Raw genomic sequence first — 97,958 nt, forward strand, 5'->3', positions numbered from 1 at the left:
TGGCCATTCTCCTGCCGCTCGTCGCAACCCCGGTGGCGGTCGGCATGATGTGGCGGTTGATCTTCGATCCCAACATCGGCTTCGCCAACCAGCTTCTCGGACTGATCGGCATTCCGGCCCAGCCTTGGCTCTCCGGCCAGGACACGGCCCTTGGCACCACGATCTTTATGGACGTGTGGCAGTGGACCCCCATGGTGGTGCTGATCCTTCTCGCCGGCCTGACCTCGCTGTCCGAGGAACCCGATGAGGCCGCCAGGATGGACGGCGCCAACGCCTTCCAGCGCTTCTTTTACATCACCCTTCCGCTGATGCTGCCAACGGTGATCGTCGCCATCCTGCTGCGCGGCATCGACGCCCTCAAAACCTTCGACATCCTCTATGCCACCAAAGGCAAAGGCGGCGGTTCATTCCACGAGGTAGAGACCCTGAACGTCTACGCCTACGGGCTGAGCTTCGATTACAACCAGTACGGGCTCTCCTCCGCGGTGTTGATCCTGTTCTTTATGATCATCATCGGCACCATGTGGCTGCTCACCATGCGCAAGAAGGCGGCAAACAAATGACCGTACAGACCGAATCCAAAATCCCCGCCACGCGGCCCGCCCCGGCTCCGCGCCGCCGGAAGGCCAGGGGCCCCCGCGCCTACAAGGTCTTCCGCGTGGTCGCCCTCGTGGCGGTGGTGTTGTTCCTGGTCGCGCCGCTGTTCTGGATGCTGCTGGCCTCATTCAAGACCAACGTGGACATCTACGACACGGGGAAATCCTTCTTTTTCACCCCGACCACCGAGAACTACACGAACGTGCTGGAGCGGAACAACTACTTCGTCTTTATCATCAACAGCTTCTGGGTGGCCTTCGTTTCCACCGCCTTCTCGCTGGTGCTCGGCGTCCCTGCCGCCTATGCCATGAGCCGTTTCACGATGCACCGTTCGGCCCTGGTGGTACTGATGGCCCGCGTGATTCCGGGCGTCTCCCTGCTGGTGCCCTGGTACTACGTCTTCTCCAACCTGAAGATGGTGGGCGGATTTGAAGTGCTGATTCTGAGCCACATGTTCGTAGCGCTCCCGCTGATCGTCTACATCATGATGAGCTACTTCGATTCCCTTCCGCTGGAACTCGAGGAATCGGCCCAGGTGGACGGGCTCACCCCGATCGGAGCTTTCCGCCGCATCACCTTGCCGCTCTCCGTGGCCGGCATGGCTACTGCAGGGATCCTGTCCTTCATCTTTTCGTGGAACAACTTTATGTTTGCCCTCGTACTGTCCGGGTCCAAAACCAAGACGCTCCCGGTCGCGATCTTCGACTTCGTCTCTTACGCCTCCATCGATTGGGGCGGGCTGATGGCGGCCGCCATGGTGGTCACGATCCCGATCATGGTCATTGCCTTGTTCACGCAGAAATACATCGTCTCCGGCATGACCGCCGGCGCGACCAAAGGGTAGCAGGCAGATGACACTCATCAACAGGATTGAAACCTTCCTGGTCGCGCCGCGCTGGCTGTTCGTCCGGATCGAGACTGAGTCCGGGATCGTCGGCTGGGGCGAGGCCAGCTGCGAGGGCCGCAGCGAAACGGTCCGCACCGCCGTCGACCAGCTCTCCGAGCTGCTGATCGGCAACGATGCGCTCCGGATCGAAGACCACTGGCAGGTCATGACGAAGGGTTCCTTCTACCGTGGCGGACCCATCCTCGCCAGTGCTGTGTCCGGGCTGGACCAGGCCCTGTGGGATATCGCCGGAAAGCACTTCAACACACCGGTGCACCAGCTCCTGGGCGGCCACGTCCGCGACCGGATCCGGATGTACGGCTGGGTGGGCGGTGACGAGCCCAACGAGGTGGCCGACCAGATCAGCGCGCAGCTTGAGGTCGGTCTCACCGCCGTCAAGATGAATGCCAGCGGCCGGATGAGCCCCATTGCCTCGGTGGCGGAGCTCGACGGCGTTGTCCGCCGGGTCGCCGCCGCCCGCGAGGTCCTCGGGGACCACCGCGATGTCGCCGTCGACTTCCACGGCCGCTTTAGCCTGGCCAACGCCCGGCGGGTGGCGCCGCTGCTGGAACCCTACCGGCCGTTTTTCCTGGAGGAACCGGTGGTTCCGGAGAATACACACCTGCTGCGCGAATTCACCTCGTCGACGACGACGCCGGTCTCCACCGGAGAACGGCTCTACAGCCGGCAGGAATTCCTGCCCGCGCTGCAGGCGGGCATCGCCGTGGCCCAGCCGGACCTCTCGCACGCAGGCGGCATCACCGAGGTCCGCAAGATTGCCTCGCTCGCCGAAATCTTCGAGGTCCAGCTGGCCCCGCACTGCCCGCTCGGTCCGCTGGCCCTTGCCGCCTGCCTGCAGGTGGGCTTCGCCACGCCCAACTTCCTGATCCAGGAACAAAGCATCGGAATCCACTACAACCAGGGCGCCGAAGTCCTGGACTATGTCCTGGACAAATCCCCGCTTAGATTCGTGGACGGGCACATCGAACGCTTGACCGGCCCGGGCCTTGGGATCGAAATCGACGAGGCAGTGGTCCGCGCCGCGGACAAACGCGGCCACGCCTGGCGCGGACCCGTCTGGCGCCACCCCGACGGAGCCTTCGCAGAATGGTGAACAACATGACCGTGAACCCCAGCAATGTCCTGACCTCCGAGAGCCTGCTGGCCGGAATCCAGGAGACCAGGCTCGTCGCCATTGTGCGCGGCACTGACGGCCTCGCCGCGGCAGCGGCGGCGTTGGCGGCCATGGAAGAGGGCTTCCGTTACGTCGAAATTGCCCTGACCACACCGGACGCACTCCAGGCGATCAGCGCAGTCCGCGCCGCTGCGCCGGCAGGCTGCTTCGTTGGGGCCGGCACCGTGTTGACCGCGCAGGACGTGGATCACGTGGCGGCGGCCGGTGGCCAGTTCACCGTGACCCCGGCCCTGGCCGAGTCCATCGCTGTCTCCGCGGCGCGGGGCATCCCAGTCCTGGCCGGGGCGCTGACCCCGACCGAGGCCTACGAGGCCATGACCCGGGGAGCCACAGCCGTGAAGCTCTTTCCCGCCTCCATCGGCGGACCGGGCTACCTCAAAGCCCTGCGGGACCCCTTTCCCGGCATCCCGTTTATCGCCGTCGGCGGGGTCGGGCTGGAGCAGGCGTCCGGCTACTGGCAGGCGGGCGCCGTCGCCGTTGGCCTGGGCGGACCGCTCTTCGGTGACACCGGTTCAGGCGGCGAGCTGGCGCCGATGCGGGCGCGGGCCCGGGACTTTGTGGCGCTGGCCGCCGACTATGGGCTGCGCAGCGCCGCGAAGGGTCCGCAGTGAGCGCTGAAGCCGGGCTGCCGGCCGTTGATTTGCTGACTTTTGGTGAATCGATGGTGTCGCTGCGCTCCGCCGGGCCGCTGTCCGCTGGCGGAACCCTCGGCATGCACGTTGCCGGGGCGGAGTCGAATGTGGCCGTCGGCGCCGCACGGCTTGGCCACCGGGTGGCCTGGGCCGGCGTGCTTGGCGCCGACCCGCATGGTGAGTTCATCCTCCGGCAGTTGCGCAGCGAGGGCATCGGGGTGCACTACCGGGAGCACGGCAGCCGCGGCACCGGGTTGATGTTCCTCGAACAACGCACCGCCGACGTCAGCCGGGCCTTTTACTACCGCGCCGGTTCCGCCGGATCCACGCTCTGCCGGGCCGACGTCGACGCGGCCTTCCGGACCGGTACCCGGGTCCTGCACCTCACCGGGATCACCGCAGCCCTCAGCCAGGAGGCACGGCAGGCCGTCGAGTATGCGGCCGCCCGGGCCGCCGGCGAAGGCCTGGAGGTGTCCCTCGACGTTAACTACCGGAGCAAGCTCTGGTCCCGGGAAGAGGCGCGCGCAGTCCTCACCCCGCTGGCCCGGCACGCCACCATCCTGATCGCATCCGACGATGAACTCGGCCTGGTCGCCTCCGGCCATGGGTATTCCGGCGCGGCCGACGACGCCGAAGCGGCGATGGCCGCGGAACTGCTGGCCCGGGGCGTGCGGGAGGTTGTGGTCAAGCGGGGCGCGGCCGGTGCCGGGGTCCACACCGCGGCGGGCCGCTGGGAAACGCCCGCCGTGCAGGTCACCAGCATCGACACGGTGGGAGCCGGTGACGCTTTCACTGCGGGTTACCTCTCCGCCCTGCTCGACGGCGAGGACGTCGCCGGCCGCCTGCGGCGCGGCGCCCTGACGGGCGCCTTCGCGGTCAGCACTGCCGGCGACTGGGAAGGCCTGCCCTGCCGGGGCGAACTGGAACTGTTGGGGACCGCACTCAGCGGAACGACTCAACGCTAGGGCCGGCACCGCCGCCTCAACCCCCAACGTCAAACCGACTCAGAAAGCCTGGACCCACTGTGAAAATCATTGCCGCTGAAGTCTTTGTGACCAGCCCGTCCCGTAACTTCGTCACGTTGCGGATCACCACGGAGGACGGTGTGACCGGGATTGGGGATGCGACCCTGAACGGCCGCGAGCTCGCGGTGGCCGCATACCTGAAGGAACACGTTGCGCAGCTGCTGATCGGCAAGGACCCGCACCGGATCGAGGACACCTGGCAGTTCCTGTACCGGTCCTCGTACTGGCGGCGCGGTCCGGTGACGATGGCGGCGATCGCAGCGGTGGACATGGCGTTGTGGGATATTAAGGGCAAGCTCGCCGGGATGCCGGTCTACCAGCTGCTCGGCGGGGCGTCCCGTCACGGGCTGCGCGCCTACGGGCATGCCTCCGGGGCGGACCTGCCCGCGTTGTTTGATTCGGTCCGGGAACATCTGGAGCTGGGTTACAAGTCGGTGCGGATCCAGACCGCGGTGCCCGGGATCAAGGCCGTGTACGGCGTAGCGGCGCAGGCACAGGCCTCGGGGGAGCGGTATGACTATGAGCCTGCCGGTCGCGGGGCGTTCCCGGCGGAGGAGGACTGGGACACCCGAGCGTACCTGCGGCACCTGCCGACGGTGTTCGAAGCGGTGCGGAATGAATTCGGGCCGGAGCTGCCGCTGCTGCACGACGGGCACCACCGGATGACCCCGATCCAGGCCGCGAAACTGGGCAAGGCGCTGGAGCCCTATGACTTGTTCTGGCTGGAGGACTGCACCCCGGCCGAGAACCAGGAGGCCTTGCGCCTTGTCCGTTCCCACACCACAACGCCGCTGGCGATCGGGGAAATCTTCAATACCGTCTTCGACTTCCAGACGCTGATCAAGGAACAGCTGATCGACTATGTCCGGGCCGCCTCGACGCACTTCGGCGGGATCTCGCCGCTGAAGAAGGTGATGGATTTCGCCGCGCAGTACCAGATCAAGTCCGGTTTCCACGGGCCGACGGATATTTCCCCGGTGGGCTTCGCCGCGCAGCTGCATGTGGGCCTGGCGATCCACAACTACGGCATCCAGGAATACATGCAGCACTCGGACAAAACGAACGAGGTCTTCGAACAATCCATGACCTTCGTGGACGGGTACCTGCACCCCGGCGACACGCCCGGCATCGGCGTGGAGTTCAATGAGGAAGCCGCCGCGGCCTACCCCTACCAGCAGGCCTACCTGCCCTACAACCGCCTCGTCGACGGAACGGTCCACGACTGGTAATCGTGGGTCCGACGGATACGCCGGTCTCCTGTAGTGTCGTGGCAACTACTGTATGGGGGTGCGGTTAGATGTCACAGTTGACGTTCCGATGGTCCCGTCGATTGTGGATCCTGGCGGCACTCCTCGCTGTTGCCGGGATAGTCGCGGTTCCCGCTGCCACCATCCTGCAGCACATGTTCGAGAGCGCCATCGGGCGGACGACAGTGGACGCAGGGGCCGACGGTGCTGAGCGCACCGTCTACTGGCGCGAGTACCCCGGTGTCGCTGGCGTCGATTCCCGGCAGATCCTGGCCGGCCCCACACCGCAGGAGGGCTTCGACGCGGGGCAGGCCATGGTTGCCGAGATTAGGGCCGCCCTGTCGGAGGAATTCCAGCTCGAATGGTCCCCTGCGGGCGACGAAGCCGGCGGCAGTCCGTTTCAGCGGCCGACGGAGAATAACTACGGAGGCCAATCACTCCTTACTAACGTGAACGGTCCCGAATCCCAGAGCACCACAGTGCCGCAGGCGTGGGAAGAAAAGCAGCGGGCAATTGGCATCATCGGGGAGGTCAGTGGCCGGTACGGCTATGGGACGCCGACAATCGACGCCCTGGAGGGCTGGTCTGCAGAGGACCGGACCCGGGACCTTGGCGGTCTGACCCCGGAGGAGCAGGTTATTGTTTCCGGGGTGGCGCTTGGGCGGGCAGGTCAGTGGCTGTCCTTCAGGTTTCAGGACCTTTCAAAGGACACCAGCGGCACCTTCAAGGAACGGCTCCAGCAGCCCGAAGGATCGCCGTGGCAGCTCAATACGCTGGCGCTGGGGTACGGGGCCAACGGCCTTTTGGCAGCGGAGGACCGCGCCGAATTTGAATCCCGGCTTGAGCCCTTTCGGGGGCTTACCCCGCCTGAGCCGCTGGAAAGCTGAGCCTGCCGGGGCGAGGCGGCAGGCTCAGCCATTTTGAGCGGCTCCTGTTCAGGACTGTGGCGTCAGCACACTCTTGGGCAGGCGGTGCACAGTGACTGCCCCCACGGGGGTGAACGGGTGGAGCGGGTCCGGCGCCGATGATCCTGTCGGTCCGCCGAGACGGGAGTCGCCGACTGCACTGAGCACGGCGTAGGCGTCTTCCCGCTCCCAGCCGTGGTCTTTGACGAGGAAGTGGAACATGTCTTCGTAGCCGCGGGTGATGCTTTCCTGGACTGGGTTGCCCAGGCCGACGAAGATCCATTCCTCACCGGTCTCGATCCGGGGGGCGCGGAGGTTCATGTCTTTTGCCAGCTCAATGCTGATTACGGCTGTTCCCTCGGCCTCGATGGCCACGAATGACGACTCGCCTTCGGCCATCAGGGCATGGATGTCTCCGATCGAGAGGTACGCGCCTTCCACCATGACCGGCAGATACACCTTCGAACCTGGCCGGCACCCCGTGAGGTCCATGTTCCCGCCGCCGGCGAAGCTTGGCATAACGGTGGAGTTTCCCCCCTCTGCCGGTGCTGTGCCGATGCAGCCGATCATCGGCCGGGGATCGAAGACGTGCCGGTCGGTTACGTGCACTCCGTCAGCGTCGATCGGGATCCGCCTGGTGAACATCTCCCTGCCCATCACGTGGCGCAGTGCCCCCGTTCCCGGCAGGCTGACGGACCAGCCGCAGTCGTTGAGCAGGATCTCGTGAATCGTGACGATCAGGGCGTCGCCCGGCTCCGCCCCGTCCACGAAGACCGGTCCGGTGACGGGATTGATGCCAACGGTGAGCCGGTCAAGGTCGTGATGAACGTGCAGTTCCGCGTAGACGGCGTCGCTGGTCTCGAACGCGATCCGCTCACCGGTTCCGGGTGCGATTCGCAGCGCAGGTTCTTCCCTTCCGGAGAACGAGAACTTCCCGTGGGATTTGTCGAGGAAATGTTCAGCGCTGGCGGTCATCGCTGGGACTCCGTTGCGCTCATGGACAACTCCGGCCCGCCGTTGTTCTCTTCGCTGAGGTCAGGTGTCCGGCCGGTGTATTTGTAGTATGCGAAGACTCCGGCTCCTACTGCGAGCCAGATGGCGCCGCCGATTTTTGCCTCCGGAGCCGCGTTGAGCAGCACATAGCCAATGATCAGGAAGCCCAGGACCGGCACCAGAAGATGGAGCACATAGTTTTTCGACTTCTGATGCACGATGTAGTGAAAAATGACCGACAGGTGCAGGAGCATAAAACCGAAAAGTGCGCCGAAGTTCACCAGCGCGGAGATGACGTCAATCTGTCCCACAAAGAACAAGACAAGGACCGCCGAGATGGCGGACACCAGGATGATGGCGTTGCGGGGAACCTGCCGGCTGTCAATCCGGGACAGGAACCGGGGCAGTTGACGGTCGCGGCTCATCGAGTACAGTAGCCGCGAGGTGGCGGCCTGTGCGGCCATGGCGTTCGCCACTCCGATAGCGAGGACGTTCACCACAAAGAACGCCGTCATCCAGCCGCTGTTCGAGGCGGCCGCGACGATCGTAAAGAAGGCATTGCCGACCTCGTCATCGTTGAATGATTCCCGGCCGCCTGCCAGGGCGCTGGCCAGCCAGGTCTGCAGGATGAACAGGAACGCCACCAGGAACAGCGCCATGATCATGGCCCGTCCGGCAGCGTTGCGGCCGCCGGTGGCTTCCTCAGACATGGTGGAAATGCCGTCAAACCCGAGGAAACTCAAGACCGCTATGGACAGGGCCGAGGCGATCAGCGGACCCGTCACCTTGGTTGCGTCCCAGATCGGGTTCATGGTCAGTTCGGCGCCCGGAACAGCGTTTGTGGCCAGGGCATTAACGGCGATCACGACGAAAATGACGACAAAGATGAGTTCAATTGCCAGGAAGATGCGGTTCATCCGTTTGATCGAGCTGATGCCGAGCAGATTAACGACGGTGTTGACCGCCACAAAGATCAGCGCCCATAGCCAGCGCGGGGAGTCAGGAAAGATGCCCACCATCGACTCGGCAGCAAAAACGTACAGGAGCGTCGGGACGAGGAGATAGTCCAGCAGGATTGCCCACCCGGCAAAAAACCCGGCGGTGGGATGTAGCCCGCGCCCCACGTAGGAGAACACCGAACCGGCGAGCGGGATGGACTTGGCCATCTGCTGATAGGCAAGGGCAGTGAAGATCATGGCGATAAGTCCAATAGCGTAAACCAGCGGGACCATACCGCCGGCCGCGTTATAGACAACGCCGAAAATAGCCCACGGGGCGATCGGGACCATAAAAACGAGTCCATAGACGAGCAAGTCAGCGGTGGACACCGACCGTTTCAGTTCCTGCTTGTAGCCGAACGCTTCGAGCTGCTGTTGGGCGCTGAGTTCAGGGGAGCTGGATGAATTTGCCATCGGGTACTTTCTGGGAGGGGAGTGGCGGAGGCGGTGCTAGGAGTGGCGTGGCTGATCATGGCGGGCCAGGTGGGCGGCGATTACTCGCTGGAATTCCTCGGGTTGTTCCAGATGGGTGCAGTGGCTTGCCCCGGGGAAGACGTGGCTGTCCACCTTCGGAATATTGGTGATGAATGGGGCCCATGTGGCAGGGGTTGCTTCGTCGAATTCACCGGCGACAATCAGCGTTGGGGCCCTCACAAGGTGCAACCGGTCGATGACGCTCCAGTCGCGGAGCGTTCCGATGACGTGGAACTCATTGGGGCCGTTCATGGTGTGGTAGACCGTCGGTTCGGCTTCCATTTGAGCCACGCTGTGCTCAAAATCGGCGGGAAGCGGCGAGATGCGGCAGACGTGGCGCTCGTAGAAGGCCATGGTCGCCGCCGAATATTCCGGGGAAGTCAACGTGCCCGCCTTCTCGTGGAGAGCCAGCGCATCCCGGACCTCGCGGGGCAGGTCCTTCCTGAGCTCCGCGGCGGCCTTCGCCCATAGCTCCATCGAAGCCGGCGAATTGCAGATGGAAAGACTTGCCAGGCCCGAGGGCTGCCGCACCGCGATTTCGGCACCCAGCATGCCGCCCCAGGACTGCCCCAACAGGTGGAAGCTGCCGATGCGGAAGTACTCCAGCAGGTTGTGGAACTCGTCAACAAAGAGTTCCGGTACCCAAAAACCGTCGTGCGCATCTGGTAGGTGCGAACTGTTTCCGCAGCCGAGCTGGTCGTAGAGGATGACTGTGCGCCCGGTGGCCGTTAACGCCTCAAGGTTCTTGAGGTAGTTGTGCGCCATGCCCGGTCCGCCGTGAAGCACGATGAGCGGAAGCGCGCCGGGTACGGGAAGATCAGGGGCGAAGACGGCTGTCCAGGTCTCCCATTGGCCGAAGGGAACCCGGTGGGTTGTGAGGCTTGTCACGTGCGATCCTTTGGTCGGGCGTGAGCATTATCCTTGCGCATAAATGGTCTAATTCCAAGACCTTTTAGAAATATGTATAGGTTTGTCCCATGGCCAAGAGCAAAGATGACGGTCCCGAAAGGACGCTGGACACACCTCTGGCCGCGTCGTCCCGGGCGGATGAAATTACCGACCGGCTCATCACGGCGATCGCCGTCGGGGAGTATCTGCCGGGCGCGCGCCTGCCGTCAGAACGCGACCTCGCGGAGTCGCTCCACGTTGGAAGAATGACGGTCCGGACCGCAATCGGACGACTCGTTGACCAGGGCCTGCTCGCCACCCAACGCGGCCGCGCAGGGGGATCCTTTGTTCGGGAACAGTGGACTGATGCGTCGAACGCGTCAGTACAAAGGACACTCACGTCTCGCTGGGAATCGCTGCGTGACACGTGCGAAGCCATGGTCCAGCTCCACGGAGCGATCGCCCGGGCCGCGGCTGAAAACAGAAATGCGGCTGATGCGGCGGTCCTGCGCGAACGACTTGACGCTTACCGTGCCGCCGAGTCGGGCCGCGCCTCGCAAAAGGCGGACGCTCGGCTCCATCTGGCTATAGCGGAGGCCTCCCACAACCTGACGCTGACCCGCATCCTCCTGGAACTTGAGGCCCAGATCGGGCTCGGCGCACCAGCCCACCTTTGGGGTTTCCCCGAGGGAATGCAGGAAATGGAGCTCCGGGCGCTAGCCGATCATGAGCGGCTGGTGGAGGCCATCTGCGGGCAGCGCCCGGCAGAGGCAGCGACCATCGGCGTGATGCACGCGCGGATCGATATTGAACTGCTGGAGGCGGCGCTGACGAGGGCCGGAGCTGAGGCGGGAAGCTGAGCGTCGGGTTGCCGTCCGCAACTGGAGCGGACGGCAACCCTGCGCCAGGACTAGTGAATGATTTCCCGGGTCATGCCGAAAGGGACCAGGTCGGACAGCTCCGCCGTGTAGTGGCCGGGCTTGTGCCGGGTGATCAGGATGCCCTGGGTCCCGGTGGCCATCGCGATCTGCTGGAGTCCGAGGACGGCGGCGTTAAGGCGCTCGTCCAGGATGTGGCGGTTCTCGACCTGGATCTCAATGGAGTCGGTGGTGGTGATCATTGCACTGTCTTTCGTGTGTACTTCTCGTTGGCCCCAATGATTGAAAGGACAGTAACGTCATACTTGTGGGCGCGTCAAATCCCCGCGCGCCGGTGTTGGTACCCGTGATCACGCGGGGAACAGTGAAAGGTGCTCGTGGACACAGTGGATGCTGCCGTCCTCTGAGCGGTGGAAAACGATGGTTTCCCGTTCGTCGCTGGCAAAGCGTCCTCCCGTGTGATCGGTCTGGACGGTAGTGGCCACGCGATGCGAAAACACTGCGGTGGCTCCCAGCAGCTGAATGTTCTGCTCGGTGCTGCGGCACTCCAATACCCGCCAGCCGGATTCGAGCCAACTGTGCCAGAGGTCCCGGTAGGCGGACCGGGAGGAAGGACTTTCCGCTTCCGGGTGGAAGATGAAGGTCGCGTCGGCGCTGAAGGCGGCGAAGTAGGCGTCGGTGTCGCAGGCTGCAAACGCTGCGACAAGGCGATCCGCTGCGTCCTGGACCTCCGTGCGGCTGAGGTCCCGGCCGCCGGGCAGCTGCGGCGCCGGTGGCGCGGCAGCCAGCGGCCGTGCCACGGCGCGGATCGGGGCGCCGTCCGCGCCGGGAATGCTGAGCGGAAAGAGGAAGACCTCGACGGCGGCGCCGGCCTCGAGGGTGCTCTGGACCTGTTCGAGCCCGGTGAGGTTTTCCACAATGATGCAGCCGTTCCCGGCCAGGATGTTGTGGGCCGGAAACCCGTGGTCGGCTGCCCCAGTATCGTGGCCGGCGTGCGGGGTGCGATCCACGCTCAGGGCATCGAGGCCCACTGCCCGATAGCCGCGGTCGATGATCAGCTGCGCCGCGGCGGCGTCCAGCCAGGGGTGCTCCAGGTACTCTGCAGTTCCCCAGGCCCCGGCGAACCCGGTCCGCAGCAGCAGGATCCGTTGCGGACCGCCGTCGTCGGGTTCGCCGTCGCCCGGTTCGTCGTTGTTCGCCGGGGCGATGCCCGCGAGGTGCGCCGCGGTAATGGGTGCGCCGCGATCCACACCGCGGAGATCCACCAGTTCAGCGGCGCCGCTGAAGAGGCCCAGCGGCAGCTCGTCCAGGGCTTCCCACTCGTCACTGACGTGCCGGGGTGCATCTGCGTGGGTTCCGGAGTGGGTTCCGATGGCGAGCGAGAGGACATTTGCGCCGTCTGCGTCAACGGTCAGCGCACTTTCAATCCGGACGTCAGGGTCGCCCGGGTAGACGGGCATCCCGGTGCGCAGGGGCACGCTAAGATCCATCCAGGTCATGACCCGGCCACCAGTTCCGGCTCACGGCCACTGCGCTGGTGCGGCACGGTTGCATCGATGCCGCCAGCGCCGCCGGTACCGTCGGCACCGTCGTCGAAAGCGGCCGGAACGATGTTCCCGTCTGCGTCCAGCACCGGCCGGACCGCGGTGTCCTTCGAGGGGATCCAGCGGGGCCCGGCGGCCGGGAACACCTCGCGCGGTTCCGGGAAGATCCACAGCATGCCGAGGTAGAGGACGGCGGCGAGCGCCAGCGATGCCGGCAGGCTGATGTCAACGCCGCCCGCCAGGTTGCCCAGCGGCCCCTGGAACTGGCCGGGCATGTTGACCATGCTCAGGCCGACCGCGGCGCTGACAAGCCAGGCACCCATGCCGCGTGGGTTCCACCCGTGGTTGAACCAATACCGGCCGCCGGTCTGGCGGCGGTTGAAGACCTGGAGGGCGTCTGCGTCGTACCAGCCGCGGCGGGTGATGAAGCCGATGATCATAACGACCATCCAGGGAGCGGTGCACGTGACGATCAGGGTGGCGAAGGTCGAGATGCTCTGGACCAGGTTGAAGGCGAAGCGGCCGACGAAGATGAAGACGATGGCCAGGACGCCGATGAACAGGGTGGCCTGCACCCGGTTGAAGCGCGGGAAGACGCTGCTGAAGTCCAGGCCGGTTCCGTAGAGGGAGGTGGCGCCGGTGGACATGCCGCCGATGAGGGCGATGGCGCAGAGCGGCACAAAGTACCAGGCCGGGGAGACTGCCAGTAGTCCGCCGACGTAATTCGGAGCCGCCGGGTCCATGAACTCCGGTGCCTTGGCGGCAATGATGGAGGCTGTCGCGAGCCCGAAGACAAACGGCACCAGGGTGGCCAGCTGCGCGAGGAGCGCGGCCCCCATCACCCGGCGTTTGGGTGTGTCGGTGGGGATGTAACGTGCCCAGTCTCCCAGGAAGGCACCGAAGGAGATCGGGTTGGACATCACGATCAGTGCTGCGCCGATGAAGGCGGGGATGAAGCCCGCGATGCCGACGCCGTCGAACCCGGTTCCGAAGGCGCCCTCGAAGTTCAGGTTGAGGTCGCCGGCGAAGGCGATGAAACCAACGACGAAGAGCAGCGTGGCCGCGGTGACGGCAATCTTGTTGACGAGCAACATGAACTTAAACCCATAGACGCAGACGGCGAGCACCAGCACACCGAAGACCCCGTACGCGACGGCGAAGGAACCCATCTCCTGCGGGAGGCCAACCAGTCGGTTCAAGCCGCCCACCAGGGCATCGCCGGAACTCCAGACGGAGATCGAAAAGAATGCCATGGCTGTCAGGAGTGAGAGGAATGATCCAACCACCCGGCCGTGAACCCCCAGATGGGCGGAGGAGGACACAGCGTTGTTGGTTCCGTTGGTAGGCCCGAAGACAGCCATCGGCGCCAGCAGGAGGGCACCGACCACCAGCCCCGTGACTGTTGCGGCGAGGCCCTGCCAGAAGGAGAGTCCAAACAGAATGGGGAACGCACCCAGGAACGCTGTCGCGAAGGTGTTGGCACCGCCGAACGACACCCTGAACAGGTCAAGGGGGCTTGCGTTGCGGTCCTTCTCCGGAATCCGCTCAATGCCGTAGGTTTCCACTTCGGTGACTTTGCCCCGGGTTTGTCTCCTGCGGGCGGCGGTGTGCTGTGCCTCGGACATGGTGTTCTCCATCCAGCGTAAATTCCTGCGTGAGTTGCTCAATAAGCATCACAAGTTGCTGATTAAGCTACAAGTGATGATTAAACTACAGTGTGAAGCGGCTCACAGCAAGGACCGGCCGGCATCTGTCGAAAACCTGCGGCTGGCGCAGGCGGCCGTGCTGCTACGCCAGCAGAGTGAATCCGGCCGACGGAAAGCGGACCCCGTTCACCTGCAGCTGCAGTAAGTGGTCCCCGGAATGGTGGACCCTGGTGGTCATCTGGCGGAAGGCGTGACGCTTTGAGAAGGTCCGGGACTCGCCTGGCCCGAGGACGGCAGTTCCGAGCTTAAAGACTTTCCCGGCGAGGGATCCATTGGCCTTGGCGTAGTGCACCACGTAATCGACGGCGAGCCGGGCTTCCGCGGTCCCGGTGTTGGCGAGCTCGAAGGAAAAGCCGAGTTCGCCGGGAAGTTCGACGACGGTGCGGTCCAGGCGCAGCGGTGTCACCGCGAGCGAGGCAGGCGCAAACCCCAACAGCTCGAGCGCCCCGGGATGGGCCTTCTTCACGAGGGTTCGCAGTCCATGGCGGACCACCCTGGAGGTGTCCGCGTCGGGTGCGGCCATCCATCGGCGGGCGGTGGCAACTACCTCCTCGGGGGCGTGCCGGGCCAGATCGTTCAGGTGGTTGGCTACCGAGCGACGGACGTCCTCGACCGGGTCCCGGTAGAGGGATTCGAGGATTGGCAAGGTGGCGGCGGGGTGCTCGATGATCGCCGGAACGCGCACTGCCCAGGGCAGGTAGGCCCGGGTGCCTTCGGTGGCGAGGCGTCGGACGTGCCAATCCGGGTGCGAGGTCCAGGTCTGAATGACGGGCAGTGCCCGCTCCAGGTCGGCGGCAAGAAGCCGCCGGATCGCGAATTCGCTGCTGAGCCGCGGAGTCAGCTCGGCAAGCAGGGCCAGGCAGTCCGCGAAATCGCCCGGGCCCGTCCTGGCCAGGGCGAGGGTGGCCGCTGTCTCGCCCACGGGCCAGATCATCCAGCCGGTGAAGTCCGGCTCCGCGAGTGCCCGGCGGAAGATGGCCGCCGTTGCCTGGTAGCCGCCGGGCAGGTCGGTGAGCAGCGCGCGGCTGAGGTGATCGGTGCGTTCGCGCAGGCTCAGTTCGTCGAGGTGCCCGGCTGCTTCGGCCAGGCGGGGGAGGCGGATGGCCGGGCCGGCCGCGGCGAGGATGCGCTCCAGCGAGCCGACCACGCTGTTGTTGATTAGTTCATTCATGGCGCCCATCGCTTTAGGCTACCGGCGACCGGGCCGGCGGGTCCGCAGCGCAGTTAAACGGAGGAGAACCCGGAGTCGGGATATTCTGCACGGACGGAATGTCCACGAACAGTGCAGGGCGGATGCAGGAATGTCAAAGGAAATCACGGGAAAGTCGCCCGGACGGTGGCGGGTCTTCCACGACAAATTTGTGGTCGAAGAACGCTACCTGAGCGTGCAGGACCGACAAAGCCTCTATCGGACCGCCGTCGGCCTCGTAGTGTGTGGCGCCGTGCTGTTCGCCGCAATCCTTGCCGGTGTCCTCCTTCATGGCGGCCTCACGGCGGGCGACGAACCTGTCCGGTCCGGGCTCGTGGCCCTCCGCTCCGAACCACTTACAACGATCATGATCATCCTCGCTGTCATCTTCGGCCCCGTTGCCCTGCCGGTCATCGTCCTGGTGGTGACGGTGGCCTGGGGGCTGTTCGCCAAGCACGCCTGGCGCCCGATGCTCCTTGCCGGCGCCATGCTCACCGGCGTGATCCTTGCCCAGATCATCGGGCGCATTGTCGAACGACAGCGCCCGCCCGTAGACCTGATGCTCTTCGGCGCCGACTTCACGTTTTCCTTCCCGTCCGGGCACGTTCTCGGCGCCTGCGACTTCCTCCTTGTCAGCACCTTTTTGATCTTCTCCCGCCGACCCGGCCGTGCAGGCGCCGGATGGGGCTTTATCCTGGCCGGCGTCGGGATCTTCTTTGCCGCGATCAGCAGGCTCTATCTGGGCTATCACTGGTTGACTGACGCGCTGGCCTCGCTCTCCATCTCGTTGGTGGTCCTCGGCGGGGTGATCGCCCTGGACACCTGGCGCACTGCCCGCGTTCACGGGGAACCCGTCACCGGAACGCTTTCCAAAACCGACACCAGCCAGGGTTGACACCGGACCGCTGCCGCGTCGTCCGGGGCACTGAGCCGAAGCCCGTGGCGCGGCGATTCGGAGCGGCGTAAAATCAGTCAACTGCCTGAAACGACAAAGAGGAACCGGCCGATGAATGCTTCCGCCAAGGGCTTGGCCGCCCTGCTGCCGCCGCGCTTCACCCTCGGAGTGGCGACCGCGGCTTTCCAGATCGAAGGCGCACTGGATGAGGACGGTCGCGGCCCCTCGGGCTGGGACGTGTTCGCCGCCAAGCCCGGATCGATCGTGGAGGACCACAGCCCCGCGATAGCCTGCGACCACTACCACCGGATGCCGGAAGACGTGGCCCTGATGAAGGAGCTCGGGATCGATTCATATCGGTTCTCCTTGTCCTGGTCACGCGTCCAGCCCGGCGGAAGTGGCCCGGTCAACCCGGCAGGCCTCGCCTTCTACGACCGGTTGATTGACCTGCTGCTGGCCAATGGGATCGCACCGATGGCCACGCTGTATCACTGGGATACGCCGCTGGAGCTCGATGACGCCGGCGGCTGGATGAACCGCGACACGGCCTACCGGCTGGGAGACTTTGCCGCGATCGCGGCGGCCGCCTACGGGGACCGGGTGTCCCGTTGGGTAACCGTCAACGAGCCGGCCACCGTCAGTACCAACGGCTACATGCTCGGGCTGCACGCTCCCGGGGAAGCCCTGATGCTAAAGGCGCTGCCCAGCGTCCACCACCAGTTGTTGGGCCATGGCTTGGCGCTCCAGGCACTCCGGGCAGCCAAGGTGCCGGGCGAGATCGGGATCACGAACGTCTATTCGCCGATGGTGCCTGCATCTATCAACCCGCTGGACAAGATCGGCGCCGGGCTGATGGACATGGCCCAGAACCGGCTCTACGCGGACCCCGTGCTGCTGGGCAAGTACCCCGACGCCGTCCGGACCGCCGCATTCTTCTCCTCCTTCGACCCGTCCAGCGAAGACATGGCATTGATCTCGCAGCCGCTGGACTTTTACGGGCTCAACTACTACATGCCCACCCGGGTGGCAGCCGGACCGGGCGATGGCGCAGTGCCCAAGGGAATGGCGGAGGCGATGGGGGATGACCTGGGCGGCTCGGCGTCCGGCTCCCCGTTCCACATCACATCGTTCCCGGACACCGAGACCACCGCCTACGGGTGGCCCATCAAACCGGAATACATGGGAGTCGCGCTCGCGGAAATGGCCAGGCGATACCCCGACCTTCCGCCGGTCTACATCACCGAGGGCGGGGCAAGCTTTGAAGACCTCGAAATCCGGGACCCGGAGGGACGGCTCGTCATCCCGGACGAACGCCGCGTGCGCTACCTGGCGGACCACATTGCAGCTGCCATTGAGGCGACGTCTCCTGGCGGTGCGGCGGAGTCGATCGACCTGCGTGGGTACTACGTGTGGTCGCTGATGGACAACTTCGAATGGTCCGGCGGGTTTAAGCAGCAGTTCGGGCTGCTGCACGTGGACAGCGGGACCCAGACGCGCACAAAGAAGGCATCGTACTACTGGCTCCAGGAAGTGCTCTCGGCCCGGAACAGGGCCGCCAGCCCGGTGGTTCCCGGCGCGGAGGCAGTGCCGGCTTAGAGAATGCCCAGGTCCTGCAGGCCCTTCGCCATGCCGGCACCGTCCGGGGAGTAGATCCACGGAACCTTGGAACCGGTATGGTCCCCGGTGTTCGAATGGCCGCCGGCGAAGACGGCCTCGCTGGCGGAGAGCTGGCGGACGCCGATGGCGGCCACACACTCGCCGTGCTGCCGGGCGAAGTGCGAATAGATCGCTTCGTCGTGCTGCCCGTTGTCGCCGAAGAGCAACCAGCGCAGGTTCGGAAATTCCTGGGCCAGCTGTTCAAGGTTGCGGCGTTTGTGCTCGGGGCCGCTGCGGAACCATCGGTCGTGGGTGAGGCCCCAGTCCGTGAGCAGCAGGGCACCGGAAGGGTACATGTTCCTGGTGATGAACCGCGCCAGCGTGGGGGCCGCGTTCCATGGCCCGGTAGAGAGGTAAATCACCGGAGCGTCCGGGTGCTCCAACGTGAGCCTATCCATCAGCACCGCCATGCCCGGTGTCGCCATCCGGGCGCGTTCATTGAGCACAAAGGTGTTCCAAAGCGCGAGGAACGGCCGGGGGAGCGCGGTGACCATAATGGTGTCATCGATGTCGGATACGATTCCAAGCTTGGTATCCGGGGAAATGACGAAGATCTTCGCTGTGGCCGGCTCGGTCCCTTCGGCGCGCAGCACGGCAGTGTGCCACCCCGGGGCCAACTCCACCTGCACCACGGTATCCACCAGCCCGCCGCGATCCGCCTGCACGCGGGCAGTCACCCCGCCGATCTCGATCTCCACCGTGGAATACTGCACCGGCACGGAGGTAAACGCCCGCCAGCCGCGGATGTTCTGGTTTCCGTTCCGGGCAGCCTGTGCCGCCCGGCTCCCGGGGTTGAGCGTGCTGGTCAGGACCACCCGGCCGAGCACCCGGACCCAGCTCGTCGACCCGTAGCCTTGGTAGGCGACCGTCTTGGGGGCAAAATTCCAGCGCCGGGCAGTCTTCAATCGCAGACTGTTGAAAGTGTCTGAGACCGTGTGCGCCAAGCGAAAAACCCTGGTGCCGGAGACCTGTTGCCGCCCGGAGGTGTGGTGTGAGGCCAATTCCATGCCTCAACCCTCTCACAGGGGCCCGATTCGCCGGGGGTGGAAGCGCCGCGGTCTCATCGACGGTCAGCAAATGGTCCAGCAGCCCGGCGCTTTGCACGGAGCGCGCGGCGGTCGCCGAGTTCGGTGGTCCAAGCCAAACCAGTGTGGCACTGTAGGTCCCATGGCTCGCATAGAGGACTACGCACTTGTTGGCGATCTCCACACCGGAGCCCTGATCAGTACCGAGGGTTCCATTGACTGGCTCTGCCTGCCGCGCTTCGACTCGCCGGCCTGCTTCAGCGCGCTGCTGGACTCGCCCGAGGCGGGGCGCTGGCTGCTGGCCCCGGAGGGTGGCGGTGAATGCACCCGAAGGAGCTACCGCGAGGGCACCCTCGTCCTGGAAACAGAGTGGGTGACGCCGACCGGGACGGCGAAGGTCATCGACTTTATGCCGCCCCGCGACGGGGCGGCGGACATTGTGCGCATTGTTGTGGGCGTCACCGGCACCGTCCGGATGCGCGGCGAGCTGGTGCTGCGCTTCGACTACGGCCACATCGTCCCGTGGGTCCGGCGCGACGAGCGTGGGATCAGCGCCGTCGCCGGCCCCGATGCGGCTTACCTGGTGACCGAGGCGCCGCTGCGGGGCGAACGTATGCAGACCATCAGCGACTTTACCGTCCAGGCCGGGGAGAGGGTACCGTTCGTCCTGACCTGGACGCCGGGACACCTGGGGCGGCCCCGCGCGGTGGACCCGGAACAGGCGCTGGCCTCGACGGAGTCCTTCTGGCAGCGCTGGTCTGCCCGGTGCACGGTTACCGGACCCTACCGTGAAGTTGTGCAGCGCTCACTGATCACCCTGAAGGCGCTGACATATGCCCCCACGGGAGGAATTGTGGCGGCCGTGACCACTTCGCTGCCGGAGGAGCTCGGCGGCGAGCGAAACTGGGACTACCGCTATTGCTGGCTCCGTGATGCCACCCTGACCCTCCAGGCGTTGCTCGCGGCGGGGTATACGGACGAGGCAGCCGCCTGGCGCGAATGGCTGCTGCGGGCGGTGGCGGGAAGCCCGCAGGAACTCCAGATCATGTACGGCATCCACGGCGAGCGCCGGCTGCCCGAAACGGAGCTGCCGTGGTTGCGCGGGTATGAGGGCTCAGCGCCGGTCCGGACCGGAAACGGGGCGGCGGGACAGTTGCAGCTTGATGTCTGGGGCGAGGTGCTGGATGGCCTCTCCCTGACCCGCACCTCGCTGCTGGCCGGCACCGATGACTCCTGGGACGTGCAGCTCGCACTGATGGACCACCTCGAGAGTGTCTGGCGGGAGCCCGACAACGGACTCTGGGAGATGCGCGGGCCACGAAGGCATTTTACCCACTCCAAGGTGATGGCCTGGGTGGCGGCCGACCGGATGGTCAACGGCGTCCGGGAGTTCGGCCTGCCCGGACCCGCGGACCGCTGGGAGGAACTCCGGGACACCATCCATGCCGACGTGATGGCCAATGGCTTTGATGCTGGACGAAACACCTTTGTCCAGTCGTACGGACGGCCCGAGCTCGACGCGAGCCTGTTGCTCATCCCGCGCGTCGGGTTCCTGTCTCCGGATGACCCGCGCGTGATCGGGACAATTGATGCCATCCAGCGGGAGCTGACCCACGACGGTTTTGTGCGCCGCTACAAGCCGGAGGAATCCCGGGACGGGCTGCCCGGCGGGGAAGGGGTATTCCTCGCCTGTTCTTTCTGGCTGGTCGAGGCGCTTGTGGGGGCGGGTCGACACCACGAGGCGCGGGAACTGTTCGAACGCCTGTTGGCGCTGCGCAACGACGTCGGACTCCTGAGTGAGGAATGGAGCCTCGAGGACGGGCGGCAGTTGGGAAATACGCCGCAGGCGTTCAGCCACTTTGCCCTCGTGATGAGCGCCCTGATCCTGCAGGACGATGGCCTGCCGGCGGCGCCAGCCCGCATCCCGGCCAGTGATCCGGGCCGATGAGTTGGCCGTGCATGGCCCCCGGGTTGAGCCGGACAGCTTTTCATCCATCGCTTAGATAAGTACACTTACTATATATCCCGGCGTTGGGATAGAGGATTATTAGGAGAGTGCGATGGCTGGATATTTTGAGGTCGTGGACGCGCCTGACGGCGGCTACCGGATTCGAATGCTTGACGGCGCGGGCAGCCTGATGGCTGTTTCGGTCACTTTCCCCACGAAGAGGGCTGCCGTGGCGGGCATCGCTCAGGCCCGTGAAATCGCCGGCACAGGACTTATCCGGGACCGCAGTGCCGGGCGGCTGGCAGCGCAGGCCGTGCCATTTGGCAAGGTGCCCCGTAGGAGCGCGGGCGGCACCAGCCGCGGAACCGTGCTCTCCGGCGGATCGCTGGCTGCGGGAAAGCGAGCGCGGGCTCATCACTGAATCAGGTCCCGAAGCCCGCCGTGGCCAGGACGCCTCAGCTCCCCAGACTTCTGCCGCGCGCCGTGGCGCCGGCAAGGCCGCCGTACTGTTCGACGTCGACGGCACTTTAGTCGATTCCTCGTACCTCCACACCCTGTCCTGGTGGCAGGCTTTCCGGCAGGCAGGATACGAGGTGCCGATGGCGGACATCCATCGCCTGATCGGGATGGGTGGGGACAGGATCCTCGGCAAGCTCCTGCCGGCTGACCGGGACACCACCGAGGACGGCACCATCATGTCCTCCCATGCCGCAGTGTTTTCCACCTTTTGGCCCGCTTTGCGTCCGCTGGAGGGAGCGCGCGAGCTACTGGCGGCCTGCCACGACGGCGGCCTGGCCGTGGCGCTGGCATCCTCGGCCCGGGAGCGCGACCTCGAAGTACTGCGAACCACGATTGGTGCCGACGCCTTCATCGACGCCGCCACCAGCTCTGCAGACGCGAAGGAGAGCAAACCGGCCCCTGACATCCTCGTGGCCGCGCTCCGGGCCGTTGACGTGCTGGCCTCGGACGCCGTTTACGTGGGCGATGCGGTCTGGGATATTTACGCCGCCCGGGAACTCGGGATCCCGGCCATCGGGCTCACCTGCGGCGGCACCGGTGAAGCCGAACTCCGGGACGCCGGCGCCGTCGAAGTCCATTCAAGCCCCCGGGCACTGCTGGAAAATCTTGCCGGCAGTGCGATCGGTCAGCTGGCAGCCCGTACCAGGCGGAGCTAGCGGCAAAGACGGCCGGCGGCCGGTTACAGTATGTCCATGGATCCGACAGAGGGCACAGTCTCCGACCCGCGGCGCCGCTTCCGGCCGGCCCGGTTCGCCGCGCCGCTTGCGGGCCTGGCGCTGCTGACGGTAGGCCTGGTCTTGATCCTGCAGCCGGTGCAGCAGGAGAGTTTCGGCTGGTTCGCCTACGCCCCGCTGTCCCAGCAGACTTTCACCCCCCAGGCCCTGACGATCATGGACGCCGGGAAATGGGCGGGCCTCGCGCTGATCGGACTTGGCGTCGCCACGTTCGCGTTCTGGTTTGGCTACCGTGCCGGACAGCGCTCCGGCAGGAAGGACGCCGGCCGGCCCCTCACGCGGTGACACATGGCAGCAATGTTTGCCCGGATCACTGCCGTGAAACGCCAACCCGGCATACGCTGGACTGATGACACGACATCAGTTGCCCGGCCGGATCGCCATCGTCACCGGCGCCGGCTCGGGGATCGGGCGGGCCGTCGCCCGACTTATGCTCGCCGACGGGTACCGGGTGGTGCTGGCCGGACGCCGGGAAGCACAACTGCTTGAGACCGGGGCAGGTCATGCCCAGGCACTGACTGTTCCGTGCGATGTTACGGTGCCGGAGGACGTCGAACGGCTGTTCGCGGCCGCCCTTGGGCGCTGGGGACGGGTGGACGTGTTGTTCAACAACGCCGGCGTTTTCGGCCCTGCCGCATCCGTGGACGAGATCAGCATCGCGGACTGGGACGCCACCGTGGCAGTTAACCTGACCGGCTCCCTGTTGTGCGCCGCTGCCGCCGTCCGGGCCATGAAGGCACAGACGCCGCAGGGCGGCCGGATCATCAACAACGGCTCCATCGCCGCGCATTCGCCCCGGCCCCGGACGGTGGCGTACACGGTCACCAAACACGCCCTGACCGGGCTGACCAAAAGCATTGAATTGGATGGCCGTGGTTTTGGCATCACCTGCGGGCAGATCGACATCGGCAATACGGCCACGGAACTGATGGACACCATCGGAGTCGGCTCAGGAGCCGTCCAGGCCGACGGCAGCAGCCGTGTGGAGCCGACGTTCCCGGTCGACGACGCGGCGCGTGCAGTGCTGCTGATGGCCGGGATGCCGCCGTCCGCCAGCGTCGGATCCCTGGTGGTCACCGCCGCCGGGATGCCGTTCATCGGGCGCGGTTAGCAGCGAAAAAAGCGGCCCCCCTAGAGTGGCAGCAGTCCGGATAGGTCCGCACGGAGCCCTGACGCTGCCACCTGCCCGGCGGCGACGGCCTCTGCCCAGCTCAATTGCCCGCTGACCATCGCCAGCCAGGTGGCGGCGTCGCACTCGATAACGTTCGGCGGAGTACCTCGGGTATGCCGCGGGCCCGCCACGCACTGCGTGACACCGAACGGCGGAACCCGCACCTCCACGGAGTTTCCCGGTGCCCGCGCGGTGACCTCCTCCAGGCAGTAGCGGACCGCCGTTGCGAGGGTGCTGCGGGGGACGGGAGGGCCGGCGTCCTGGCCGGCGGGTGCGGAAACCTCCGGCGCCGGAGGGTTGGCTGCCTGCCACACGGCGAGGGCTGCGCGGCCCTCCTCGATGGCGATCCGGCGTCGGGCGACGGCCATGGCTAGTCCAGCAGCGCCGAGACGGCGTTGCCGAGGCGGATTTTGCCGACCGGGCGGCCGCCGCCGAGAACGGGGGAGACCACCTTGTCCAGGACGCTGGCCACTTCCGGCACGTCAACGGCGCCGGCGGCTGCGAGCAGGGTCAAGCCGACGAGCGTGGTGGCCCGGATGTTGCCGTCGAGGACCTTGAGGGCCACTGCGGCCCCGGTCGGGGTGGCCATCACCAGCACACCCTCAGCGCCGATCTTGGCGAGGATGCCCAGATCGTCCATAACGATCGTGTTCGGCTCGCCCGTGCCCTGCACCGCCCACGGATAATCAAGCATCGACGTGGCGATCGTGGCGGCGCGGGCGTTGGAGTTCTTGTCCCCGGGGGCCTTGGCCAGTTTGGAGAAGGCCCGGGCCAGCCCGGTCAGGGAGACGGCCGCCACCGGGGCGCCGCACCCGTCAATGCCGAGGTGGGCGATGCTTTCGCCGCAGTATTCCTCGATTACCGACCTGATGCTTTGCTGCAGCGGGTGATTTGGTTCAAGGTAGCTGTGCGTGTCCCAGCCGTTTTCGGTGCAGGCCCAAAGAAAAGCCGCGTGCTTTCCGGAGCAGTTGAACGCAAGTTTGGACATGCCCCGCCCGGAGCGGACCAGCCAGTTCCGGGCGTCCTCATCCTCGGGCCAGGCGGCCGGGCACTGGAGCTGCTCTTCGGTGACCCCCGCCGCCTTGAGCATGCCCTCGACGACGTCCATGTGATCCAGCGAGCCGACATGGCTGCCGCAGGCGATAGCTGCCTGCGCGCCGCGCAGCGGAACGCCGGACTGCATGGACGCGATGGCCTGCAACGGTTTGAGCGTGGACCTGGCGAAGATCGGAGTGGTGATGTCGCCCAGCTCGGTGACGATGGTGCCGTCACCGGCGATCAGCACGGCGGAACCGATGTGCCGGGACTCCACGAAGCCGCTGCGCTCAACGACGGCCAGTTCGACGGCGGACTCGACGGTAAACGTGGCATGCGAATTCAAGGGCATGGAGCAAGTCTAAGGTGCCCGGCGGGGATACCTGCGCTATTCCGCGGTCACCATCAGCGACTGCCAGCCAGACGCGCCGTCCGGAACCGGATCGGCACGTTTATCCGTCTGGACTTCGCCGGTGCCGTCGGTGGCGCGGGCCTTGATGTAGTGCGGCCCCGGTGTCGCTTCCCAATCCAGGGACCACTGCCGCCAGCTGATGAGTGAGGCCTCCCCGGCGAGGGTTGCCTCGATCCAGGGGCCGTTGTCTATCTGCACCTCAACCTTGGTGATGCCACGTGTCTGGGCCCAGGCGGTGCCGCCGATCGCGACTCGTCCGGCCGGTACCTTCGCAAAGGACTTCGGGACTTCCACCCGGGCCATGGTCTTGATGGGGCCCCGCTCGGACCAGCCGCGCTGGGTCCAGTACGCCTTGTTGTCCGCGAAACGGGTGACTTCCAGGTCCACCACCCATTTGGTGGCGGAGACAAAACCGTACAGCCCGGGGACGACCATCCGCACCGGGTAGCCGTGTTCCAGCGGCAGGGCTGTACCGTTCATGCCGATCGCCAGCATGGCGTCCCGGTCGTCCTGCAGGACCTCCAGCGGAGTCGAGGCGCTAAAGCCGTCGATTGAAGTGGAGAGCACCATGTCGGCACCCTCTTTGGGCCCGGCCATAGCGAGTGCATCCCGGATGGGCATGCCCAACCATTTGGCATTACCGGCCAGGTTCCCGCCCACCGGGTTGGAAACGCAGGTCAAAGTGACGTGCGATTCGATCAGCTTCGCGTCCAGCAGGTCCTGGAAGCTGAGCCTGATTTCCCGGTCCACGAGGCCATGGATGCGCAGCTCCCAGTCCTGGGCGTTGATTTCCGGCACACTCAGCGCCGTGTCGATGCGGTAAAAGTCCGTGTTCGGCGTCAGCCACGGCGTGACCCCGGCTGCCCTGGACTGGACGCCGGCGGGGACGGCGGCGGCGGGTTCCGCCGGGGCGGGGAGCTGGAGGGATTCGCGGGCCTTCGCCACGTTGCTGCGGGCCGAGCTGAGCAGGCGCCCGCCGGTCGCGGCGATGGCGGAGGCTGCGGCGGTTACCCCGGTCGCGGCGAAGAAAGCGCGGCGGCTGGTGGCGGGGCGTTCGGGTTCCTTGGCTGCGATGTCGGCCGCCCGGTCCGGCCACTGCTGCATCCGCCACAGCCGGGTCACGAGGATCCGGAGCGCGATGAGTCCTGCAACGGTGCCGATCAGGGCGGGAATCGCGTCGACCGGCCGCACCCCGGCCCGGGTCACGACGCTGGCGACGATGACCGCGCCCATCAGCAGAACGCCGGCGACGCCGAGTGCCCACCTGCGGTAGGCCACAACGCCCAGGACACAGGCGAGCACCAGGATGGAAACCGCCATACCGACGAATAGCGCGAGCTTGTCATTGGTGCCGAAGGTGGCGATCGCGAAATCCTTCATCCACGACGGCGTGAAGTCGATGAAAGTCGAGCCGAGTGCGATCAGCGGCGTCGCCCGCGCCGTGAAGAACGCGCCGATGAGTTCCGCTACGGACAGGACGACGGCGGCTGCAGCGACGCCGGCCAGCGCGGCCAGGCCGGTGGGGCCGGACAACGCCTTCGCCGGGGTGCGAACGACCGGCTGCTTCCGCCGGGCGTTCGCTGTGCCGGGTTCATCCGCGCGGAGTCTGTGCGTGCTGGGCTTGTCCATACCGGAAATTCGTAGCGGCCTCTGCACCGGATGGCCCGCCGTCCCAGGAGGGACATGTCCGCCGGGTAGGCGCGGGGATGGGCATGTTGGCATTATGTCCAGTGGGCACGGCCGGGGCTGGGCATGTGCTGCGGCGGTCACAGCTTAGGAGCCTGCACGGTCCACAACGTACTCTTGGGAACTGTGAAGGTACTTGTCATCGGCCCCGGCGGCCGCGAACACGCCATTGTCCGATCCTTGCTTGCCGACCCTGTTGTGTCCGAGGTCCACGCGGCCCCGGGCAACGCCGGCATCAGCAAGCTGGTCCCCACCTACACCATTGACGCGAGTGATCCCGCCGCCGTCGCGGCGCTGGCCGCCAGGCTCACAGTGGATCTGGTGGTGGTCGGCCCCGAGGCGCCTCTTGCCGCCGGAGTCGCCGATGCCGTCCGTGCCGCGGGCATCCCCGTCTTCGGTCCCGGCAAAGACGCAGCCCAGCTCGAGGCCTCCAAAGCCTTTGCCAAGGAAGTGATGGCCGAGGCGGGCGTCCCCACCGCCATGGCCCGGGTGGCGTCCAACGCCGGTGAAGCCGCGGACGCCCTCGATATCTTTGGCGCCCCCTACGTTGTTAAGGATGATGGACTCGCCGCGGGAAAGGGTGTTGTTGTCACCAGCAACCGGGAGGAGGCCCTCGCCCACGCGCAGAGCTGCTTCGATGCCGGCGGCACCGTTGTGATCGAGGAGTTCCTCGACGGCCCGGAGGTGTCCGTCTTTGTCCTCTGCGACGGCGTGAACACCGTGGCGCTGTCCCCGGCACAGGATTTCAAACGGATCTTCGACAACGACGAAGGACCCAACACCGGCGGAATGGGCGCCTATACCCCGCTGGAATGGGCGCCGGAAGGCCTCGTCCAGGAAGTCCTGGACCGCGTTGCCCAGCCTACGGTCAACCAGATGGCGCACCGCGGCACCCCGTTCGTCGGCGTGCTGTTTGTCGGCCTGGCCCTGACCTCCCGCGGTACCCGCGTGATCGAATTCAACGTACGCTTCGGCGATCCGGAGACCCAGGCCGTCCTGGCCCGCCTCAAGACGCCCCTGGGCGGGCTGCTGATGGCGGCCGCCAAGGGCGAATTGGATAAGGTCCAGCCGCTGCGCTGGTCCAAGGAAACCGCAGTCGCCGTCGTCGTCGCTGCCGAAAACTACCCGAACGAGCCGCGCACCGGCGACCGGATCCGGGGGCTCAAAAAAGTCGAGTCGATCGAGGGTGTCCACGTGATCCACGCCGGCACCCGGCTTGACGACGAAGGCAAAGTTGTGTCCGCCGGCGGGCGGGTGCTGGCAGTAGTAGCTCTCGGCGCGGACCTGGTGGAGGCGCGGGAACGCGCGTACGACGGCGTCGAACTGGTCCAGCTGGAGGGCAGCCAGTTCCGCACGGATATCGGCGGCAAAGCGGCCCGCGGTGAGATTAGCGTTCAGAACCGCGGAACCTCCGCAGCCCAGAAAGCGAAGGCTTGAGCATGAGCACCTCCGAATCCGGCGTGCCGGAAGCCGCCGAACCCGCGCCGTCCGCCCCGGGCGGCGGCCTGGACACCGCCGCGGTGGATCTTCCCGGCTGGAAGCACATCTACTCGGGGAAGGTCCGCGACCTCTACGTTCCGGCGGACGGGTCCATCACGGAGCGCATCGGCCAGGACTGCGTGCTGGTCGTCGCCAGCGACCGCATCAGCGCCTACGATCACGTCCTTGCCAGCGAGATCCCGGATAAGGGCCGCATTTTGACCCAGCTGAGCCTGTGGTGGTTCGAGCAGCTCGGCGTGGAGCACCATGTGCTCGCGTCAACTGTCGAGGCCGGGGTGCCGGCCGCCGTGGAGGGCCGCGCGATGATCTGTAAAAAACTGCAGATGTTCCCGGTCGAATGCATCGCCCGCGGTTACCTCACCGGCTCGGGACTCGAGGAATACCGGCGGTCCCGCACGGTGTGCAGCATTCCCCTGCCCGAGGGGCTGGTGGACGGATCCCGGCTCGAGGAGGCTATCTTCACCCCCTCAGCGAAGGCCGAGGTCGGGGAGCATGATGAGAACATCACCTACGACGCCGTTGTGGAAACCGTGGGCGCCGACGCCGCCTCCTCGCTGCGCGAGCTGACGCTGGCGATCTACACAAAGGCCGAGGCAATTGCCCGTCAGCGCGGCATCGTCCTCGCCGACACCAAGGTGGAATTCGGCGTCGACACGAGTTCCGGCGTCGTCACCCTCGGCGATGAGGTGCTCACCCCGGATTCCTCACGGTTCTGGGATGCCGCCACCTACCAGCCCGGCCAAGCCCAGCCGTCCTATGACAAGCAGTACGTCCGTGACTGGCTGACCTCGTCGGAATCCGGTTGGGACCGCTCCTCGGACGCACCGCCGCCGCCGCTGCCCGCGGACGTTGTGGTCCGGACCCGTGGCCGCTACGTCGAGGCCTACGAAAAGCTCACCGGCCGGACGTTCGCCTAGGCCTCCGCGGGCGCGCGGTGCTGGGTCCCGGCCAAGGCAGCGGCCTGAGCGCGGCGCTGGGCCAGCCGGATTTCCAGCACGGCGTCCATCGCCTGCTGGACCCGGTCCGAGGCGCCGGCGGCGCTGAACTCCTTCTGGGCTTCCTCGAGGTAGACCAGTGCTTCCTCGGCTTCGGCCGCGGCCTTGAGCGCTTTGCCGAGCAGCAGCGAGACCTCGCCCGCGGTGTGCTTAGCGAGCGCGTCCTTGTCGGCGTGGATGTCGCGCAGTTTCCGGACTGCGGCCACGATGTCCCCGGTCAGGTAGAGCCAGCGGGCCCGGATAAAAGCGACTTCAAGTTCGTCAGTTTTGTTGCCGCCCACAATTGAGAGCGCCAGCTCGGCGCGCTCGATCGAGCTCAGGGTTTCCGGCTCGACAATGCCGGAGGACAGCCGGACGGCCGCGGAAGCTTTGTTAAACCGCGCCCAGAGGTCGATGTCGTTGGCGGGGGAGAGCAACCGGGAGGCACGTTCGTGGTGCCTGATGCCCTCGGTGTAGTCATGGCGCATAAATGCCACGTTGCCGATCACCCAGGCTACTTCGCCGGCCAGTTGGGTCATGGAGTGGTCATCCATCTGCCCGTTCATGGCCCGGCAGTATTCCCAGGCCTCGTCCAGCCGCCCGCTCTCGGCCAGCGCACCGATGAGGGCGCGCAGCGCGCCGATGATCAGGGTCGAGCCCTTGGGCAGCTGTGCGCAGAGCCGCACCGCTTCCTGGGCGTGTCCGACGGCGGCAGCCAGCTGCCCTTGACCCTGTGAGGCTGCGGCGAGCATCTGCCTTGCCCGCACGCCCAGGCCTGCCGACTCGGCGGCCATCGGGTGATCCAGCAGGCGCTGGACGATGTCCGTGCACTCCTGCCACTGACCCTGTTTGATCAAGCATTCGGCCTGCATATAGGTCATGTTCCACCAGGCGCTGGTGTTTTTGGCTTCCAGGGCGATCTGGGCTGCGGCGGCTGCATGGGTGGCCGCCAGCGGATAATCCCGCAGGTCCCAGGCCTGGCGGGCGTACAGTCCGGAGAGCACGTATTCGGCGTCGCTGACGGATACGGGCTGGCTCCAGGCTTCCAGCGCCTTAGGTGCCAGTTCCAGCCGCCGGGCGAGTTCCTCGATCACGTCCGCGGTCGGTTCGCGGCGGCCGGTCTCCAAGAGGGAGATATAGCTGGGAGAGTACAGATTGCGGCCCAGTTCCGCCTGCGTCAGGCCACGCTCGAGCCGTTCCGCTCGGAGCTTCTCACCGAATCCGTTCCCCACGGATACCTCCTCATTCCGGACACTCTTTGTACTAAATGCTTGACAGGCTCTGTGGAAAACATTTTACAATGTATGTCAACAAGGGTAGTGCTGACTTGGTAAGGACCCCAACTCGTATTGAGGAACTCTATGTTGAAGAAAATTGCTGCCGGCGCCATCCTGGCGGGTTCACTGGCATTCACCGCCGCCGCTCCGGCAGTTCTGTCTGCCGGTTTCGCCGCTGGGACCAGCGTCACGGCAGTTGGCAACTGGCCTGACCCGATGAATGCACCGCAGGCCGTGGGTAACTGGCCAGATCCGATGGTCTACTCGACCAACGTCGGCAACTGGCCCGATCCGATGTAGCCAGCGGCACTTCGATGGCTCCGGGGCACGATGTCCCGGAGCCATTGTTTTGTCACCCGATCCCCGTCACCCGCCCCCGGTCGGGTTTCACATTCCGGACACATACAACAAGAGGGCCTTCCAGTTGGAAGACCCTCTTGTTTATTGGTCGGGATGACAGGATTTGAACCTGCGACCTCGTCGTCCCGAACGACGCGCGCTACCAAGCTGCGCCACATCCCGATCCGTTACTTCAAAAGCAACTTCACAAGACTATCCGATGGTGGCCCCGGATGCGAAATCGAACCGCGGGTCTCGCTGCGCCGAAGGGCTAGACCAGCGAATCCTTCCAGGCACCGTGGAGCCGGGCAAAGCGTCCGCCGCCGCCGATTAGCTCCGCCGGGGTGCCGTCCTCGACTACCCGCCCGTCCTGGACCACCAGCACCCGGTCGGCGGTTTCCACCGTGGACAGGCGGTGCGCGATGATAAGGGCGGTCCGGCCGGAGTCCGCCCCGGCCCCCTGCAGCAGACCCGCGAGGCCGGCCTGCACGAGGCGTTCGGACGGGATGTCCAGCGAAGACGTGGCCTCGTCCAGGATCAGCACGGCAGGGCGGGCCAGGAACGCCCGGGCGAAGCTGATCAGTTGGCGCTGACCGGCCGAAACCCGGCCGCCGCGTTTGTTGACGTCCGTGTCGTAGCCTTCCGGAAGCGCCAGGATGAAATCGTGCGCGCCTACCGCCCTGGCGGCGGCTTCGATCTCATCCCGGGAGGCCGTGGGACGCCCCAGGGCGATATTGTCCGCCGCGGAGCCGCTGAACAGGAACGCCTCCTGGGTGACCATCACGACGTTGCGCCGCAGGTCCGCCGTCGTCAGCTCCCGCAGATCCACGCCGTCTAGCGTCAGGGAGCCCGCGGAGACGTCGTAGAAGCGGGCGATCAGCTTAGCAAGGGTGGATTTTCCGGCACCGGTTTGGCCCACCAGGGCCACCGTCTGGCCGGCAGGAATATGCAGATCCAGGGTGGGAATGATGAGCGGCCCGGTGCCGTAGCGGAACTCGGCGCCGTTGAAGTCGATGGTGCCCTTGGCCCGGTGCAGGGCCACCGGGTTTTTGGGCGGCCGGACGGTGGGGACCTCCTCGAGCAGCCCGGAGACCTTCTCCAGCGCCGCCTGGGCGCTCTGGAAGGAGTTGTAGAACATGGCCATCTGGTCCACCGGCTGGAAGAAGCGTTTAGTGGACAGGATCAGGGCCAGCAGCACACCGACGGCAAGGTCTCCGCCGAGCACCCGGAAACCGCCGAGCAGCAGGACGACGGCGACGCAGACATTGCCGATCAGCACCAGGCCGGGCTGGAAGATGCCGCTGAGATTGATGGACCGGACCGTGACCTGGCGGTAGTCCTCGGAGAGTTCGGCATACCGTGCGGCGTTGTCGCGTTCCTTCCGAAAGGCCTTGACCGCCCGGATTCCGGTCATGGTTTCGACAAAATGGACAATCAGGCGGGCCGAGACGGCGCGGGATTCACGGAATGCGATCTGAGAGTGTTTCTGGTACCAGCGGGCCAGCAAGAACATCGGCAGCCCTGCGGCCAGAATCAGCAGGCCGCTGCGCCAGTCGAGGGCGAACACCGTCACCGCGGTGAAGAGCATAAACAGGATCCCCGAGGACAGGGAGCTGATTCCGGAATCCAGGAGTTCGCGCAGCGCCTCAAGGTCCGAGGTCTGGCGGGCGATGATGCGCCCCGAGGTGTACTTTTCGTGGAATTCGAGGCTGAGCCGCTGGGTGTGCCGGAAGACCCGGACCCGGAGGTCGAGCAACATCGCCTGGCTCAGCCGTGCGGTCGAGGTCACGTACACGGCGGTGAGGCCCGCCGTCGCAACGGCGGCTGCGAGGTAGGCTGCGCCGGTGAACAGGAGCGGAAGGTTGTCGCCCGCAGTCAGGGCCGGCAGGGCTCCGTCGATGCCGAATGCGATCAGCGCCGGCCCGGCGACCCGTGCGGCCTGGGACAGCACCACGGCGGCAATGGTCAGCCAGAACCGCCGTCGGACCGGGCGGATCAGCGAACCAAGCAGGACCAGGGACCGGCGGCGCACCGTCTTGCTCTCGGTCCTGGACAGGTGCGCGTTGTCCTCGTTCGCGGTGCCGAAAGTTGTGCTGCTCATCGGGAAACCTCCTCTTCGTTGAGGCTTGTCAGGTCCGAGTCCACCAGATCGGAGTCCAGGTCCCGGGGCTCCGGGTCGAGGCTGGCGATCACATGCCGGTAGTGGCGGTTCGCCGCGAGCAGTTCGGTGTGGGTTCCGACGGCGGCGATCCCGCCGTCCTCCAGCAGCGCCACCCGGTCCGCCAGCGCCACGGTGGACGGCCGGTGGGCCACGATCAGGGTGGTGGTGTCGGCGAGCACCTCGCGCAACCGGGTCTCGACTCGTTCCTCGGTGTTGACGTCAAGGGCAGAGAGCGGGTCGTCCAGGACCAGGACCTTTGGCCCGGCAGCGATGGCGCGGGCCAGGGCGAGCCGCTGCCGCTGGCCGCCGGAGAGGCTGAGCCCCTCCTCGCCGATCAGGGTGTCGAGCCCGTCCGGCAGCGAGTATACGAAGTGGGCCTGGGCGACGTCGAGGGCCTCCGCGAGGGCCTCCTCGCGGCGCTCGGCCGTGTGGTTTTCCGGTGCGCCGAGCATCACGTTGTCACGGACCGAGCTGGAGAACAAGGTGGTGTCCTCGAAGGCGACGGCGACAACCGTGCGTAGCTCCTCGACGCTGAATTCGCGCAGATCGACCCCGTCGATGGTGATGGAACCGGCAGTGACGTCGTGCAGCCGGGGCACCAGCTGGAGCAAGGCGCTTTTGCCGCTGCCCGTGATCCCCACCAGTGCCATCGTTTCGCCGGGCCTGATGTCAAGATTGATGTTCCGGAGGATCGGTTTGTCCGGGGCGTCCTCATAGGCGAACCCGGCGCTGTTGAAGCGCAGGGCGCCGGTCAGGGCCTCGGGGCGGCGGGGATGTTCGGGACTGGTGATGGTGTTCACCGAGTCCATCACCTCAAAGTGCCGGTCCACGGCCGTCTTGGCGGTCAGGGCCATGGCCAGAAGCAAGCCGCTGAACTCCACCGGAGTGGCGATGACGGCAGCGGTGGCGAAGAACGCCACCAGGGCGCCGATGCTCAGCGCGCCGGTGGAGGCGAGCATAAGACCGGCGACGAGGCCGGCGCCGAGGGCGAGCTCGGGCAGCAGGGTGACCACCAGGCTGAAGGTAGCCAGGTGCTTGGCCTTAACTATCTCCGTCTGGCGGAGGCCTTCGGCCTGCTCGTTGAAATTCTCCAACGCCTCGCGGCTGCGGCCGAATGCCTTGAGCACCCGGATCCCGTGGACCGATTCCTCGACAGTGGTGGCGAGGTCGCCGGCCTGGTCCGCGCTGCGGCGCGCCACCTTGCTGAAGCGGGTGCGGAAACGGAAACCGTTGATCATAAGCGGCACTGCGGCGGCGAGGAAAATCAGGGCCAGCTGCCAGCTCATCGTGAACATCACCACAACGCCGATCACCACCGTCAGGGTGGTGACCACGAGCATAATGGCGCCGAAGGCCATCCAACGGCGCAGGAAGTTCAGGTCCGTCATGGCGCGGGAGAGCAGCTGACCGGAGCCCCAGCGTTCGTGGAAGGAAACTGTCAGATCCTGCAGATGGTCGTAGAGGGACACCCGCATTCGGGTCTCAACAGTGGTGGCCGGGTTGATCACGAATTGCCGCCGCAGGGCTACCAGGCCGGCTTCAGCTATGCCCAGGCCCAGAATAACGAGGGAAGCGATCCAGACTGCGTCCGCACTCCCGCCGGGCCGGAGGGACTGGTTGATCAGCACCCGCAGCACCTGGGGGATGGCCAGAGCCACCAGGCTTGCCAGCAAGGCGGAAAGCAGGCCCAGGGCCAGCCGCGGAATAATCGGCTGAACGTGGGGGTAAAGGCGGCTGATGGAGGAGAAAAATGAGGTCTGCTGGGCCATGCCTGACTTCTTCACACGCGACGGCAGCGGGCCGGCGCAACTGGATGTAGTTTCCTGTAGCAACTACCCTAGGCCATTGCGTGAGCCGGTTCACATGGACACCGGCGGAGGGCAGGATTTCGTCCAGTAATTACGTTCCGCAATGCTCGGACGGTGCTTGGCCCGTCAGGGACATGTCCACCCGTGGCTGCTGAAAGTGGACATCAACCCCGCTGCCCCACCGGACATGTCCACTTCCGGGCGCGGAGAGCGGACACAATCCGCGCTTCCCTCGGCGCATGTCCACTCCTGCGCGCGAAGGGTGGACATATGCCCATTATGTCCAGCCGGGAAGGCTGCCGGCGGGCATGTCCACTGCGCGGCGGAGGCTCGGGCTCAGGGCTGCGCAGTAAGCGTCAGCAACACGGCTTCAGGCTTGCAGGCGATCCGGACCGGGGCAAAGCGCGAGGTGCCGATACCGCCGGAGACGTTTACCGGCGTCGTGCGTCCCTTGCTGTTCCAGTCATGCAGGCCCTTGGCGCGCCAGGTCGGGAGGTCGCAGTTGACGACGAGGGCACCGAACCCCGGCAGGCAGATCTGGCCGCCATGGGTATGCCCGGCCAGCAGGAGATCGGCGCCGTCCTCGGTGAAGTGGTCCAGGACGCGCTGGTATGGGGCGTGGATGACCGCGACCCGGAGGTGCGGTTTGGCATCCTGGCCCCTAGTGCCGCGGGGCCAGCCGGCGTACCGTTCAAGGCCCAGGTGCGGATCGTCGACGCCGGAGAAGTCAAGACGCAAGCCTTTGACCACCAGGGACTGGCAGCGGTTGGTCAAGTCCAGCCAGCCGCCCATCCCAAAGCCCGAACGCAGCCGTGGCCAATCCAGTTTGGTCGGCCCCTTGGGGCTCGAGGAGGGTCCCAGGAAATACGACGCCGGGTTCTTCAGCCGCGGGGCGAAGTAATCATTGGACCCCGGGACGAAGACTCCGGGAAACTTCAGCAGCGGACGCAGCGAGTCCAAAAGCGGGTCCACCGCGTTGACGTGGCTGAGGTTGTCGCCGGTGTTCACCACCAGGTCCGGTTCCAGGCCGGCCAGCGAGGACAGCCACGCTGCCTTGCGGTGCTGTCCGGGGACAAAGTGGATATCGCTCAGGTGCAGCACACGGATGGGACCGTACCCGGCCGGGAGGATCGGCAGGGTCTCTTCGCGCACAACAAACTGGTTCTTTTCCCAGAGCCCGTACCCGGCGGCGACGGCGCCGGTGGCGGCTCCGGTCGCGGCGGACACGGCCAGGCCGCGTCCGATGCGTCGGGCGCGGCCGGTTAACTGGTTTTGGGCCGTCACGGCTTGGGCGCGGCAGCGTTGCCCGGCTGCTCAGCGGGCGCCGACGGGGCGGGGGCCGCAGCCGGTGTGGACGGAGCCGGGGCAGGAGCGGGGGCAGACGGTGCCGGCGTCGACTGTGTGCTCGGCCGGGGCGCCGGTGCCGGGCCGGTCACCATGTTCGACGGCGGCGCCGTGAACGGGTTGGTGCCGTAGGCCGGGGCCACCTGGGTCATGTAGTTCGAGAACTGCGGACCCGCAATCATATACCCGTCGATTGCCTGGTAAAACTTGCCGTTGAACGTGAGGTTGCGTCCCGGCCGGTCCTGGCCGCCGAGTGCGTCTCCGAACCACGATGCCGTCGCCAGGCCGGAGGTGTAGCCGACCACCCAGGTGGAGTTGTTGGGGTCGTTGGTGCCGGTCTTGGCCGCGATCGGGAAGCTGGTCCGGGTGGAGATCCGGGGCTGGATCAGCGAGCCGGAGCCGCGGTTGAGGACTTCCTGCAGCGCGTAGCTCACGCCGCGGGCGACTTCCGGTTTGATCGCGTCGCGGCAGCTGGGGGCCTGTGCCGGCATGGCTGCACCGGTCGCGTCAGTTACCGACTCAATGGCGATCGGCTCGCAGTACTTGCCGTCGTTGGCGAAGGTCGCGAACGCGCTGGCCATGGTCAGCGGCGAGGTCTGGGTGGCGCCGATCAGGTTGGACAAGGTCGTCATGGGCACCGGCTCGTTGGTCTGGCCGGCGTGGATGCCGACGGCGTCGACGATCTTTTGGATCCCGCAGAGGTCCACCTGTGCCGCGGTTGCGAAGGTCATCGTGTTGATGGAGTTCGCCAGGCCGTCAACGACTGTCATGTTCTTGTAGTAGCCCTCTTCGGCGTTCTGCAGGTCATCGGCCGCGCCGAGTCCCTTTTCCGCCGTGTTGTAGGCCCCGTCCACCGGTGCGGGGCAGGTGTTCCGCCACCTGTAGTTCAACGGGTACCTGCGCACGGCGCCGTTGAGGACTGTGTTCATGGACCGGCCCTCGTCGAGCCATTCGGCGAAGGTGAACGGCTTCATCGTGGAACCGGGCTGGAAGCCGCCCAGTCCGCCGAGGTCGTTGCCCTTGGCGTCCTTCATGTCAACGTTGAAATTGATCACGTTGTTGAATTTGCCTTCGGCCTCCAGGAACTGGGTGTTCTGGGCCATGGAGATGATCTTGCCGGAACCGGGCTGCACGGAGACAAGGGAGGCGCCCCATTTATCCGGGTTCGCCCCGGCGGAGCCTTCAACCTGGGCCTGGGCCACGGCCTGGGCGTTGGGGTCAAGCGTCGTCTTAATGGTCAGGCCGCCGCGGAAGACCTTCCGGACCCGGGCATCGGCGTCGGCGCCGTAGGCCGGGTTGTTGAGCAGCAGGTGCAGCACGTAGTCGCAGAAATATGGGGCGGTCGCCGAATAGGCACAGCCCTGGCGCGCCGGCGTAACCTTCGTTTCCACCGGAGTGGCGACGGCGCTGTCGTAGGCCGCCTGCTGGATCTTGCCTTGCGTGAGCATCGCCTTGAGCACCAGGTCGCGGCGGACCTTAGCGTTCTCCGGGTTGGTAATCGGATCGTAGAACGACGGACTGTTAACCAGGCCGGCCAGCAGCGCAGCCTGCGGGAGGCTGAGGTCCTTGGCGGTGGTGCTGAAGAAGAACTTCGAAGCGGCTTCGATTCCGTAAGCATCCCGGTTGAAGAAGACGATGTTGAGGTAGCCCTCGAGGATCTGCTCCTTAGTGAGCTTCTTCTCCAGGGCGATGGCGAGCTTCATTTCCCGCAGTTTGTCACCGACGCCCTTGTTCACGCCGTTGAGGAGGACTTGGTCGCCCTTGCCCTCGGCCTCGAGGGAGGAGTTGATGACGTTGTTGACGTACTGCTGCGTGATGGTCGACGCGCCCTGCTTGTTGCCGCGCGCGGTGCTGACGAGGGCGCGCATGATGCCGGTGGTGTCCACGCCGCCGTGCTCGTAGAAACGGCTGTCCTCGATGGCGATGACTGCGTCCTTGACGAACGGCGACATCTGGTCGAGGGAAACTTTGGTGCGGTTTTCCGCGAAGAGGCTGGCGATCACACTGCCGTCGGAGGCCAGGATCGTCGTCGACTGGCTGGGCGGGTCCACCTGCAGTTCGGCCGGCAGGGTCTCGAAGAACTTGATCGATCCGCTGGCCGAACTGCCGGTAACGGCGGCCGCGGGGACTAGCAGTCCCGCCACCAGGACACCGCAAACGGCGCTCACGCCCAGGAAAAGAAGGATCTTTCCGAGGGTGGTGGCCGTGTCAAATAGAGGGTTCTTACCAGTCGCCATGTTTTCCACTTTACCGGCAAGGACTAGGCTTTAGCTCATGACCAAATGGGAGTACGCCACGATTCCGCTCATTATCCACGCCACGAAGCAGATTCTGGACCAGTGGGGTGACGACGGCTGGGAACTTGTCCAGGTAGTCCCGGGCCCCGAGGGCAACGGCCTGGTTGCGTACCTGAAGCGGGAGAAGCAGTAGCCATGAGCACCACACCATCCGCCGCTCCGGGCGCACCGGCGGTCTCCGGAACGCAGGCCCACAGCACCGCCGTCACCGGCGCGCCGTCCGCCGTCGAGCAGCGCCTTGCCGAGCTCGGGCTGACCCTGCCTGACGTGGCCGCCCCGGTGGCGGCCTACGTTCCTGCGGTGATCTCGGGCAACCACGTCTACACCTCCGGCCAGTTGCCGTTTATCGGCGGCAAACTGGAGGAGACCGGCAAGGTGTCCTCCGGTGCCGAAGGCGCCTCGGACGAGGCCACGGTTTCCCCGGAAGCTGCCAAGCAGTATGCCGCCGTGTGTGCAGTCAACGCACTCGCCGCCGTCAAAAGCGTCATCGGCGACCTTGACCGCATCACCCGGATTGTCAAAGTTGTCGGCTTCGTAGCCTCCGACCCGTCCTTTACGGGCCAGCCCGGCGTTATCAACGGCGCATCCGAACTCCTCGGCAAGGTCCTCGGCGACGCCGGCCAGCATGCAAGGTCCGCCGTCGGCGTTGCCGTCCTTCCGCTCGACTCGCCGGTAGAAGTCGAACTGATCGCTGAATTCGCGTAGAGGTCAGTTCCCTTGCCTCAGTTAGCCCGACGCCTCTTTGCCCTTCCCCCCGATCTTGAGGGGGCCGCCCGCAGCTGGATTGAACACGGCGAGCGGACCCCCCGTGCGCCGCGCTTTGCGTCCTCGGTGGTGCTGCTGCGTGATTCGCCCACCGGGCTGGAGACCTGGCTGGGTTACCGTCCCGGCTCGTCGCCGTTGGGTGTCCTCGCTTTCCCGGGCGGTTCGTTGGAGGCTTCCGACCACGACGCCGTCGGATGGCTTGGCCCCTCACCGCAGTATTGGGCAGACTTTATGGGGACAGCCGACGTCGGACTGGCGCGCCGCCACGTGGTGGGCGCCATCCGCGAACTGTTCGAGGAAACCGGCATCCTGCTGGCCGGGACCGACCTCTCCAGCACGGTGGAGGCGACGTCCACGGCAGAATGGATGCGGGCGCGCGTGGCGGTGGCGGAGCAGGAGAAATCCTTCACCGAGGTGCTCGCCAAACGGGGGCTCTCCGTGCGGACGGACCTGTTGAGGCCGCTGGTGAACTGGCTGAGTCCGGACTTCGCCCACCGCCGGTTCAACACCCGCTACTTTGCGGCCACTGTGCCGGTGAACCAGCAGCCGTCGTTGCTGGCGAGCAAGGGTGTCTGGGGCCGGTGGGTCTGCGTCCGGAAGGTCGTTGACGGACGGAACACCCCGGCACTCGGCGATGAGGTTGGGCAGGAGAACACAGCGGGGCGGACGCTCGGCCAGCTTCTGGTGCCCGGCTCGGAGATCATGCTGGAGAAGATGGCTGCCGCGAACGGCTGCATCGCGTACCTGAGCTACAAACGCAAGGCCCACGTCTACCAGCCGAAACTGATCGATGAAGACGGCCGGCTAATGCTCGAGGTCGAGGCGGCCAAAACCGTCGTCGGCGAACCCCAGCGCGAACGCTGACGCACCGCCCCACATCAACCCGGTGCTGCCACTGGACATGCTCAGCGGACACGCGGCCGGGCCACTGGACATGTCCTGCGCCAGCTCGGACCGTTGGGCATGGTGGTGTTGTGCGCAGTCTTGGCCGCCAGGGATGGGCATGTCCCGCGGGTGCGGCCGGGAATGGGCATCTCCCGCCGCGCAGATGGCCGTGCCCCCTTAACCGCCGAAGGCCGGCTCCGTTGTTACGGGCCGGCCTTCGGTGTGTTGCCAAACAGGCCTAACGGGAACGCTGGCGGAGGCGCTGCATGTCGAGGATCACAACGGCGCGGGCTTCCAGCCGCAGCCAGCCGCGCTGGACGAATTCCGCGAGGGCCTTGTTGACCGTTTCGCGGGACGCGCCGACCAGCTGCGCGAGCTCTTCCTGGGTGAGTTCGTGGGCCACCAGGACGCCGTCGGTCGCGGGGCGGCCAAAGCGGTCAGCGAGGTCCAGCAACGCCTTGGCGACGCGGCCCGGAACGTCAGAGAAGACCAGGTCGGAGAGGGAATCGTTAGTGCGGCGAAGGCGTCGGGCCAGGGCCTGCAGCAGCTGGGCCGAAACCTCCGGGCGGGTGCGAAGGAGGGCGTTGAGGCTCTCGTTTTTCAGCCCTGCCAGCCGCGTTTCCGAGACGGCCGTGGCTGTGGCGGTACGCGGGCTCGGATCGAACAGTGCCATTTCGCCGAAGAGCTCGCCCGGGCCGAGGATCGCGAGCAGTGACTCCCGGCCGTCCGGGGACGTGCGTCCGAGCTTAACCTTGCCGGAGACGATGAAGTAGAGCTGGTCGCCCTGGTCGCCTTCCCGGAATACCGAAGCTCCGCGTGAGAGGTCCACCTCGGTGAGTTCGTCCGTCAGCAGACGGAACGCCTCGTCGTCGAGCGTGGCGAAAAGGGGGGCGCGGCGCAATACCTCGATATCCATAAAATCTCCTGACTAGGTGTGTCGGCTGGGGCGCTTCCGCTATTCTTTCAGAATTTTGGCGCGTCTGTGACGTAGTTGGCACTGAGACGCGCCAAATATCCGGCCGGAGGAAACCCGGAGCCCGCCAAAGGTCCGACAGGTGGTCGGTAAACTGTCAGCCCCCACCGGTAGAATTGGGGCTTACCTGCCTGTAAGGAGCGTCGGTGTTCGGCTTGACCATCTTGGACCTCGTATTGATCCTGACGCTGCTGTCCTACCTGTTCCACGGCCTGCGCAGCGGTTTCCTCGTCACTGTCGGCGGCATCGCCGGATTTGCTGCGGGCGCCGTGGCGGCGTTTGTGTCTGTCCCGATCGTCAGCGGTCTGGTGGCGGACAGCGGCTGGCGCCTCACGGCGATCATCGCCACCGCGGTGCTGCTGATGGTCCTGGGCCACGGGCTGGGCACCGCAATCGGCCGCCGGATCCGCAGCATCGTGCGGATCAGCCCGCTGCGCTCCGTCGACCGGTTGGCCGGCGGCGGCGTTAATGTGGTGGTCGCCGCCCTTGTGATGTCGATGCTGGCCTTCAGCATCGGTGCGCTCGGTGTTCCCTTTGTTTCCCAGCCGCTGGCCGAGTCCAAGGTGATCCGCTTCATCGACGGCGTGACCCCCGTGCCGGTAAAGACTTCGATGGCCCAGCTCCGCTCCGCTGTGATCGGCGAGGGCATTCCGACTCTTTTCGAGGGAATAGGCCAAGGCCAGCCGGTAGCTGTCCCGGATGCCAGCACCGATACTCCGGCCCTGAACAACGCGGCGGCCTCCGTGCTGAAGATCACGGGGACTGCCTACCAGTGCGGACAAAACCAGACCGGAACGGGCTTTGTGGTCTCGCCCGGCCGGGTGGTGACGAATGCCCATGTGGTGGCCGGCGTACCGGAACCGGTCGTTGAGATCCCCGGCGGCGGAGCGTTGCCCGGCCGTGTGGTGTACTTCGACAGCCGGCACGACCTCGCCGTGGTGGCCGTGGACGGACTGCGGTCGGCCGTGCTGCCCCTCGGCGCTGAACTGCCCGCCGGCAGCCCGGCCGCGTTTGCCGGGTACCCCCACGGCGGTCCGTTCCAGTCCAAACCCGCCACCGTACAGGACATTACGACGGTGCTGGTCCCGGACATCTACGGCAACAACCCCGTACCGGAAGACGTCTACCGGCTCGCCGGGGATGTCCAGCCGGGCAACTCGGGAGGCCCGCTGCTGACCACCGACGGCCGGGTCGCCGGGGTGATTTTTGCCAAGGCCACGGGGGATACCTCGCTCGGTTACGCCATCACAATGTCCGATCTGGGACCGGTTGCCGCCCAAGCTCCAGGTCTCGGCAGTGCCGTCTCGCCGGGCCAGTGCATCCAGAAATAGTGCGCTAGAGCCAGTCGAGGCTTTGGCCGTGCGGTCCGGTGATCGCCACCGGTGCACCATTGTGCAGCAGCAGGAACCGGCCGCGGAGCCGGGCCTCGTCCATCTCCGGGACCACGCTGGAACCATCCGCCTGGACGATGACGGTGTGGCCCTCGTTGGAGAGCCAGTGGCAGCCGCGTTCGGCGGTGAGCCGGGACATGGTGGCCCGGAACCGGTCGCGGGATTCCGCATCAAGGTAGGCCATCACCGCGCTGTGGAAGACCACAAGTGTGGCGTCCGACGGCGCCCGCGCCGCGAGGGCGAGGAGCTGGTCGTTGAGGTCCCCGGAGACCAGGAGGGGCGGGGCGGAGCGCGCGATGGCGATCGCCCGGCGCAGGCGCTCACGGCGGAAGTCCTGCTCGGGCCAGATCAGCGCCTCCAGCCACGCGACGTCCCCGGGATTCCTGACGTCCAGGGGATTAAGGTCGATCCCCGCCCGCCACACGACTTGCGGCAGGTCCGCCGGAAGCGGCGCCGGCCCGGTGACGGTGCATCCCAGAACGGGGTAGCTACCGGGCGTGGCGCCCGCCGGGGACAGCCGCACGACGCTGGCGCCGGCGTCGAACGCGTAACCGTAGCGGTCCGGATAAAGTGCGAGCCCGGCTGAGGCGCCGACTTCGATCAGCGCGAGCGGGCGCCCGTTGCCGGACGCGGCGGCCTGCGCCAGGGAAGGGAGCAAAGTGGCGCAACGCCCGGCCTCATTGGTTTGGGTTGCGCGGCTGAGCACTGTCCGCGAAACGTCACCCCAGCGGGCGTCCAGGAATGCCCGGAATTCCGGGTAGGGGCTGATCCGGGCGCCGAGGAACCGGGCCGCGGCCAGCATCAGCAGCGGCTGGCGCTTGTTGTACGGCCACTGATCGATCCGCCGAATCAGCTCCGGGTCCGCAGCGATGCCCACAGACCATTCGGCGTAGCACTCGGAATTGCCGGGCGCGTCCACGGTGCCGAAGTGCCGGTACCACTCCCCGGTGGGGGACTCCGCAGGATCCGGTTCCCGGCCGGCGGTGCCGACGGCGGCCATGCTCAGTTCCGGCCGGCCCGCAGCCCGGCGAGGTACTCGACGGCGAACCGGTAGCCCAATATCCCGGCGCCGGCGATCACGGCTGCGCTGATGCCCGAGAGGTACGAGTGGTGCCGGAATTCCTCGCGTGCGTGGACGTTCGTGATGTGGACCTCGACGGCGGGCAGCTGCACGGCGGAGATGGCGTCCCGGATCGCCACGGAGGTGTGGGTGTAGGCGCCGGCGTTGATGACAATGCCGACTGCCTTGCCGCGGGCGGCGTGGATGGCATCCACGAGTGCACCCTCATGGTTGGACTGGAAGCACTCGACGTCCAGGCCGTGCGCCGCGCCGGCGTCCTTGGCGAGCTGCTCGACGTCGGCCAGGGTTGCCGTGCCGTATTTCTCGGGCTCGCGGGTGCCGAGCAGGTTCAGGTTGGGCCCGTTAAGGACCAGGATGGTGCCGCGGCCGGCGCCGTCGGTGGTGGCTTCGCTCATGCCTGCCAATCTATCGCGTTGTACCGTGCAGAACGCTGATGTTGCCCGCGAAGTACCCAAACGCGGACAGTCCGGCGGCGCCCCGGGTCAGTGGGGTTGCGGGTCGGCGGCGCCCCGGGTCAGTGGGGTTGCGGGTCGGCGGCGCCCCGGGTCAGTGGGGTTGCGGCGAGCCGCTCTATCCGCCGCAGGGCCAGGGCGCAGACCGGGAGGTAGGCAGCTGCCCACCAGGGGACGGTGAAAGTGATGAGGGAGCCGCCGTCCTGCGGGATGACCCGGTGCCCGGTGGCCGGAATCCCCGCAACGGACCACGACCAGGACCGTCCGGCCTCAAAAGCTGTCACGGTGTACGGCAGCGCCGGACCCAGGACGGTTCGAACCTTTCCGCGGCTGCCGAGCCCAAGTGCCGTGGAAGCTGACCCGGCCGGGGCAGGCTCGACGGCTCTGACTGACGGTCCCCACTCCGGCCACTGCCTGATGTCCGTGAGCAGCGACCACACCACGTCCGGTGACGCTGCGACCCGGCGCGATACGGCCAACGTCACCTAGGCCGTCCGAGGACCGATAACGCGGCGCGGCGGCCGCTGACGAGCGCGCCGTTGATGGATGCCGCGTCCCGGTAGTCACCGCAGATGATCGGCCCGGCCAGGTCTTCCACCGGCCCCGGGGACCGCAGCGGCGGTGGTTGCAGCGGCAGGGCGCGGGGGACCTCGTGCCTTGCCACGAGCTCCCAGCCGGCCGTGGCGGAGCCGAAAATCTCGCCGGCATGGCGGCGGACGTCGTCGTCAGCCGGAACCGGGCGGCCCGGGCCGAACAGTGCTGATGTCTGGATCAGATGCCGACCGGCGGGTGCGTAGCTCGGCGCCGAGTTTGAAATGACGGCCGCGTTGACCAGCGGGCCGCCGGGGTTGCCGCGGCCGTCAACGCATAGCATGTTCACGTCGCTGGGTGCCGAGTCGGCGGCAAACCAGTGCGTGAGCACACCTTTCATGGTTGGCGCAGGGCTCCCCGCCAACCTGGCGGCGTCCACAGGATCGGTGGCAAGAACAACGTGGCGGGCCCGGATGGCCGAATCCGCGGCGGTGACCAGGGTTCCTTTCCCGTCCGGCGTGATCGACTCCACCCGGGTCGAGGTCCGTACCGGGACGCTCAGGGCGGCTGCCAACTGCCGCGGGAGCGCTTGCATACCGTCCCGCGGCAGTCCCGGCACCCCGGCAGCAAAGACCCGCAACAGTTCCAGGGCAAAGTCGTTGGAGGTGCTGCCCTCGTCCTCCAGCAGCACGCCGGCAAGGAATTTGTCCACCACCGTGCGCAGGCCGCCGGAGCATCCGGCCCGGTCCAGGGCTTCCCGCAGCGCAACATCCTTGCCCCGCCGCCGGGGACCGGAAAATGCCGGCGCCGCCCACCGCAGCAGTCCCGCGACGGAGCGGGGGCCAAGGAGGCCGCTGCGCAGGGTCTGGAGGAGCAGGCGGGGCTCGCGCACCGGGTGGGCCAGGACCGTCAATGAGTCCTGCCGGCGGACGCGGATGCCGGCACCGAAGGCCTGAAGGCCCAGCGCCTCGACATCGACCCAGCGCCGGACCGCCGGGTAGGCGGGATTCAGTACCTGAAAGCCACGGTCAACGAGGAACCCGTCGATCCGGTCCGTCCGGATTCTGCCGCCGACGTCATCGGCGGCTTCCCAGACCAGTACCCCGCGCCCGGCCGCCTCCAATTCTCGGGCGCACTGCAACCCGGCGAGGCCGGCGCCCACCACCAACACATCACACGAATCCGTCATCGCTGCACGTTCCGGCACCGCGCAGCCCCCGCCGGAGCCTTGCTCACTTTCTTAGTGACTGCGCGATCTGGGCCATCACGGTGTTGTCAGCCAGGGTGGTGGCGTCGCCGACTTCGCGGCCTTCCGCGACGTCCTTGAGCAGGCGGCGCATGATCTTCCCGGATCGGGTCTTGGGCAGCTCCGGCACCACCAGGATGGTCTTGGGTTTGGCAATCGGCCCGATCTCCTTGCTGACGTGGTTCCGGAGTTCCTGCACTATCGCGTCCCCGGTGTCCACGGCGTCCCCGCGCAGGATCACGAAAGCGACGACCGATTGGCCGGTGGTCTCGTCCGCTGCACCCACGACGGCGGCCTCCGCCACCGCAGGGTGGCTGACCAGCGCCGATTCGATCTCGGCGGTGGAGAGGCGGTGGCCGGAAATGTTCATCACGTCATCGACCCGGCCCAGCAGCCAGATGTCGCCGTCCTCGTCTTTCTTGGCCCCGTCGCCGGCGAAGTACATCGTCTCAAAACGCGACCAGTACGTTTCCTTGAAGCGCTCCGGGTCGCCCCAGATGCCGCGCAGCATGGCCGGCCACGGCTCGCGGATCACGAGGTAGCCGCCGGAGCCGTTGGGCACGGACTCGCCGGCCTCGTCCACGACGTCCACGGCGATGCCGGGCAGCGGGACCTGGGCGGAGCCGGGCTTGGTCGCTGTCACCCCCGGCAGCGGTGCGATCATCTGCGCGCCGGTTTCGGTCTGCCACCAGGTGTCCACGATCGGCGCCGGGTTTTCCTTGCGCTCACCGTTCTTGCCGGCGTTGGCACCGATGACCTCGCGGTACCACATCCACGCTTCGGGGTTGATGGGTTCACCGACGGAGCCCAGGACGCGGATCGAGGACAGGTCCGACTTGGCCGGGATCTCCTTGCCCCACTTCATGAAGGTCCGGATGGCGGTGGGGGCGGTGTAAAGGATGGAGACCTTGTACTTCTCCACGATCTCCCACCAGCGGCCCTGGTGCGGGGAGTCCGGGGTGCCTTCGTAGATGACCTGGGTGGCGCCGTTAATGAGCGGGGCGTAGGCGACGTAGGAGTGCCCGGTGATCCAGCCGACGTCGGCGGTGCACCAGTACACGTCGGTGTCGGGTTTGAGGTCGAAGACGGCTTTGTGGGTGTAGGCGCCCTGGGCGAGGTAGCCGCCGGTGGTGTGCAGGATGCCCTTGGGCTTGCCGGTGGTGCCAGAGGTGTAAAGGATAAACAGCGGGTGCTCGGAATCGTGCCCGACGGCGGTGTGCTCGGCGGAGGCTGTCCCGACCGTGTCGTCCCACCAGTGGTCCCGGCCCTCATGCCAATCGACGTCCTGGCCATTGCGCTTTACGACTATGACGTTTTGCACCGTGTGGCCGTTGCCGGATCCTTCGTGGGAGAGGGCTTCGTCGACGGCGGGTTTGAGGGCGCTGGGCTTGCCGCGGCGGTAGGTGCCGTCCGCAGTGACGACCAGTTTGGCTTCGGCGTCGTCAATCCTGGACCGGAGCGCCTCAGCGGAGAAGCCGCCGAACACCACCGAGTGGATGGCACCGATCCGGGCACAGGCCAACAGCGTAATGACGGCCTCGGGAATCATCGGCAGGTACACCGCGACGCGGTCACCCTTGGCGACGCCGAGGGATTCGAAGGCGTTGGCGGCCTTCTTGACCTCCTCGGTGAGCTGGGCGTACGTGTAGGTGCGGGTATCGCCGGGTTCGCCTTCGAAGTAGATCGCTACCCGGTCGCCGTGGCCGTTTTCAACGTGACGGTCCAGCGCGTTATAGGCCGCGTTGATCTCGCCGCCGACGAACCACTTGGCGAACGGCGGTGTGCTCCAGTCCAGGGCCTGGGTGAAGTCCTTGGACCAGGTCAGCAGCTCGCGGGCCTGCTTCGCCCAGAACGCGGGCCGGTCGGCGTCGGCCTCGGCGTAGTCAGCGGCGGTCACCACGGCATGCGCGGCAAATTCGGCGGAGGGGGCGAACTTACGGTTCTCCTGGGACAGGTTTTCGAAGGCATCGCCTTGCGGTACTTGCGTCGTCGTGGAGCCGGGGGTCTGCTGGGACATGGTGAACCTCATCATTCATCGATCCTTGCTGCGCGGCTCCGCCGTTCCGCCGCACTGCCGGGCCGCATACACGACGTCGGGTGGCGGCTGGTCACGGACGTGCCGCAGAGAGCTGTTCCGAAATACACCCTAACGCCTGCGCCGCTCCGGACGTGTGCCGCGTCACACGCTGAACCGTGAGCGGTGTTTGTTAAGCGCCGAATGGCGGGGAAGGCGACCGTTGGGACGGGGCTTCCGAGCCCGGTTCCGAAGCCCCGTCCGCGGCTCGTCAGCTAGTGATCGGCCGGACACTTGACTAGGCTGAGATGAAGTTGTGACATCCGATGGAGGCGACGGGACCGCTTGCGGTCCGTGCTCGGCCTGCCGTTAGGCGGCGCTGTCCAGGGCGCCGCCACGCTAAGGAGAACCGAATGAACGAGCAAACAAACAGCCAGCAAAAGCCGCCCGCCCAAGGCCAGGGCCACGGTGGCGGTGACCGCTCCGGCGGCTACGGCGAAGCACCCCGATTCACCGTGGACAAGGCAAACGGGAAAGTGGCGGGCAAGAAAAACACGGCGGTCCTCGGACCGTTCACAGTCCGTGATCTCACTGTTTTCGGCTCGACACTGGTTCTCTTTGTTGCCTCCCTGATCCCCATGTTTGCGGACCGCTACAACCTGTGGAACCTTGGCAGCCTGTTTTTCCTGGGGCTCGGAATCCTGCTGCCGGTGACTGTTGCCGCCCTGTTCGCGGCGCGCCGGCTCAGCCCGGAGTCGAAGATCCGGATCGGCTCCCTTTCGGTCGACCAGTTCGGTTCCGTGGTGGCATCTTTTGCTGTCGCGTTCTTCTTCCTCGCCGTCGCTGGCGACTACGTCCCCACCATGCTGCTGGCACTCGTGGGCGCCCTCGGGCTTTTCGTGGCCACAGTGCTGGGCCGGCTGCTTCCGGTCTTGGCCGGAGATTTCCTGGGCCGGGCAGAAGTGCCTGCCCACGTAGTGGCCCGCGAGTCAGCGGTCCCCTTCCGCAAGCCCCGGGCACCCAAGGAGCCCATGGCCCCCGGGCAAGCCACGGATGAGACGACGCCAAAAGCCAGCGGCGCCGGCGCTGTTGCCGGCTGGGCGAAGCGGATGACCTCCGGCGGGCAGTCTGCCGCCCCTGAGCCGGCCGCGGCGCCGGCCCCGGCTCAGGAGGCACCCGTGCAGTCTGCGATGAACGCCCCGCATGCCGGTTCCCCGGCAACCCAGGTCGCTGCTGTCGTGGCGGCGGCACCGTCGGCCACGGCGCAGACCCAAGCCGCCGGCGCTGTGCCCCGGGCCGCAACTTCCGCCGCCGGGGCCCAGGCCCCGGAAGCGCAAGCCGCGGACGCGCAGACCAGCGCACAGACCAGCGCGCAGACCAGCGCGCAGACCAGCGCGCCGGCCAGCGCGCCGGCCGCGGCTGAGGAAACCCGTCCCGCGGAGGTCCCCGCAGCATCCAGCGCCAGCATGCCCACCACAGTGAACCCGCAGGTGCGCCAGGCGGAGCCAATCGGAGCCACAGTCGACCCGGACAGCCGCCCCGAGGCCTACGGAGACCAGCCTGTCCATGAAGCATTCTGGTTTGCCGTTGCCCAGCCGCGTACTGCAGTGGACGAGCACAGCGGCGCAGCCGCTTTTGTGATTGAACCAGGCGGCTGGGTCCTCGCCCTGGAGGACCGGGGCGACGAATTCCTGGTCCAGCACACCGACGGCCGGGTCGGTCTGCTCCGCGACCTGAGCAACATCGAACGCGGTTAGCCAGCCCCGTGGCCACTGAGCCCAGCAACCGTTACGCCGGCGGCGTCGTGCCGGGCAACGGTGCCCACGCCAAGATCTCCACCAGCGCACGCCCGCGCGCGGCGGGGGAATCGCTGCTGGCGTTGAAGCGCCGCGCCCGGCGGATCAACAAGGCGCTGGCCGAACAGTACCCCTACGCCCACGCCGAACTCGACTTCCGCAATCCGTTTGAACTGGTCGTGGCCACGGTGCTGTCCGCTCAGACCACGGATGTCACGGTCAACCAGATCACGCCCCTGTTGTTCGCCCGTTACCCGGACGCGCGGAGCCTGGCAGAGGCGGACCCGGCCGAGCTGGAGGCCATCGTCAAACCCACCGGGTTCTTCCGTGCGAAGTCCCGGAACCTGATGGCGCTGGCCACCCGGCTCGTGGATGAGTACGACGGTGTGGTGCCCGGCCGGCTCGCGGACCTGGTGACGCTCCCCGGCGTCGGGCGGAAGACCGCGAACGTGGTGCTGGGTAACGCCTTTGGTATCCCGGGGATCACCGTGGACACGCACTTTGGCCGTCTCGCCAGGCGTTTCGGCTGGACCGAGTCCGATGACCCGGTACGGATCGAGTCCGATGTTGCGGAATTGTTCGAGCCCCGCGACTGGACGATGCTCTCGCACCGGGTCGTGTTCCACGGCCGGCGGGTGTGCCATTCCCGAAAACCGGCGTGCGGCGCCTGTGCTGCCGCGAACTGGTGTCCCAGCTATGGCATGGGGGAAACCGACCCCGAGAAAGCCCGGAAGCTGCTGAAGTACGAGCTGGCCCCTGGCCAGGAGGAGCTGCTCGCCAAGCTCCTGGCCGAGACGCACCGCGCCGCTGAAATCCGGATGGAATCCCAGAGGAAACCGCTGTGACCGCCCGCCAGGACCTGATTGATCTGGTGGCCGCTGTGGCGGCAGGGACGGCGCTGCCGCCCGATCCGCGCTGGCAGGAACTCGTTGTCGGCCCCGGCGATCGGGTACGCCGCGCGGCCGTGCTGATGCTTTTTGGCTCGCTGGACGAAGTCCCGGCCACCTCGGTCAAACTCCTGGCCCCGGCGGATCTGGATGTGCTCCTGCTGCAGCGTGCCCAGACCCTGGATGACCATCCGGGGCAGGTCGCTTTCCCCGGCGGCGGTATTGACCCCGGCGAGTCCGTCACCGCGGCCGCACTGCGGGAAGCCGAGGAAGAAACAGGACTGGATCCGGCCGGCGTCGAAGTCCTCGGCGTGATGCCCGAACTTGCCCTTCCCCGCGGTAATTTCCTGGTGACGCCGGTCTTGGGCTGGTGGGCTTCCCAGTCGCCAGTTCGGGTGGTGGACTACGGCGAGTCCGCCCAGGTATTCCGGGTTCCGGTCAGGGACCTGCTGGATCCGGACAACCGCGTGATGGCCACCGTGTCCCGGGCCGGGCAAACCTTCCAGAGTCCTGCCTTCACAGTCAACGATGTTGTGGTTTGGGGCTTCACCGGAATGATCCTCAACCAGCTCTTCGATCAGCTGGGGTGGGCGGTCCCCTGGGACAGCGACAGCCTGCTCAGCGTCGATGCGTGGAGCAGGCTTTACGGCTGAGGCAGTTCTTCCGCTTCGGTCGCCGGGCCGCGCCTGCTGGCCCGGGACCTGTCGACGATCAGCCCGGTCGCGGCGTTCTCCCGCACAGCGGTGATGCCCGCGGCGGCGCTCTTGACGGTGTTGAACAGCGGTGACACAGCGACCACCGTTCCGTCCGGGGCCGTCAGCTTGAAGAAATACTTCTTCCCGCTCGCCTCGGCGATCTCAAAAATTCCAGCCAAGGTGGCGCCTCCCCAAAAATATGCTCCATCGCACGGCCGGCGGATTGTCCGATCGGTTACCGGCCTCCTCCGAGGGTAGCCGCGTCCCCGAGTGCCCCACAACGCTACCGGCGGGTACTTTACGCAGGGTGACCCGGGCGGACTATTTGGCGTTGTCGTACGAGTCCACAACCGCGACGCTCACCGGGAATTCGACGGGTATCCGGCCGAAGAGCAGTTCCTTGGCGGTGTTCGCAGCCTCTTCGATAGCGCGGATGCAGTCGGCTACCGCGGCATCGGGGCAGTGGACCATCACCTCGTCGTGCAAAAAGAAGACCAGCTCCCCGGCGGGGCCACCGTCCGCGCGCATGGCGCGGAGCCGGCGTCGCAGTTCTGCCAGCCAGCAGGCAGCCCAGTCCGCCGCGGAGCCCTGCACGACAAAATTGCGGGTGAACCTTCCGCGTGAGCGGGCGATCGATTCGGCCCGGCGCTGCTCCTCGGCGCTGGTCGAATGCTGGCTTTGCCGCCAGCGCTCAGAGGGTGGCGGGCTGCTGCGGCCCAGACGGGAGGTGACAGTCCTGCCGGCTTCACCTTCGCGGGCGGCCTGCTCCACAAAGCCGACGGCCCGCGGATAGGTGCGGGTCAGCTGCGGCATCAGGCGCCCGGACTCACCGGTTGTGGCCCCGTAGATTGCGCCAAGCAACGCCACTTTGGCCTTGGCGCGGTCGCCGCCAAAACCCTGCGCAGCGATGCCGGCGTACAGGTCCTTGTCGCGCGCGGCCTCGGCCATCCTGGCATCCTGTGCCAGCGCCACGAGCACCCTGGGTTCAAGCTGGGAGGCATCGGCGACGATCAGTTTGCACCCGGGATCGGCATGGACGGCTCCCCGGATCTGGCGCGGAATCTGCAGCGCGCCGCCGCCGCGCGAAGCCCATCGGCCGGAGACCACCCCGCCTACGACGTACTCCGGCTGGAACCGGCCGTTCTTGACCCAGGCATCCAGCCAAGTCCAGCCGTTGGCGGCGTGCAGGCGGGAGAGTTTCTTGAACGCCAGCAGCGGCTCGATCGCCGGGTGCGTCAATTCCTGCAGTTCCCACTGCCTGGTGGTCTTTACCTCGATGCCGTTCCGGTGCAGTGCCCGCATAAGTTCCTGCGGGGAATCCGGATTGAGCGACGGGGAATTCAGCAGCAGCCGCAACTCTACGGCGAGCGACTCCAGCTTGGCCGGGCGGTGGCCCAGCGGGGGCCGGGGGCCGAGATAGTCCGCCAGGATCTGCTCGTGCAGTTCCGCACGCCACGGCACTCCGGTGTGCTGCATTTCCGCCGCGATCAAGGCGCCGGCGGACTCGGCGGCGAGCAACAGCTGGAGGCGCTGCTTGCGGTGGTCGGCGGGGCGTTCGACGCCGGTCCCGCCTACTTGGGCGAGCGCGTGCTGCTGGGCAGCGTATTCGGCGCGGAGCTCCTCGAGGCTATGGCGCGGCTTATGACGCACGCCGGGGTCATCGAACAAGGCACCTTGGTCGGCTGGCGGGGGCGGCGGCTGGAGCGCCCGCGGCAGCTCCAGCTCATCGTCCTGGGTCAACTTTTCGGCGTTCTGCGCATACCCGGTGTGGGCGGTGAACTCCGAATGCGCCAGGATCGCACCGCACAACGCGAGGTCGTAGCAACGTTCCAGTTCGACGCCGGCCGCCAGCAGAACGGGGTACCAGTCCTGTGTGCGGTGCCAGATCCAGCGTGGCCGCCGCTGTTCCAGTTCACCCACGACGCCGGCCAAGCCGGCGGCGCCGACGACCCGCGGTTCGGGTTTGTCCGGGTGCGGGGCGCCGTCCGCGGTGAGTTCCTGGAGGGCTGCGCCGTCAGCGTGGGCGGCAAGCAGCAGGTACATAGTCATAATTCTGCCCTGCCGGGCGCAGTCCCGTGTTCACTGAGCCGCAGAGCCCGGTTGTCCACATAGCAGCCGGGGCGGGTTACTGCGGCTCCGGGGGACCGGAAGAGTAGCCGCATGAGCAGGCACCAGCGATCACGTTCCGGCCGCGGGACCGAGGCCGGCGCGGCGGGGCCCGGGCGGTGGCTGCCCCGCGAGTCGTCGGAGACCGTGCTGGTCACCGGGTCCGAGATGCTGCGCGGTGAGGTGGAGCGCGTTGTGGCGGCCTCCGGCGGCCAGTTGCGGACGGTGCCGGACATCAGGGCGGCGGCACCCTTTTGGGACACGGCTGCGGTGGTGCTGTTCGGCAGCGACGTCCGGGAGTTGCCGCCGCGCGGACGGTCCCCGGCGGTGCTGGTTGGCCTCAGCGAGGATGGCGACAGCCTGTGGCAGCTCGCCGCCGCGCTCGGCGTCGAACGGGTCGCCGTGCTGCCCGATGCGGCGGCCTGGCTCGCCGAGTACCTGAGCCGGTCCCGCACCCCGGACCCGGGCGGGCTCGTCCTCGGGATCGTCGGGGGCTGTGGCGGCGGCGGCGCCAGCACGGCAGCGGTGTGGCTGGCGCATGCTGCGGCCCGGCAGGGTATCCGTGTCCTGCTCGTGGACGGCGACCCCTGGGGTGGCGGCCTGGAGCTGGCGCTCTCCGCCGAGGAAACACCGGGCCTGCGCTGGCCGGATCTGGCCGATGCCAGCGGCACGATCGATCCCGGACAGCTCGCCGATTCACTGCCCCAGGCGGGCGGATTCCACTTCCTTTCCTGGCCTGGGAACAGGGAAGGCCACAGCGGGGTGGACCAGGCCGTGGCGGCGGGCGTGCTGGACGGGGCCCGGCGCGGCTTCGAGCTCGTTGTGGTCGACGTCGGCCGGGGTGCCGAGACGCTGCGGACGTTCGCCTGGGACTGCGACCGGCTGATTGTGGTCCTGCCGGCGCTGCTGCGGGCGGCCGTGGCGACGGCCCGGCTGCTGCAGGAGCTTCCCGCAGTCGAGACGTCGCTGGTGGTGCGGGGAAAACCCGGGGCCTGCCTGGACGCGGAACTGATTGCAGAGTCCGTCGCGTTGCCCTTGGCCGGGATCATGCCGGACGTCAGAAAAGCCACGGCCGCCACGGAGCTCGGGCGGCTGCTGGACATCGGGCGGCAGCGAAACGTTCGAAGGTTTGCCGGCGCGGTCCTGGACTTCGCCACTGGAGGGGCCGGGTGAGTGCGCACTCGGCGGCCGGACCGCCGGACGTAACGGTCGGCTTTGGCGCCGCGAACTCCCGGCCCGCGGCCCGTGCCTTTGTTGATGCCCGGCTGTTGGAGTCCGTGCGTGAAACGGTAATGTCCGACGCCGGGCCGGTGACGCCGTCGCGCGTGGCGGCCGCCGTGCAGGCGAGCGGGCGACTGTTGGGGACCGCAGGTGCGCTGGCGGCGGTCGAGGGGATCAGCGCGGAACTCAATGGACTCGGGCCCCTGCAGGTGCTGGTCCGGGACCCGGCCGTGACAGATATCTTCGTCAACGGTCCGGGCTCCGTTTGGCTGGACCGAGGCGGCGGACTCGAAAGGGCGCCGGTCGCGTTCTCCAGCGAGGGACAGGTCAGGGCCCTCGCGGCGCGGCTGGTATCGGTGGGCGGGCGCCGTCTGGACGAGGGATCACCGTGCGTGGACGTCAGGCTCGACGGCGGCTTCAGGGTTCATGCCGTCCTGCCGCCGATTTCCACGACGGGGACACTGCTGAGCATCAGGATCAGGCGCGAGCAGGTCTTCTCGATGGCTGAACTGCGGCAGAACGGGATGTTCGGGTCATTGGTGCAGACCGTGCTCGAATGTATGGTGAAACGCCGCCTGAGCTTCCTGATCAGCGGCGCCACGGGCTCCGGGAAGACAACGCTCCTAGCCACCCTCCTGGGCCTGTGTCCCCCGGGCGAGCGGCTGGTCCTGATTGAGGACGCCGCAGAGCTCAACCCGCTCCACCCGCACGTCGTGTCGCTGGAGGCACGCCACGGCAACCTTGAAGGCGGCGGCGGCGTGGATTTGGGCGAGCTCGTTCGGCAGTCACTGCGGATGCGACCGGACCGCTTGGTGGTGGGGGAGTGCCGGGGAGCCGAGGTGCGTGAATTGCTGGCTGCGATGAACACCGGCCACACCGGCGGCGGAGGAACAATTCACGCGAACACCGCGGCCGGCGTTCCCGCGAGGTTGACAGCGTTGGGGGCGCTCGCCGGGATGTCCCAGGAGGCAGTGCGTCTGCAGGCAGCCAGCGCCATCGATGCCGTCATCCATCTGGAACGGCTGGGCAACGGGCGCAGCGTGTCTTGCATCGCGGTGATGGAAGACGGCCCGGCCGGCTTGGTGGTCGGCTCCGCGCTGGAGATTTTCGCCGGACGGCCCAGGCCTGGGCCGGGCTGGCCGCGGCTGTTGTTGCGCCTCGGATTGGATGCCGACGCAATCGAAACCGGCGGCTTTGACACCGGCAGCTTGGCAGGGCTGAATTCGGCGGGATCTGTCGGGACGGCCGAAAGCGTACTGGGCACCGGCACGGGCAGGGGGCCGGAGTGACAGCCGTCTTGGCTGGCGTGCTGGCCGCCGCGGTGTACCTGGCGGTTTCGGCGCGTCGAGCGCCGCGTCGACGTATTCGTGCCGCGTTGGCCGGGTCACAGGTTGCTCGCGCTGGCTCCGAAGCGGCCCCCAGCGCAGGACCCCGCTGGCGGCGCCGGTACGAGCCGACAACGCCGATGACTCTGCTCGTCCAGCAACTGGCGGCGTTGTTGAAGGGTGGACGTCCTCCCTCGCGGTTGTGGGAAGAGCTCTGGCTTCTGCTGGTGGGCGAAGCCGACGTATCCTCGGCCGGTGCCAGAACGCCGGTCCGGCCGTCCGGGCTGGCGCCAGGATCCGTGCGGATGCTGGCCGCAGCCCGCGCCGCGGCGATGCGGGGAGCTCCAGTCGGGGCAGCAATCCGCTCAGCCGTTGCGGCCACCTCCGCGGGTACCGGCGACGGGAGGACGTGGCGAGGACGTAACGGCCAGAGCGTACGCGAACGACGCGTCTGGTTTCAGCTGGCAGCGTGCCTTGACGCGGCCGAAGCCACAGGCTCCCCGCTGGCTGACGTGCTAACGCGTTTCGCCGCCCAGCTTGAAGCTGAAAACGACGCCGGTGCCGCCCGCCAGACGGCGTTGGCCGGGCCGCGCGCGACGGTGCGGTTGCTGACGTGGCTTCCGTTTCTCGGCCTTTGCTTAGGCTCGCTGCTGGGAGCGGATCCCGTCGGGGTGCTGCTGGGAACCCCGTTGGGCGCGGCGGTCCTCGCGACCGGGCTGACCCTCACCGCGGCCGGACGGATCTGGTCGGCGCGGCTGGTCCGTGCGGCTGAACGGCTGCGGCCGTGACAGTCGGCGCGCCCAGTCTTGCAGTGGTGGCATTTCTGGCCGCTGCTGCCGTTATGGTCCATGCCAACCGAAGCCTGCCCAGGCGGAGACTCCAGCGCCAGATGAAGCACGCGTCCGATGCCCGGAACCCGGGCCGCCCCCAAGACGGCACCGAAAAACCCGCGGAATCAGCCGGGCAGGGACTCGACGACGTGGCCATGATGCTGGAACTGATCGGCGCGATGCTCGAAGCGGGCGCCGGTCTCGGCCGCGCACTGGCGCTGCTGGCCGGATTGGCAACGCCGGAAATTCGTGATCCACTGCGCCCGGTCGTCGCCGCGCTCGCGATCGGCGCCGATTGGGATACGGCCTGGCGCAGTTCGGAGCTCCTGTCACCGGGACTTCTGGCCGTGCGTGATGCGCTGGGATTCGCCGCGCTCACCGGCGCCCCGTCCTCCGCCATCCTCTATGCCCAGGCCGCACGCATGCGGCGCGAACAGTTCCGAGCCGCAGAAAAACGGGCCGCCGCACTCGGGGTGAAGCTTGTTGTGCCGCTCGGGCTGTGTTCGCTGCCGGCCTTCATCTGCCTTGGCGTCATCCCGGTGCTGCTGTCGATGCTCCCAGGCTGACCCGGCGCCGGACCTCGGGGCATGCTTTAGCCTTCCTCCACTGCCCGCACCCGGTTGAGGTTTTCCACTTGGCGGGATGAGCCCCTTCCGCCTCCGCGTCCGGCCCGGAAGAGTCGAAGAACAACCGGCGGTCCCGCCGGAGCCAAGGAAAGGAAAGCTCATGTTACTTGAACACACTGCGTCCGCCGGCACCCGCAAAGCGCAGCAAATCAAGCGTGAATCGGAGGGCGCCGAGATCCACGAGATCTATCCGGGCGCCAGTATTGCTGCCCCGCGCCGGGCGCGGAGGCTGCGGAAGCTGTTCGGCTCCGAGGCGGGGATGGCAACGGCAGAATATGCGATTGCTACGCTCGCCGCCGTGGGGTTTGCCGGCATTCTCGTGTTTATTATGCGCAGTGACGAGGTGCGGGGTTTTCTGTTGAACCTCATCCGCACGGCGCTCGCCCTGCCATGAGCCGCCCGTGGCCGGCGGCGCGGATGACTCGGGCTGTGATGCCCGCACCTCCGGCCGGACACACACGCTGGACGGCGGCGGATGGCGTCACGTGCCGCGGTGCGGTGACTGCGGAATTCGCGGTGGCGCTACCCGCCGTAGTGCTCCTGCTGGCCCTCCTGCTGGCCGGTTCAGCGGCGGGTGTGACCCAACTGCGGCTGGAGGAAGCGGCCCGGGCCGGTGCCCGGGCGCTGGCCCGGGGTGAGGACGCCGCCAGCGTCGACGTGATCGTCCGCCGGCTCGCGGGCGCCTCAGCTGCGTCAGCGGTGGCGTCCGACGGCGAATGGCTCAGCGTCACGGTCTCCGGCAAGGTTCCGGGCGCCGTTGGCGCGCTGCTGCCGTGGACCCTCACGGCCCGCGCCTGGACCCGGGGTGAAACGTCCGCGCCGGGAGCTGCAGCCCAGGAGCCACGGCGGTGGATTCTTCCGCTGGAGAGTGTGGCAGTATGAACCGCGCGGACAGCCGGGGGATGCCGCCGGGCGGTCACCCGCCGGCCGTGCGGGACCCGGCGGGGGCCGGGCACAACGAGCGTGGTGCAGGCACAGTGCTGGCACTAGGACTGGGACTGCTGGTCATTCTCGCCGCCATCTCGCTCCTGTTGCTCGCACAGTCCGCAACGATGGGATCCAGGGCGGCTACTGCCGCCGATCTTGCGGCCCTCGCCGCCGCGGATACTGCCCGGGGCATTTCTCCGGGCGAACCCTGTGCCGTCGCCGCGGAAGTCGCACACCGCAATGGGGCCCGGGTCCTTAGCTGCGTGCAAGGCGGCGGGAACACGGTCCAGGTCCGCACCGAACTCGAGGTTCGTCTGCCGCTGGGAGTGGCCACCGGACTCGCCCGGGCGGGGCCACCCCCGTGAGCCGGGACCAGCCCGTGAGCCGGGGCCAGCCCCGTGAGCCGGGGCCACAGTGGCCGGACTACGCCTGCAGCGGCGTCGGGGAGTGGTCCGGCTGTCCTGCCTGCATCCGATCCGTCGCATCCTCGAGCAGCACGTCGATCAAGGTGACGGCGGCGTCCTTGTCGAGGGGATTGTTCTTGTTGCCGCACTTGGGCGACTGAACACACGACGGGCAGCCGGATTCGCATTCGCAGGCCTTGATCGCGTCGCGGGTGGCGGCGAGCCAGGTCCGGGCCTTGTCGTATCCGCGTTCCGCGAAGCCCGCACCGCCGGGGTGGCCGTCGTATACAAAGATGGTCGGCACCCCGGTGTCTGCGTGGATGGCCGTAGACACCCCGCCGATGTCCCAGCGGTCGCTGGAGGCAACCAGGGGCAGCAGCCCAATGGCGGCGTGTTCTGCAGCGTGCAGGGCGCCCGGGAACTGAGCCTCTATCAGCCCCGCGCCGGTCAGGGAGCGGTTGTCCATGACGAACCAGACTGCCTTGGTGAACAGGTCCCGGGCACCGAGCTGCAGTGGCTCCTCACCAAGGATTTCATTGGAAATCAGCGCCTTGCGCTGGAAGGAGACCACCTGTGTTGTCACTTTCACATCCCCGAAATGCACTGCCACATCGCCCCACTCGGTGGTGCGCTGTGTTTCGAGCACCTCGATCTGGGTCACGTCCCGGGCGGTGGTGTAATAGTCCGGGTTCGCCCGCCGGACCATCACGCAGTGGTCGTCCTCGTTCAGGTCTTCCACGACGTAGCTCTCGCCCTGGTGGACGTAGATGGCGCCGGTATGGGCCTGGTAGTGCGTCTGCGGCGAATCCATGGTCCCCAGCAGGGACCCGGTGTCCGCATCCACGATGCTTACCGGGCCGCCGCCGTCAGCCCTCAGGTTCACCATGCCGGCCGCGCTTTGCGGATGGGTCCAGAACCACCCCGCGGGACGGCGGCGCAGATAACCCCGGTCCACCAGCTGGTCCAGCAACTTCTCGGCTGTGGCACCAAACAGGCCCAGCTCGGCGTACCCCAGCGGCAGTTCGGCGGCGGCGGCGCACAGGTGCGGGCCCAAAACATAGGGATTGGAGGGATCAAAGACGGTGGCCTCGACCGAGGCGTCGAAGATCGCTTCGGGATGGTTGACCAGGTAAGTGTCCAGCGGGTCATCGCTCGCGACGAAGGCGGCGATGGCGTCCTGGCCGGCCCGGCCGGCCCGGCCGATCTGCTGGAACAAGGAGGCGCGGGTTCCCGGCCAGCCGGCAACTAGCACGGCATCGAGCCCGGAGATGTCGATGCCGAGTTCCAGTGCCGAGGTGCTGGAGACGCCCAGCAGCTCGCCGGACCGCAGTGATTTTTCCAGCGCCCGGCGCTCCTCCGGCAGGTACCCCGAGCGGTACGCGGCGACCCGGGGCGGCAGGCTGGGATCGACCTCGTCCAGCAGACGCTTGGTAATGCTGGCAATCGTTTCGGCCCCGCGCCGGGATTTAATGAACGCAATGGTCCGCACCCGCGAAGACACCAGATTGGCCAGCAGGTCAGCGGTTTCCGCCACGGCAGTGCGTCGCTCCTTGGCGCCGTTCTCGCCGCGGACTTCGGTCAGTGCGGGCTCCCAGAACGCGACGGTGGTGGCACCATGGGGTGACGAATCCTCGGACACGGCACGGACCGGAGCGCCGATGAGCCGGCCGAAGGAAGTCCCGGGCTCGGACGCCGTTGCGGAGGCGGCGATAAACACCGGCCCGGGTCCGTCGGGGCTGTAGTAGGCGCAGATACGGCGCAGCCGGCGCATCAGATTGGCCACGTGGGATCCAAAGACGCCGCGGTAGCTGTGGGCCTCGTCCACAATCACGTAGCGCAGCCGGCGGAAGAACCGTGCCCACCAGGCGTGGTTGGGGAGGATCCCGAAGTGCAGCATGTCCGGGTTGGCCAGGATGAAGTTCGCGTGGTCGCGGATCCAGCGTCGGGAGGCAGGGTCGGTGTCGCCGTCGTACGTCTCTGCCCGGACGGTGGGAATCTTCAGCGCCCGGATGGCAGCCAACTGGTCGGCAGCCAGAGCCTTGGTGGGGGAAAGATACAGTGTGACCGCGCCGTCGTCGTGGATCTTGCCCGGGTCGGCGAGGACCCGCAGTTCCGACCGGTGGATGGCATCTAGTGCCGGCAACTGGTAGGCCAGCGATTTGCCGGAGGCAGTGCCGGTCGCGATCACCACGTGTTCGCCGGCATGGGCGAGGTCGGCGGCCTGGATCTGGTGCCGGTAGGGCTCGTGAATGCCGAGCGAGCCATAGGCGTTTACCACGTCGGTGTGGGCCCAATCGGGCCACGGGGCATGCACGGCCTCGCGGGCGGCGATGGTACGCACATGGCGGAGCTGTTCCGGGTCCGGGCCGCGGCCCAGCAACGGAATCAGGGACTCATGCGGGTTCACTCAGCCATTCTTTCACCCGGCCTCAAATCGGCTTGGCGCGGGCGCTTCAGCTGCGCTTCAGCCGACCGACAAGTCGGCGCCTTCGTCCGAGGCGGACAGCATCAGGACCTGGCAGACCGGCGTCCAGCCGAGGTGCGAGTACAACTGCTGCCCGTCCAGCGATGCGAGCAACAATCCGGTTTGCACGTCGTGTTCGAAAGCCTGGGCGGCCAGGGCCCGCATGATGAAGCTGCCAAGACCCCGGCGCTGGTACCGAGGGTTGGTGACGATCTTGTCGAAGATTGCGGTGTGGTCCACAACGAACAGACGCCCGCTCGCGGCCACTTCATCACCGGCATAGACGACAGTATGGTGGACGCCGTCAGCCCGGGACGGTACCCAGCGAAGGTCATCATCCGGTAGCCATGGGTCCTCGGCGTCCTGGGTCTCCATGTCCACGATCATCATGCTCTGCGAGGCTGATGTGACGTTGAGGCCGTGTTCTTTCGCGAGACTGGTATACCTCGCCGGGTTATTGCTCAAGATGGTCAGGATCCGTGCGGGCACTTCCAGCGTGGCGGCGGCCAGCTGCGCAAACTCCGGATCCGAGGGATCATGGGCGAAATATTCCCACTCGGTGGTGGTGTCATCCCTGAAGGCTGCAGGAAACCTGCCCTCTCTGCGTGTCTCGTAACCCCGGCAGCCAGCCCAGCCTGCCACCCAGGTTTCCAGCAGATGGGTGGTGTCCTCAACCATGCGCTCAAGACTCATGTGATGAGCGTATTGCAGCCCTGCCGCAAGCAACAGGGTTCCGGTCCGGGAACCGGTCCAGCTGACCCAATTGTGACCGGCAGGGTTACCGGTCGGACGAAAGGGGCGGGTACGCACCGGTGTCCGGACGGCGGGTACGGGCGGCCAGCTTGCGGCGGAGCGGCTGGCACGGCTGACGGATCACCGGGCCTGACCCAGCCGGTACCCTTAAAATGTGGCTCTGAACAGAATTGTGCTTTTTTACGGCTTCACCCCGCTCCCGGACCCGGAGGCTGTCCGGCTCTGGCAGCGTGCCCTCTGCGAGAAACTTGGGCTCACGGGCCGCATCATCCTTTCCAAGGACGGCATCAACGCAACCGTCGGCGGTGAGATCGGCGCGGTCAAACAATACGTTAAAACCACGCGCGAATACCCGGGGTTCCATGGCGTCGACGTGAAATGGTCCGAGGGCGGCGCCGCGGATTTCCCCCGGCTCAGCGTCAAAGTCCGCGACGAGATTGTCTCCTTCGGCGCGCCCGGGGAGCTCAGGGTAGATGCCAGCGGTGTGGTCGGCGGCGGCACGCACCTCAAACCCGCGGAACTGCACGAGCTTGTGGAATCGAGGCGGGAGGCCGGCGAGGAGGTCGTCTTTTTTGATGGCCGCAACGGTTTCGAGGCCCAGATCGGCAAATTCAAGAACGCCGTCGTCCCGGATGTGGCCACTACCCACGACTTCATCAAAGAACTCGATTCGGGCAAGTATGACGGGCTTAAGGACAAGCCCGTGGTCACGTACTGCACCGGCGGCATCCGCTGCGAAGTCCTCTCCAGCCTGATGGTGAACCGTGGTTTCACAGAGGTCTACCAGCTCGACGGCGGGATTGTCCGATACGGCGAAACGTTCAAGGACGAAGGCCTCTGGGAGGGGTCCCTTTACGTGTTCGATAAGCGTATGCACCTTGAATTCAGTGCCGACGCCAAGACCATCGGCGAATGCGTCCGCTGTGCGGCGCCGACGAGCAAGTTTGAGAACTGCTCCAACGCGGCCTGCCGCACGTTGACGCTGTATTGCGCGGAGTGCGCTGCCAGCCCTGCAACGCTCCGGTGTCCGGACGGCTGCGCGGCCTAATTCCCGCGCTCCGCATACCAGACCCGCCGGGTCCTGCCGCTACGGCGCGGGTGTCAGCTGGTAGGCGTAAAGGAGCGGAGCGTCGACGCTGGACGTGCTGATCTGCACCGTTCCGGCGGCCGGGACTTTGATCCGTGACGTCTCGCGGCTGCCGTTGCAGGCGGCCCCGGCCTCGGTCAGCCTGGCGCCGTCCAGGGAGACTTCGAAGAAGGCCTTGCCGCCGCCGTCGCAGCTTATGGTCAGCACGTAGTTTCCCGCGCCGATCCCGGTGGCGGATTTGACGATCGGATCCCGCTTGAGGATTTTCCCGGCGTCGTCGAGCACAATTCCGCCAGCAGCGGGAAGGGCCGTGGCCTTCCAGGCGGTCACGTCGGTTGATTCGACGGAGCCCGCTGCGGAACATGCTGTCGCGGCCAGGACGACGGCGGCACCTGCCGCGGCGCCGAGGGCACCACGCCGAAGGGATCGGGCGGGCCGCACGCGGGTCAGGGAACGCCGGAGGCCAGGAATATGAAGGAACATTCCTCAAACTTACCGCCGTTGACGCCGGCACCGGATTCCGCATCGACCCGGTGGCCGCCAGCGCTTGGCCCGCCGCAGCACATCGCCAGGATCGCCGGGACCACCAGTCGGACGCTGCGTCACTATGACGACCTCGGACTGCTTAAACCCAGCAGGACGGGTAACAACGGCTACCGATTCTACGACCAGGCTTCCCTGCTCCGGCTGCGGCGGATCCTGTTGCTGCGGGCCTCGGGCTTGGGCTTCCGGCCATCGCCGAGGTCCCCGGCCACGAGCCCGATGCCGAAAAGGCGCTCGACCGGCACCTGGACTGGCTGCGGCAGGAACAGCAGAGGCTGGCCCGCCAGATCAGCTCGGTCCGGCGCACGATTGCAGAGCTGAAAGCAGGAGGAGAGATTATGGCAGCGACGATGTTTGACGGGTTTGACCACACCAAGTTCCAGGATGAGGTGGAGCAGCGCTGGGGCGCGGAGACGTACGCGACGAGTGACGCCTGGTGGCGGGGGATGAGCCAGGCCGAGAAAGACGCCTGGAAGCAGCATTCCCGGCAGTTGGGCAACGACTGGATTGCGGCAGCGGAGTCGGGTATCCCGGCCGACGGCAGCGAGGCGCAGGAGCTGGCCCGCCGGCAGGTCGAATGGCTTGCCGGCATTCCCGGAACACCCGCAGCACCCGGAACACCCGGAACACCCGCAGCACCCGGAACACCCGCAGCACCGTCCGCCGGCGGCGGCGTCAAAGGCTACGTCACCGGTCTGGCCGAGATGTACGTTGCCGATCCCCGCTTCGCCGCGAATTACGGCGGCGAAGCGGGGGCATCCTTTGTCCGTGACGCCTTCCGCATCCACGCCGGCAAACACTTCTAGGATAGACACCGCCGGGCCGGGACTAAACTTGTCCGGTGACTCCTTCAACGCACTTCACGGCCGGCACCACCCCCGACGCCCCGCGCAGCGATCTGCCCGGCCTGCTCGATTCGCTGGCCGCGGACCTGCGCCGCATCGGCTACACCGTTGACGGAGTGGCAGAACTTCTCGGCGCCGCAGCGCACGGCGCCCTAAGCCGTGACCAACTCGTTCCGGCGCTGATCAGCACGGAAAAGGCCCGCTCGGGGGAGGGAACGACGGGGGCACTCGCCGCCGTCGTCCGGTTCTGGCTGCTGGCCGAACCGCAGACCGGTGCCACACTCGATGCCGCGCTGCCCGGCATCCGCACAGCAGGCCTGCTGGAGCTCGGTCTCGTGGAGCCTTCCGAGGGTGGCCTGATACGGGCGAAAGTCGATCTCCGGCCGTACGGCTGGGACGGAACCCCGGGGGAGGACTCCGATGGCCGCGGCGGGGCGGAGCTCTGGGTGGCCAGCGACCTCGCCGCCCACCAGCAACCCGGTGTGCTCCGCCGCGACCATGTGCTCGGAATCGGGCAGGCATCCACTACCCTCGTGCAGGTTACCGCCCGGCGGCATGTGGCCCGGGCCCTGGACCTCGGGACCGGCTGCGGTATCCAGACGTTCCACTTGCTGCACCACGCCGACCACGTGACTGCTACCGACATTTCCGCACGGGCCCTTGCCTTCACCCGCTTCAACCTGCTGCTCAACGCCGGTGGGCTGCACCTTGACCCCCTCGACCTGGAAGCCCGGGTGAGCCTGCGCCAGGGCTCGCTGCTCGATCCGGTGGCGGGCGAGGAGTTTGAGCTGGTGGTCTCCAACCCGCCGTTTGTGATCACGCCGCGAAGCTCGGGGGAGGCCGCCGCAGACCAGTTCACCTATCGCGACGGCGGCCTGCCGGGCGATGACATCGTCGCCGGGCTGGTCCGGGACCTTCCGTCGGTCCTGACGCCCGGCGGGACGGCCCAGTTGCTGGGAAACTGGGAAATCCCGGCCGGGGCCGAGTGGGCCGAACGGCCGCAGGGCTGGGCCGGACCGGATGCGGACGTCTGGTTCATCCAGCGTGAGCAGGTCAGTCCGGAACAGTACGCAGAAACCTGGCTGCAGGACGCCTCCTCGGTGCGTGACCGGCTGCTCTACCAGGATTCCTACGCCGCCTACCTTAACGACTTCGCTGCCCGCGACGTTGATGCCATCGGTTTCGGGATGATCTGGCTGCGGCGCCCCGCCGGAGGTTCCCCGGTACTGAGGCGCTTCGAGGAGATCACCTATCCGATTGAGCAGCCCGTTGGTCCGTACCTCGGTGCGGCCGTGGAACGCGCAGACTGGCTGGCGGCCCACGAGTTGGCCGCCACGCACCTGTTGGTGGCGGAGGACGTTACCGAGGAGCGGCACCAGCGCCCCGGCGCCGAACACCCCGGCGTAATCCTGCTGCGCCAGGGTGCCGGCTTGCGCCGCACCAACCTGCTCAGCACCGAGCTCGCCGGTTTTGTCTCAGCCTGCGACGGGGATCTGTCCGTCAGCCAGATCATCGGCGCCCTTGAGGCGCTGCTTGGCGGCGGCGAGGGGTGGGACAGCCGGGCCTTCGACGCCGGGCTCCGCGCCGAAGTGGCGAATCTGGTCCGGGACGGCTTCCTGCTTCCGGCCTGACGCGGCCGGAGCGATTGGCGCGGCGTCGCTGCCGAAGCGCGGCAAGACATATGCGGCGACTGCCAGCCCGGCCAGCACCCCGCAGGCGCCGGCGACGAGGAAGCTCGCCCGGATGGGGAACAACGCGCCGAGCAGCCCGCCCAGCGCCAGCGCCCCGATGGAGACGGCCCGGGTCAGTCCGCCGATGACCGCCATCGCCTGGCCCCGGCCGCTTTCGGCGACCCGCAGGATCACAATCGCCCCGAAACACGCGTTCAGCGCACCACAGGCCGCCCCCATCGCGGTGTAGGCGGCAAAAAGCAGTTCCAGGCTGGGCACCAGCGCCATGATTCCCAGGAAGGCGGAGGTCAGGGCCATCGAGACCAGCAGTGCGCGCAGGCGGGTTGCGGCGGTCTTGATGCGGCTGGCAAGCACCGCCCCGGAGGCCATCCCGAGTCCGAAGAACGCGACCAGCAGCCCGTACTGCGTTTCGGTGGCGCCGAACTCGTCACGGGCGAGAAAAACTTCAAGGACATTGGTCGCCTCACCGACCGCAATGAAGAACAGCACACCCAGGATCAGGGACCAGACCAGGCCGTCCCGCCGGATTCGGCGCAGGCCGTCCAGCAAAGCGGGGTTCGTCTTGCCCGCCCGCTCGGCGGCCGTGCCCCGGCGCGTCCGGATGAGCAGGGCGCCGGCGCCCATCGCCAGGTAGCACCCGCTGGCCACGGCAAAGACGAGGCCGGATCCGCCCCAGCCGCTGAGCAGGCCTCCCGCTGCCGGTCCCGCCATGCTGGCGATCATAATGGTTGCCTGCATGGTGCCTAGAGCCCGGGGGGTCCGGTCTTCACCGACGAGCCGGGGCAGCAGGGCCTGCCAGGTAGGGCCGGCCACAGCCTGCGCGGCGTCGAGGAGGAAGGTCATCGCGAAGAGGGCCGGAAGGTAATTTTCCACGTACTGCAGGCTCAGCCCCATGCCTGCGACAGCCGCGGCACTGACCACGGCGGACGCCGTCGCCAACGTCCGGGAATCACGCGTGTCCGCCAACCGGCCGGCCCACGGGGCGAGCAGCGCCAGCGGGAGCGCGGAGCAGAACAGGTAGGCTGCCACCAGCCAGGGCCCTGCCACGGCGGTCTGGCCGGTCGCGGCCAGGTTCTGCAGGTGCAGCATCACGCTGATGATGACGGCGCCCGCGCCGGCCGTGGCGACAAAGCGGGAGCCGCTGGCAAGGACGAAATCGCGGTTCCGCCAGAGCGGCTGCGCAGCACGGGACGCACCCGGCGGGGTCTGAAGGGCCTGTTTCATTAATAGAAAAATACCCGCGGGGGATTAGCATGTCAAGCATTTCTTTCATAGTTTGGCCGTGCTCGGTAGACTGGTGGAGTGAATGCAGAAACCCCCATTGCTGACTCACCGGTCCCTGCGGGCACAACGCGCCGGCAACGCCCGGAGAAGAACGTCGAGATCACCGACCCTAAGGCGATCCGGGCGCTGGCCCATGCGGCCCGGCTGGAGGTCATTTCCGAACTGTATGCAACCCAGGTCAGCCGGACGGCCACGGAACTCGCCGCCCAGACGGGGCTCACGCCGAGCGCGATGAGCTACCACCTGCGTGCCCTGCAGAAATGGGGGATTGTGGTGCCCGCCGCCACCGCCGGCGATGCGCGTGAGCGCCGCTGGCAAGCCGCGGGGACCGACTTCACCATCAATTCAGGCGGCGGAGTAGCGAGCCCCGAGTTCGCCGTGCTGGACCTTGAACTGGACGCTTACCGGCGTCGGGTTAAGGCCTATGCCGGCACCCGGGACGAGCAGCGCCGGCGCGGCGACCCCGTGGACGGAGCCTCTTCGGTGGTGCTGGCCAGCAATCTGCTCTACCTGACGACTGACCAGCGTGCGGAGCTTAACAGCCGGCTTTTTCAGCTGCTGCGCGACTATGAGCTTGAGGACCCGGACCAGGTCCCCGAAGGGGCGGAACGGATGGCGACCATGTGGTCGATGATCCCGGATGACCGGGGCCGGCCTCCGCAACGGGCCACGCAGAGTCCTGGCTGAAGGCGTTGCCGGGCCGGGGCTGCTGCGCCCCGCCGCGCGTTGCCGGGCCGGGGCTGCTGCGCCCCGCCGCGCGTTGCCGGGCCCAGGTTCATGACGCCCGGAAGTCGTGCCGGCATGCCCGCCATTTCGGGCCGAATGCGCGGGAATCCGCAAAATATGGTGAACTAGGCGGGTATGGGCGCATCTGCCCGAGCAACCTTTTTCTGTAGGAGCACAGTGCCAAGCAAGGCCAAAACCGGCAAGAAACTCGTGATTGTGGAGTCTCCCGCCAAGAGCAAGACCATCGCCAAGTACCTCGGCGAGGGCTTCATCGTCGAGGCCTCCGTTGGTCACATCCGGGACCTCCCGCAGCCCTCGGAATTGCCCGCGGAACTGAAGAAGACCTCGGTGGGGAAGTTCGCCGTCGACATTGATAACGACTTCAAGCCGTACTACGTGGTCTCCCCGGACAAGAAGAAGAAAGTCGCGGAACTCAAGGCCCAGCTTAAGGACGCCGACGCTCTTTACCTCGCAACCGACGGGGACCGCGAGGGCGAGGCCATCGCGTGGCACCTGCTGGAGGTCCTCAAGCCCAAGGTTCCGGTCTACCGCATGACCTTCGGCGAAATTACCAAGGAAGCCATCCACCGGGCGATGGACAACCTGCGCGATGTCGACCAGGACCTCGTGGACGCGCAGGAGACCCGGCGTGTGCTGGACCGTCTCTACGGCTATGAGATCTCCCCGGTGCTCTGGCGCAAAGTGGCCCGCGGGCTCTCCGCCGGCCGGGTGCAGTCGGTTGTAACCCGCATGGTGGTGGCGCGGGAGCGTGAGCGGATGGCTTTTACAGCCGCCTCGTACTGGGACCTGACCGGCCAGTTCGGCGCAGGGTCCGGTTCGTTCAAAGCCAAACTGGCCCTCGTCGACGGCGCCAAGGTCGCCAGCGGCCGCGACTTCAACGACAGCGGCGAGCTCACCTCCCGCAACGCCGTGCACCTCAATGAGGAGCTGGCCAGATCCCTGGCCGCGGGACTGCAGGGCGCCGACTTCCGCGTCCGCTCCGTCGATACCAAGCCGTACACCCGCCGGCCGGCCGCGCCGTTCACCACGTCCACATTGCAGCAGGAGGCGGGCCGCAAGCTGCGCTTCTCCTCGAAAAGCACCATGCAGGTGGCCCAGCGGCTCTACGAAAACGGCTACATCACCTATATGCGCACGGACTCCTCCGCGCTGAGCAACGAGGCCGTCACGGCCGCAAGGCGCCAGGCCTCCGAACTGTACGGTGCTGAATACGTCCCGGCTTCGCCGCGCGTCTACAGCGGCAAGGCGGCCAACGCGCAGGAAGCCCACGAGGCCATCCGGCCCGCCGGTGACTCCTTCCGTACGCCGGCCCAGGTGGCCAAGCAGCTTTCCGGCGACGAATTCCGCCTCTACGAACTGATCTGGAAGCGCACCGTCGCCTCGCAGATGGCCGATGCCAAGGGCTCCACCGCCACGATCCGCCTTGGTGCGGTGACCTCCGGTGGTGCAGCCGAACGCCGCGACGCCGAGTTCTCGGCCTCCGGCACCGTGATCACCTTCCCCGGTTTCCTTGCCGCGTACGAAGAAGGCAAGGATGAAAGCCGGGGCGACGAGGACTCCGAGGAAGCCCGACGGTTGCCCAACGTGGCCAAGGACGACGCGCTCACGGCATCGGATATCGTCGCCGTCGGACATGAGACGTCGCCGCCGCCCCGCTTTACTGAAGCGTCCCTGACCGCCGAGCTGGAAAAGAAGGGCATTGGCCGCCCGTCCACCTACGCCTCGACGATCTCCACCATCCAGGACCGCGGCTACGTCCGGAAGCAGGGGTCCGCGCTGGTCCCGAGCTGGATCGCGTTCTCCGTGGTCCGGCTGCTCGAGCAGCACTTCCACGACTACGTGGACTACGAATTCACCGCCGACATGGAAGCGGACTTGGACAAGATTGCCAACGGCCAGGCGGCGGGTCCGGCCTGGCTCAAGCACTTCTATTTCGGCGAGGATTCCGATCCCGGCCTGCTGAGCATCGTCAACAACCTTGGCGAGATTGACGCGAGGGACATCAACTCGATTCCGATCACCGACGCCATCACGCTCCGGGTCGGAAAATTCGGCCCGTATTTGGAAAGCTCCGTTCCAATGGTCGATCCGAAGACCGGCGAAGTGGTTGATGCGGCCCGCGCCAACGTCCCCGAGGACCTGGCACCGGACGAGCTCACCGCGGCCAAGGCGGTCGAGCTGATGGAAACCGCTGCCCCCGAAGAGCGGGTGCTCGGCGCGGACCCGCATACCGGACACACCGTCGTCGCGAAAAATGGCCGCTACGGCGCCTACGTCACCGAGATCATCCCGGAGATGACCGAGGAGCAGCTCGCCAACCAGCCGGTCGAGTATTACAAAAACGGAAAGCCGAAGCCCGCGAAGAAGCCCGTAAAGGCCAAACCCCGCACCGGGTCGCTGTTCGCATCGATGAGCGTCGAATCCATCAGCCTGGCCGACGCCCTGGAGCTTATGAGCTTGCCCCGGGTCCTCGGACAGGACGCCGAAGGCAACCCGATCACGGTGCAGAACGGCCGCTTTGGCCCGTATTTGAAAAAGGGCACAGACTCCCGGTCCATCGGCTCGGAGGAGGAAATCTTCACCATCACCCTCGAGCAGGCCCTGGAGATCTACTCCCAGCCGAAGCAGCGAGGCGCCCGGGCAGCCGTGCCGCCGCTGGCAGAGTTCGGTCCGGACCCGGTCTCGGAGAAGAACATCGTGGTGAAGGAAGGCCGCTTCGGCCCCTACATCACCGACGGAGTCACCAATATCACAGTTCCCCGCTCCACCTCGGTGGAGGAGCTTACCCGCGAACAGGCTGTCGAACTGCTCGCGGACAAGCGGGCCAGGGGGCCGGTCAAGCGCACGACGGCGGCTCGCAAGGCTCCGGCCCGCAAAGCCGCAGCCAAGAAGTAGCCTGCCTCGCGGGTTCCGTCCCGGCTCGACGTGTCAAAACGTCGGCGGCGGACGGGGGCCGCGAGCGGTTGTCCACATGGCCGGCGGGAGGGGTGCCCGGGCCCTGGTAACCGCGAAATGCTGGGCGGCATGGGACCCTCCGAGCCATACCCGACCGACCAGCTTGCCGTGGCTATGGGCCAGCGGGCACCTAACGCAGGCCCAGGCCGGCCAGCGCCCACCGGACCACCAGCACCGGCGGGCGCGCCCGCCCTGCGGGCCGGGGTACTGCCGGTGGGCAGGCTGTGGCGCACCGAGGAACTGCGGGACCATGGAATTTCTGCCCGCCGGGTGCGGCAGTTATTGGAGCAGGGTGCCATTCTCCGGGTCCGTCGGGGGTGCTATGTCCTGGGCAGCTTCTGGTCCTCCCTGGACCGGGACGGGATTTCCCGGACCAGGATCGACGCCTACGCACACAGGACGCTGACAACCTCCACCGGCAGCTTTGTTTTCAGCCATACGACGGCAGCCAGGCTCCACGGCCTGTTTCTCTGGCAGGTGGACGATACGATCCACCTCACGGTGCCGTTCCTGCCTTCGTCCGGTGGCCACGCGGGCGACGTCATTGCGCACACTCGTCCGGTGCCGGCAGAAGATGTCACGGAAATCCAAGGCTACCGGGTGACATCCCTCGCGCGCACCGCACTCGAGTGCTGCCTGATCCTCAACTTCCGCCAGGGCCTGATTCTTATGGATCATGCCCTTCGGCTTGGTCTCGACCCCGGGGAGCTGGAGCGCCAGGCGGGCCAGCTCCGCCGGGTCCCCGGGATCGGTTCGCTTCGGAAGGTGCTCGCTTGTGCGGACGCCCGGTCCGAGTCGCCCGGTGAGACCCTCACCCGGGACCTGATTCGACGGCTGCGGTTGCCCGCACCCGTGCTGCAGTTCGACGTCCGGACCAGGTTGGGTCTGTTCCGGACGGATTGTGCATGGCCGGACCGGCGGGTGGCACTGGAATTTGATGGCCGGCGGAAATACTTTGATTACGCGCCCACGGCGGAGGCAGTCTTCCAGGAGCGGCGCCGAGAAAAGGCCTTGATGGAACTCGGGTGGAAGGTGGTCCGGGTCGAGTGGCGGGACCTGTTCCGCGAAAGCGAGTTCAAAACCAGGCTGCTCCGGGCCCTGGACTCGTGAAGTGCTCGCGGGTTCAGTCCGTGCTCGCGGTGTCAAAACGTCGACGGCGGACGGAACCCGCGAGTCACACTCGCGTTTGCGGACCGGGGCGCAACGTGATCGAGTAGGAGTATGACTGAACAGCCCGATCACTTGGACCTCCAGCCGCTCAACGACCTCGAAGAGAAGCTTGCCCGGGGCGAACAGCCGGACGCCAACCCCGTTGACGTCATTCTGGCTTTCCTCAACAACGAGGTCTACATCGTCAGCTCCGAGGCGCTCGAAGGGGCCGACGCCAAGGTTGAGCCGCTGGTGCTTGCCAACTCCGCCGGAAGCCCCGTCCTGGCGGTGTTCTCGCACCCCAGCCGCGTCTCCGAGCAGTACCTGACTGCCGCACCCAACGTCCTTGGCACCCAAGGCGCCGCGATCCTCGGAAACCTTGGCGAGGATCTTGGGATGGTCATAAACCCCGGTGCTGCCTTCGGCTTTGAGATCGACCCGGAAGGCGTAGCCAACATCCGACGCGACTTCAAGCCCGCCGACGAGCCGGACGAGGCCACCGGCCGGGACCACCAGCCGTAACCAGGGCCCGGCCGCTGCCGGCCCGTTAGGCGGGCGGCGCTCCCCGGGGAATAATGGCCCTATGCGTCTAGGCGTCCTCGATATTGGCTCAAACACTGTCCACCTCCTGCTTGTGGATGCCCACCCGGGGGCGCGTCCGGTGCCGTTCGCCTCGCATAAGCGCCCCCTGTCCCTCGTGCAGTTTCTCGAGCCCGACGGCAGTATCAACGACGCCGGCCAGCGTGAGCTGATCGAGTTCGTCCTCGAGGCGTGGGAATTCGCGGCCAAGCACAAGGCCGAAGACTTGCTGGCGTTCTGTACCTCCGCCATCCGCGAGGCTGCCAACGGGTCCGCAGTGCTGGCCCGGGTCAAGCATGAGACCACCGTGACGCTGCGGGAACTGACCGGCAGCGAAGAGGCCTCCATGACTTTCTTCGCCGTGCGCCGCTGGTACGGCTGGGGCGCCGGACCCGTGCTGAACCTGGACATCGGCGGCGGTTCTTTCGAGATGGCCTACGGCGAGGACGAGCTCCCAGAATATGCGACGTCGGTCCCGCTTGGTGCGAGCCGACTGACCCGGGACTGGCTGGAACAGGACCCGCCCTCGGCCAAGAGCGTGAAGGAGCTTCGCCGCTACATCCGGGCCACACTCAAGCCGGTGGTGCGCGACTTCGCAAAGCTGGGCAAGGCCAACCATGTCGCTGGCACCTCCAAGACGTTCCGCTCGCTGGCCCGGATCGCCGGGGCGGCGCCCAGTGGCGCCGGGCCATACGTTAAGCGTGAGCTCTTCGCGACGGATCTGGGCTTGTGGGCGCAGCGTATCTCGGCCATGGAGGTTGAGGACCGGCTAAACCTTCCGGGTGTTTCCGAAGCGCGCGCTCCCCAGCTGCTGGCTGGGGCCCTGGTGGCGGAGGCCGCCCTCGAAATGTTTGAGTTTCGCAGCCTGGAGATCTGCCCGTGGGCTCTTCGCGAAGGCCTCATCCTCCGCCGGTTGGATCAGCTGGTCTTCGAAGGTCCGCTGCAGCCGGCGCCCCATGTGACCCAGTCCGGCCACCCTGCTGAGCCGCAGTTGCCCGAGCCGGAGCCGGCGGAGGTAAACAAGTCCCGGCCCGCGGTCGTCCGGTGAACGATTTCCTGGCCGCGGGTTGTCGATCCGGCCGCCGGCCGTTCGTCTAGAAGTTGAGAGGCCGGCAGGGAGCCGGCCGATTCGCCAGGGAGGACAGCACCATGGCACAGTACCTGCTCAGCCTCTACCAGCCCGTAGGCCCGGCCCCGGCCCCGGAAGTCCTTGGGCCCATCATGGCTGACCTTGCGGCCCTGAACCGCGAAATGAGGGCGGCCGGAGTCTGGTTGTTCGCCGCTGGCCTTCATCCCACCGATACCGCCACGGTCGTGCGGCAGCAGGGCACCGAGGTGCTCATCACGGACGGTCCCTTCGCCGAAGCCAAGGAACATCTCGGTGGGTTCACCGTCATCGACGCAGAGGATCTCGACGCCGCGCTGGTTTGGGCAGGCAAACTGGCCCGCGCCACGACCCTCCCCATCGAAGTACGACCGATCCAGCACTAGGCACCACCGGCAATGGCCTGCGACCCCGAGCCCGAACCACCGCCTGAGTCCGCTGGGACGCCGGCGGCGGAGGCGGATATTGCCCGGGTAATTGCGGCTGCCGCGTCCGGGCCGCGGTACCGGGGGAGGGGGTATCCCCCGCGGTGAATGACGACGTCGTTTAACGAACGAAGGCACCGGCCGTCCGCTGCGGGAAAATGGGGGGAAACCCGCTGCAGACGACCGGTGCCCGGCAGGCATCCGCATGCCTGCTGCATCACTCGCACCCTCAATGAGGTAACTACGACGTTAGTCACGGATGTTGTGAAGACGCTGGCGCAAGGGTGAGAACTGGCTGTGAATCGGGCCCGACTGCCATGATGGGTGCATGAGTAACCGAATCGCATTCCTGGGCTGTGGATCAATGAACGAGGCCATCCTTGGCGGACTGATCGCGGGCGGTGCTGACCCGGCGGACATCGTCGCCACCGTCCGCCGCGCTGACCGCGCCGCCGAACTCGCGGAACGGCATCACGGCATTACAGCCATCGCCGGGGCGGAAGAGCCGGACAACAACAAACAGGCTGCCACCGGGGCCGACGTCGTGATCCTGGGCGTCAAGCCGGTGGGGATCGCGGACCTTGCCCGCGAGATCGGCGAGGCGCTGGCACCGGACACGGTTGTCATCAGCGTCGCGGCGGCCGTGTCACTGGAGCAGCTGGAAGCCGCGCTGCCGGCTGGCCAACCAGTGATCCGGACCATGCCCAACACCCCTGCGAAGCTGGGCCGCGGGGTGGTGTCCGTGTCGCCGGGCACCCACTGCTCCCCGGCCCAGCTGCAACTGGCCAAGGACGTCCTGGCCGCCGCCGGCACCGTCGTCGAGATCCCCGAACACCAGGTGGACGCGCTGTCCGCGATCAGCGGCTCCGGCCCGGCGTACGCGTTCTATCTGGCCGAAGCCATGGCCGACGCCGGCGTCGAACTGGGACTTGACCGTGAGCTCTCGCTGCTCATTGCCCGGGAAACCGTCGCCGGGGCAGGCTTTATGCTGGCCGAGCCGGACGCAGATCCGTCGGCGCTGCGCAAGGCCGTCACCAGCCCCAACGGCACTACCGAGCGGGCCATCGCCACTTTTGACGCGCGCGGCCTGCCCGGGATCATTGCCGACGGCGCGCGGGCAGCCGCCGAACGGGCCGGGGAAATCACCAAACAGCTGGCCTAGCTGCGACGCCGGCGCAAGCCAATGACGGAAACCGGACCTGATGGCAGGATAGGACCCATGGAACTGCACATCACAGGGGATCCCGCAGCGGACAAACTCCTCAGCGACGACGCGTTCGCGCTGCTCACCGGCATGCTGCTGGACCAACAGGTGACAATGGAGTCGGCCTTTGCCGGTCCCGAAAAGATCCGGACGCGCATCGGGTCGATGGACCCCGCGGCGATCGCCCGGTACGCTCCGCAGGAGTTCGTTGAGGTGTTCAAGGAGCGCCCGGCCGTCCACCGTTTTCCCGGATCAATGGCCGGCCGCGTCCAGGCCCTGGCCGAAACGGTGCACAGTGACTGGAACGGGGACGCCACCGCCATCTGGACCCAGGGAGACCCCGACGGGCCGGAAGTGCTGCGCCGGCTCAGGGCATTGCCAGGGTTCGGCGAGCAAAAAGCCAAGATCTTCCTGGCGCTGCTGGGAAAGCAGTGCGGCCTCCAGGCCAAGGGCTGGCGCGAGGCTGCCGGCCATTACGGCCAAAAAGACGCCTTCCTGTCCGTCGCCGACATTGTTGATCCGGAGTCGCTGAGCAAGGTGCGCTCCAGCAAACAGGCCGCCAAAGCCGCCGCCAAGGCTGCGAAGACCGGCGGGAACTGATCCTTCGCGATACCTTGCGTGGCATCCGTAATCCGTGGCTGAGGTGGGCCCGGCGCCGGACGCGGCTTGAGCTGCCCTACGGCCGGGCCGCGAACCGCTCCAGCAGGTCCACGTGGCCGGAAACGATGAGCATGTCCCGTGAAGAAACCTTCGTCTCCGGACGGGCGTAGGTGAAGTCCTCGCCCGGGGACTTCACCCCTACAATCGTGACCCCGTACTTTGACCGAACCTTCGATTCGTCCAGGGTAAAGCCCACGGTCTCACGCGGCGGGTACATCTTCACGATCGCGAAGTCGTCGTCGAACTCGATGAAGTCCAGCATCCGCCCGGAGACCAGGTGCGCCGCCCGGACACCCGCATCGGCCTCCGGGTAGATCACGTGGTTGGCGCCGATCCGGGTCAGGATCTTGCCGTGCGAGGGCGTGATGGCCTTGACCCACAGGTGCTCGATGCCCAGGTCCACCAGGTTCACCGTGATCAGCACCGACGATTCGATCGAGGTGCCCACTCCCACCACGGCGGAGCTGAATTCCTGCGCGCCAAGCTGGCGGAGGGCGTCAATGTTGGTGGCGTCGGCTTCGACGACGTGGGTCAGGACGCCGGACCATTTCTGTACGAGGTTCCGGTCGCGTTCGATCGCCAGCACCTCACGGCCCTGCTTGACCAGTTGTTCTGCGGTGGAGGCGCCGAAACGGCCCAGCCCGATCACCAGCACGGGTGCATTGTGGGCGGGACGGTTGGCGGCGCTTGAGGAACTAGCCAATGATCGGTCTCTCTTCCGGGTAGTGGAACAGCTGGCTGCGCTGGCGCAGCGCCAGTGCAGCCGCAAGGGTAACCGTCCCGACGCGACCCGCAAACATCAGGACGGTGAGGACGTAGACGCCGGACGGGGGAAGTTCGGCACTGAGATTCGTGCTGAGGCCCACCGTGGCGAAAGCGGAAATCGTCTCAAAAAGCACCCGGTCCAGGGACGCGCCGCTGATCTGAAGCAGCAGCATGGCGGACACCGCAACGAGTGTGGCCCCCGCGACGATGACCGAGATGGCCACGCGCATGGTTCCCTGCGGGATGGTGCGGCCGTACACCTTCACATCCGAATCGCCGCGGGCCTCGGCGACGATTGCCAGGAACATTACGGCGATGGTGGTCACCTTGATGCCGCCGGCCGTGGATGCCGAGCCGCCGCCGGCGAACATCAGCGCATCGGTCAGCAGCATGGTGGTGGAATCCATCTGGTTCTGGTCCACCAGGTTGAAGCCACCGGAACGGGTCATCACGGATGCGAACAGCGAATGAATGACCTTGTCCCCGACGTTCATTCCTCCGATGGTCCTCAGGTTCTGCCATTCCATCAGGCCCCACAGGAGGGTGCCGCCGACCAGCAGGATCACGGATACCTGGATGGTTAGTTTGGTGTGCAGGTTCCATTTCTTCCAGTTCAGGCCGTTCTGCTGGAGCACCATCACCACAGGGAAGCCCAGGCTGCCGAGGAAGACACCAATCATCAACGGAACGAGGATCCACAAATCCGTTTCGTACGGCACGATGCCGTCCGAATGGGGCGTAAACCCGGCGTTGTTGAACGAGGAAATAGCGTAGAACACACCGTGCCAGACAGACTGGCCGAAGCTTTCGCCGAGGGCCAGGAATCGGGGGATGAGAGCCAGCGCCAGGACGCCTTCGATGGACACTGAAGTGACAATGACGATCCGTAGCAGGGTGCCGACCTCCCCGAGCCGGCCGGCGTTGTTCATGGCCTCCTGAGCGATGAGCTTGCCGCGGACGCCGAGTTTCTTGCTGACCATCAGGGCCAAGAGCGAGGCGAGCGTCAGGGTGCCGAGGCCGCCGACGAAAATACCGACCAGGATCACAAGCTGGCCGAAGAAGGACCAGTGCACGGCGGTGGACACCACTGTCAGGCCGGTGACGCAGACGGCCGACACGGCGGTGAACATCGCCTGGTGCAGGGCGGTGGGGTCCCCGGTCGCTGAGGACACCGGGAGGGAGAGCAGCGTAGTAAATACCAGTATGACCATGCCGAACGCCGACAGGGCCAGCCGTGCCGGGGAGGTGTTGGCGATGTTGTCGATGAAGTCGCGAACGCGGGTGAAGATCCACAGGCCTTCCCGCTCCGGAGTGCCGGGGTGCCAGTTGGCCGGGCTCGTGGACCTCGACTGGCTTTGCGTCATGGGTGGCTTATCCTCGCTTGAAACTGCTTCCTTGAGTAGTAAACCACTAAACCCCGCGCAATGACGGTGGGCAGGCCTCCACGCTCGGGTAGCCTGTGACTGATGACATATCTGCCGGGGCTCGCGCAGTCCGCACTGCCGACGACGGTGGTGTGGGATCCTGCCATGACCGCCTACAACTTCGGCCACAGCCACCCGATGGCCCCGGAGCGGATGGAACTTACCGCCAGGCTCGCCCAAAGCCTCGGACTTTTGGACTTGGACCACGTCACCGTAGCGGCTCCGGAAGTCGCAAGCGATGCCGAACTGTGCACCGTCCACAGCCCGGAATTCGTCGCCGCCGTGCGGCGCGTAAGTGCGGATCCCGGGACCCCGGACATCGAACGCGGGCTCGGGACCGAGGATGACCCGGCCTTTGCCGGCATGCACGAGGCCAGCGCCCGGCTGGCCGGCGCCTCACTCCTGGCCGCCGCCGCGATCCTCGACGGCAGCGCCGTGCGGGCGGTGAACTTCGGCGGGGGCATGCACCATGCTGCCCGCAACCGTGCGAGCGGTTTCTGCATCTACAACGATGCGGCCCTCGCCATCCAGCGGCTGCTCGACGGCGGGATGCAGCGTGTGGTGTACATCGACATCGACGCCCACCACGGCGACGGTACGCAGAGCATTTTCTGGAACGATCCGCGTGTCCTGACTATTTCCCTGCACGAGACCGGGCTGACCCTGTTCCCGGGCACGGGTTTCGCCAATGAAATCGGCGGACCCAACGCGCAGGGCAGCGCCGTGAACGTCGCCCTGCCGGCCGGAACAGGTGACGGCGGCTGGCTGCGGGCCTTCCACGCCGTTGTGCCGCAGCTGGTGGGCGCCTTCCAACCGGAGGCCATCGTCAGCCAGCACGGCTGCGACTCGCACCGGTTGGACCCGCTGACGCATCTCAACATCAGCGTCGACGGCCAGCGGGAGGCCGCCACCGCGATCGGCAATCTCGCGGCCCGCTATTGCGAGAACCGCTGGATTTCCACCGGCGGAGGCGGCTACAACGTTATTACTGTGGTGCCTCGGTCCTGGAGCCACCTGATCGCCATCGCGGCCGGGCGGCCTGTCTCGCTACATACCCCGGTACCGGAGGACTGGCGCCGCTACGTCTTGGACAAGTACGGCGCCAAATATGGTGTCGCCGCACCGGAAATCATGGGCGACGGCGTCGACCTCTGGTGGCGCTCCTGGGAAGTCGGCTTCGACCCGAACGACGACGTGGACCGGACCGTGATGGCCACCCGCAAGGAAGTCTTCCCGCTCTATGGCCTGGATCCCTGGTTCGACTAGGGCAGTTCCCGAAGCGGGACCGGTGCGCGGCCTGCCGGCGCCACCGGGCCCGCGATTTAGTGGATGCCATCCGGCGTATATGTCGCTAGTGTGGAGGAATGGTGACAGACGACGTATTTGCCGTCATTGCTGAGGCAACCCGGCGTGACATTCTGGTTTCCCTCCGCGAGGGGGACAAGGCAGTGGGGGAACTGGTCCAGGAACTCGAGGCCAGCCAGCCCACCATTTCCAAACATCTGAAAGTGCTCCGCGAGGCGGACCTGGTGAGCATGCGTGCCCAGGGCCAGAAGCGTTACTACGCGTTGAACCCCAAACCGCTGGCCGGTGTCGCCAGCTGGCTGGAGACGTTCGACGTCGGCCGTCCCGCCGACGCTGAAACGTCCGCCCTTGCCGCTGCAGTGCCTGCCTCGGTGCCGGCTGCCCCTGCGCTGTCGGAACTCCCGGCTGGCAGCGCACTGAGCCCCGCCGTCGTCCTCCCCGTCGGCACCGCCGGGGACGACAAGCGGCCGCAGCAGATCGGCCGCTCTGTTGGCCGCGCCGCCACCCGAGCCGCTGACCTGCTGGCGAACCTGCCGAAGTTCGGCCGCAGGAAATAGCTGGGCGGGCGGGCTACTTGGCGAGCAGCCGCACGTGGTCCGGGGTCAGCTCCGAGATCCGGCTGACGCCCAGCAAGGCCATGGTCCGGAGCATATCCGTCTCCAGGATCGCGATGGCCCGGTCCACACCGGCCCGGCCGCCCGCCATCAGTCCGTAGAGGTAGGCGCGGCCGATCAGGGTGAAATCGGCGCCCAGGGCCAGGGCAGCGATGATGTCCGCCCCGCTCATGATGCCGGTATCCAGAATGATCGCTGCGTCGCTGTGGTCCGCCTGGAAGGCAGTTGCGACCTCCGGAAGAAGATGGAACGGGACCGGAGCCCGGTCCAGCTGCCGGCCGCCGTGGTTGGAGATCACGACGCCGTCGGCGCCGTGGTCAACCACCTTGCGGGCATCCTCGACCGTTTGGATGCCCTTGACCACAAGCTTGCCCTTCCAGGTTGCGCGCAGCCAGTCCAGGTCCTCGAACGTCAGTGTGGGATCAAACATCGAATTGATCAGGTCCGCGACGGTGCCGGTATAGCGCGAGAGCGAGGCAAATGTCAGCGGCTCATGGGTCAGGAAATTGAACCACCACGCCGGCCGGTAGGAGGCATCTGCAACCGTCTTCAGCGTCAGGGCCGGCGGGATCGTCATGCCGTTGCGGACGTCCCGGAGGCGGGCGCCCGCGACGGCGGTGTCCACGGTAACCATCAGGGTGTCGTTTCCGGCCCTGGCCGCGCGTTCGATCAGCTCCAGCGAGCGGTCCCGGTCCGTCCACAGGTAGAGCTGGAACCAGTTCCGGCCTCCCGGTGCGGCAGCGGCCACGTCCTCGATCGAGGCAGTGCCCATAGTGGAGAGTGTGTAGGGGATTCCGGCCGCAGCGGCGGCCTGGGAGCCGGCGTACTCGCCCTCGGACTGCATCATCCGGGTGAAGCCAGTTGGCGCGATACCCACCGGCAGTCGGGATGGCTTACCGAGGATCTGCGTGCCAAGGTCCACCTGGGAGACGTCGCGCAGGATGCCTGGCCTGAACTCAATATCCAGGAACGCCTGGCGGGCACGGCGCAGGGTGATCTCGGCTTCGGCCGCGCCGTCCGTGTAGTCGAACGGGGCCTGCGGGGTGCGGCGCTTGGCCATGTCCCGGAGATCCCAGATGGTGCTGGCCCGGCCCAGCCTGGCGGCACGGCCGAACCCGGGCTTCTTGAACTGCATCAGCGGGGCGAGGTCCGAGTACTTCGGGACGCGGCGCTTGAGGGCCGCGGGAACGCTGCCCGGGGTGGCCACGGCGGGACGGCGGTCAGCGCCGGTGTCTGTTGGCTGGGTGGGAGCCTCGGGGTTGCCGGGCTCGATGGTCTGCGTCATTGCTGCCTCCGGGCAGGTCTCGTCGTCCTGGGTGTCGGGTCCCCACAAAGAATATGCCGGCGGGGAATGTGGTCCGACCACATTCTAAGTCTATGGTCCAACCACATCAAGTAGGCTGGTGATATGCGCACCCACCAGCTTGTCCTGACCTGGATTGAGGGCCAGCTCTCCAGCGGTCGGCTCGCCCTGGGCGGACGCCTGCCGCCCGAACGCGCCCTGGCCGAGCAACTCAAGGTCTCCCGTACCTCCGTCCGTGAGGCCATCCGGGTTCTGGAAGCCATGGGAGTGCTCAGGGCCGGGGTCGGGTCGGGCCCGGAGGCGGGCACTATTGTCATCGCAGACCCCACAGCAGCCCTGGGCGCCGCCCTCCGGCTGCACGTGGCCACCTCCCACCTGCCGGTTAAGGACATCGTGGAGACGCGTGTGCTGCTGGAGTCCTGGGCCGCAGCCCGCGCCCGTCCGGATTCGCCGGCACTCGCGGAGGCGGCAAGCCTGCTGGAAAAAATGGAGGACTGTGCCGGGACAGAGACGTTCCTGGCGCTGGATGTGCAATTCCACCTGGCGCTGGCGGATGCCGCGGGCAACGCCGTGGTCAGCGCGATGATGGGCTCCCTCCGCGAAGCCATCCAGGACTACGCCGGCGGGTTAACCGGCAACCTTCCGGACTGGAACGCCACGGCTGCACGGCTTCGCGTGGAACACCGAAGCATACTTTCCGCCATCACCGGCCGCGACGGCGGCCGGGCGGCCCGGCTGGTGGCGGACCATATCGAGGGTTACTACGCGGAAGCCGGGGTGCGGCCCGGGGTGCGACCCAGTGTGGGACCCAGTGTGGGATCCGGGGTGTGATTCGGCGTGTGATCCGGCGTGTGGTCTGCTGCGAAGGCGGCAATGTTACGCGCCCGTTTTTCCGTCACGGCAAGCGCCGGGCTATTGTCGGGCCATGACTAATCGTTGGTATGCGTATTTTTCGTTGGCTCTGGAGGGGCCCGCGTCTAGCTAACACGCAAGCAACCTTCCTTCAGAGCCAACAGGGCAGAGATTATTCTCTGCCCTTCGCCATTTCCCGGCGGGTTCTGATCAGGGCCCGCTCCGCACCTCGGAACAGGACCCGCCCCATGAGTATCGAAGCAGCCCCAGAGTCCCACCAATCCACCTCGAACCTGCGCGTGAGCGAGTTCACCCCGCTCCCCACCCCGCAGGAGATCGCTGCTGATTTGCCGCTGGATGCCCGACTGGCCGACGTCGTGGCCCGCGGCCGGGACGAGGTCCGCGCCGTGATGGACGGCGTCGACGACCGCCTGCTGGTTATTGTTGGCCCCTGCTCCATCCACGACCCCGAGGCTGGCCTGGAATACGCCCGCCGGCTGGTCAGCCAGGCCGAGAGGCACCGCGAAGACCTGCTGATCGTAATGCGCACCTACTTCGAGAAGCCCCGCACCACTGTGGGGTGGAAGGGCCTAATCAATGACCCCCGGCTGGACGGCAGCCACGACATCGCCGCAGGCCTGCGAGCGGCCCGGTCTTTCCTGCGCCAGGTCACCGGGCTCGGTCTCCCCGCCGCCACGGAGTTCCTGGAACCCATCAGCCCGCAGTACATGGCGGACCTCGTCGCCTGGGGCGCGATCGGTGCCCGCACCACGGAGAGCCAGATCCACCGCCAGCTGGCGTCCGGGCTGTCGATGCCGATCGGCTTCAAGAACGGGACCGACGGCGACCTGCAGGTGGCGCTCGACGCGTGCAGTGCCGCGGCAGCCGCCCAGGCGTTCCTCGGGATCGACGGTGCAGGCCGGGCCGCACTGGTCGCCACCGCCGGCAACCCGGACACCCACATCATCCTCCGCGGCGGACGCGGAGGACCGAACTACTCCGTCGTGGACATCGAGGTCGCCACCGCCAAATTGGCCGCCACGCGGCTGAACCCCCGGCTGATCGTTGATGCGAGCCATGCCAACAGCGGCAAGGATCACCGCCGGCAGGCTGAAGTTGCCCTGGAAATCGGCGCCCGGCTGGCGGGCGGCGGCAGCATGGGGGGAGCCATTGCCGGCGTGATGCTGGAGAGCTTCCTGGTCGGCGGGGCGCAAAGCCTTGACGTTGCCGAGCATGCCGCCGGAACGGACAAGTTGGTCTACGGCCAGAGCGTGACGGACGCCTGCATGGACTGGGATGTTACGGAATCGGTGTTGGCGTCGCTGGCGGATTCCGCTCGTGTGCGCCGGACCCGCGCCTAAACATTGGCGCGCCCGGACAGCCAGGGGAAATCAGTCCGAGCGCCGGCAGCTTAGCGGTAACTCTTTCACATTGGCACCATCAGCCCCTAGAGTATCTAACACATGGTTGTTTGATGGCTCAGCATCGGCACACCGCCATGTCGTTCAGATGCGGCTGCCGTTCGCTTGAGTAAAGGAAACAGGGAAATGTCTTCGGAGGCTAACTTCTCCAACGCCCGCTTCTTGACCGTGGCTGAAGTCGCGGACGTGATGCGGGTGTCCAAAATGACCGTGTACCGGCTTGTTCATTCCGGCGAGATGCCGGCAGTCCGGTTCGGGCGCTCCTACCGGGTGCCGGAAACCGCCGTGGAGCAGTACCTCAAGGGCGCTGTCGTCGACGGACACACGGAAACGGCCTGATTCCCTGCGTTCTTTTCACCGGAAATCACAGCGTCCGGCCGCCCGGGCCGGTCTGCGGTCGTAGTCTGCCCCCGATAGGCGGTACCCTGTTAAGGAACGTTTTACGTCATTGTAAGAACCTGTCAGTTGTACAGTCTGCTGCTTAGCCCGCGGATCCTTTCCAACAGGCAGGTACTGCATCTAGCCGGTAAGGAACTTTCGTGGGTTCAGTTATTAAGAAGCGTCGCAAGCGTATGGCCAAGAAGAAGCACCGCAAGCTGCTTCGCAAGACGCGCCACCAGCGTCGCAATAAGAAGTAGAAATACTTCGCACTATGTCAATGCCCGTTGCCTTCCCGGCAGCGGGCATTTTCTTTGGCTTGTCGCGCCAGCTGGCGACGCCGGACGCGCGCTGGCGCAGGCGCCGCAAGGAAACGCGAGCGACGTACGGATTCGCGTAGCGCTCGGCCCGAAGTGCACCGCCCGGGTAGAAGCGCGTCGGAAAGCGGCGTGGCAGGGATGTCCGCGGTCAGATAGAGGGGCCGCGGAAGCGGGAGAACCCCCGCCAGAGGCCGTAGACGGCGCCGCCAACCGTGGCGGCCTTGAGCCCCAGGGTGGCGGCGCGGCGGCCGGAACGGAAGTCGTAGACCGGCCAGTTGTGTTCGCGGGCGTGACGGCGGAGCCGGGAATCCGGGTTGATGGCCACGGGGTGGCCCACCATGCTCAGCAGCGGGATGTCGTTGTGCGAATCGCTGTAGGCCCAGCACCGGGCCAGGTCCAGGCCCTCGGCATCGGCTACCGCCCTGACGGCCACCGCTTTGGCGGGACCATGCAGGATTTCGCCGACCAGCCGCCCGGTGTAGGACCCGTCCACGATTTCGCCCACGGTGCCGAGGGCTCCGGTGAGGCCCAGCCTGGTGGAGATCACCGTGGCCACCTCGATCGGCGTCGCCGTGACAAGCCAGACCCGGCGGCCTACCCGGAGGTGCTGCTCCGCCAGCGCCTTGGCGCCCGGCCAGATCCGGGATTCAATCATTTCGTCATAGACTTCTTCGCCGAGTGCCTCGATGTCCGCAACGGTGATACCGGCGGCGAGCGCCAGGGCGGTATCCCGGACGGCGTGGACGTCATCCATTTTCTCGCCGCGGAGCACAAACATCAGTTGCTTCCAGCCGATCCCGGCCGCCTCGCGGAGGGTGAATGCCCCGCGCTGGTGCATTTTGCGGGCCACATGGAACAGGCTGGCCCCGCGCATCAGGGTGTTGTCGACGTCGAAGAACGCGGCTTCGCCGTGCTGCGCCGCGGCAGCAGGTTCTGCGGCCGCGGCGGCGTACTTCTCTTCGGACATGCCACGAGTCTAGTCACCGACGGGTCCGGTTTTGTCCCGGCGGCTCACCGCGGAGTGGCTTGGCTCCGCGGCGGCGTCGACGCCGGACGGGCCGCCGGGCTACCGTGGAGCCATGCCAAGCCCCGACGTCGTCCTCATCACCAAAGCTGACTGCCACCTGTGCTCGGCGGCGCGCGCCGCCGTCGACCGCGTCACAAAGAGCCTGGGAATCGGATGGCGCGAACAGCTGGTGGACGACGACGCCGAACTGCGGGAGCGCTTTGCCGAGGAGATTCCCGTGGTGCTGGTGGATGGTGTCCAGCGGGACTTCTGGAAGATCGACGAAGTCCGGCTGGACCGGACGCTGCGGCGGGCGCTGGGCCAGCAGCCCTGACCCGTCGCCGGAGCCGGGCGCTTTGTTCGCCGAACTGCGGGGGCCCTAGAGTGGAAGTCACAACGCGACTCAATGGAGCAGATAGTGACTTCGCTGGATTCATCCCCTGAGGCCGTGCCGGGGGGATCAGGGACTGCCGCCAAGCAGATTCCGCCCGCGGCCGTGTCCCGGCTGACCATCTATCTGCGCGCCCTGACCACCTTGCTTGCGGAGGGGGTTGACCGCGTCTCGTCCGAGTCGCTGGCCGAGGCCTCGGGCGTCAGCTCCTCCACCCTCCGCAAAGACCTTTCCTACGTCGGGTCCTACGGGACCCGCGGCGTGGGCTACGAAGTGCAGTTCCTCAACAGGCATATAGCAGCGGCCCTGGGCCTGACGCACGACTGGAAAGTGGCCATCGTCGGCGCCGGAAACCTGGGTAAGGCGCTGGCCCGGTACGGTGGCTTCGAATCCCGGGGCTTCGATATTGTGGCGATCTTCGATGCGGACCAGATGGTGGTGGGCAGCGAAGTGGGCTGGCTGCGGGTCAGCGACGCCGCCGACCTGGAGCCGGTACTGCAACGCACGGGCGCGAACATGGTAGTGCTGGCCCTGCCGGCCGCCGTTGCACAGGACGTCTGCGAGCGGGTGATTGCCGCCGGGGTGCGAAGCATTCTCAGTTTTGCCCCGGTGATGCTGCAGGTTCCGCCGGGGGTCAACCTGAGAAAAGTGGATATGGCCACCGAACTGCAGATCCTCGCCTACCACGCACAAAGGGCGCAGGACCCGGAGGTTGCTGGCTAGTTAAAGTCAGCCCGTCCGGCTCCCGCGCCCCTTGCGCCGTTGCCCGGCTAGTAGCTGGTGCGCGCTAGTTCGGTTTGCCCGGCTGCCCATAGGGGTTGGCGAACGGCTGCTGCTTGCTGAAGTACGGGGCCGTTGCCGGCAGGTACAACATCACGATGCCGGCGATGCCCAGCAGGACTGCCAGGGTGCCGATGCTGAGCGGGAAGAGGCTGAACAGGGAGAGGGCAGCGAAGACGGTGCCCAGGATCCTGGCCCAGTTTTTGCCTTTGCGCACGTTCAAGGCCACGAGGGCATAGAGCCCGGCGCTGATCACTGCGAAGACCACGATGCTGCCCACCAGGGCACCCCTGAGGTCTTCGAACCGGATATCAGCCCCGCTGGCAGACATCTGCTGTTCAAACATGGCCCGCGTTCCGGGAGTGTCCAGGGTGCCGACCGCCAGCAGCAGGGAGATGATCCACACCGCGCCCGATGCGACGATGAGCCAGAAAGCGGTGTTGACCAGCTGCGGCATGGCGGGTTTGGCCTGCAGCTGCCCGGAGGGGTACTGGGCATAGGGGGACTGGTTGTACTGCGGCTGGTTGTACTGCGGCTGTCCATACGGCGGCGGGTTCTGGCCGTACTGCGGGGCCTGCGGGGAGTTTTGGCCGTACTGCGGGGCAGCCTGCTGGCCGTAGGGCGGTGCCGAGGGCGCCTGGCCATACTCCGGAGCGGCAGGCGACACCTGGCCGTACTGCGGGGCGGAGGGCGGCTGCTGGCCGTGCTGGGGATCGTTCTGGCCGTAGTGGGGCGCCGGCTGTTCGCCGGGGGCGGGGGAGTCCGGGTTTGACGGCGGGACGGGCGGGATACTCATGGGCGTTCCTTTGCATGGCACTCTGGTTCGGATACCGGAAACAGATTCCTGCCCTGCCCCCAGCCTGGATTCCTCCCACCGTACCGCGGGCCGGTGCCCGCGCGGATCATTCTCGAGGCGTATTCTCTGCGCGTGGCCGGGCCGTCACCTGGCCGTCAACGGGCCATCACCGGGGCTCTCCGGCATGGCGAACCCGGGAAGCTCCGGCTAGCAGTCCCGACCCGGAGGCCATGGGGTGGGTGCCGCCCAAACGCGGCCGATTCGACAAAGCCCCGGCCGCCGACTTAACGCAACACCCCGCTCCGTCACGGGGATGAAGCGGGGTGTAAGCGGCCGGCGCCGGAGCCGGCCGGCCGGTGGTTAGCTGCCGGCTAGGCTGCGGGGGCGATGAAGGCCAGTTCGAGGTTGACGGCCACCTTGTCACTGACGAGGACACCGCCGGCTTCGAGGACCGCGTTCCAGGTCAGGCCGAAGTCCTTGCGGCTGATTGTGGTTTCTGCGGACAGGCCGGCGCGGGTCATGCCGAAGGGGTCGACGGCAACGCCGTTGAACTCGGTCGCCAGGGCCACGGGGCGGGTGACACCCTTGATGGTGAGCTCGCCCTGGAGTTCATAGCTGTCGCCCTTGGGCACGATGCCGGTGGAAACGAAGGAGATTTCCGGGAACTTCTCGACGTCGAAGAAGTCTTCGCCGCGCACGTGGCCGTCGCGGTTTGCGTCGCCGGAGTCGAAGCTGGCGGTCTTGATCGTGGCGTGGACCGTGGACTCGGCCACGTTCTCGGCGAGGCCAAGGGTGGCCTCCGCATCCTTGAACTGGCCGCGGACCTTGCTGATGCCGGCGTGGCGGACGGTGAAGGCAATCTCGCTGTGCGAGTTGTCAAGGGTCCAGGTGCCGGTGGTGACGTTAGTGGGAAGTGCCATGGTGTTTCTCCTTGAGTCGGGTGGGTCGTACGGTAGGTCTGATCGTCAGCTGAAACTTCATTGGTTGAAGTCTCAACTAAGCGCTGCACCCAGTATAAACATGCATTTGCATCTTTTATTCCAACCCCGGGGAACATTTCTGAAAACTCTTGAGTTCTACTTCTTGTAGAAGATTTCGTCATTAGCCCTGCCCTTTGAGAAACTGGTACACATGCCCCAAGCCACTGTCCATTTGCTCCGCCACGGCGAGGTCTACAACCCCGAGGGCGTCCTGTACGGCAGGCTGCCCGAATTCCACCTCTCCGATCTTGGCCGGGAGATGGCCCGGACGCTCGCTGACCACTTCCGTGCCAGCTCTGCCCAGGGGGCAAAGATCGTCCACCTCGCCGCCTCGCCGCTGACCCGCGCCCAGGAAACGGCGCAGCCCATCGCCGAGGCGCTAAACCTCGACATCACCACCGAGGCGCGGATTATCGAGGCGGCCAATTATTTCGAGGGCCTCCACGTCGACAAGGCGGAGATCCTCAAGCCGAAGCACTGGCCGATGCTGCGCAACCCGTTCCGGCCCTCCTGGGGCGAGTCCTATAAGGACCAGGCGGCCCGGGTTATGGCCGCAGTACAGGACGCCCGGCTCCGCGCCATCGAACTCGGTGGAACGGGCGCAGAGGCCATCCTCGTCAGCCACCAGCTGCCCATCTGGGCCACCCGGCTCAGCGCCGAGGGTAAACCGCTCTGGCATGATCCGCGCAAACGTGAATGCACCCTGACTTCGGTCACCTCGTTGGTGTTCGGCGACGCCGGGAACCTCCTGCGGGTCGAGTACAGCGAACCCGCGGCAGCCCTTCTTCCCGGTGCCTCCAGCACCCCTGGAGCTTGAGCATGAACCGAAACCACACGGCCGCGTCGCCCGTGAGCCGCCGCAACGTCCTGACGGCCGGCGGCGCGGCGCTCGCCGTCGTGCTGGGACTCTCCGGCTGCGCGCAGGAGGACGCCCTGGCCCAGCAGGCCAGGGCGGGCGACAACAAGAACTACGTGGCCGGCGACGGGTCGGTCACGGAATTCGCGGCCGCCGACCGCAAGAACCCCGTTGCCATCAAGGGCACACTCTTCGACGGTACCGAGGTAACGGCAGAGGCCTTCCCCGGGCAGGTCACCGTGCTCAACTTCTGGTTCGCGGCCTGCGCTCCGTGCCGGGTGGAGGCGCCCGCGCTCGAAGAGCTGCATCAGGAGTTCAAGAGCCAGGGCGTTCAGTTCTTCGGGGTCAACCTCCGGGACGAGAAGGCCACCGCGGACGCCTTCGACAAGACGTTTAGCCTGAGCTACCCGAGTTTTAATGACAAAGACGGCGCTGTGCTCCTGGCCGTGTCCGGTCTGGTCCCCCCGGGAGCCGTGCCCACCACTCTTGTGCTCGACAAACAGGGCCGCGTGGCGTCCCGTGTGCTTGGCGAGATCCAAAAGGGCACCCTCAAGTCCCTTATCGCCGCTGCCGTGGCCGAGTAGCGGGCAGGAGCACTGTGAACAGCCCCTTCGCTGAAGCCATCCTGAGCGGTTCACTGCTGCTTGCCATCCCGGTGGCGCTGCTGGCCGGCTTTGTCTCTTTCCTTTCCCCGTGTGTGCTTCCGCTGGTCCCCGGTTATCTGGGCTACGTCACGGGACTGACCGGCGTTGACCTGCAGAAGCAGAGGCGCGGCCGCATGCTGGCGGGGATCGGGCTCTTTGTCCTGGGTTTCTCGGTGGTCTTTGTCCTGCTCGGCGGGGCGTTCGGCCAGCTGGGGACGCTGATCACCGGAACCCAGAATGCCTGGATCACCCAGGTGCTGGGCCTCCTAGTGGTCGTTATGGGTGTGGTGTTTATGGGTGGCTTCGGCTGGCTCCAACGCGACGCCAAGATCCAATCGAAACCGCCGGCCGGGCTGTGGGGCGCGCCGCTGCTGGGCATCACCTTCGGCCTCGGCTGGGCACCGTGCATCGGCCCCACCTACTCCGCGGTCCAGCTGCTGAGCCTCTCCGGTGGTTCCTCGGCGGCCAAGGGAGCCTTCCTGGCGTTCGTCTACAGCCTGGGCCTGGGGATCCCCTTCCTGCTGATCGCGCTGGCGGTGCGCCGGGGCGTTGGCGTGATGTCCTTCTTCCGCAGGCACCGGCTCGCCATCCAGCGCATCGGCGGCGCAATCCTGGTGGGCCTTGGCCTGCTGATGGCAAGCGGCGTATGGGGGCACTGGGTTTCCGAGTTGCAGTACTGGTTCCAAACCGATGTGAAATTGCCGATCTGATGAGCGAGCGAGTGAACGTAGAGAAGAAGTCCCCGCCCCCCGGCACCACGCCCGAGGGCCCCGAACCCGATGCCGCCGCGGGCGGGAAGCCGGGAAAGCGCGGTGCTTCCGGCACCGGCGGTCCGGTGGCGAGCGCCAAGACCGAAGCAGTCCTGCCCACGCTGGGCGCGTTGGGCATGCTCCGCTGGGCCTGGACCCAGCTGACCAGCATGCGCACGGCGTTGTTCCTGCTGCTGATGCTGGCAGTGGCGGCCGTTCCCGGTTCGCTCTTCCCGCAGCGGCCCGCCAACCCTTCGACCGTGACCCAGTACATCAAGGACCACCCGGATTACGGCAAGGTCCTCGATACGTTGCAGCTGTACGACGTGTACTCCTCGGCATGGTTCTCCGCGATCTATATCCTGCTCTTCGTTTCCCTGATCGGTTGCGTCGTCCCGCGCGCCATCGCGCACTACAAGGCCATGCGGTCCCAGCCGCCGCGGACGCCCGCACGGCTGTCCCGGCTGCCGGAGTACGGCACGCTCGTGATTCCCGCCGACGCCGGGATCCCGGCGTCGGGCGCAATATCCGACGCCGCCGGGCTGCTGGCGAAACGCGGCTACCGCGTCGATGTGCGCGACCGCGACGGCGCCCGTCCCTCGCTGGGGGCCGAGCGCGGCTTCCTGCGCGAAGTCGGGAACCTGCTGTTCCACACCTCGCTGATCGGCGTGCTGGTTTCCGTTGCGATTGGCGGGCTGTTCGGCTACAGCGGCCAGCGGATCCTGGTGGAGGGAGACACCTTCGTGAACACCCTTGTCGGCTACGACCAGTTCACCCCCGGCACCAACTTCCAGAGCGGCCAGCTGCAGCCCTACTCGGTGCAGTTGGATAAATTCCAGATCACTTTTGACCGCGAATCCAAGGGCAAGTTCGGCCAGCCGATCGACTTCACGGCCGACGTGACCACCAAGGAGACCCCCGATGCACCCGCCAAGAAAGAGGTGCTGAAGGTCAATGACCCGCTGAGCCTGGGCGGCACCAGCATGTACCTGACGGGCAATGGTTACGCCCCGGTGGTGACTGTCCGCGACGGCGCCGGGAACGTCGCGATGCAGGGCCCGGTGGTGGCCAAGCTGCAGGGCGAAAATTACTACTCATCGGTGGTGATCAAGGTCCCCGATGCCAAGCCGGATCAGCTGGCTTTCGCCGGCTTTTTCCTGCCCACGGCCTTCGTGACCGATGCGGGCGTCTCCTTCAGCGGCGATCCCGAGCTGATCAACCCGCAGCTGACCCTGAACTCCTACTTCGGCGACCTGGGACTCAACGACGGAGCGCCGCAAAACGTCTTCGAACTCGATGTCAAAAAGCTGACTCCGCTCAACGCCCGGAATCTGCCGACAAAGGGCATCGTCCTCACCCCGGGAACCACGCACACCCTGCCGGACGGCAAGGGCACCATCAGCTTCGACGGCGTGAAGCGCTATGTCGGCGTCGACATTCACCATAATCCCGGCCAGCTGTACGCCCTGATCTTCGCGCTCCTGGCAGTGGCGGGCCTGGTGACGTCGCTTTACGTGAACCGCCGCCGCGTCTGGGTCCGGGTTGGTTCGCACGAGGACGGCCGCACCATGGTCGAATACGGCCTCCTGGCCCGGGGCGAAGACCACCGGCTGGCCGGGGAAGCCGCCGCGATCCGCAAGCTGCTCGCCGGGGCCTGGGATCTCGGCGGCGACGGGGCAGATTCCCAGCCTGTTCCCAGCGCAACGGCGGATAATGGCCGGGCGGCCACCGGCGCGGGCGCCGACGCTGACACACAGACCTTTACGGAACAACCCGCAACCGACGTCATCCAGTCCACAGCAGGCTCGCCTGAGTCAAAGAAGGATCAGTAATGTTCCCCATCAACGAAACCATGGGCCAGTACAGCGAGCTGTTTATGCTCCTCGCAGCCGGCACGTACACGGTGGCATTTATCGCCTTCGCGTGGGACCTGGCCAAGAGCAGCAAAACACTTCGCGCGGTGGACCTGAAGGCCGCTGAACTCTCGGCCGCCGAAGCGGCGCGCGTACCCGTTGCCGCCGGCGTAGGCGCCTCCAGCGCCGGCGTGGACCGGGCAGATGCCGACGTGGCCGGGCCGATCGGCCGGGCTGAGCGCCCGACCTCGAACGTCTCCGGTGCTGCAGCCGGGAACGCGGCGGGCATCGGCGGAACCGCGGACGGGGCGATGCGCTATTCTGCCGAACGCCGGGCACCTGCCCGGGTCGCCGTCGCCTTGACCGTGTTGGGCGTCGCCATTCACGCCGCCGGTGTCCTCACGAGGGCGCTCGGTTCCGGCCGGGTGCCATGGGGCAACATGTATGAGTTCCTGACCACGGGCGCATTCGTGGCCGTCGCCGTGTTCCTGGTGGTCCTGATCCGCCGCGACCTGCGCTTCCTGGGCACCTTCGTGGTGGGCCTGGCGATCATTATGCTCGTGGCTGCCTCCGTGGCCTACTGGACGCCGGTGGGGCACCTCGTTCCGGCACTGCAGAGCTACTGGCTGCTTATCCACGTGTCCATCGCGGTGATGTCCTCGGCGCTGTTCACGCTGACGTTCGCGATGTCGGCACTCCAGCTGGTCCAGACGCACCGGCAAAAGTCCATTGCCGCAGGCGGCCGGGACAAGCTGGGGTTTATGCGCCTGGTGCCCTCGGCGCTGAGCCTTGAAAACCTCTCCTACCGGATCAACGCCATCGCCTTCGTCGGCTGGACCTTTACGCTGATGTTCGGGGCCATTTGGGCCGAGAAGGCCTGGGGCCGGTTCTGGGGCTGGGACACCAAGGAAGTTTGGACCTTCGTGATCTGGGTGGTCTACGCCGGCTACTTGCACGCCCGTGCCACCCGTGGCTGGACCGGCACGCGCGCGGCCTGGCTGTCGATTGTCGGTTACCTGTGTGTGGTCTTCAACTTCACGATCGTGAACCAGTTCTTCAACGGCCTGCACTCCTACTCCGGGCTCTAGCCCGCCCGCCGGCCCGCCCGCCGGCCCGCCCGCCGGCCCGCCCGCCGGACCAAATGGTGCCGGGCCAGGGCTTTACGGATGTGCCAGGGATGGCCGCTGTGCCAACCGGCATGGCGGCCATCTTTGTCAGCGCCGCCCGCACCCTGGCAGCGGCGGAAGTTGTCACGCCGGCGCCGGATTGGAGTGGCCGTGACGGATTAGAAGCAGCCTGGGCCCGGTCTCGTTGGGCCCGGACTATTTGACTTCGTCGGTACCCTGCGGGTCGCTGCTGCCGTGGGCCTCGCCGGACCCGGAGCCGCGTGCGCCCTTGCCGTCATCGTCGGTGCGCTCTTTGGCGTCCAGTTCGGCTTTTAGCTTCCTGAGCCGCTCTGCTTCGGCCTGGCTGCGGCGGCGGAGCTCGAGGTTGCGCAGAAAATCCGGGTCGTCGTCGGGCGCGCTGGTGTGGCTGTAGGCGGCGCGCACGGGGGCGGTGCCGCGGGGCCGGCCGATGAGGAACCACAGGATGGCGCCAATGACCGGGAGGACGATCTGCACCACAACCCAGGCCGGCTTCGAGATGCCTTTGGTCTGGCGGGGATCAGTGCGGATCACATCGACAAGTCCATAGACGAATACGACGAGAACAGCGACAACGACCACTACACGGAGCATGTAAACAGTCTAGTCGCCGCCGGCGCTCCCGGCGCTTCCCGGCCCACACCACAGAACGCCGGCTGCGGCCCCGGTGGGGCGGGGCCGCTTCCGGCGGCTAAACTGGGACCGTGGCCTTCCTGAAATACTCCCTGATCCGTCTGGTGCTGTTCGCACCGTTGTTCGCCCTGTTCCTCTACCTGCGGCTTGGTGTGCTGCTCGCGGCCCTGTGCGCCGGCATGATGGCCTTCGCGGTGAGCTACCTGTTTTTCCAGAAGCAGCGCGCTGCCGCCACCGCCTCGCTCCACAGCCGCTTCTCCGGAAAGGCGAAGCCGCTGCGCAGCGCCGGCGAAGTGGCGGACGCCGACGCCGAAGACCGGCTCGTCGACGAACACCCGGACGTAACGGTGCGTACGGACAGCCGGCCCAAGGACTCCTAGGCCCCTGGCGGCTGCCGACACCGCCGGTCAGGTCCCGGCCGTGGACGGTGGCTTAGAACCCGCGGCTGAGGATCAGGCCCAACGAGAACAGCACCGCATAGCCGAGGTTGATCAGGCCCGTCTGCTTGAGCACCGGAATCAGGCTCTTGCGGCGCCGGCCGGCGATCATCAGCCAGGACGGCATCAGGCTTGCCGGGATCAGCAGCAGCACGATCAGCATCCACGGCCGGGCCGGGGCCAGCACAATCGGCAGCAGGATGGCGACGGCGAGCATCAGCACGTAGCTTTCGCGGGCATGCTTGTCGCCCAGCCGCACGGCGAGGGTTTTCTTCCCGGCTTTCCGGTCCGTGGGGATGTCGCGGACGTTGTTGGCCATCAGCAGCGCGACGGCGATGAGTCCGGTGCCAATCGCACCGATGACCGCGGGCAAGCTGATCTGCGCGGCCTGCGTGTAGGTGGTGCCCAGCGTGGCGACGAGGCCGAAGAACACAAAGACGAACAAATCCCCCAGTCCGAGGTAGCCGTACGGGTTCTTCCCGCCGGTGTAGCCCCACGCTGCCAGGACGCAACCCACACCGACCAGGATCAGCCACCACGCCTGCGAGAGGATGACCAGGGCCAGCCCGAACACCATCGCCAGCCCGAAGGCGGCGAACGCGGCGTACTTGACGTGCGCGGGCATCGCGGCGCCGGAGCCGACCAGCCGAAGCGGGCCCACCCGGTCCTCGTCAGTGCCGCGGATGCCGTCCGAATAGTCGTTGGCATAGTTCACGCCGATTTGCAGCAGCAGGGCCACCAGCGCCGCCAGGACGGCGTTGACGGGACGAAACGCGTTCAAGGCGTACGCGGCAGCGGTCCCGATCAGGACAGGCGCAATAGCGGCCGGCAGGGTGCGCAGTCGGGCGCCTTGGATCCATTGAGCGGCTGTAGCCACGTGTCAGTACCTCGTGTTGGTTTGGCGGTGCCGGGAGTGCCCGGCTTGTCTATTTTCCCTGATGCAGCTCCGAGAGCCGAACCGACATGGCAAGACGGTCAGGTTTCCCGTTGGGCAGCATCAGCAGTTCAGCGGCGGCAAGGACGGTTTTTGGCGCCAGCGTGCCCAGCGCCGCGGCCCATCGGGATCCTGCGGCGAAGTTGGCGAAGCCCTGCGGGCTGGTGTCCGCCACCGCCACGAAGGCGGCGAGGGCCTGGCCCCACTCGGCCGAGGGGACCCCGGCCACAAACGCGGCCCGCACGCCGTCGAGTTTCTCCAGTTCCGCCTGCACATGGGCGGCGGAAACCTTCACCCCGCCGGTGATAACAACGTCGTCGGCCCGCCCCAGGATCCGCAGCTTCCCGTCGCCGTCCAGCTCGCCAAGATCGTTGGTCCGGTACCAGCGGACGCCGTTGTCCGCCACGAATGCCGCCGCATCGAGTTCAGGGGCGCCCAGGTAGCCGGCTGCAATGGTTGCCCCGCCGAGCAGGACCCGCCCGTCCTCCGCAACGCGGACCAAGACGCCTTCCAGCGGGACGCCGTCGTACACGCAGCCGCCGCAGGTCTCGGCCGAACCGTAGGTGGTCACCACCTGCAGGCCGGCGTTACGGGCTGCGGCAAGCAGCGCCGGGGGCACCGGTCCGCCGCCGAGCAGGATCCCGTTGAACCGGCGGAGCGCTGCGAGGGTGTCAGCCGACGGCGCGTCCAGCAGCCGCTGCAGCTGGGTCGGCACCAGCGAGGTGAACCGCTTCTGATCGGTGAGCTCGGCCGCTGCGGCTGTGAAGGCCTCCGGTGTAAAACCTCCGCTGAGGTCCATCGCCCACGGCCGGGTTCCGGCAAAGAGCGAACGGACCAGCACCTGCACGCCGGCCACATATTGCACGGGCAGGGCGAGCAGCCACTGGCCTTCGCCCTTGAGCGCCAACGCGGTGGCCATCGAGGAGGCAGCCAGCGCGTCAACGGTCAGCACTGTAGCCTTCGGCACGCCGGTGGATCCGGAGGTTCGCACCACAACGGCGGCGTCTTCGATGCCGGGCGTTTCGGGGAAGGCCAGCACCGGGGACCCGTCGGGCCCGTCGGCGAGCTCGACGGCGGGTCCCTCCCCGTGGAGGGCCGCGGCCAGCGCCGCGAGGGCGGCTTCGATGTTGACAGCTCCGGAAGTCACGACGGCCGCCTTAGAAGTAGTAGGGGAAGCTGGACCAGTCCGGATCGCGCTTTTGCAGGAAGGCTTCCTTGCCCTCCACGGCCTCGTCGGTCATGTAGGCAAGCCGCGTCGCCTCGCCGGCGAAGACCTGCTGGCCTGCGAGGCCATCGTCGGCCAGATTGAAGGCAAACTTGAGCATCCGGAGGGCCTGCGGCGACTGCCTGGCAATGTCGGCGGCGTATTCCAGCGCCACATCCTCAAGCCGTGCGTGATCCACGGCCTCGTTCACCGCGCCCATCCGGACCATGTCCTCTGCGGAATATTCGCGGGCCAGGAAGAAGATTTCGCGGGCGGCCTTCTGGCCGATCTGGCGGGCCAGCAGCGCGGAGCCGTAGCCGGCGTCGAAGCTGCCGACCGTGGCATCGGTCTGCTTGAATTTGCCGTGTTCGCGGGAAGCGATGGTCAGGTCTGAAACGACATGCAGGGAATGCCCGCCGCCGGCGGCCCAGCCGTTGACAACGGCAATGACAACCTTGGGCATGGTGCGCATGAGCCGCTGGACCTCAAGGATGTGCAGCCGGCCGGCGCGCGCCGGGTCGATGGTTTCGGTGGTCTCGCCGTCTGCGTACCGGTAGCCGTCGCGGCCGCGGATCCGCTGGTCACCGCCGGAGCAGAACGAGTGGCCGCCGTCTTTGGCGGAGGGGCCGTTGCCGGTCAGCAGCACAGTGGCCACATCCGGGCTCATCCGGGCGTGGTCCATGGCGCGGTAGAGCTCATCGACAGTGCCGGGGCGGAAGGCGTTACGGACCTCGGGCCGGTTGAACGCGATACGCACCGTCGGCAGGTCCCGGACCACGGCACCGTCCGCGGAGCGCTCCACCTGCCGGTGGTAGGTCATGTCCTGGAAATCGTCGAAGCCGGACACGGTGCGCCAGCGGGTGGGGTCAAAGACGTCGGATACCTTGGCGGGGATTTGGTTGCTCACAGTCAGAGTCTAGTAATCGCCTCAGCTGATGCAGAACTCGTTGCCTTCAGGGTCCGCCATGGTGTGCCAGGAATGCGGTCCTTCGCTGGCGGTCCAAAGGAAGCTGGCGCCGCGGGCTTCCAATGCGGTGCGGAACGTGTCCTTGTCGGCGCCGGCCAGGTTAACGTCCCAGTGGATCCGGTTTTTAACTGTCTTTTCCTCCGGGGCCGTCTGGAAGAGGATGCGGCGGGCAGGGGCTGTGGCGTCGAGTTCCTCAGTCGGGCGGATGGCGGCACCGTCACGCCAAACGAGCTTGCCGTGGTGGACCTTGGTCTCCGCCTCGGTGGCGAAGCCCTGCTCGATCATGGAGCGGATGAAGCCCTCGTCCTGCGGCTCCACCGCCCACGCGAGGGTCTCGGCCCACCAGCCGGCCAGCTCATGCGGGTTCCGGCAGTCGACTGCGATCTGAATGTTGAGTGTCATGGAATGAAACTACGACGTCGGGACGCGCAGCGGTAGGGCCCGGACCACGCCAGCTGCGCGAGTTGACACCTCGTGGCAGTGTGTGTGCGGCAAAGTCATATGGTCCTAGCAACGCCGGGGTTTTAGGCTGCGTGCAGCAGCTGGTTCAGCCGGTTGGCCGGTGTCTCGAGGTTGAGGGTGGGTCGGGGCCGGCGGTTCAGTTTCGCGGCGACCAG

General features: G+C 66.8%; 95 protein-coding genes, 1 tRNA gene and 2 pseudogenes (1 of these 98 cut by a window edge). 58 read left to right on the top strand and 40 right to left on the bottom strand.

The window, feature by feature from the left end; genetic code table 11:
• From QMG72_RS14000 to QMG72_RS14030, 7 genes are all read left to right on the top strand, one after another.
• Positions 1 to 563, top strand: the 3' portion of a protein-coding gene (locus QMG72_RS14000; protein WP_226775432.1) for a carbohydrate ABC transporter permease. 391 nt of this gene lie to the left of the window's left edge; 563 of the gene's 954 nt are visible here — the last part of the coding sequence; the start codon falls outside the window, past its left edge; it ends in the stop codon at positions 561 to 563.
• Positions 560 to 1,441, top strand: coding sequence for a carbohydrate ABC transporter permease (locus QMG72_RS14005; RefSeq protein ID WP_282358745.1), 882 nt, complete (start codon positions 560 to 562; stop codon positions 1,439 to 1,441). The genes QMG72_RS14000 and QMG72_RS14005 overlap by 4 nt, the downstream gene beginning before the upstream one ends.
• A gap of 7 nt (positions 1,442 to 1,448) precedes the next feature.
• A complete protein-coding gene (dgoD, locus tag QMG72_RS14010) occupies positions 1,449 to 2,597 on the top strand; it encodes a galactonate dehydratase (protein ID WP_282358744.1) in 1,149 nt (382 codons plus the stop codon).
• Between the two features lie 5 nt (positions 2,598 to 2,602).
• A complete protein-coding gene (locus tag QMG72_RS14015; protein ID WP_283480851.1) occupies positions 2,603 to 3,289 on the top strand; it encodes a bifunctional 4-hydroxy-2-oxoglutarate aldolase/2-dehydro-3-deoxy-phosphogluconate aldolase in 687 nt (228 codons plus the stop codon).
• On the top strand, positions 3,286 to 4,275 hold the full coding sequence (locus QMG72_RS14020; RefSeq protein WP_283480853.1) for a sugar kinase: 990 nt from the start codon (positions 3,286 to 3,288) through the stop codon (positions 4,273 to 4,275). Before QMG72_RS14015 ends, QMG72_RS14020 begins: the two co-directional genes overlap by 4 nt.
• Before the next feature lie 59 nt (positions 4,276 to 4,334).
• Positions 4,335 to 5,564, top strand: a complete 1,230-nt coding sequence (gene manD / locus QMG72_RS14025; protein ID WP_226775437.1) for a D-mannonate dehydratase ManD — start codon at positions 4,335 to 4,337, stop codon at positions 5,562 to 5,564.
• Positions 5,565 to 5,632: 68 nt separating this feature from the next.
• Complete coding sequence (locus QMG72_RS14030; protein ID WP_283480854.1) at positions 5,633 to 6,469, top strand: hypothetical protein; 837 nt, start codon at positions 5,633 to 5,635, stop codon at positions 6,467 to 6,469.
• A 48-nt stretch (positions 6,470 to 6,517) separates the two neighbouring features.
• Here the strand turns inward: QMG72_RS14030 and QMG72_RS14035 are convergent, their stop codons facing one another.
• From QMG72_RS14035 to QMG72_RS14045, 3 genes are read right to left on the bottom strand one after another with little or no spacing between them, the layout of a single operon-like run.
• Positions 6,518 to 7,462: an acetamidase/formamidase family protein gene (locus tag QMG72_RS14035; protein ID WP_283480855.1), complete on the bottom strand. Its 945-nt coding sequence runs from the start codon at positions 7,460 to 7,462 to the stop codon at positions 6,518 to 6,520.
• Positions 7,459 to 8,892: an APC family permease gene (locus QMG72_RS14040; protein WP_282358735.1), complete on the bottom strand. Its 1,434-nt coding sequence runs from the start codon at positions 8,890 to 8,892 to the stop codon at positions 7,459 to 7,461. The genes QMG72_RS14035 and QMG72_RS14040 overlap by 4 nt, the downstream gene beginning before the upstream one ends.
• A gap of 36 nt (positions 8,893 to 8,928) precedes the next feature.
• Positions 8,929 to 9,840 carry a proline iminopeptidase-family hydrolase gene (locus QMG72_RS14045; RefSeq protein WP_282358733.1) on the bottom strand — a complete coding sequence of 304 codons (912 nt, stop codon included), beginning with the start codon at positions 9,838 to 9,840 and terminating at the stop codon, positions 8,929 to 8,931.
• 89 nt (positions 9,841 to 9,929) lie between these two features.
• Here QMG72_RS14045 and QMG72_RS14050 point away from each other — a divergent pair, with 89 nt between their 5' ends.
• Complete coding sequence (locus QMG72_RS14050; RefSeq protein ID WP_226775442.1) at positions 9,930 to 10,700, top strand: FadR/GntR family transcriptional regulator; 771 nt, start codon at positions 9,930 to 9,932, stop codon at positions 10,698 to 10,700.
• A gap of 50 nt (positions 10,701 to 10,750) precedes the next feature.
• Here the strand turns inward: QMG72_RS14050 and QMG72_RS14055 are convergent, their stop codons facing one another.
• The 4 genes from QMG72_RS14055 to QMG72_RS14070 form a co-directional block, all read right to left on the bottom strand.
• The gene (locus QMG72_RS14055) at positions 10,751 to 10,960 is read right to left on the bottom strand and encodes a hypothetical protein (RefSeq protein ID WP_226775443.1); all 210 of its coding nucleotides are present in this window, start codon (positions 10,958 to 10,960) and stop codon (positions 10,751 to 10,753) included.
• A 108-nt stretch (positions 10,961 to 11,068) separates the two neighbouring features.
• The gene (locus QMG72_RS14060; RefSeq protein WP_283480856.1) at positions 11,069 to 12,196 is read right to left on the bottom strand and encodes a cyclase family protein; all 1,128 of its coding nucleotides are present in this window, start codon (positions 12,194 to 12,196) and stop codon (positions 11,069 to 11,071) included.
• Between the two features lie 17 nt (positions 12,197 to 12,213).
• Complete coding sequence (locus QMG72_RS14065; RefSeq protein WP_283480857.1) at positions 12,214 to 13,887, bottom strand: purine-cytosine permease family protein; 1,674 nt, start codon at positions 13,885 to 13,887, stop codon at positions 12,214 to 12,216.
• 163 nt (positions 13,888 to 14,050) lie between these two features.
• Complete coding sequence (locus QMG72_RS14070; RefSeq protein ID WP_283480859.1) at positions 14,051 to 15,148, bottom strand: DNA alkylation repair protein; 1,098 nt, start codon at positions 15,146 to 15,148, stop codon at positions 14,051 to 14,053.
• Positions 15,149 to 15,269: 121 nt separating this feature from the next.
• Between QMG72_RS14070 and QMG72_RS14075 the strand changes: the two genes are divergently transcribed.
• Complete coding sequence (locus tag QMG72_RS14075; protein ID WP_226775446.1) at positions 15,270 to 16,052, top strand: phosphatase PAP2 family protein; 783 nt, start codon at positions 15,270 to 15,272, stop codon at positions 16,050 to 16,052.
• 111 nt (positions 16,053 to 16,163) lie between these two features.
• The gene (locus tag QMG72_RS14080; RefSeq protein WP_282358724.1) at positions 16,164 to 17,648 is read left to right on the top strand and encodes a glycoside hydrolase family 1 protein; all 1,485 of its coding nucleotides are present in this window, start codon (positions 16,164 to 16,166) and stop codon (positions 17,646 to 17,648) included.
• On the opposite strand, the gene QMG72_RS14085 is transcribed toward QMG72_RS14080, so the two are convergent.
• Positions 17,645 to 18,613: an App1 family protein phosphatidate phosphatase gene (locus QMG72_RS14085; protein WP_282358722.1), complete on the bottom strand. Its 969-nt coding sequence runs from the start codon at positions 18,611 to 18,613 to the stop codon at positions 17,645 to 17,647. The genes QMG72_RS14080 and QMG72_RS14085 overlap by 4 nt on opposite strands.
• A 262-nt stretch (positions 18,614 to 18,875) precedes the next feature.
• On the opposite strand from QMG72_RS14085, the gene QMG72_RS14090 reads away from it, so the two are divergent.
• The 5 genes from QMG72_RS14090 (at position 18,876) to QMG72_RS14110 (ending at position 23,045) form a co-directional block, all read left to right on the top strand.
• The gene (locus QMG72_RS14090) at positions 18,876 to 20,681 is read left to right on the top strand and encodes a glycoside hydrolase family 15 protein (protein ID WP_282358720.1); all 1,806 of its coding nucleotides are present in this window, start codon (positions 18,876 to 18,878) and stop codon (positions 20,679 to 20,681) included.
• A 112-nt stretch (positions 20,682 to 20,793) separates the two neighbouring features.
• Positions 20,794 to 21,102: a YegP family protein gene (locus QMG72_RS14095; RefSeq protein WP_226775450.1), complete on the top strand. Its 309-nt coding sequence runs from the start codon at positions 20,794 to 20,796 to the stop codon at positions 21,100 to 21,102.
• Positions 21,103 to 21,187: 85 nt separating this feature from the next.
• Positions 21,188 to 21,856, top strand: a complete 669-nt coding sequence (locus QMG72_RS14100; RefSeq protein WP_282359038.1) for an HAD family hydrolase — start codon at positions 21,188 to 21,190, stop codon at positions 21,854 to 21,856.
• A 36-nt stretch (positions 21,857 to 21,892) separates the two neighbouring features.
• Complete coding sequence (locus tag QMG72_RS14105) at positions 21,893 to 22,219, top strand: hypothetical protein (RefSeq protein WP_282358719.1); 327 nt, start codon at positions 21,893 to 21,895, stop codon at positions 22,217 to 22,219.
• Positions 22,220 to 22,283: 64 nt separating this feature from the next.
• On the top strand, positions 22,284 to 23,045 hold the full coding sequence (locus QMG72_RS14110; protein WP_253031990.1) for an SDR family oxidoreductase: 762 nt from the start codon (positions 22,284 to 22,286) through the stop codon (positions 23,043 to 23,045).
• 20 nt (positions 23,046 to 23,065) lie between these two features.
• Here the strand turns inward: QMG72_RS14110 and QMG72_RS14115 are convergent, their stop codons facing one another.
• The 3 genes from QMG72_RS14115 to QMG72_RS14125 are packed head-to-tail and all read right to left on the bottom strand — an operon-like array spanning position 23,066 to position 26,181.
• A complete protein-coding gene (locus QMG72_RS14115; RefSeq protein WP_226775453.1) occupies positions 23,066 to 23,473 on the bottom strand; it encodes a sterol carrier family protein in 408 nt (135 codons plus the stop codon).
• 2 nt (positions 23,474 to 23,475) lie between these two features.
• Positions 23,476 to 24,492, bottom strand: coding sequence for an asparaginase (locus tag QMG72_RS14120; RefSeq protein WP_226775454.1), 1,017 nt, complete (start codon positions 24,490 to 24,492; stop codon positions 23,476 to 23,478).
• A 36-nt stretch (positions 24,493 to 24,528) separates the two neighbouring features.
• Positions 24,529 to 26,181: a molybdopterin-dependent oxidoreductase gene (locus QMG72_RS14125; protein ID WP_282358718.1), complete on the bottom strand. Its 1,653-nt coding sequence runs from the start codon at positions 26,179 to 26,181 to the stop codon at positions 24,529 to 24,531.
• Positions 26,182 to 26,364: 183 nt separating this feature from the next.
• On the opposite strand from QMG72_RS14125, the gene purD reads away from it, so the two are divergent.
• Together purD and QMG72_RS14135 are read left to right on the top strand one after the other, a co-directional pair.
• Entirely contained in the window at positions 26,365 to 27,675 is a 1,311-nt protein-coding gene (gene purD / locus QMG72_RS14130; RefSeq protein ID WP_226775507.1) for a phosphoribosylamine--glycine ligase, read from the top strand.
• Between the two features lie 2 nt (positions 27,676 to 27,677).
• A complete protein-coding gene (locus QMG72_RS14135; RefSeq protein ID WP_226775456.1) occupies positions 27,678 to 28,655 on the top strand; it encodes a phosphoribosylaminoimidazolesuccinocarboxamide synthase in 978 nt (325 codons plus the stop codon).
• On the opposite strand, the gene QMG72_RS14140 is transcribed toward QMG72_RS14135, so the two are convergent.
• Positions 28,652 to 29,944: a helix-turn-helix domain-containing protein gene (locus tag QMG72_RS14140; RefSeq protein WP_226775457.1), complete on the bottom strand. Its 1,293-nt coding sequence runs from the start codon at positions 29,942 to 29,944 to the stop codon at positions 28,652 to 28,654. The genes QMG72_RS14135 and QMG72_RS14140 overlap by 4 nt on opposite strands.
• 129 nt (positions 29,945 to 30,073) lie before the next feature.
• Here QMG72_RS14140 and QMG72_RS14145 point away from each other — a divergent pair, with 129 nt between their 5' ends.
• Entirely contained in the window at positions 30,074 to 30,289 is a 216-nt protein-coding gene (locus QMG72_RS14145) for a hypothetical protein (RefSeq protein ID WP_283480862.1), read from the top strand.
• A 145-nt stretch (positions 30,290 to 30,434) separates the two neighbouring features.
• Here the strand turns inward: QMG72_RS14145 and QMG72_RS14150 are convergent.
• The 5 genes from QMG72_RS14150 to QMG72_RS14170 all read right to left on the bottom strand — a co-directional run bounded on the left by QMG72_RS14150 (position 30,435) and on the right by QMG72_RS14170 (position 37,878).
• Positions 30,435 to 30,511 (bottom strand) — tRNA-Pro (locus QMG72_RS14150).
• Between the two features lie 88 nt (positions 30,512 to 30,599).
• Positions 30,600 to 32,429, bottom strand: a complete 1,830-nt coding sequence (locus tag QMG72_RS14155; RefSeq protein ID WP_283480864.1) for an ABC transporter ATP-binding protein — start codon at positions 32,427 to 32,429, stop codon at positions 30,600 to 30,602.
• Positions 32,426 to 34,258, bottom strand: coding sequence for an ABC transporter ATP-binding protein (locus QMG72_RS14160; protein ID WP_226775460.1), 1,833 nt, complete (start codon positions 34,256 to 34,258; stop codon positions 32,426 to 32,428). Before QMG72_RS14160 ends, QMG72_RS14155 begins: the two co-directional genes overlap by 4 nt.
• Positions 34,259 to 34,633: 375 nt before the next feature.
• A complete protein-coding gene (locus QMG72_RS14165; RefSeq protein ID WP_226775461.1) occupies positions 34,634 to 35,581 on the bottom strand; it encodes a metallophosphoesterase in 948 nt (315 codons plus the stop codon).
• Positions 35,578 to 37,878: a transglycosylase domain-containing protein gene (locus tag QMG72_RS14170; protein WP_282358709.1), complete on the bottom strand. Its 2,301-nt coding sequence runs from the start codon at positions 37,876 to 37,878 to the stop codon at positions 35,578 to 35,580. The genes QMG72_RS14165 and QMG72_RS14170 overlap by 4 nt, the downstream gene beginning before the upstream one ends.
• Before the next feature lie 37 nt (positions 37,879 to 37,915).
• Here QMG72_RS14170 and sp36 point away from each other — a divergent pair, with 37 nt between their 5' ends.
• The 3 genes from sp36 to QMG72_RS14185 are packed head-to-tail and all read left to right on the top strand — an operon-like array spanning position 37,916 to position 39,567.
• Positions 37,916 to 38,071: a Sp36 family protein gene (sp36, locus tag QMG72_RS14175; RefSeq protein WP_144671455.1), complete on the top strand. Its 156-nt coding sequence runs from the start codon at positions 37,916 to 37,918 to the stop codon at positions 38,069 to 38,071.
• Positions 38,072 to 38,073: 2 nt separating this feature from the next.
• Positions 38,074 to 38,643, top strand: coding sequence for a RidA family protein (locus tag QMG72_RS14180; RefSeq protein WP_282358706.1), 570 nt, complete (start codon positions 38,074 to 38,076; stop codon positions 38,641 to 38,643).
• Between the two features lie 12 nt (positions 38,644 to 38,655).
• Complete coding sequence (locus QMG72_RS14185; protein ID WP_282358705.1) at positions 38,656 to 39,567, top strand: NUDIX hydrolase; 912 nt, start codon at positions 38,656 to 38,658, stop codon at positions 39,565 to 39,567.
• A gap of 259 nt (positions 39,568 to 39,826) precedes the next feature.
• Here the strand turns inward: QMG72_RS14185 and QMG72_RS14190 are convergent, their stop codons facing one another.
• Entirely contained in the window at positions 39,827 to 40,504 is a 678-nt protein-coding gene (locus QMG72_RS14190; RefSeq protein ID WP_011693220.1) for a Crp/Fnr family transcriptional regulator, read from the bottom strand.
• A gap of 203 nt (positions 40,505 to 40,707) precedes the next feature.
• Here QMG72_RS14190 and QMG72_RS14195 point away from each other — a divergent pair, with 203 nt between their 5' ends.
• Positions 40,708 to 41,892, top strand: a complete 1,185-nt coding sequence (locus QMG72_RS14195) for a MarP family serine protease (RefSeq protein ID WP_282358687.1) — start codon at positions 40,708 to 40,710, stop codon at positions 41,890 to 41,892.
• Between the two features lie 4 nt (positions 41,893 to 41,896).
• Here QMG72_RS14195 and QMG72_RS14200 read toward each other — a convergent pair whose 3' ends face one another.
• From QMG72_RS14200 to acs, 5 genes are all read right to left on the bottom strand, one after another.
• Complete coding sequence (locus QMG72_RS14200; protein WP_282358686.1) at positions 41,897 to 42,952, bottom strand: DUF2332 domain-containing protein; 1,056 nt, start codon at positions 42,950 to 42,952, stop codon at positions 41,897 to 41,899.
• Between the two features lie 2 nt (positions 42,953 to 42,954).
• Positions 42,955 to 43,428, bottom strand: coding sequence for a type II 3-dehydroquinate dehydratase (gene aroQ / locus QMG72_RS14205; protein ID WP_226775467.1), 474 nt, complete (start codon positions 43,426 to 43,428; stop codon positions 42,955 to 42,957).
• Between the two features lie 119 nt (positions 43,429 to 43,547).
• Positions 43,548 to 43,970 carry an SRPBCC family protein gene (locus QMG72_RS14210; protein WP_226775468.1) on the bottom strand — a complete coding sequence of 141 codons (423 nt, stop codon included), beginning with the start codon at positions 43,968 to 43,970 and terminating at the stop codon, positions 43,548 to 43,550.
• The gene (locus tag QMG72_RS14215; protein WP_282358683.1) at positions 43,967 to 45,205 is read right to left on the bottom strand and encodes a protoporphyrinogen/coproporphyrinogen oxidase; all 1,239 of its coding nucleotides are present in this window, start codon (positions 45,203 to 45,205) and stop codon (positions 43,967 to 43,969) included. Before QMG72_RS14215 ends, QMG72_RS14210 begins: the two co-directional genes overlap by 4 nt.
• A gap of 43 nt (positions 45,206 to 45,248) precedes the next feature.
• Positions 45,249 to 47,279 carry an acetate--CoA ligase gene (gene acs / locus QMG72_RS14220; protein WP_283480889.1) on the bottom strand — a complete coding sequence of 677 codons (2,031 nt, stop codon included), beginning with the start codon at positions 47,277 to 47,279 and terminating at the stop codon, positions 45,249 to 45,251.
• Positions 47,280 to 47,689: 410 nt separating this feature from the next.
• On the opposite strand from acs, the gene QMG72_RS14225 reads away from it, so the two are divergent.
• Genes QMG72_RS14225 through QMG72_RS14235 form a run of 3 tightly spaced genes read left to right on the top strand, consistent with a single transcriptional unit; the run spans position 47,690 to position 50,612 of the window.
• Positions 47,690 to 49,033 carry a hypothetical protein gene (locus tag QMG72_RS14225; protein WP_282358681.1) on the top strand — a complete coding sequence of 448 codons (1,344 nt, stop codon included), beginning with the start codon at positions 47,690 to 47,692 and terminating at the stop codon, positions 49,031 to 49,033.
• A 47-nt stretch (positions 49,034 to 49,080) separates the two neighbouring features.
• Entirely contained in the window at positions 49,081 to 49,917 is an 837-nt protein-coding gene (gene nth / locus QMG72_RS14230) for an endonuclease III (RefSeq protein ID WP_502934663.1), read from the top strand.
• Positions 49,914 to 50,612: an NUDIX hydrolase gene (locus QMG72_RS14235; RefSeq protein WP_282358680.1), complete on the top strand. Its 699-nt coding sequence runs from the start codon at positions 49,914 to 49,916 to the stop codon at positions 50,610 to 50,612. The genes nth and QMG72_RS14235 overlap by 4 nt, the downstream gene beginning before the upstream one ends.
• Here the strand turns inward: QMG72_RS14235 and QMG72_RS14240 are convergent.
• Both QMG72_RS14240 and QMG72_RS14245 read right to left on the bottom strand, forming a co-directional pair.
• Positions 50,603 to 50,833, bottom strand: coding sequence for a YegP family protein (locus QMG72_RS14240; RefSeq protein WP_253032009.1), 231 nt, complete (start codon positions 50,831 to 50,833; stop codon positions 50,603 to 50,605). The two genes, QMG72_RS14235 and QMG72_RS14240, sit on opposite strands and share 10 nt — an antisense overlap.
• 142 nt (positions 50,834 to 50,975) lie before the next feature.
• The gene (locus QMG72_RS14245; RefSeq protein WP_282359035.1) at positions 50,976 to 52,697 is read right to left on the bottom strand and encodes a bifunctional 3'-5' exonuclease/DNA polymerase; all 1,722 of its coding nucleotides are present in this window, start codon (positions 52,695 to 52,697) and stop codon (positions 50,976 to 50,978) included.
• Between the two features lie 117 nt (positions 52,698 to 52,814).
• Between QMG72_RS14245 and ssd the strand changes: the two genes are divergently transcribed.
• From ssd to QMG72_RS14280, 7 genes are all read left to right on the top strand, one after another.
• Positions 52,815 to 53,933 (top strand): septum site-determining protein Ssd, encoded by a 1,119-nt coding sequence (ssd, locus tag QMG72_RS14250; RefSeq protein WP_282358675.1) that lies wholly within the window; start codon positions 52,815 to 52,817, stop codon positions 53,931 to 53,933.
• Between the two features lie 119 nt (positions 53,934 to 54,052).
• Positions 54,053 to 55,270, top strand: coding sequence for a TadA family conjugal transfer-associated ATPase (locus tag QMG72_RS14255; RefSeq protein ID WP_502934664.1), 1,218 nt, complete (start codon positions 54,053 to 54,055; stop codon positions 55,268 to 55,270).
• Positions 55,267 to 56,094 (top strand): type II secretion system F family protein, encoded by an 828-nt coding sequence (locus QMG72_RS14260; protein WP_396021295.1) that lies wholly within the window; start codon positions 55,267 to 55,269, stop codon positions 56,092 to 56,094. Before QMG72_RS14255 ends, QMG72_RS14260 begins: the two co-directional genes overlap by 4 nt.
• A 53-nt stretch (positions 56,095 to 56,147) precedes the next feature.
• On the top strand, positions 56,148 to 56,702 hold the full coding sequence (locus QMG72_RS14265) for a type II secretion system F family protein (RefSeq protein WP_226775512.1): 555 nt from the start codon (positions 56,148 to 56,150) through the stop codon (positions 56,700 to 56,702).
• A 160-nt stretch (positions 56,703 to 56,862) separates the two neighbouring features.
• Complete coding sequence (locus QMG72_RS14270) at positions 56,863 to 57,156, top strand: DUF4244 domain-containing protein (protein ID WP_226775475.1); 294 nt, start codon at positions 56,863 to 56,865, stop codon at positions 57,154 to 57,156.
• A 104-nt stretch (positions 57,157 to 57,260) separates the two neighbouring features.
• Positions 57,261 to 57,644, top strand: coding sequence for a TadE family type IV pilus minor pilin (locus QMG72_RS14275; RefSeq protein WP_502934662.1), 384 nt, complete (start codon positions 57,261 to 57,263; stop codon positions 57,642 to 57,644).
• A complete protein-coding gene (locus tag QMG72_RS14280; RefSeq protein WP_348774683.1) occupies positions 57,641 to 58,054 on the top strand; it encodes an Rv3654c family TadE-like protein in 414 nt (137 codons plus the stop codon). Before QMG72_RS14275 ends, QMG72_RS14280 begins: the two co-directional genes overlap by 4 nt.
• A 58-nt stretch (positions 58,055 to 58,112) precedes the next feature.
• On the opposite strand, the gene QMG72_RS14285 is transcribed toward QMG72_RS14280, so the two are convergent.
• Positions 58,113 to 60,500: a DEAD/DEAH box helicase gene (locus QMG72_RS14285; protein WP_226775476.1), complete on the bottom strand. Its 2,388-nt coding sequence runs from the start codon at positions 60,498 to 60,500 to the stop codon at positions 58,113 to 58,115.
• 57 nt (positions 60,501 to 60,557) lie between these two features.
• Positions 60,558 to 61,250, bottom strand: a complete 693-nt coding sequence (locus QMG72_RS14290; RefSeq protein WP_283480876.1) for a GNAT family N-acetyltransferase — start codon at positions 61,248 to 61,250, stop codon at positions 60,558 to 60,560.
• 214 nt (positions 61,251 to 61,464) lie between these two features.
• Between QMG72_RS14290 and trhO the strand changes: the two genes are divergently transcribed.
• Positions 61,465 to 62,358, top strand: a complete 894-nt coding sequence (gene trhO, locus QMG72_RS14295) for an oxygen-dependent tRNA uridine(34) hydroxylase TrhO (protein ID WP_282358669.1) — start codon at positions 61,465 to 61,467, stop codon at positions 62,356 to 62,358.
• A 39-nt stretch (positions 62,359 to 62,397) separates the two neighbouring features.
• On the opposite strand, the gene QMG72_RS14300 is transcribed toward trhO, so the two are convergent.
• On the bottom strand, positions 62,398 to 62,880 hold the full coding sequence (locus tag QMG72_RS14300; RefSeq protein ID WP_282358667.1) for a DUF6023 family protein: 483 nt from the start codon (positions 62,878 to 62,880) through the stop codon (positions 62,398 to 62,400).
• Between the two features lie 81 nt (positions 62,881 to 62,961).
• Here QMG72_RS14300 and QMG72_RS14305 point away from each other — a divergent pair.
• Both QMG72_RS14305 and QMG72_RS14310 read left to right on the top strand, forming a co-directional pair.
• A pseudogene (locus tag QMG72_RS14305) lies at positions 62,962 to 63,746 on the top strand (MerR family transcriptional regulator).
• A gap of 35 nt (positions 63,747 to 63,781) precedes the next feature.
• On the top strand, positions 63,782 to 65,416 hold the full coding sequence (locus QMG72_RS14310) for a DUF7059 domain-containing protein (protein WP_283480877.1): 1,635 nt from the start codon (positions 63,782 to 63,784) through the stop codon (positions 65,414 to 65,416).
• A 27-nt stretch (positions 65,417 to 65,443) separates the two neighbouring features.
• Here QMG72_RS14310 and QMG72_RS14315 read toward each other — a convergent pair.
• Positions 65,444 to 66,700 (bottom strand): annotated as a pseudogene (locus QMG72_RS14315) (MFS transporter); the annotation flags it as partial.
• A gap of 78 nt (positions 66,701 to 66,778) precedes the next feature.
• On the opposite strand from QMG72_RS14315, the gene QMG72_RS14320 reads away from it, so the two are divergent.
• From QMG72_RS14320 to QMG72_RS14355, 8 genes are all read left to right on the top strand, one after another.
• Positions 66,779 to 67,447 (top strand): ArsR/SmtB family transcription factor, encoded by a 669-nt coding sequence (locus QMG72_RS14320; protein ID WP_226775482.1) that lies wholly within the window; start codon positions 66,779 to 66,781, stop codon positions 67,445 to 67,447.
• Between the two features lie 216 nt (positions 67,448 to 67,663).
• On the top strand, positions 67,664 to 70,402 hold the full coding sequence (gene topA, locus QMG72_RS14325) for a type I DNA topoisomerase (protein WP_282358661.1): 2,739 nt from the start codon (positions 67,664 to 67,666) through the stop codon (positions 70,400 to 70,402).
• Positions 70,403 to 70,531: 129 nt separating this feature from the next.
• The gene (locus tag QMG72_RS14330; protein ID WP_282358659.1) at positions 70,532 to 71,572 is read left to right on the top strand and encodes a type IV toxin-antitoxin system AbiEi family antitoxin domain-containing protein; all 1,041 of its coding nucleotides are present in this window, start codon (positions 70,532 to 70,534) and stop codon (positions 71,570 to 71,572) included.
• Between the two features lie 111 nt (positions 71,573 to 71,683).
• Entirely contained in the window at positions 71,684 to 72,133 is a 450-nt protein-coding gene (locus tag QMG72_RS14335; protein WP_282358657.1) for an SseB family protein, read from the top strand.
• Between the two features lie 61 nt (positions 72,134 to 72,194).
• Positions 72,195 to 73,238, top strand: a complete 1,044-nt coding sequence (locus QMG72_RS14340) for a Ppx/GppA family phosphatase (RefSeq protein ID WP_226775486.1) — start codon at positions 72,195 to 72,197, stop codon at positions 73,236 to 73,238.
• Between the two features lie 101 nt (positions 73,239 to 73,339).
• Positions 73,340 to 73,681, top strand: coding sequence for a YciI family protein (locus QMG72_RS14345; protein WP_282358656.1), 342 nt, complete (start codon positions 73,340 to 73,342; stop codon positions 73,679 to 73,681).
• Between the two features lie 367 nt (positions 73,682 to 74,048).
• Positions 74,049 to 74,882 (top strand): pyrroline-5-carboxylate reductase, encoded by an 834-nt coding sequence (gene proC, locus QMG72_RS14350; protein ID WP_226775488.1) that lies wholly within the window; start codon positions 74,049 to 74,051, stop codon positions 74,880 to 74,882.
• Positions 74,883 to 74,939: 57 nt separating this feature from the next.
• Positions 74,940 to 75,524 (top strand): HhH-GPD-type base excision DNA repair protein, encoded by a 585-nt coding sequence (locus QMG72_RS14355; protein ID WP_282358654.1) that lies wholly within the window; start codon positions 74,940 to 74,942, stop codon positions 75,522 to 75,524.
• Positions 75,525 to 75,600: 76 nt separating this feature from the next.
• On the opposite strand, the gene QMG72_RS14360 is transcribed toward QMG72_RS14355, so the two are convergent.
• Positions 75,601 to 76,239, bottom strand: coding sequence for a potassium channel family protein (locus tag QMG72_RS14360; protein ID WP_024365693.1), 639 nt, complete (start codon positions 76,237 to 76,239; stop codon positions 75,601 to 75,603).
• A gap of 40 nt (positions 76,240 to 76,279) precedes the next feature.
• A complete protein-coding gene (locus tag QMG72_RS14365; RefSeq protein ID WP_226775490.1) occupies positions 76,280 to 77,713 on the bottom strand; it encodes a TrkH family potassium uptake protein in 1,434 nt (477 codons plus the stop codon).
• 102 nt (positions 77,714 to 77,815) lie between these two features.
• On the opposite strand from QMG72_RS14365, the gene QMG72_RS14370 reads away from it, so the two are divergent.
• Together QMG72_RS14370 and QMG72_RS14375 are read left to right on the top strand one after the other, a co-directional pair.
• Complete coding sequence (locus QMG72_RS14370) at positions 77,816 to 79,039, top strand: acetoin utilization protein AcuC (RefSeq protein WP_226775491.1); 1,224 nt, start codon at positions 77,816 to 77,818, stop codon at positions 79,037 to 79,039.
• Positions 79,040 to 79,137: 98 nt separating this feature from the next.
• The gene (locus tag QMG72_RS14375) at positions 79,138 to 79,635 is read left to right on the top strand and encodes an ArsR/SmtB family transcription factor (protein WP_226775492.1); all 498 of its coding nucleotides are present in this window, start codon (positions 79,138 to 79,140) and stop codon (positions 79,633 to 79,635) included.
• A 13-nt stretch (positions 79,636 to 79,648) separates the two neighbouring features.
• Here QMG72_RS14375 and QMG72_RS14380 read toward each other — a convergent pair whose 3' ends face one another.
• Complete coding sequence (locus QMG72_RS14380; protein ID WP_282468031.1) at positions 79,649 to 80,977, bottom strand: alpha-hydroxy acid oxidase; 1,329 nt, start codon at positions 80,975 to 80,977, stop codon at positions 79,649 to 79,651.
• A gap of 123 nt (positions 80,978 to 81,100) precedes the next feature.
• On the opposite strand from QMG72_RS14380, the gene QMG72_RS14385 reads away from it, so the two are divergent.
• The 5 genes from QMG72_RS14385 (at position 81,101) to QMG72_RS14405 (ending at position 84,046) form a co-directional block, all read left to right on the top strand.
• Positions 81,101 to 81,826 carry a FadR/GntR family transcriptional regulator gene (locus tag QMG72_RS14385; RefSeq protein ID WP_226775493.1) on the top strand — a complete coding sequence of 242 codons (726 nt, stop codon included), beginning with the start codon at positions 81,101 to 81,103 and terminating at the stop codon, positions 81,824 to 81,826.
• A gap of 269 nt (positions 81,827 to 82,095) precedes the next feature.
• Positions 82,096 to 83,208 carry a 3-deoxy-7-phosphoheptulonate synthase gene (locus tag QMG72_RS14390; RefSeq protein ID WP_226774183.1) on the top strand — a complete coding sequence of 371 codons (1,113 nt, stop codon included), beginning with the start codon at positions 82,096 to 82,098 and terminating at the stop codon, positions 83,206 to 83,208.
• A 186-nt stretch (positions 83,209 to 83,394) separates the two neighbouring features.
• Positions 83,395 to 83,607 carry a helix-turn-helix domain-containing protein gene (locus QMG72_RS14395; protein WP_024365616.1) on the top strand — a complete coding sequence of 71 codons (213 nt, stop codon included), beginning with the start codon at positions 83,395 to 83,397 and terminating at the stop codon, positions 83,605 to 83,607.
• 200 nt (positions 83,608 to 83,807) lie between these two features.
• The gene (locus QMG72_RS14400; RefSeq protein ID WP_003792170.1) at positions 83,808 to 83,906 is read left to right on the top strand and encodes a 30S ribosomal protein bS22; all 99 of its coding nucleotides are present in this window, start codon (positions 83,808 to 83,810) and stop codon (positions 83,904 to 83,906) included.
• Between the two features lie 14 nt (positions 83,907 to 83,920).
• Positions 83,921 to 84,046, top strand: a complete 126-nt coding sequence (locus tag QMG72_RS14405) for a hypothetical protein (RefSeq protein ID WP_282358640.1) — start codon at positions 83,921 to 83,923, stop codon at positions 84,044 to 84,046.
• A 68-nt stretch (positions 84,047 to 84,114) separates the two neighbouring features.
• Here the strand turns inward: QMG72_RS14405 and QMG72_RS14410 are convergent, their stop codons facing one another.
• Positions 84,115 to 84,933 (bottom strand): HAD family hydrolase, encoded by an 819-nt coding sequence (locus QMG72_RS14410; protein WP_226774184.1) that lies wholly within the window; start codon positions 84,931 to 84,933, stop codon positions 84,115 to 84,117.
• A gap of 112 nt (positions 84,934 to 85,045) precedes the next feature.
• Here QMG72_RS14410 and QMG72_RS14415 point away from each other — a divergent pair, with 112 nt between their 5' ends.
• Together QMG72_RS14415 and QMG72_RS14420 are read left to right on the top strand one after the other, a co-directional pair.
• Entirely contained in the window at positions 85,046 to 85,306 is a 261-nt protein-coding gene (locus QMG72_RS14415) for a glutaredoxin family protein (RefSeq protein WP_226774185.1), read from the top strand.
• Positions 85,307 to 85,390: 84 nt separating this feature from the next.
• Positions 85,391 to 86,086, top strand: a complete 696-nt coding sequence (locus QMG72_RS14420) for a redox-sensing transcriptional repressor Rex (protein WP_226774186.1) — start codon at positions 85,391 to 85,393, stop codon at positions 86,084 to 86,086.
• A gap of 64 nt (positions 86,087 to 86,150) precedes the next feature.
• Here QMG72_RS14420 and QMG72_RS14425 read toward each other — a convergent pair whose 3' ends face one another.
• On the bottom strand, positions 86,151 to 86,939 hold the full coding sequence (locus QMG72_RS14425; RefSeq protein ID WP_282468030.1) for a chromosomal replication initiator protein DnaA: 789 nt from the start codon (positions 86,937 to 86,939) through the stop codon (positions 86,151 to 86,153).
• 371 nt (positions 86,940 to 87,310) lie between these two features.
• Positions 87,311 to 87,859 carry a YceI family protein gene (locus QMG72_RS14430; protein ID WP_226773292.1) on the bottom strand — a complete coding sequence of 183 codons (549 nt, stop codon included), beginning with the start codon at positions 87,857 to 87,859 and terminating at the stop codon, positions 87,311 to 87,313.
• Positions 87,860 to 88,070: 211 nt separating this feature from the next.
• Here QMG72_RS14430 and QMG72_RS14435 point away from each other — a divergent pair, with 211 nt between their 5' ends.
• The 5 genes from QMG72_RS14435 to ccsB are packed head-to-tail and all read left to right on the top strand — an operon-like array spanning position 88,071 to position 93,109.
• Entirely contained in the window at positions 88,071 to 88,736 is a 666-nt protein-coding gene (locus QMG72_RS14435; RefSeq protein ID WP_226773293.1) for a histidine phosphatase family protein, read from the top strand.
• A 2-nt stretch (positions 88,737 to 88,738) separates the two neighbouring features.
• Positions 88,739 to 89,359 (top strand): TlpA family protein disulfide reductase, encoded by a 621-nt coding sequence (locus QMG72_RS14440; RefSeq protein ID WP_226773294.1) that lies wholly within the window; start codon positions 88,739 to 88,741, stop codon positions 89,357 to 89,359.
• Positions 89,360 to 89,373: 14 nt separating this feature from the next.
• Positions 89,374 to 90,129 carry a cytochrome c biogenesis CcdA family protein gene (locus tag QMG72_RS14445; RefSeq protein ID WP_226773295.1) on the top strand — a complete coding sequence of 252 codons (756 nt, stop codon included), beginning with the start codon at positions 89,374 to 89,376 and terminating at the stop codon, positions 90,127 to 90,129.
• Positions 90,129 to 92,000 (top strand): cytochrome c biogenesis protein ResB, encoded by a 1,872-nt coding sequence (resB, locus tag QMG72_RS14450; RefSeq protein ID WP_226773296.1) that lies wholly within the window; start codon positions 90,129 to 90,131, stop codon positions 91,998 to 92,000. The genes QMG72_RS14445 and resB overlap by 1 nt, the downstream gene beginning before the upstream one ends.
• Positions 92,000 to 93,109: a c-type cytochrome biogenesis protein CcsB gene (ccsB, locus tag QMG72_RS14455; RefSeq protein ID WP_226773297.1), complete on the top strand. Its 1,110-nt coding sequence runs from the start codon at positions 92,000 to 92,002 to the stop codon at positions 93,107 to 93,109. The genes resB and ccsB overlap by 1 nt, the downstream gene beginning before the upstream one ends.
• 234 nt (positions 93,110 to 93,343) lie before the next feature.
• On the opposite strand, the gene QMG72_RS14460 is transcribed toward ccsB, so the two are convergent.
• Positions 93,344 to 93,760, bottom strand: coding sequence for a PLD nuclease N-terminal domain-containing protein (locus QMG72_RS14460; RefSeq protein ID WP_226773116.1), 417 nt, complete (start codon positions 93,758 to 93,760; stop codon positions 93,344 to 93,346).
• Between the two features lie 110 nt (positions 93,761 to 93,870).
• Between QMG72_RS14460 and QMG72_RS14465 the strand changes: the two genes are divergently transcribed.
• On the top strand, positions 93,871 to 94,179 hold the full coding sequence (locus tag QMG72_RS14465) for a DUF4229 domain-containing protein (protein ID WP_226773117.1): 309 nt from the start codon (positions 93,871 to 93,873) through the stop codon (positions 94,177 to 94,179).
• 52 nt (positions 94,180 to 94,231) lie between these two features.
• Here the strand turns inward: QMG72_RS14465 and QMG72_RS14470 are convergent, their stop codons facing one another.
• From QMG72_RS14470 to QMG72_RS14485, 4 genes are read right to left on the bottom strand one after another with little or no spacing between them, the layout of a single operon-like run.
• A complete protein-coding gene (locus QMG72_RS14470) occupies positions 94,232 to 95,113 on the bottom strand; it encodes a 1,4-dihydroxy-2-naphthoate polyprenyltransferase (protein ID WP_226773118.1) in 882 nt (293 codons plus the stop codon).
• A 49-nt stretch (positions 95,114 to 95,162) separates the two neighbouring features.
• Entirely contained in the window at positions 95,163 to 96,317 is a 1,155-nt protein-coding gene (locus tag QMG72_RS14475) for an AMP-binding protein (protein WP_283480883.1), read from the bottom strand.
• A 10-nt stretch (positions 96,318 to 96,327) separates the two neighbouring features.
• The gene (locus tag QMG72_RS14480) at positions 96,328 to 97,281 is read right to left on the bottom strand and encodes a 1,4-dihydroxy-2-naphthoyl-CoA synthase (protein ID WP_226773120.1); all 954 of its coding nucleotides are present in this window, start codon (positions 97,279 to 97,281) and stop codon (positions 96,328 to 96,330) included.
• Positions 97,282 to 97,302: 21 nt separating this feature from the next.
• Positions 97,303 to 97,743: a VOC family protein gene (locus QMG72_RS14485; protein WP_283480885.1), complete on the bottom strand. Its 441-nt coding sequence runs from the start codon at positions 97,741 to 97,743 to the stop codon at positions 97,303 to 97,305.
• Positions 97,744 to 97,958 lie beyond the last annotated feature (215 nt).

Origin of the sequence: Pseudarthrobacter sp. PH31-O2, assembly GCF_030063265.1 — a bacterium.
Classification (GTDB): Bacteria; Actinomycetota; Actinomycetes; order Actinomycetales; family Micrococcaceae; genus Arthrobacter.

Coding starts and splice junctions, on each gene's coding strand:
- QMG72_RS14435 (WP_226773293.1), top strand. CDS start 88,071: ATGCCCCAAGCCACTGTCCATTTGCTCCGCCACGGCGAGGTCTACAAC.
- QMG72_RS14120 (WP_226775454.1), bottom strand. CDS start 24,492: ATGCCCTTGAATTCGCATGCCACGTTTACCGTCGAGTCCGCCGTCGAA.
- QMG72_RS14065 (WP_283480857.1), bottom strand. CDS start 13,887: ATGTCCGAGGCACAGCACACCGCCGCCCGCAGGAGACAAACCCGGGGC.
- QMG72_RS14040 (WP_282358735.1), bottom strand. CDS start 8,892: ATGGCAAATTCATCCAGCTCCCCTGAACTCAGCGCCCAACAGCAGCTC.
- QMG72_RS14460 (WP_226773116.1), bottom strand. CDS start 93,760: ATGCTCCGTGTAGTGGTCGTTGTCGCTGTTCTCGTCGTATTCGTCTAT.
- QMG72_RS14115 (WP_226775453.1), bottom strand. CDS start 23,473: ATGGCCGTCGCCCGACGCCGGATCGCCATCGAGGAGGGCCGCGCAGCC.
- QMG72_RS14395 (WP_024365616.1), top strand. CDS start 83,395: ATGTCTTCGGAGGCTAACTTCTCCAACGCCCGCTTCTTGACCGTGGCT.
- QMG72_RS14345 (WP_282358656.1), top strand. CDS start 73,340: ATGGCACAGTACCTGCTCAGCCTCTACCAGCCCGTAGGCCCGGCCCCG.
- QMG72_RS14280 (WP_348774683.1), top strand. CDS start 57,641: ATGAACCGCGCGGACAGCCGGGGGATGCCGCCGGGCGGTCACCCGCCG.
- QMG72_RS14380 (WP_282468031.1), bottom strand. CDS start 80,977: ATGACGCAGACCATCGAGCCCGGCAACCCCGAGGCTCCCACCCAGCCA.
- QMG72_RS14355 (WP_282358654.1), top strand. CDS start 74,940: ATGGAACTGCACATCACAGGGGATCCCGCAGCGGACAAACTCCTCAGC.
- QMG72_RS14385 (WP_226775493.1), top strand. CDS start 81,101: ATGCGCACCCACCAGCTTGTCCTGACCTGGATTGAGGGCCAGCTCTCC.
- ccsB (WP_226773297.1), top strand. CDS start 92,000: ATGTTCCCCATCAACGAAACCATGGGCCAGTACAGCGAGCTGTTTATG.
- QMG72_RS14135 (WP_226775456.1), top strand. CDS start 27,678: ATGAGCACCTCCGAATCCGGCGTGCCGGAAGCCGCCGAACCCGCGCCG.
- QMG72_RS14265 (WP_226775512.1), top strand. CDS start 56,148: ATGGTCCATGCCAACCGAAGCCTGCCCAGGCGGAGACTCCAGCGCCAG.
- QMG72_RS14055 (WP_226775443.1), bottom strand. CDS start 10,960: ATGATCACCACCACCGACTCCATTGAGATCCAGGTCGAGAACCGCCAC.
- QMG72_RS14050 (WP_226775442.1), top strand. CDS start 9,930: ATGGCCAAGAGCAAAGATGACGGTCCCGAAAGGACGCTGGACACACCT.
- QMG72_RS14075 (WP_226775446.1), top strand. CDS start 15,270: ATGTCAAAGGAAATCACGGGAAAGTCGCCCGGACGGTGGCGGGTCTTC.
- QMG72_RS14090 (WP_282358720.1), top strand. CDS start 18,876: ATGGCTCGCATAGAGGACTACGCACTTGTTGGCGATCTCCACACCGGA.
- QMG72_RS14015 (WP_283480851.1), top strand. CDS start 2,603: ATGACCGTGAACCCCAGCAATGTCCTGACCTCCGAGAGCCTGCTGGCC.
- proC (WP_226775488.1), top strand. CDS start 74,049: ATGAGTAACCGAATCGCATTCCTGGGCTGTGGATCAATGAACGAGGCC.
- QMG72_RS14430 (WP_226773292.1), bottom strand. CDS start 87,859: ATGGCACTTCCCACTAACGTCACCACCGGCACCTGGACCCTTGACAAC.
- aroQ (WP_226775467.1), bottom strand. CDS start 43,428: ATGAGCGAAGCCACCACCGACGGCGCCGGCCGCGGCACCATCCTGGTC.
- QMG72_RS14335 (WP_282358657.1), top strand. CDS start 71,684: ATGACTGAACAGCCCGATCACTTGGACCTCCAGCCGCTCAACGACCTC.
- QMG72_RS14375 (WP_226775492.1), top strand. CDS start 79,138: ATGGTGACAGACGACGTATTTGCCGTCATTGCTGAGGCAACCCGGCGT.
- QMG72_RS14390 (WP_226774183.1), top strand. CDS start 82,096: ATGAGTATCGAAGCAGCCCCAGAGTCCCACCAATCCACCTCGAACCTG.
- QMG72_RS14170 (WP_282358709.1), bottom strand. CDS start 37,878: ATGGCGACTGGTAAGAACCCTCTATTTGACACGGCCACCACCCTCGGA.
- QMG72_RS14485 (WP_283480885.1), bottom strand. CDS start 97,743: ATGACACTCAACATTCAGATCGCAGTCGACTGCCGGAACCCGCATGAG.
- QMG72_RS14425 (WP_282468030.1), bottom strand. CDS start 86,939: ATGAGTATCCCGCCCGTCCCGCCGTCAAACCCGGACTCCCCCGCCCCC.
- QMG72_RS14105 (WP_282358719.1), top strand. CDS start 21,893: ATGGATCCGACAGAGGGCACAGTCTCCGACCCGCGGCGCCGCTTCCGG.
- QMG72_RS14080 (WP_282358724.1), top strand. CDS start 16,164: ATGAATGCTTCCGCCAAGGGCTTGGCCGCCCTGCTGCCGCCGCGCTTC.
- QMG72_RS14225 (WP_282358681.1), top strand. CDS start 47,690: ATGAACGAGCAAACAAACAGCCAGCAAAAGCCGCCCGCCCAAGGCCAG.
- QMG72_RS14405 (WP_282358640.1), top strand. CDS start 83,921: ATGTCAATGCCCGTTGCCTTCCCGGCAGCGGGCATTTTCTTTGGCTTG.
- QMG72_RS14370 (WP_226775491.1), top strand. CDS start 77,816: ATGACATATCTGCCGGGGCTCGCGCAGTCCGCACTGCCGACGACGGTG.
- QMG72_RS14440 (WP_226773294.1), top strand. CDS start 88,739: ATGAACCGAAACCACACGGCCGCGTCGCCCGTGAGCCGCCGCAACGTC.
- QMG72_RS14030 (WP_283480854.1), top strand. CDS start 5,633: ATGTCACAGTTGACGTTCCGATGGTCCCGTCGATTGTGGATCCTGGCG.
- QMG72_RS14270 (WP_226775475.1), top strand. CDS start 56,863: ATGTTACTTGAACACACTGCGTCCGCCGGCACCCGCAAAGCGCAGCAA.
- QMG72_RS14290 (WP_283480876.1), bottom strand. CDS start 61,250: ATGAGTCTTGAGCGCATGGTTGAGGACACCACCCATCTGCTGGAAACC.
- resB (WP_226773296.1), top strand. CDS start 90,129: ATGAGCGAGCGAGTGAACGTAGAGAAGAAGTCCCCGCCCCCCGGCACC.
- sp36 (WP_144671455.1), top strand. CDS start 37,916: ATGACCAAATGGGAGTACGCCACGATTCCGCTCATTATCCACGCCACG.
- QMG72_RS14415 (WP_226774185.1), top strand. CDS start 85,046: ATGCCAAGCCCCGACGTCGTCCTCATCACCAAAGCTGACTGCCACCTG.
- QMG72_RS14160 (WP_226775460.1), bottom strand. CDS start 34,258: ATGGCCCAGCAGACCTCATTTTTCTCCTCCATCAGCCGCCTTTACCCC.
- ssd (WP_282358675.1), top strand. CDS start 52,815: ATGAGCAGGCACCAGCGATCACGTTCCGGCCGCGGGACCGAGGCCGGC.
- QMG72_RS14155 (WP_283480864.1), bottom strand. CDS start 32,429: ATGAGCAGCACAACTTTCGGCACCGCGAACGAGGACAACGCGCACCTG.
- QMG72_RS14180 (WP_282358706.1), top strand. CDS start 38,074: ATGAGCACCACACCATCCGCCGCTCCGGGCGCACCGGCGGTCTCCGGA.
- QMG72_RS14365 (WP_226775490.1), bottom strand. CDS start 77,713: ATGACGCAAAGCCAGTCGAGGTCCACGAGCCCGGCCAACTGGCACCCC.
- QMG72_RS14340 (WP_226775486.1), top strand. CDS start 72,195: ATGCGTCTAGGCGTCCTCGATATTGGCTCAAACACTGTCCACCTCCTG.
- QMG72_RS14035 (WP_283480855.1), bottom strand. CDS start 7,462: ATGACCGCCAGCGCTGAACATTTCCTCGACAAATCCCACGGGAAGTTC.
- QMG72_RS14005 (WP_282358745.1), top strand. CDS start 560: ATGACCGTACAGACCGAATCCAAAATCCCCGCCACGCGGCCCGCCCCG.
- QMG72_RS14410 (WP_226774184.1), bottom strand. CDS start 84,933: ATGTCCGAAGAGAAGTACGCCGCCGCGGCCGCAGAACCTGCTGCCGCG.
- QMG72_RS14215 (WP_282358683.1), bottom strand. CDS start 45,205: ATGACGGATTCGTGTGATGTGTTGGTGGTGGGCGCCGGCCTCGCCGGG.
- QMG72_RS14125 (WP_282358718.1), bottom strand. CDS start 26,181: ATGGACAAGCCCAGCACGCACAGACTCCGCGCGGATGAACCCGGCACA.
- QMG72_RS14095 (WP_226775450.1), top strand. CDS start 20,794: ATGGCTGGATATTTTGAGGTCGTGGACGCGCCTGACGGCGGCTACCGG.
- QMG72_RS14200 (WP_282358686.1), bottom strand. CDS start 42,952: ATGGCCGCCGTCGGCACCGCCGGCCGGGAACCGGATCCTGCGGAGTCC.
- QMG72_RS14245 (WP_282359035.1), bottom strand. CDS start 52,697: ATGTACCTGCTGCTTGCCGCCCACGCTGACGGCGCAGCCCTCCAGGAA.
- dgoD (WP_282358744.1), top strand. CDS start 1,449: ATGACACTCATCAACAGGATTGAAACCTTCCTGGTCGCGCCGCGCTGG.
- acs (WP_283480889.1), bottom strand. CDS start 47,279: ATGTCCCAGCAGACCCCCGGCTCCACGACGACGCAAGTACCGCAAGGC.
- QMG72_RS14190 (WP_011693220.1), bottom strand. CDS start 40,504: ATGGATATCGAGGTATTGCGCCGCGCCCCCCTTTTCGCCACGCTCGAC.
- QMG72_RS14330 (WP_282358659.1), top strand. CDS start 70,532: ATGGGACCCTCCGAGCCATACCCGACCGACCAGCTTGCCGTGGCTATG.
- QMG72_RS14145 (WP_283480862.1), top strand. CDS start 30,074: ATGTTGAAGAAAATTGCTGCCGGCGCCATCCTGGCGGGTTCACTGGCA.
- QMG72_RS14255 (WP_502934664.1), top strand. CDS start 54,053: ATGTCCGACGCCGGGCCGGTGACGCCGTCGCGCGTGGCGGCCGCCGTG.
- QMG72_RS14300 (WP_282358667.1), bottom strand. CDS start 62,880: ATGTTCCTTCATATTCCTGGCCTCCGGCGTTCCCTGACCCGCGTGCGG.
- QMG72_RS14110 (WP_253031990.1), top strand. CDS start 22,284: ATGACACGACATCAGTTGCCCGGCCGGATCGCCATCGTCACCGGCGCC.
- QMG72_RS14070 (WP_283480859.1), bottom strand. CDS start 15,148: ATGGGCGCCATGAATGAACTAATCAACAACAGCGTGGTCGGCTCGCTG.